Source organism: Pseudomonas sp. MT92, from assembly GCF_058792515.1.
In genome coordinates this window covers 71,334-154,913 of sequence record NZ_JBXAFA010000017.1, presented here as the reverse complement: position 1 = coordinate 154,913, position 83,580 = coordinate 71,334, and the positions used below count along the sequence as shown (strand labels likewise).

Below are 83,580 nucleotides of genomic sequence, written 5' to 3'. Positions count from 1 at the left end.
CGGCGTGTGCGTGCCGTAGTAACCCTGGCCGATGTAGGTCTTGAACAACTGGTTCTTGGCCGCGATGGATTTGATCAGCGCCAGGGCGTCGGCTTCGCTCAGGCCGTCTTCCAGGCCGAGCACGCTGGTGCCTTTGATGCTGTCGGGAATCACGCTGGCGCTCAGGGCTTCGAGGGAATCGAAGCCGAGGCTGTTGAGCATCGCTTGCTCGTCGCCGGCGCGCGGGCCGATGTGGCGGGCGATGAATTCGTTGGCGGTTGTCAGGCTTACTTGAGTCATGTCAGCGCTCCTCAGGCTTAGGCGTTGGCTTTGATCAGACGGTCATAGGCGTCCTGATCCAGCAGTTGGGCAACAGCCGAGGCGTCATTTGGCTTGAAGCGGAAGAACCAGCCTTCGCCCAGCGGATCTTCGTTGACCAGCTCAGGGCTGCTGTCGAGCGCAGGGTTCACTTCCAGTACTTCACCGTCCAGTGGCATGTACACGCCGCTGGCGGCTTTGACCGACTCCACGGTGGCGGCTTCAGCGCCTTTGTCGTAGGACTGCAGCTCAGGCAGTTGTACGAAAACCACGTCGCCCAATGCGTCCTGCGCGAAAACGGTGATGCCGACAGTAACCGTGCCGTCAGCTTCGGTGCGCAGCCATTCGTGATCTTCAGTAAAACGCAACTCGCTCATGGAAACTCCTAAGGGGGCCAGACTCGTCTGGTGGACGCTATTGAATGCTTGGGCAATGCCCTGGTTTATGAAGGGTTACTAAGCAAAAACGCGGCCAATGTTAGTTTCTTGTTATTAATCAATTATTTATGAGTATTTCGAGAGGCGCGGGCAATGTGCTCTGTAGCGAAATCGCTACGGCGGGGCACAAAGAAAAAAGCCTAAGGGGATCAAAGCCTTGCAGGGCGCTGGCTGGGGACGAGTGTAGCGATATCGTTACGCTGTAGCGCTTTCAGTACAGATGAAGGTCGCTTTTAGAGTGATTTCTTGCTGGACACGAAGCCCGTGGGAGCAAGCCCGCTCCAACAGGGATCTGCGGTGATTCAGGCGTTGGCGGCGTCAGGGCTTGTTGGGAATGCCGTACTTGCGCAAACGGTGGGCGATCGCGGTGTGGGAGGTTTGCAGGCGACTGGCCAATTGCCGGGTCGAGGGGTAACTGACGTAGAGTTTTTCCAGCAGGTCTTTTTCGAACGCCTCCATCGCCTGTTCCAGGCTGTCGACTTCATGGTCGCTTTGGCGCGCCACCGACGTGCCGGCGATGTCGAGGTCGCCGATGTCCACCAGACTGCTTTCGCATATGGCGGCGGCGCGGAAGATCACGTTTTGCAGTTGCCTGACGTTGCCAGGCCAGCGATTACCCAGCAGTGCCGGGTAAGTGCCCGGTGCCAGGCGACAGACCGGGCGCTGGATCTGTGCGCATGCCTGCTGCATGAAATAGCGGGCCAGCAGCAGAATGTCCTGGCCGCGCTCGCGCAGGGGCGGGACTTCGACATTGAGCACATTGAGTCGATAGAACAGGTCTTCACGGAACAGGCCTTCGCTGACCATTTTTTCCAGGTCGCGGTGGGTCGCGCTGAGGATCCGCACGTTGACCTTCACCTCCCGATCACCGCCGACCCGCCGGAAGCTGCCATCGTTGAGGAAGCGCAGCAACTTGGCTTGCAGGTACGGCGACATCTCACCGATTTCGTCAAGAAACACCGTGCCCTGGTTCGCCAGCTCCATCAGACCCGGTTTGCCGCCCCGTTGCGCACCGGTAAACGCGCCGGGGGCATAGCCGAACAGTTCGCTTTCGGCGAGGTTCTCCGGCAATGCAGCACAGTTCAATGCCAGAAACGGAGCGTTGTGTCGCGCACTGATGGCGTGGCAAGCCCGGGCCACCAATTCCTTGCCGGTGCCGGTTTCGCCCTGGATCAGCAGAGGCGCATCGAGGACCGCCACCCGTTGTGCGCGAACCTTGAGCGTACGAATCGCCGGCGATTCGCCCAGCAGCGCATCGAAGCCCTCGGCATGATCGTGATGCAGTGCCGACAGGCGTTCGCCGATGCGGTTCGGTTGATACAGGGTCAGCAGCGCGCCAGCGTCAGTGATGGGCGTGGCGTCCAGCAGTAATGTCTGCCCGTTGACGGTAATTTCCCGCAGTGGCAACCGGAAACCGTATTCGAGCAATGTATCGAGCAGGGCCGGGTCGCCAAACAGGTCGGCGACGCTTTCACCGGCCGGCTCACGACCGTACAGGGCAATCAGGGCCGGGTTGGCCAGCAACACCTTGCCGGCACTGTCCAGCGCCAGCACCGGATCGGTCATGGCCGCCAGCAGTGCGTCGAGCTGCAAGTGCCGACGCTGGCCGGGCAGGATGTCGACCACCGTCACCGCTTGCACCCCACGCACGCTGAACAGCGCATCACGCAGCTCTTCGAGGACTTGCGCGCTCAGGGTCGGGGCGTCGATATAAACGTTGGGCGGCACCATTTCCACCGCATCCAGATTGAGATTGCGCCCACCGAGCAAGGCCAGGACTTCCTGGGTGATACCGACGCGGTCGATGAAGCTGACGTGGATACGCATGGGACGCTAATGAATTCTGGACGGCGAGGGGGGGCAAGTATGCCTTGGCGCGGGCCAATGGTGAAATCCCGCGCACAATTTATGGGTAATGACAAACCGGGTGCGAGCCTGCTCCTGAAGGCTATCTGACCGTCACCACCACTGCGCGCGGTGGGAACCCAATTCAGAGGCCGCGATCGTCCACTGCAGGGGTGTACCGGTGATCTTCAATGGAACCTGCAGCCGATGCGCCGGGCCCCAGGTGGTCTGCTCGAGCACAAGGCCCTGATCGCCTTCATCCTCTGCGCGCAATAACGCGTCGGTCCCGGGTCCATTGTCGATCAGCAACTTCGCCGTGCGCGCCAGCGACAACCGCGCCGATCCACCACGGTCGTTGCTCAAGCGTTCAGCCAGCAGCTTGATCACACTGGCCGCCATCAGGTAGCCGGTGGCGTGATCCAGCGCTTGCAGCGGTAAAGGTGTCGGCTTGTCCGCGCACTGCCAGCGCATGCCGGCCTCGGCAATGCCGCTGCTCATTTGCACCAGGCTGTCGAAGCCTCGACGGTTTTGCCACGGACCGCTCCAACCGTAGGCATTCAGGCAGACATCGATCAGGCCCGGGGCGAGTGTTTGCCGTTCGGCGATGCCGTATCCCAACCCTTCGAGCGCATCGGCGCGATAGCCGTGGAGCAGGATATCGGCATTCTTGAGCAGGTTTTCGAACACGCTGCGATCAGCCCTGTCGTGCAGATCGAGGCGCGCGCAACGTTTGCCCAAGGTCATTTCCGGCACCACGCCGGGTTCGTTCCAGGTCGGCGGATCGATACGCAAGACGTCGGCGCCGAGGCCGGCCAGAAAACGGCTGGCAACAGGGCCGGCGAGCACACGGGTCAAGTCCAGCACTTTGATCCCGGCCAAGGGCTGTGCCACTGAACCTTGCCACGGTTTGCCCTCGTGGTTGCCGTGACGGTCGAACTGGATGAGCGGTTCTGCATTGACTGCCATGCCTTGCGGGTGAGACTGCCACTGCGCCCACGTACGCATTTCAGCGGCGCAACCTCCGGCATCGACCACCGCTTGCTCCAGGTCGCCCTTGGCCCATTGCGCCACTTTGCTCGCCATCGCGGAGCGATCGGTACAGGCGCCAAGCACGGTTTCGGCGGCGGCGCGGTGATGGGGCGCATTGGTGTGCAGGCGAATCCAGCCGTCCCGGGTGGCATAGTCACCAGCGATGGGGTCCCACAACGGCGGCACACTCCAGCCCACCGGGCGGATCGAGGAGGAGAACCAGAACGAGGCTAGTCGGCGATCGACTTCAACTTCGGGCAAGCGGCCGGTTTGTTGATGCAGCAGCTCACTGATGGCCTGGCCAGCGGCGGCGATGCTGGCGCACGCCAGGTCCGTGACGGCAAAGGCCGAGGGCAGGGCGCCACTGGCGGTGAATGAGACCTGGGTGCGGTGCAAGCCGAGTGCGGCTTGAATGGACGTGAGTAGATCAGTCATCGAAGGCCCTCCGGAGCGAGAGCCCGAGCATAGAACAAACAGGGGGCAGGCCGGATGAAATCCTGTGGGAGCGAGCAAGCTCGCTCCCACAGGGGGGCTCTATACGCGGAACTGATCCATCAGTTTCATCTGGTGGGTGGTCAGGTTGTTCAGCTGGCTGCTGATCTGCGCCGATTCATTGGCCTGCCCGGTCAAGGTTTCGGTGACGGTACGGATCGCCGAAACGTTGCGATTGACCTCTTCTGCCACGGCGCTTTGCTGTTCGGCGGCGCTGGCGATCTGCAGGTTCATGTCGCTGATCACGGTGACCGCGTCGCTGATCTTGCTCAGGGCCTGCACGGCTTGCTGGATCTGCCCGGCATTGCTGTGGGCCTGGGTCTGGCTCGAATGCATGGTGGCGACCACACCGCGGGTGCCGCTCTGGATACGCTCGATCACCAGGCGAATTTCCTCCACCGAGTCCTGGGTGCGTTTGGCCAGGTTGCGCACTTCGTCGGCGACCACGGCAAAACCGCGACCGCTTTCGCCGGCCCGGGCGGCTTCAATCGCGGCGTTGAGCGCCAGCAGGTTGGTTTGTTCGGCGATGCTGCGGATCACTTCCAGCACCGATCCGATTTGGTCGCTGTTCACCGCCAGGGCTTCCACTTCAGTCACGGCCTTGCTGACTTCGTCGGCCAGTTGATTGATGTCGCGGGTGCTGCGCTCGATGATCTGCATGCCTTCGCGGGCCGATTGGTCGGCGCCCTTGGCCGCATTCGCCGCGTTCGATGCGCTGTTGGCAACGTCGTGGGCCGTGGCGCTCATTTCGTTGGAGGCAGTGGCGACCTGATCGACTTCGCGGAACTGCACCAGCATGCCTTCACTGGTCTGGCGGGCGATTTCCGCAGACTGGTCTGCAGTGCCGCGAGCATCGGTAATGCTCTGCTTGATCTGCGCGATGGTCGGTTGCAGCTTGTCGAGGAAGCGGTTGAACCAGCTGACCAGTTCGCCCAGTTCATCCTTCTTGCTGTAGTGCAGGCGTTGGGTCAGGTCGCCGTCGCCGCTGGCAATCGCCTTGAGCATCTGGGCCACACTATTGATCGGCCGGGTGACACCCGAAGCCGTCAGCCAGATCAACAGCAAGCCGATCAGGCCGGCAATGATCGCCACGCCAACGGCTTTGATCGTGCCGCTTTGCTGGGCGTCATCGAGCACCGCTTGCAGCTTCACCGAGTCGGCCAGCAACACTTGTTTGGGCAAATCGATCACCACGCCCCAGGCCTTGGCGTCAGGGATCGGGCTGACCGGGTAAACCGCACGGATCAGGTCGCCTTGCTGGAGAATTTTCGGAGCGCCACCGCTGAGCAATTGCAGAATGTCCTTGCCGTCGGCGCCCAGGGTCTCGTCGATGCTTTTGCCGACTTTGGCAGCATCGGTGCTGTAGGCAGCCATCACGCCAGTACCGGAAACGATCAGCATGTGACCGGCGCTATTGAACAGATCGCGCTGGGAGTCGACAGCCGCTGCTTGCAGGGCGTTGAGGGCGATGTCCACGCCCACCACGCCGATGGACTTGCCATCCACCAGCAGCGGCGTGGAAATGGTGGTCATCAACACTTCCTTGCCACCGACGGTATCGGCGTACGGGTCGAGCAGGCAGGTACGTTTGCTGTCCCGAGGGCAGGTGTACCAGACGTTGTACGGGGTGCCACTCAGGTTCAGGGTGGTCTTGGTCATGTCCTCTTCGACCATGATCGTGTTGAGCGCTTCTCCTCCGGCACGGCTCCAGTAGGTGGCAAAACGTCCGGCTTCGTTGGACTGGCGAGCGGCGTCATTGGCGAACTCGCTGTCCTTGCCGTCCAGGCCGTTGGGTTCGAACGCCAGCCAGATCCCCAGCACTTTGCTGTTGCGCTCGAACGCGGTTTTCAGGCTCTGGTTCAGTTCTTCGCGCAGGGCAGCGGGCTCCAGGGAGCGTTTGGCGGCCAGGTTGCGCATGTCCTTGATCTGATCGGCCAGGGCGGTCACTACCGTCTGGGTTTCGCCGAACGTCTTCTGCACCCGCACCGCTTGCTCGGCAGCCTTGGCCTGCAGCAAATCCTGCACGCTGTTGGTGAGCATCTGGCTGCTGGAGGAGCTGACCAGCGCATTGTTCTGATTGGTCTGGTAGACGTTCATGCCCTCGATCAGCGCGACCACGCCAAGCAGGCATAGACCAGAGAGCAGGACAATTTTCAGGCGGATGGACAGTGAGTCGAACATAGGGCGAACTCGCGAATGGATGAGGTGTTGGCTATGAGTCCGGGCCGACTCGATTCGCCAAATCCATTCAGCGCATTCAATCCACATCGGCGAGGGGTGGTCATTGCATGAGGGCGATGCCGACGAACGGTAGCTGCTAAACGTTTGCGCGGGAAAATGTACCGAAAATCGTATAAAAAACAGGAAAAACAGCGGTTTGATTCAGGGGGATTTCGGCAGTGTTTCGGGGCGCGACCAGATCCACACATTGCCCAGGCCCATGCCCGCCATCGCCAGGTAGATCGGCCAGCCATGATCGAGCATCACCAGCATCAGCGTGGCACACAGCAGCATGCTGACGGTGGCGCTGACCTTGGCCCGGCGCGCGATGATTTTGCCGTTGCGCCAGTGAATGAGAATGGGGCCGAACAGCCGATGGTTTTCCAGCCAGGCGCTCAAGCGTGGCGAGCTTCTGGTCGCCGCCCAGGCGGCCAGCAGGATGAATTCGGTGGTTGGCAGGCCGGGTACGACAATGGCGATCAGGCCGATACCGAGGCTGACGTAGGCCAGCAGGCCGAAGAGCAGACGGGTGAGTTTTGATGAGGACGGCATATTCTCAGAGGGTGCGCGTTCGAGGCCGATCGGGATCTTACAGACTTACTCAGTGCCCTGTGGGGGCTTGACCGCGATAGTGGTGCATCAGTCGACGTAACTATTGTCCGTGATGCCGTTATCGCGGGCGAGCCCGCTCCCACAAGGGATATGTGTCGGGTCAGACAGTTGCGGTGGCGTAAGCCTGTTCCAGTAACAGGGTAAAGCGGTTGAACGCGTCGATGGCGCCTTTATCCAGTTCGGCTTCTTCCTGGGCACTGAGCTGCAGTCCATCGAGGGTTTTGACGAAGCTTTTCCAGCCTTCAGCGCGGCCACCGGCCGGTTCGCCCAAGTGGCGGGCGCCGAACGTTTCGTTCAGGCACAGGCCGACGGCGCGCTTGATCAGGAAGGCCGCGCCGAGCTTCGATCCTTCGGACACGAAGAGCCAGCCCAGAGCCTGGGCTTTACTCGGAAGGTGCAGGGCGCCAGCGACCGGTCCTGGCACTTCGGTGTCCAGGTCCGCCAGGTCGGCCATGGCTGCTTCGGCCCGACAACGAGCAGGCAGGTCCGGGACGATGGCGGTCAAATCGGCATCGTTGTACAGCGGCACCAGTTCGGACTGGAACAGGTACTGCGCCACCACGAACCGGGCGAAGTTGGCCTGGGTTTCGAACGGTGCATGGGCTTTGACCAATGCATCGAGTCGGGTGTGAGGTTCGTGGGTGATCTGATTCAGGCGTTGCGAGCGCAATACCGGACGTTGAGCCGTTTCCTGAGTGGTCATGAGACATCCTTGAGAATAAGAAGAGCCTGGTAACGAGACGTATGAGCAGGCCCACGACAGTAAAAAAATCCTCACGAAGCCGCTTTAAATGAAGCGGCGTCGTGAGAAAGGCGGGATCAGATATCCCAGATCAGATTGACCGCGAAGTTGCGACCCGGTTGAGTGAGGCGATCAAGGTTGGCCGGTTGCGTCACCGAGGCTTCGCCGACGCTGTCGTAACCGCGCACGTCATTCCACAACCAGTACTTCTTGTCGGTCAGGTTGTAGATGCCGGCGTTGACGGTCACATCGTCGGTGACTTTGTAGAAGCCACTCAGGTCCAGCACGCCGAAGCCCGGGGTCTTGAACTGACTGCTGACGCCGTCCGGCGACTTGAAGTTGCTGTCGTCGACCCGATTTTTCTTTTTCACCAGCGTCCAGCTCAACATCCCGCCGTAGTTGTCCTGGTCGTAGCCGAGCCCGAATACACCGGTCAGCGGATTGACACTGTTGAGCGGCTCGCCAGTGTCGTCGTTTCGACCGTAGGCATACGCCACGGAACCCTGGGTGTAGAGACCTTGCGGCGCACCGAAGGCATCGAGGTTCAGGCGACCTTTGACTTCCGCGCCTTTGATGGTGGCGTGCTTGATGTTGGCGCTCTGGAAGGTCGGCTTGTCATAACCCGGCGTGATGGCATCTTCGTTGATGAAATCGCGGTACTTGTTATAGAACACCGCCACATTGAAGGAGCCTTGCTCAAAATTGCCGCGCAGGCCGGTCTCGTAGCTTTTGCTTTTTTCCGGTTCCAGGTCCGGATTTGGCTCTACGCGGTAGCCGGTAACGGTGTTATCGAAGCGCCCGTAGAGCGCCTTCGCGGTCGGGGTGCGGAATCCCTCGGCGTATTGGCCGTACCAGGTGTACTCGTCGGTCAGGGCATAGGTCAGGCCGAACTTGGGCGACACCTTGTGCCAGGTCTTGTTCTCGTCGCTGACGGTGCCGCGACCGTCGGCCGCCACGGTGTTGAGGAATTCCCGGGTAATGTGCGGCTTGAGTTCGGTGTAGTCGTAGCGCAGGCCAGGCAGGAAGGTCCACTGGTTCCAGCTGATCTGGTCCTGGGCGAACAGGCTGTAGGTGTTGATGGTCGGGTCCGGGAAGTCGCTGGATTTTTTCAGCACGTCCGCGGCACTGGTGGCGCCGACAACCCGACAGCTGCCGAAGACGGCGAGGCACGTGCCATTGCCGCTGCGTGATCCGGTGACTTTCTGTTGCTTGAGGGTGGTGCCGTAGGTCAACAGGTGTTCGGTGTCGGCAAGGCTGAATGTCTTATCCAGTTGTGCATCGAAGACCCACTGCTTTTCTTCGTAGACCGTGTCTCGGGTCCGCAGCACTTTGCGTGACATCGGGTAGTAGAACTCCTCGGTGCTCTGATCGGTCTTGGCGATCTGGTGATTCAGGCTCCACTTGACGTTGTCCACCAGCAGGCTGTCGAGGGCGAAGCTGTGTTCCAGGCCGAAGCGTTCGCGGGTGATGGTGTCGTTACCGGTGCGCCACTGGTACATGCCGCCCGGCAAGATGTTGGCCGCAATGGTCGGTTTCCCATCGAGGAACGGGCCGCCATAAGCGCTTTTCTGGTCGGTGTCGCGGTCGTCCTTGTACTTTTCGTAGACCAGGCCCAGGCGCGCGTCCTCTTTATAGTTCCAGCCTACTTTCGCCAGCACGTTGGTGGCACGCACGTCTTCCGGGTTGGCGGCGGTGCGTGCCAGCCCGGTGCCGTTGTTGCCGCCATAGGATTCGGTTTCGTGGCCATCGCGCTGGCTGTAATGCAACAGGCCATCGAACTGATCGGCACGGCCCGCCACGGTGGCGGATTTGAGCCAGCTGTCGTCGGCGGAGCTGTAACCGGTCTTCAGCCGTGCACCGGCGTCCTGGCCAGGCTTGATGATGTCGTCGGGGTCCAGGGTGAAGTAGCTGACCGCGCCACCGATGGCGTTGCTACCGTAGAGCACCGAAGCCGGACCGCGGAGGATTTCGACACGCTTGACGATTTCCGGGTCGACGTAGTTGCGCTGGGTCTTGGCGTAAGGGCCGTTGAAGAAGCCGTCCGGTACTTCGACGCCATCGACCTGGGTCAGGATCCGGTCACCGTCGATGCCACGGATGTTATAGCCGCTGATTGCGCCGCGGGTGCCGGTGCCGCCCACGGCAACGCCCGGTTCGTAACGCACGAGTTCCTTGATGGTATTGACGTTGTTGCGATCCAGCTCTTCACGCGTGTGAACGGTGACGGTGCTGGGCACGCTGTTCACGTCTTGCGCCTGGCGGGTGGCGCTGATGGTCACCTGTTGCAGGTTGAGGGTGCCGCTGTTGCCGCGCTTTTCCAGCACGATGTTGTTATTGCCCAGTTTGCGATAGCTCAGGTCGGTCCCCACCAACAGGCGATCGAGGGCTTTCTCTGGCGGCAGTGAGCCGCGTACACCCGGCGACGCCACACCTTCTGCCAGCGCTGAGGGCAAGCCAACCTGCCAGCCTGTCACAGCGGTAAACGCATTGAGCGCCGGCACCAGCGACTGTGGCGCAATGGCGAACGAATAGTCGCCCATGTTGCGGCTCGGCTGTTCGGCCGTGGCGGCGATGAGCGGTGCACTGCCGGCCATCAGAATGGCGGCGGTCAGCAGCGACAGTACGCGGGAAGGTGAAGAGGACTGGCGGGTAAGGCGAGAGGACATCGATAGCGCTCCGTGTCGCACGAATCTTTATAGGTGCTGATCGGCATCGAAGATGCGAATCAATTGCATTGGCTATAACGAGACGTACGAGGCTTGGCTATCGAGTAAAAATAATTCTCATTTAGTTCAGGATCACCAGCGCCGGGAACTCCTGGAGTTTGGCGGAGGTGATGTGGGCAAGGGAGCGGACGGCGTCCAGCGGCTGATCGAGGCGGTAATTCCCCGTCACCGCGACATTGGCCAACCGCTCGTTGTTGTTGATGATCCAGCCTGGATAGTAGCGACGCAGTTCCGCCAGGACCTGGCTCAGGGGGCAGTTTTCGAACACCAGTCGGCCCTGGACCCAGGCCAGTTCGGTGGCGGCATCCAGTTTGGCCGGGCGGTCGAACCCGTTGGGGCCGATACGGATGCTTTCCCCGGCGCTCAAGCGAACGCGTTCGTCGTCGCGAGTCGCCCGCAGATCGACGTCTCCGCGCTGCACTCGAACCTGTGTCACGCCATCCAGATAACGCACGGCAAATGCCGTATCCCGGACGCTCGCCGTGACCAGGCCAGCGTCGATTTCCAGCGGTTGTCCCGGATGAGGCGGCACCTCGAAATAGGCTTCGCCCTGATACAACCGCGCCACGCGTTGTTGGTCGTTGATGGTGCTGGAAAAGGCCGAGTTGGTGTTGAGCAGGACTTTCGAGCCGTCCTCCAGTTGCAGGCGCTGGCGTTCACCGACCACGGTCAGGTGATCGGCCTGCAGGCGCATCGGCAAATTGCTGAAGCTGAACAGGCCGAGGATCAGCACGGCGGCGGTGGCCAGGGGTTTGCAATGGGGGCGCAGGCGCGAGAGTACGGTGATCTTCGCCGGGCGCGCGGCCAGGCTTTGTGCGCACTGCGTGATTTGCGGACCATTCCAGATCGCCTGGGCCCTGGCGAACGCATCGGCATGCGCCGGATCGGCCGCGAGCCATTGCTGGAACTGGCGGGTCTGTTCTTCGTTCGGGCTGTCCAGCACGATCAGCCAGTCGAGGGCCTGGTCCATCGCATCTGCAGTGTCCTGCGCCGGGGAGGGCGAATGGAAGCGCTGGGTGTCCGTCACGGTATTTTCTCGGCAGGGGAGGAAATGCAGTTTCAAGCTTAAAGCTTCGAGCTGCGTCCTGCGACGCCCATACAGATTGTCATGATCAGTTTCAGCTCCTTTTGCACCGTGCTCAGCGATACACCGAGCTTTTCGGCGATCTCCAGATAGCTGTGACCGTGCAGGCGACTGAGGATGAAAATCTGCTGCTGGCGAGGGCTGAGCTGACTGAGGTGCACGTTCAAGCGCTCAAGCAATCGTTCTGCATGGACGGCATCCTCGGCATTGCCGGCCGGGGCGGCGACGCTTTGCACCACCTCCAGCGGGACGTCATCGACCATGGTTCGCGAGTGGATTCGCCGCGCACGCAGATGGTCCAGCGCCAGGTTGCGGGCAGTCTGGAATACGAAGGGTTCGAGGTGATCGATGGCCCGCTCGCTGAGCGCACGGGTCACGCGCAGGTAGGTTTCCTGCAGCAGGTCTTCGGCTGTGCTGTGGTTGTTGACCATCCGCTCCAGCGTGCGCAGCAGAGTGATTCGCTGGGTGATGAAGACGTCGTTGAAGCGCGATTGACTCACGGGAGAACCTGATCCATTTCAAGCGGATGATAATGCTTATCATCCGCTTTGGTGGTCAAGCACTGATTTGTTCCGGTTTATGCGCGATTCTGCAGATAGGTCGCGTAATCCGGAATCCGGTGCTCATGCGCCTGATCCATCAGCGGGCTGCTGAGCAGATAGTCGGCGCTGCATTCGTTGCACGCCACTGGAATGTTCCAGACCGCCGCGACGCGCAACAATGCCTTGATGTCCGGGTCGTGCGGCTGTGGCTCGAACGGGTCCCAGAAGAACACCAGCATGTCGACCCGTTGTTCGGCGATTCGTGCGCCGAGCTGCTGGTCACCGCCCAGTGGGCCGCTGATCATGCTCTCCACCGGCAGGTCGAGGCGTTGTTGCAGCAACAAACCCGTGGTACCGGTGGCGACCAGTTCGTGTCGGGCGAGTTTATCTTTCTGCCGCTCGGCCCAATCCAGCAAGAACACTTTGCAATGGTCATGGGCGACCAAGGCGATACGCTTGCGCGCCGCCAGGGTCTTTTGCGTAAAGCTGATGCCAATCATCGGTTGTTGCTCCAGAAATGACACGCACCTTGCTCGCGATGAGCTTGAGAACACTGCGGGGCATCAAGTTCCCCGCGTTATCGTTCGCGACCATCGCGAGCAGGCTCGCTCCTACAGACAGGGGGTGCACCTGGTAGGAGCGAGCCTTGCTCGCGATGAGCTAGAGAACACTGCGGGGCATCAGGTTCCCCGCGTTATCGTTCACGACCATCGCGAGCAGGCTCGCTCCTGCAGGCTGGGGGCGTGCTGCTTATTCAGCGTTGCACAGCGCCAGGCAGTTATCGAGCATGCGGTTGGAGAAACCCCATTCGTTGTCGTACCAGGCCAGCACCTTGAGCAGCTTGCCGCTGACTTTGGTGTGGTTGGCGTCGAAGATCGACGACAGCGGGTTGTGGTTGAAGTCGCTCGAGACCAGCGGCAGGGTGTTGTAGCCGAGGATTTTCGAGTGCTGACTGGCTTCTTTTAGCAGCGCATTGACTTCATCGGCCGACGCTTCGCGCTTGAGCTGCACGGTCAGGTCGACCAGGGAGACGTTGATCACCGGTACACGCACGGCCATGCCGGTCAGTTTGCCCGCCAGTTCCGGCAACACCAGGCCCACCGCTTCAGCGGCGCCAGTCTTGCTCGGGATCATGTTCTGGGTGGCGGAACGGGCGCGGTACGGATCGGTGTGGTAGACGTCGGTCAGGTTCTGGTCGTTGGTGTAGGCGTGAATCGTGGTCATCAGACCGCTTTCGATCCCCAGTTCGCGGTGCAGCACCTGGGCCACCGGGGCCAGGCAGTTGGTGGTGCACGAAGCGTTGGAAATAATCTGGTGCGACTGGCGCAGAATGTCGTGGTTGACCCCGTACACCACCGTGGCATCGGCCCCTTTGGCCGGTGCCGAGATAATCACTTTGCGCGCGCCGGCCGTAATATGCGCCGCAGCCTTGGCTCGGTCGGTGAACAGGCCGGTGCATTCAAACACCACATCAATCCTTTCCGCGGCCCATGGCAGGTCGGCCGGGTTGCGGATGGCGCTGACCGAAATGCGGTCGCCGTTGACGGTCAGGCTTTCCTGATCGTGTTGGACATCGGCATCGAACGTGCCGTGAACAGTGTCGTACTTGAGTAAGTGTGCGTTGATCGCGCTGTCGCCCAAGTCGTTGATCGCGACGATTTGCAAATCCTGACGATAGCCTTGGGTATAGAGTGCGCGCAGGACATTACGGCCGATACGGCCAAAACCATTGATCGCGATTCGAAGAGTCATTTGTCAGCGCCGCCGTCGTTTTGTTGTTGGAATTACAAGATTATTCGCAAAAAAATAGAAAACAAGCCTTTTTAGTGGCAATATTTTGTTCAATCTACAACGAGTGACCTGAATCAACTGGTCCGATTGATCAAGAAAGCCGTCTGTCATCCCGTCAACAACGGCTCTTGTTCAGCATAGACAATCAGGTCGCCACATCCGTTAGCCTGGAGTTCTACACATGCATCCCCGCGTCCTTGAGGTCACCGAACGGCTTATTGCCCGCAGCCGCGCCACGCGTGAGGCTTACCTTGCACTGATTCGCGGTGCGGCCAGCGACGGTCCGATGCGCGGCAAGCTGCAATGCGCCAACTTCGCCCACGGCGTGGCCGGTTGCGGCAGCGACGACAAGAACAGTTTGCGGATGATGAACTCCGCCAACATTGCGATTGTTTCGTCATATAACGACATGCTCTCGGCGCATCAGCCGTACGAGGTCTTCCCGGAGCTGATCAAAAAAGCCCTGCGTGAAATCGGCTCCGTCGGTCAGTTCGCCGGCGGCACTCCGGCCATGTGCGATGGCGTGACCCAGGGCGAGCCCGGCATGGAGCTGAGCCTGCCGAGTCGCGAAGTGATCGCGCTGTCTACAGCCGTGGCGTTATCCCACAACATGTTCGATGGCGCGCTGATGCTCGGCATCTGCGACAAGATCGTGCCGGGCCTGATGATGGGCGCGTTGCGTTTCGGGCATCTGCCGATGATCTTCGTCCCGGGCGGGCCGATGGTGTCGGGCATTTCCAACAAGCAGAAAGCCGATGTGCGCCAGCGCTACGCCGAAGGCAAGGCCAGCCGCGAAGAGTTGCTGGAATCGGAAATGAACTCCTACCACAGCCCCGGCACCTGCACCTTCTACGGCACCGCCAACACCAACCAGTTGCTGATGGAAGTCATGGGCCTGCACTTGCCGGGTGCTTCCTTCGTGAACCCGAACACGCCGTTGCGCGATGCCCTGACCCGCGAAGCGGCGCATCAGGTGACACGCATTACCAAGCAGAACGGCAACTACCTGCCGATCGGCGAAATCGTCGACGAGCGCTCACTGGTCAATTCCATCGTCGCCCTGCACGCCACCGGCGGCTCGACCAACCACACCTTGCACATGCCGGCCATCGCCATGGCGGCGGGTATTCAGTTGACCTGGCAGGACATGGCCGACCTCTCCGAGGTGGTGCCGACCCTGAGCCACGTCTACCCGAACGGTAAAGCCGACATCAACCACTTCCAGGCGGCGGGCGGCATGTCGTTCCTGATCCGTGAACTGCTGGAAGCCGGGTTGCTCCACGAAAACGTCAACACCGTACTGGGCCACGGCCTGAGCCGTTACACCCAGGAGCCGTTCCTCGATAACGGCGAGCTGGTCTGGCGCGAAGGCATTACCGAAAGCCTCGACGAAAGCATCCTGCGGCCGGTGGCTCGTGCGTTCTCGCCAGAAGGCGGCCTGCGGGTGATGGAAGGCAACCTTGGTCGTGGCGTGATGAAAGTCTCGGCGGTCGCGCTGGAAAACCAGATCGTCGAAGCGCCGGCCATGGTGTTTCAGGATCAGCAAGACCTGGCCGATGCGTTCAAGGCCGGTTTGCTGGAGAAGGATTTCGTTGCGGTGATGCGCTTCCAGGGCCCGCGCTCCAACGGCATGCCGGAACTGCACAAGATGACGCCGTTCCTTGGCGTGCTGCAGGATCGCGGTTTCAAAGTCGCACTGGTGACCGACGGGCGCATGTCCGGCGCGTCGGGGAAAATTCCGGCGGCCATTCACGTCAGCCCCGAAGCGTACGTGGGCGGCGCTTTGGCGCGGGTGCAAGAGGGCGATATCATCCGCGTCGATGGCGTCAAAGGCACCCTGGAGCTTAAGGTGGACGCCGAAGAATTCGCAGCGCGCACCCCGGCCAAGGGCCTGCTGGGCAACAACATCGGCACCGGTCGCGAACTGTTTGGTTTCATGCGCATGGCCTTCAGCTCGGCGGAGCAGGGCGCCAGCGCCTTTACTTCTGCCCTGGAGACGCTTAATTGAAACTGGCTTTGGTCGGTGACATCGGTGGGACCAACGCACGTTTCGCGTTGTGGAAAAACCAGCAACTGGAATCGGTCCAGGTGCTGGCGACGGCAGACCACGCCAGCCCCGAAGAGGCGATCAGCCTCTACCTGAGCGGGCTCGGTCTGGCGCCGGGGGCCATCGGTTCGGTGTGCCTGTCGGTGGCGGGCCCCGTGAGCGGCGATGAATTCAAGTTCACCAACAATCACTGGCGACTGAGCCGCAAGGGGTTCTGTCAGACCTTGCAGGTGGATCAGCTGTTGCTGGTTAATGACTTCTCGGCCATGGCCCTGGGCATGACCCGTTTGCAGCCAGGCGAATTCCGCGTGGTCTGTGAAGGGACGCCGGAGCCCTTGCGGCCTGCGGTGGTTATCGGGCCGGGCACCGGTCTGGGCGTCGGTACATTGCTGGATCTCGGTGAAGGCCGTTTCGCGGCCTTGCCGGGAGAGGGCGGTCACGTCGATTTGCCCCTGAGCAGCCCGCGAGAAACCCAACTGTGGCAACACCTCTATAACGAGATTGGCCATGTCAGCGCCGAAACGGCGTTGAGCGGCGGTGGCTTGCCACGGGTGTATCGCGCGATTTGCGCGGTGGACGGTCATGAACCGGTACTCGACACCCCGGAGGCGATCACCGCTGCCGGGTTGGCGGGCGATCCGATTGCCCTGGAAGTGCTTGAGCAGTTCTGCTGCTGGCTCGGTCGCGTGGCTGGCAACAACGTGCTGACCACGGGCGCGCGTGGTGGCGTGTACATCGTTGGCGGGGTAATTCCGCGCTTCGCCGATTTCTTCCTCGAAAGCGGTTTCGCCCGATGCTTTGCCGACAAGGGCTGCATGAGCGATTACTTCAAGGGGATTCCGGTGTGGCTGGTGACGGCACCGTATTCCGGGTTGGTGGGGGCGGGAGTGGCACTCGACCAGGCTTGAAATGCGATCAACTGTAGGAGCGAGCCTGCTCGCGATGGACGTCAACGATAACGCGTGCTTTCTGAATGCATGCGGTGCCTTCAAGTCCATCGCGAGCAGGCTCGCTCCTACAGTCGTTTTGAGGTGTTTGTAGATTCGGTGCTTAAGGCATAATCCGCCCCATTCAAACAACAAGGACGCCGCCCCGTGAGCTCAGTCAACAAGTCGATTTTGTTGGTCGATGACGATCAAGAGATACGCGAGTTGCTGGACACCTACCTGACCCGCGCCGGTTTCCAGGTCCGTACCACGCCGGACGGCGCCGGTTTTCGCCAGGCCTTGAACGATGAGCCCAGCGATCTGGTGATCCTCGACGTGATGCTGCCCGACGAGGACGGTTTCAGTCTGTGCCGCTGGATCCGCCAGCACCCGCGGCGGGCCCAGGTGCCGATCATCATGCTCACCGCCAGTTCCGACGAAGCCGACCGTGTCATTGGCCTGGAACTGGGGGCGGACGACTACCTTGGCAAACCCTTCAGTCCCCGTGAACTACAAGCGCGGATCAAGGCCTTGTTGCGTCGCGCGCAGTTCGGTCAGGAGCGTTCCGGCAGTGAAGTGCTGGCCTTCGATGACTGGCGCCTGGACATGGTCAGCCATCGGTTGTTTCACATCGATGGCGAAGAAGTGATTCTCTCGGGTGCCGATTTCGCCCTGCTGAAACTGTTCCTCGATCACCCGCAGGAAATCCTCGACCGCGACACCATTGGCAATGCCACCCGTGGCCGTGAGTTGATGCCGCTCGATCGGATCGTCGACATGGCGGTCAGCCGTCTGCGCCAACGCCTGCGCGACACCGAAAAACCGCCACGCCTGATCCGTACCGTGCGTGGCAGTGGCTACCAACTGGCAGCCACTGTGGTTGCCAGCAATGGTCACTGATTTTTTTCGCTCGCTGGTGGCGAAAGTGCCGGTGCCGCGCTCGCTGCTCGGGCGCATGTTGTTGCTGACCTTGCTCGCGGTGCTGTTCGCGCAGACGCTGTCCAGCGTGATCTGGGTCTCGCAACTGCGCGCCACCCAGCTGGAAGGTCTGGTCACCAGCGCCCGCAGCCTTGCCCATTCCATGACCGCCAGTGTCAGTTATTTCCGCTCCTTGCCGGTGGCGTTCCGGCCGCTGGTGCTCGACCAGCTGCGCAGCATGGGCGGCACCCGGTTCGTGGTGACGCTCAACGATAGACCGTTGGGTATGGAGGTGTTGCCGGTCACCCCGCGCAAGGCGGCAGTGATCAAAGCCGTGGACGAAGTGCTGCGTCAGTCCTTGGGCCAGGACACGGACATTTCGGTGACTTTCGTCAGCCCTGAAGACCTGCGGATTTTCAATGCCGGCCTGAAGCTCGATGAACTGCCACGCTCCTGGGCCCATTACGCGCTGACCCTGGAACCGGTGAATCCGCCCGTGCTGGTCACCCAGATCCAGATGGCGCCAGGCGAATGGCTGTATATCGCCTCGCTTCTGCCCGAGCCCTACACCAGCCTTGAAGAGCAGGGCCTGCCAGCGCAACAGATGTGGTTCATCGCCCTCACCAGCGGCTTTCTGTTGCTGTTCATCGGCCTGTTGGTGCATTGGCAGAGCCGGCCGCTCAAGCGTCTGGCGCGGGCGGCACGGGACCTGTCACTGGGCGCTGACGTCGAGCCTGTGGCCGAGGGCGGCGGCAGCGAAGTGGTGGAGGTCGGTCGCGCCTTCAACACCATGCGCGAGCGCATCAGCCGCTACCTGACTGAACGCAGTCAGTTGTTCAGCGCGATATCCCATGACTTGCGTACGCCGATCACCCGCCTGCGCCTGCGGGTCGAATTGCTTGAAGACGAAAAACTGCAAGCCAAGTTCGGCCGCGATCTGGATGAGCTGGAATTGCTGGTCAAGGGCGCGCTGCAATGCGTGAAGGACACCGACATCCACGAAAATATCGAGCAGGTCGACCTCAATCATGTGCTCGATTGCCTGGTGGAACCGTACCTGGCGCCGAACGGCAATGGCCGCGTGACTCAGCAGGGGCGGGCACTGGCGGCGTATCCAGGTAAACCGCTGGCGCTCAAGCGCTGCATCGGCAACCTGATCGACAACGCTTTGAAGTACGGACAGAAGGCCCATCTGCACATCGATGATGACGACAGTGCGTTCGTGCTGCATGTCGACGACGAAGGGCCGGGGGTTCCGGAGCAACGACTGGAACAGGTGTTCGAGCCGCACTTCCGCCTGGCGGGGCAGCAGCAAGGGTATGGGTTGGGGCTGGGAATCGCGCGCAACATTGCCCACAGCCATGGCGGTGAAGTCAGCCTGCAAAACCTGCGTGAAGGTGGTTTGCGGGTGACCCTTCAGTTACCCCGCTCACTGGATTAACACTGACCCTGTGGCGAGGGGGCTATTGTCACAGCTTGGTGACATAACTCGCCCCCTTCGTTACAAGCCCGCCGCCGCCCGTTGTTTAGACTGCCCGCAGTCAAAACAACAAAAAAGGCACCCCATGGACACCTTCCAACCGGCGTTCAGCAGTTGGCTCAACGCACCTGCCCATCAGCAATGGCTCGCTGCCGAAGGCTCGCGCCTGCTCGCATTTGCCAAGGCTTCGAAGCTTCCCGAAGGCTTCGGTAACCTCGATGAAAAAGGTCACCTGGCGGCCAACGCGCAAGCCGAAACCATGAATACCGCCCGCATGACCCACAGCTTCGCCATGGCCCATATCCAGGGCTTGCCGGGGTTCGCCGAGTTGGTGGATCACGGCATCAATGCCCTGCGCGGGCCGTTGCGTGATGCCGTTCATGGAGGGTGGTTCGCCGTCGCGGAACACCGTGACGGCAACACCGGCAAAAACGCCTACCTGCATGCCTTCGTCGCACTGGCAGCCAGCTCTGCGGTAGTGGCCCGACGTCCCGGCGCACAAGCCTTGCTCGATGAGGCCATCGACATCATCGACACGTATTTCTGGAGCGAGGACGAGGGCGCGATGCGCGAATCCTTCAACCGTGACTGGCGTGAGGAGGAGGCATATCGCGGCGCCAACAGCAACATGCACGCCACCGAAGCCTTCCTCGCCCTGGCCGATGTCACCGACGACAACCGCTGGCTGTGCCGTGCCCAGCGCATCGTCGAGCGGGTCATCCATGGTCATGCGGCTGCCAACGATTACCTGGTGGTCGAGCATTTCGACCGCGACTGGCAGCCGTTGCGCGACTACAACCACGACAACCCGGCCGACGGATTCCGTCCCTTTGGCACTACGCCGGGCCACGGTTTCGAATGGGCGCGGTTGCTGTTGCACCTTGAAGCGGCCCGAGTACGGGCCGGGATGCTCACGCCGGGATGGCTGGCCACCGACGCGGAAAAACTCTTCGAGCACAACTGCCGCCACGGCTGGGACGTCGATGGCGCGCCCGGCATCGTCTACACCCTCGACTGGGACAATCGTGCGGTGGTGCGCCATCGCCTGCATTGGACCCATTGCGAGGCCAGCGCCACTGCCAGTGCGCTGCTCAAGCGTACGGGCGATGAGCAATACGAGCACTGGTACCGACTCTTCTGGGAATTCTGTGACGATCATTTCATCGACCGTTGCGATGGCAGTTGGCACCACGAGCTTGACCCGTTGAACCGCCCGAGTGCCGATATCTGGGCCGGCAAACCCGACCTTTACCACGCCTGGCAAGCCGTGCTGATTCCACGCCTGCCTCTGGCCCCGAGCATGGCCAGTGCGTTGGCAAAGCTGTCCCAGAGCGGTTCTATGTAACCATGCGGTGACATTCGCGCGTCCCTTCGTTACCTGCGAAGGGGCATCCCCTGTTTAAAATCCTATGCAGCGCAAGCACCAGACTTGCATGCATAACAACAAGAAAGGTACTCCTAGATGAATGCGATTTCTCGCCTCGCTACTGTCATTTCTCTCGCCTCAATACTCCCTGTTGCTGCATTCCCCATCAGTGCCCTTGCCGCCGATTCCAAAGGAACTGTGGAAGTTGTTCACTGGTGGACGTCGGGTGGTGAAAAAGCAGCGGTCGATGTCCTCAAGGCACAAGTCGAAAAAGACGGCTTCACCTGGAAGGACGGCGCAGTCGCCGGTGGTGGCGGTGCAACGGCCATGACCGTACTGAAAAGTCGCGCAGTGGCCGGTAACCCGCCAGGCGTCGCTCAGATCAAGGGGCCGGACATCCAGGAATGGGCCTCGACCGGCCTGCTGGACACCGACGTCCTCAAAGACGTTGCCAAAGAAGAGAAGTGGGACAGCCTGCTCGACAAGAAAGTCTCCGATACCGTGAAGTTCGACGGTGATTACGTGGCCGTGCCGGTGAACATCCACCGCGTGAACTGGCTGTGGATCAATCCGGAAGTCTTCAAGAAAGCCGGCATCACCAAGAATCCAACCACCCTCGAAGAATTTTACGCCGCTGGCGACAAGCTCAAGGCCGCCGGTTTCATTGCGCTGGCCCACGGCGGCCAGCCTTGGCAGGACAGCACCGTGTTCGAAGCCGTCGTGCTTTCGGTCATGGGTGTCGATGGCTACAAGAAAGCCCTGGTTGATCTCGACAACGCCGCGCTGACCGGTCCGGAAATGGTCAAGGCGCTGACCGAGCTGAAGAAAGTCGCGACCTACATGGACGCCGACGGCAAAGGCCAGGACTGGAACCTGGAAGCCGCCAAGGTCATCAACGGCAAGGCCGGCATGCAGATCATGGGTGACTGGGCCAAGTCCGAGTGGACCGCCGCCAAGAAAGTCGCCGGCAAGGACTACGAGTGCGTAGCGTTCCCGGGCACCGACAAGGCGTTCACCTACAACATCGACTCCCTGGCGGTGTTCAAGCAGAAAGACAAGGGCACTGCTGCCGGTCAGCAGGACATCGCCAAAGTCGTGCTGGGTGAGAACTTCCAGAAAGTCTTCAGCATCAACAAGGGCTCGATCCCGGTGCGCAACGACATGCTGGCCGATATGGGCAAGTTCGGTTTCGACTCGTGCGCCCAGACTGCGGCCAAGGACTTCCTGGCGGACGCCAAGTCCGGCGGCCTGCAGCCGAGCATGGCGCACAACATGGCGACCACGCTGGCGGTACAGGGCGCGTTCTTCGACGTAGTGACCAACTACATCAACGACCCGAAAGCCGACCCGGCCGACACGGCCAAGAAACTGGGCGCAGCGATCAAGTCGGCCAAGTAATGCTTGGCCCCTGTAGGCGCGAGCTTGCTCGCGATGGCGGACTGTCAGCCACCTGGTGTGAGAACTGACACAACGCAATCGCCAGCAGGCTGGCTCCCACAGGGAACGCACTTGTAATCCTAATTCTCTATTCTGGATTTCCCCATGAGTTCTGTTGCTGTGTTCAGCAAGGCCTCGCCGTTCGATGCATTGCAACGCTGGCTCCCTAAGCTGGTGCTGGCGCCGAGCATGTTCATCGTCCTGGTGGGCTTCTATGGCTACATCCTGTGGACGTTCGTCCTGTCGTTCACCACGTCGACCTTTCTGCCCAACTACAAGTGGGCGGGCCTGGCGCAATACGCACGGTTGTTCGACAACGACCGCTGGTGGGTGGCGAGCAAGAACCTGGCGCTGTTCGGCGGCATGTTCATCGGCATCACGCTGGTGATTGGCGTGCTGCTGGCGGTGTTTCTCGACCAGCGCATCCGTCGCGAAGGCTTCATTCGCACCATTTACCTGTACCCGATGGCGCTCTCGATGATCGTCACCGGTACCGCATGGAAATGGCTGCTCAACCCGGGCATGGGCCTGGACAAACTGTTGCGTGACTGGGGCTGGGAAGGCTTCCGCCTGGACTGGCTGATTGACCCGGATCGCGTGGTCTATTGCCTGGTGATCGCCGCTGTATGGCAGGCCTCGGGCTTCATCATGGCGATGTTCCTGGCCGGCCTGCGTGGCGTTGATCAATCGATCATCCGTGCCGCGCAGATCGATGGCGCGAGCATGCCGCGCATCTACTGGAAAGTGGTGCTGCCCAGCCTGCGTCCGGTGTTCTTCAGTGCAGTGATGATTCTGGCGCACATTGCGATCAAGAGTTTCGACCTGGTGGCGGCAATGACGGCCGGCGGCCCGGGTTACTCCTCGGACCTGCCTGCGATGTTCATGTATTCCTTCACCTTCAGTCGCGGCCAGATGGGCATGGGCTCGGCCAGTGCGATTCTGATGCTCGGTGCGATTCTCGCGATCATCGTGCCTTACCTGTACTCCGAGCTGAGGACCAAGCGTCATGACTAGTCTCGCTGCCAAACCCGCTATCAGCCTGAGTCGCATCGCGATCTATGCGGTGCTGATCCTCGCCGTGATGCTCTACCTGATTCCGCTGGTGGTCATGCTGTTGACCAGCTTCAAGACCCCCGAAGACATCAGCACCGGCAACCTGCTGAGCTGGCCGACCGTGGTCAGCGGTATCGGTTGGGTCAAGGCCTGGGCCACGGTTGACGGTTACTTCTGGAACTCGATCAAGATCACCGTTCCAGCGGTACTTATCTCCACGGCCATCGGTGCCTTGAACGGCTACGTTTTGTCGATGTGGCGTTTCCGCGGTTCGCAGTTGTTCTTCGGTCTGCTGCTGTTCGGCTGCTTCCTGCCGTTCCAGACCGTCCTGCTGCCGGCCTCGTTCACCCTCGGCAAGATGGGCCTGGCGAGCACCACCACGGGCCTGGTGTTCGTGCACGTGGTCTACGGCCTGGCGTTCACCACGCTGTTCTTCCGTAACTACTACATCAGCATTCCCGATGCGCTGGTCAAAGCTGCGCGTCTGGACGGTGCGGGTTTCTTCACCATCTTCCGCCGGATCATCCTGCCGATGTCGACGCCGATCATCATGGTCTGCCTGATCTGGCAGTTCACTCAGATCTGGAACGACTTCCTGTTCGGGGTGGTGTTCTCCAGCGGTGATTCGCAACCGATCACGGTGGCGCTGAACAACTTGGTCAACACCAGTACCGGGGCCAAGGAATACAACGTTGATATGGCGGCGGCGATGATCGCCGGTTTGCCGACCCTGCTGGTCTATGTGGTCGCAGGCAAGTATTTCGTGCGCGGGCTGACGGCCGGCGCAGTCAAGGGGTAATCATGGCTACGCTCGAACTTCGCAACGTAAACAAGACCTACGGTGCCGGCCTGCCGGACACCCTGAAGAACATCGAACTGTCGATCAAGGACGGTGAGTTCCTGATCCTTGTCGGCCCGTCGGGCTGCGGCAAGTCGACCCTGATGAACTGCATCGCCGGCCTCGAAACCATCACCGGCGGCGCGATCATGATCGGCGATCAGGACGTCAGCGGCATGAGCCCCAAGGATCGTGACATCGCCATGGTGTTCCAGTCCTATGCGCTGTACCCGACCATGAGCGTGCGCGAGAACATCGAGTTCGGACTGAAAATCCGCAAGATGAGCCAGTCGGCCATCGATGAGGAAGTCGCTCGGGTCGCCAAGCTGTTGCAGATCGAACACCTGCTCAACCGCAAGCCAGGCCAGCTCTCCGGTGGCCAGCAACAGCGTGTGGCCATGGGCCGGGCCCTGGCACGCCGGCCGAAGATCTATCTGTTCGACGAACCGCTTTCCAACCTCGACGCCAAGCTGCGGGTCGAGATGCGCACCGAAATGAAACTGATGCACCAGCGCCTGAAAACCACCACTGTCTATGTGACCCACGACCAGATCGAAGCGATGACCCTGGGCGACAAAGTGGCGGTGATGAAGGACGGGATCATCCAGCAGTTCGGTACGCCGAAAGACATCTACAACAACCCGGCCAACCTGTTCGTGGCGAGCTTCATCGGTTCGCCGCCGATGAACTTCATCCCCCTGCGTCTGCAACGCAAGGACGGTCATCTGCTGGCGCTGCTCGACAGCGGCCAGGCTCGCTGCGAATTGCCGCTGGGCATGCAGGACGCCGGTCTCGAAGACCGTGAAGTGATTCTCGGCCTGCGTCCGGAGCAGATCGTTCTGGCGAACGGCGAAGCCACTGGTTTGCCGACCATTCGCGCCGAAGTCCAGGTCACTGAACCGACCGGTCCCGACACCCTGGTCTTCGTCAACCTCAATGACACCAAGGTCTGCTGCCGCCTGGCACCGGACGTTGCACCTGCCGTTGGCGAGAGCCTGACCTTGCAGTTCGATCCGGCGAAAGTGCTGCTGTTCGATGCCAAGACCGGGGAACGTTTGGGGGTGGCCGGTGTGCCGAAAGCCGAAGCGCACGCTGCCAACGTTGCGCAATTCAAAGGCCGCTGAACAACAACGGTAGGAGCGAGCCTGCTCGCGATGGACGTCAGCGATGACACTGGAAACCTGACACCCCACGGTGTTCTCAGGTGTCTCGCGAGCAGGCTCGCTCCTGCATGGGGGAATCCGTGATGCGCGGCCTGTCGTGCATCACAACCGCTGTAACCGCGTTAGAAAAAGAAAAGTTAATAACAATAAAACGAGGATGTAGGGATGAAGACGAGAAACACGGCCCGGTTGATCTGCCAGGTCTCAGCAGCGGCGGCACTGGTTCTGGCCGGTAATGCGATGGCCGATGAGGCGTTCAGCTCCGACTCCAAGTGGATGACGGGCGATTGGGGTGGCGAGCGTACCAAGCTGATCGAGCAAGGCATCGACATCAAGATGGACTATGTCGGTGAAGTGGGCGGGAACCTCCATGGCGGGTTCAACGATGACAAGACCGCGCGCTACAGTGACCAGTTTGGCCTGGGGGCGGCGCTGGATCTGCAAAAACTGCTGGGCTGGGACAACACCCAGGCCAAGATCCAGCTCACCAACCGTAACGGCGAGAACATCTCCAACGATCGCATCGGCGACCCGCGTGCCGGCACCTTGAGTTCTTCCCAGGAAGTCTACGGTCGTGGCCATATGGTCCGCCTGACCCAGTTGTGGATTCAGCATCAATTCTTCGACAACAAGCTGGACGTCAAGGCCGGTTATTTCGGTGAGGGCGAAGACTTCAACACCTTCCCGTGCGAATTCCAGAACCTGGCGTTCTGCGGCTCCCAGGTGGGTAACTGGGCGACCAACATCTGGTACAACTGGCCGGTCAGCCAGGCGGCGATCCGCGTGAAGTACAACATCAATGACGAGCTCTACGCTCAGATTGGCGCGTACAACCAGAACCCGTCGCAGCTGGAGCACGGTAACGGCTTCAAGCTCAGCGGCAGCGGTACGGCGGGCACCGTGTTGCCGGTCGAACTGGTCTGGTCGCCGAAGGTCAACAGCCTGCCTGGCGAATACCGTGTCGGTTACTACAAAAGTACCGCCCCGGCCGATGACGTGCTCGAGGACGCCAATGGCCAGAACGCCGCGACCACCGGCCAGCCTTATCGCGTCCACGATAGCAAGCACGGCTACTGGTTCGTCGCGCAACAGCAACTCACCAGCCACAATGGCGATGCTTCTCGCGGTCTGAACATCGCCGCCAACGCCACTTTCCACGACAAGGACACCAACTTCATCGACAACTACCAGTCGCTGATGTTTGTGTACAAGGGCCCGTTCGACGCGCGTCCTAAGGATGACGTGGGCATCGGTTTCGCCCGTATCCATGTCAACGATGACGTGAAGAAAAACGCTGAGTTGGTCAATGCTTCCAATGGCGTTTCGGACTACGACAATCCGGTGTTCTCGCCGATTCGTGAGACCGAATACAACTATGAGATCAACTACGGTTTCCACGTGACCAACTGGCTGACCGTGCGTCCCAACCTGCAATACATCACTCACCCTGGCGGTGTGGATGAAGTCGACAACGCATTGGTCGCCGGCCTGAAAATTCAGTCGGTGTTCTAACGCGGTTGCGATAAGCTCCTCTCTATGTGCGCATTTTTGCGGACAGCCATGGCTGTCCGCTTTTTTTTGTGCGGCCCTGTGGCGAGGGGCTTGTTGTGGCGAGGGGGCGAGCTCCCTCTCCACAAAAAAAACGCAAACAAGCTATTTGAATAGATGAGTACACCCATGTTTTTCAGGACCGTGGCCCATGCTTGAGCATCCGCTACAACGCTTCTTCAAATCCTTGCGCGAACGACCGGTGTTTGCATGGGAGCGCTATCAAAAGCGCGACGTGTTGGTGATCGATCACCCGTTGTGTCAGGCGGTGTTCAGTCGCCAGGGCGCGCAATTGCTGCACTTTCAGCCCAAGGGTCAGAAGCCGTGGCTTTGGTGTGCGGCGAAGTGGCCGCAAGTCGGTGCCATCCGTGGTGGCGTGCCAGTGTGCTGGCCGTGGTATGGCCGTCATCCCAGTGAAAATGCCTGGCCGTCCCATGGCTGGGCGCGGCTGATCGACTGGAAGTTGATCGACAGCAGCAGTGATGATGACGGTGTGCGTTTGCACTGGCAGCTGGAACTGTGTGACTGGAAAGTGGATCTGCATGCGCACTTGGGCGAATGCATGGATCTGCGCCTGAGTACCGAGCATCAGGACGACATGCCGTGCCAGTTGAGTCAGGCTTTGCACGCTTACTGGCGTATTGGTGATGTCGGTGAGGTAGCGCTGTCTGGGCTCGAAGGCGCGCAAGGTTACGACCAGTTGAACCGTCAGGTTTGCCAGCAGGAAGGCGAGTTGCGCGTCGATGGCGGTTGTCAGCGGGTGTTCCAGCATGACGGCGAACTGCAGCTTAACGATCATGCCTGGCAACGAGCGTTGTGCATCGATACCGGCGACACGGCCGACACGGTTGTCTGGCATCCGGGCTCACGGCCGTTGCTGGGGGTGAGCTGGAACGAGATATCCGAATTCGTTTGCGTAGAGGCCGCAAGCGGCGGGACTGACAGCCTGTGCCTGAAACCGGGGGAGCGGGCGCATTTGAGTCTGCAGGCGCGGGTGGGGGCTTAGATTTGTACTGTTGCTGCTGGCCCCATCGCTGGCTAGCCAGCGATGGGGCCCGATCTCAGTGCAAATGTTGGATCAATTGAACTCGTCACCCACCGGATACCGGCTGGCATTCAGGCTCTCTTTGATCTTGCGCAGATGCGGCTGGAAATCCACGCCACGGCGCAAGGTCATGCCGGTGGCGAGCACGTCCAGCACGGTGAGCTGAATGATCCGCGAAGTCATCGGCATGTAGATGTCGGTGTCTTCGGGCAGCGGAATATTCAGGCTCAAGGTACTGGCCTTGGCCAGCGGCGAGTTCTCGGCGGTCAAGCCCAGCACCGAGGCACCGTTTTCCCGGGCGATGCGCGCCACTTCCACCAGTTCGCGGGTGCGTCCGGTGTAGGAAATGATCACGAACAACTCGCCGGTGTGCGCCACCGAAGCAATCATGCGCTGCATCAGCACGTCGGCATGGGCAGTCACCGCCAGGTTGAAACGGAAGAACTTGTGCTGCGCATCCAGGGCCACGGGGGCCGAGGCGCCGAGGCCGAAGAAGTGGATCTGTCGGGCCTGGATCAGCAGGTCGACGGCGCGGCTGATCAGGTTCGGATCGAGGGCCTGGCAAGCGCTGTCGAGGGAGGCGATGGCGCTGCCGAAAATTTTCTGGGTGTAGGCTTCCGGATTGTCGTCGGCTTCCACCGCTCGGCTGACGTACGCCGCGCCGCTGGCCAGGCTTTGGGCCAGTTGCAGCTTGAGCTCGGGGTAGCCGCTGACGCCGAATGAACGGCAGAAACGGTTGACCGTCGGTTCGCTGACCGAAGCGGCCTGGGCGAGGGCGGCGATGCTGAAGCGAGTGGCCTGCTGTGGGTTGAGCAGGATCACCTCGGCGACTTTGCGTTCGGCCTTGTTGAGCTCTTCAAGGCGATTCTGGATCTGTTCCAGTAAATTTCGCACGCGGTCCATATGAGTTTCCTTGATTCACCGACGCCGATAAGCGCGCGGCTAATGCAAAAAGGGCCTTTGGTGTGGCCCATAACGGTGGCCTATCCTACTGATGGCTCTGACCGACCACCACTCGGAATCTGTATTTTGCGAAAATGTTGTGGTTATTACTACATTTTCCCTTGAGTGATGCCTTGAAAAAAGGTATTTGTAGCTTAACTTGATAAAAGAACAAACATCATGCCTTCGATTACGGTTGAACCGTGCACCTTCGCCTTGTTCGGCGCCCTTGGCGATCTGGCCTTGCGCAAGCTGTTTCCTGCCCTTTATCAACTCGACGGTGCGGGCCTCCTGCACGAGGACACGCGGATCATCGCGCTGGCCCGTGAGCCGGGCGATGAACAGCAGCATCTGGCGTTCATCAGCGCCGAACTGCGCCGCTACGTCGGTGCCAAAGAGCTGGACGAAGCCGTGGTCGAACGCTTCCTGGCGCGCCTGAGCTACCTGCACGTCGATTTCCTCAACGCCGACGACTATGTGGCCCTGGCTGAAATGGCTGGCAGCGCGCAGCGGGTCATTGCCTATTTCGCCACGCCGGCAGCGGTGTATGGCGCGATCTGCGAAAACCTGGCAAAGGTCGGCCTGGCGGAAAACACCCGCGTGGTGCTGGAAAAACCTATCGGTTCGGACCTGGAATCCTCGCGCAAGGTCAACGATGCCGTGGCGCAGTTCTTCCCGGAAAACCGCACGTATCGCATCGACCACTACCTGGGCAAGGAAACTGTCCAGAACCTGATCGCCCTGCGTTTCGCCAACAGCCTGTTCGAAACCCAGTGGAACCAGAACTACATCTCCCACGTGGAAATCACCGTGGCCGAGAAGGTCGGGATCGAAGGCCGCTGGGGTTACTTCGACAAGGCCGGTCAGCTGCGGGACATGATCCAGAATCACCTGCTGCAACTGCTCTGCCTGATCGCCATGGACCCGCCGGCCGACCTGTCCGCCGACAGCATCCGCGACGAGAAAGTCAAAGTCCTCAAGGCGCTGGCGCCGATCAGTCCGGAAGGCCTGACCACTCAAGTGGTGCGCGGCCAATACATCGCCGGCTACAGCGAAGGCAAACCGGTACCGGGTTACCTGGAAGAGCCAAATTCCAACACCCAGAGCGACACCGAAACCTTCGTCGCCTTGCGTGCCGATATCCGCAACTGGCGCTGGGCCGGCGTGCCGTTCTATCTGCGTACCGGCAAGCGCATGCCGCAGAAGCTCTCGCAGATTGTCATCCACTTCAAGGAACCGTCGCATTACATCTTCGCTCCCGAGCAGCGCCTGCAAATCAGCAACAAGCTGATTATCCGCCTGCAACCGGACGAAGGCATTTCCTTGCGTGTGATGACCAAAGAACAAGGCCTGGACAAGGGCATGCAGTTGCGCAGCGGTCCGTTGCAGCTGAATTTTTCCGACACCTGGCGCAGTGCACGGATTCCCGATGCCTACGAGCGGTTGTTGTTGGAAGTGATGCGCGGCAATCAGAACCTGTTTGTCCGTAAAGATGAAATCGAAGCCGCGTGGAAGTGGTGTGACCAGTTGATCGCCGGATGGAAAAAATCCGGTGATGCGCCCAAGCCGTACGCGGCCGGGTCCTGGGGGCCAATGAGCTCCATTGCTCTGATCACGCGGGACGGGAGGTCGTGGTATGGCGATATCTGATTTGAAACTGCCTCAGGGCGTCAGCGCCCGTGAGTTCAAGAACCCGGTGCAATTGGCCGAAGGCCTGGCGCTGGACGTGGCCAAGCAATTGCGCGAGGCGATCGACACCCAGGGCACCGCAACGCTGGTGGTGTCCGGTGGTCGCAGCCCGGTGACCTTTTTTCAGCACCTGGCCAAGCAGCCACTGGACTGGTCGAACGTGGTGGTCAGCCTGGCTGATGAGCGTTGGGTCCCGGTCGAGCACGCCGACAGCAATGCCGGCCTGCTGAAGAAGTATCTGCTGCAAGGCCCGGCGGCCAAGGCGCAGTTCCTGAGTCTGTACAGCGCCACCGCCAACCTGGAACAAGCCGCCGAGAACGCTGACCGTTTGCTCTCCGAGCTACCCGTGATTGACGTGCTGGTGCTGGGCATGGGCGACGACGGTCACACCGCATCCCTGTTCCCCAATAGCCCGAACCTTGCCGACGCCTTGAAAGCCGATGGCACGCGTCGTTGTTACCCGATGCTGGCGCCGACCGTGCCGCATCAGCGCCTGACCATGAGTCGCGCGCTGCTGGCTTCGGCCAAACATAAAGTGCTGTCGATTTCCGGTCAGTCCAAGCTGACCACCCTGAACACCGCATTGGCCGGCGATGATGTCGCCGAATTGCCGATTCGCGCATTTTTGCAACCCACGTTAGAGATTTACTGGTGCCCATGAGCCAAGGAACAGCCGCTATGAAAAACCCATCCCCGACCGTTTCCATGGCGGACAAAGTTGCCCTGATCGACGACCTCTGTGCCAGGGCGCGGATTCTGCCGGTCATCACCATCGCTCGTGAGCAGGACGTTCTGCCGCTGGCCGATGCGCTCGCCGCTGGCGGCCTGACCGCGCTGGAAGTGACCCTGCGTTCGCAGTTCGGCCTCAAGGCCATTCAGATCCTGCGTGAGCAGCGTCCGGAACTGGTGACCGGTGCCGGCACCGTGCTCGACCGCCACATGCTGGCGGCCGCGGAAGCTGCCGGTTCGCAGTTCATCGTGACGCCGGGCATTACCCGTGACCTGCTGGAAGCCAGCGTCGCCAGCCCGATCCCGCTGTTGCCGGGTATCAGCAATGCGTCGGGCATCATGGAGGGCTACGGTCTGGGCTATCGCCGCTTCAAGCTGTTTCCGGCGGAAGTCAGCGGCGGCGTCGCGGCCATCAAGGCCTTGGGCGGCCCGTTCGGCGAAGTGAAATTCTGCCCGACCGGCGGTGTCGGCCCGGCCAACATCAAAAGCTACATGGCGCTGAAAAACGTCATGTGCGTGGGCGGTAGCTGGATGCTTGATCCTGAATGGATCAAGAACGGCGACTGGGCCCGCATTCAGGAGTGCACCGCCGAAGCTCTGGCGCTGCTGGACTGATCCGCTTCACCTGACACCTCGTTGTGTGTTCTACGGCTTTACGGTGCGCTTGGTCGGTGCACCGTTTTTTTTGCCCGCAAGAAAACAGGTGGGAACGAGCTCGTTCGCTCCCACAGGGACATCATGCGATACATAGTTACCGCGTGACGTGTTTTGGCCAGTGCTAGCCTGCGTTCTTCTTATGGAAGAGAGAACGTCATGGACGACAACACCTCAGCAACACCCGTTTACCTGCTTTCACCGGAACAGATAGCCGGTCCCTATTTCCGCAACCCGAAACTGATCAGGCGCAATATCAGCGAAGGCGCCGACGGCATCCCGTTGGTGTTGCGGCTGGCCATAGTCGACGCCATGACCGGCCAGCCCGTTCCCGATGCGCTGGTGGATATCTGGCACTGCAATGCGCGCGGGGCATACTCCGGTTGGAGCAAGGTCAATCCGGATGTGGAAGTCGATGCCGGAGACATCGGCTCGGTCCCGCGAACCGACGACGATACTTACCTGCGCGGCGGGCAATTCACCGACAAGAAAGGCATCGCCCGGTTCACCACGATCTGTCCGGGGTTTTATGCCGGGCGTGCCTTGCATATCCACGTCGCCGTTCGCATCACCAGCGGTAACAACTATCTGCAGGAGCGGCACGTCGCCTGGGTCGGTCAGTTGTACTTCCCCGAGGTCGCCGCGCGCTCGGTGCTCAATGCCCGGGAGTACAGCGGTCGCGCCATCCCTGCATTGAGTAACGATCAAGACTTTTACTACCAGAGCATGGGCGGCGAAGCCTCGACCCTGACCGTTCACACCCTCGGTCGAGACTCGAATGAAGACGGCTTTTTCGGGCAGGTGACCATCGGCATCGACACCTTTGCAGTGTCATCCCAGATCAAGCCCGAGGACTTCGACAAGTACACGGTGTGAGTCAACTCAGTTCGGTCAGCGCCGTGATCAGTTGTGCCATGTCGGCAGCGGTGGTGGTCAGTCCCGGCGTAATGCGAATGCAGGGACCGCAGGCCGCACCGCTGCGCACCACGGTGAACAGGTTGTAGTCGTTGAGCAGCCGCTCGACCATCGACTGCTGATCGTTGTGTGCGGTGAAACGCATCGAGGTGATACCGCAACAGAGTCTTGGGTCATCCGGTGTCAGCACTTCAATGCCCGGCAGCTCACGCGCCGCTCGAACCCACAGGTTGCGCAGGTAATTGAGCCGTGCACCCTTGGCGGCGGCGCCGCCCATGGCCCAATGCTCCTCCAGCACCAGCGGCAAGGTCAGCAACGCCGGGATGTTCGGGGTGCTGTAGGGCGTACGGGCGCGAATGTCGGTTATCGGGAAATGCATCTCGCCCATGTCCGGGTCGATGTCGCCCAGGCGTTCAGGGGCAATGTAGAGGAAGCCCAGGGTCAGTGGCGCACCGATCCATTTGTGCAGGTTATAGGCCGCGAAGGCGATGCCCAGCTCCTTGAGATCGAACGCCAACTGGCCCAATGCATGGGCGCCGTCGAGGACTACGTCGACCCCGTGTTCCCTGGCTGCGGCGGCAATCGCCTTGACCGGCATCACCAGACCGGTGCGATGGGTGACATGGGTCAGGGCCATCAGCTTGAGCCGTGGATAACGCACGAAAGCTTCGCGATAGGTGGTCAGCAAACTGTCGAAACTGGCGGGATGCCGATGTTCGATCTCGATCACTTCGACGCCACGGTGACGGGCCAGCCAGCGCATGGCGCCCTTGACCGTGTCGTATTCCAGATCACATACCAGCACCTGGTCGCCCGGCTGCAAGCGGTTGTAGTTGCGGATCAGTGACTGCAAGCCGTCCGAGGCGTTTCGTGTAAGCGCCACCGCGTCGGCGGGCACATCAATCAGTCCGGCCACCCGCGCACGGATCTTCAGGCCGTCACTCGCCTCGAAGCGCTGGCGTACATAGACCGAGTTACTGCGGTTGATCAGTTCGATGTTGCGCTGATACTCCTCGACCACCGTGCGCGACATGCGTCCGAAGTAACCGTTTTCCAGGTTGATCGGGCCGGGCTGGACATCGTAGCGGTCGGCAAACGTCCGCCAGAAGGATTCATCACGGGCGCGGCGGGTGTTATCGGGCATGGGCAACTCGATGAGTGGACATTTCAGTGACGTGGCGCGGGTTTGCCGTGTTTGGCACGCAAGGGTTCGAGCAATTCAGACAAACCGTTGTGATCGATTTCCTGCATCAGGGCCAACAGACCGCCCAGTTCGCCGTGGGGAAATCCTTCCCGGGCAAACCAGTTCAGGTAGGGGCCGGGCAGGTCGGCAATGATTCGACCCTTGTATTTGCCGAAGGGCATCTGGCGAGTTATCAGCAGTTCGAGCTTTTCAGGGTTCATCAATCAATCGTCTGGATTCAATCAGTCTGGAAAATACAGGCATTCTGCATGCAGGCCAAATGACAGATCATGCAAAAGAAACGGATACAGATTTAACCGATATTCATAACTACTTGAAATACAAGGAGTAATTGGTCGGTAGAAAGCTGGCATGCGAGGTGCAACACCTCTTGCAACTTTCATCCACCCGCAAGGAATTGAAAAATGACTGACATGAATAAAGAAGCGATTTCTGTACTCAACGACCTGATTGAAACCAGCAAGGACGGTCAGGAAGGGTTCAAGACTTGCGCTGAAGACATCAAACACCCTGAACTTAAAACCCTGTTCGTGCAACGTTCTGCAGAGTGCGCCACGGCGGCTTCCGAACTGCAAAGTGCGGTTCGTTCCATGGGCGGCGATCCGGAAACCTCCACCAGTGTCAGTGGTGACTTGCACCGTCGCTGGGTTGACGTGAAGTCGATGTTCACCGGCAAGGACGAAGAAGCGGTGCTCAATGAAGCCGAGCGTGGCGAAGACCATGCGCTGAAGGCCTACCGAGACGCCATGGAAAAAATCAACAAGCATAATCTGGTGGGCATTCGCGACCTCGTTGAGCGTCAGTACCACGGTGTGCAGCGCAATCACGATCAAGTGAAAGCCTTGCGTAACCAAGCGCGCGCACGTTCATAAGCGTACGTTTGCTGTCAAAAACGCCAGCCAGTCTGGCGTTTTTTTGTGCCTGTGAATTAGCGCTGGACGGGACATCGATAGCTAGCTAATAATTTGTTTCTCAAGTTTTCACTGAAGCCGTCTATCGTTAAATCGTCCTTCCAAGAGTCCCTTTCGTGCCCATCACTTTCCAGGCTTTATTGGCGCCTGACCGCCGCGCCGTGCAGTTCGCGATCAAGACCCTGATCGGCGGAGGCCTGGCGCTGTGGCTGGCCTTGCGCTGGGGACTGGAGCAACCGGCCTGGGCGCTGATGACGGCGTTTATCGTGGCGCAGCCATTGTCCGGCATGGTGCTGCAAAAGGGACTGGCGCGGCTGTTGGGCACATTGATCGGGACGATCATGTCGGTGGTGTTCATGGGCGCTTTCGCCCAGACGCCGTGGTTGTTTCTGTTGGCCCTGGCGCTGTGGCTCGGACTGTGTACGGCGAGTTCGACCCTGCTGCGCAGCGCCTGGTCTTATTCATTTGTGCTGGCCGGGTACACGGTGGCGATCATTGCTTTGCCGGCCATTGCCCATCCGCTGACAGTGTTCGATCAGGCGGTGGCGCGATGCACGGAAATTTGCCTGGGGATTGTCTGTGCCACGGCCAGCAGTGCCTTGCTCTGGCCGATGCGGGTCGAGCTGCAACTGGCCGATCAGGCCCGTGCGGCCTGGCGCAGCGGTATGAACGCCGCGCGGGCGACCCTGGCCGGCGATGGCCAGGCGCGCAAGGATTTGCTGGAAATCCTCGGCAGAATCGTCGCGGTAGACGCCCAGCGCGAACACGCCTGGTTCGAAGGCCGTCGTGGCCGGCAACGTGCGCGGGCCATCAGCGGTCTGAGCCAGAAGTTGTTGATGTTGCTGCGCATCGCCCGTTCGGTTCGTCGTCAGTGGAAGCAGTTGGAGCCCCAGGAGTCGGCGCAATTGGTGCCCTGGATGAACGAAGTCCAGGAGGCGCTGAACAGTGGCGACCCCGCGACGTTGCAAGCCTTGCGCCCACGCTTGCTGGAGGCGTCCCATGCGCGGCATATCAGCTCCGCGCAAAGTTACTGCCTGGTGCGGTTGACCTTGTTGATGGACACCGCGCTGGCGGCTGGTACCGCGTTGCAAGCGGTGGAGCAGGCGGGGGAGTCCCTCGACCCGCCAAGATCCCTGACCCCACACCGTGACCTGTCCCTGGCGCTGGTGTTCGGTGCCCGCAGCGCGCTGGCCTTTCTGGTGGTTTCGTGTTTCTGGCTCGCGACGGCATGGCCCGCCGCGGCCGGGGCGCTATTGCTGACGTGTGTGGTGTGCAGCCTGTTCGCCAGCCGCGAGAACGGCGCGCAGATCGGCATGAGTTTCATGCGCGGGATTTTTCTGGCGCTTCCGGCGGCGTTTATCGTCGGACAGATTCTGCTGCCGCAATGGAGCAGTTTCGCGATGCTATGTCTGGGCTTGGGCGTGCCATTGTTTTTCGGAGCGCTGGGCATGGCCAAACCGCAGATTGGCGCCACGGCGACTTCGTTCTGTCTGCACTTCATTGTGCTGGTGGCGCCGTTGAATCAGATGAAGTTCGACGTCGCCGTGTTTTTCAACAGTGCACAAGCCATGGTGATAGGCGTCGGTGCGGCGGTGCTGGCGTTTCATTTACTGATCCTGCGCAACCCGACCTGGCATGCCCGACGCCTGTTGGCCGCGACCCTTGGCGACCTGGTACGCCTGACCCGGCGCAATCTTGCCGGCGCCGAGAGCTGGTTCGGCGGACGCATGGCCGACCGTTTGCTGCAATTGGCGCGGCATTATCCGGAGCTGCCTGAGCCAGCACGCAGTCGCTGGGACGATGGCTTGCTCGGCCTGGATATCGGCGATGAATTGTTGCACCTGCGCTTGAGCCTGGCAGTGGCGCAGGTGCCGCTTACCGCACCGCAACGGCACTACCTGGAGCACCTGGAAAAAGTCCTGCAACAAGGTCCGGCTGGCAGTCGCGCCGAAGCGTTGGCCGAGCCGAGCCAAGCGTTGCTGCAGTCCTTGTACGTCTTGCCCCCCGATGACGCGGTGAAGCTGGCTCAGGGCGCGGTGCTGCAATTGCAAAACAGCTGGCGTACGTGGTGCCGCCAGCAGGAGGACGTCGATGGGCTTGCGTGAGTGGTCGGTGGGCGGGGTACTGCTCAGCCCGTTTCTGATTTATGTGGTACTGGCGTTGTTGGTCACCGGCGCCTTGCGCCTGTTGTTGCGGCTGACCCCGGTGAGCCGCTGGATCTGGCATGAAGCATTGTTTGATTGCGCCTTGTACGTCTGTGTATTGACCGTGATCACCTTCGTCCTCGGTCCCTTATAAGGAGTTGAATATGCGTACCTCCGTACGTGTCGCGGTAACCCTGTGTCTGGTGGCGGTGGCGATTTTTGCCGGGTTCCATTTATGGCAGTACTACATGCTCACGCCCTGGACTCGCGACGCGCGAATTCGTGCCGATGTGGTGGTGATTTCCCCGGACGTGTCGGGTTGGGTGCGTGAACTCAAGGCGTATGACAACCAGCAGGTGAAGGCCGGCGACCTGTTGTTGAGTATCGACCGTGACCGTTTCGAAGCCGCGCTGGAAAAGGCCCAGGCGGTGGTGCAGACCCGTCAGCAGCAACTTAATCTGCGCGAGCGCGAAGCCAGCCGTCGCGCCAGCCTCGGGCCGCAAGCGATCAGCGCCGAACTGCGTGAAAACGCGCAAATCAACGCGGGCATTGCCCGTGGCGAACTGCGTGAAGCCCAGGCCGAAGCCAAGATGGCACAAATCAATCTGGACCGCAGCCAGGTCCACGCGCCGCGCAATGGCCATATCACCAACCTGCGCCTGGCCGAAGGCAATTATGTGAATGCCGGGCAATCGGTCATGGCGTTGATCGACGATTCGACCTTCTATGTGCAGGCGTATTTCGAAGAAACCAAACTGCCGCGGATTCGCGTCGGCGATCCGGTGAAGGTCTGGTTGATGAGCGCCGGGGAGGCGTTGCAGGGACATGTGGAGAGCATCAGCCGCGGGATTACCGATCGCAATACAACGCCTGATGGTCAATTGCTGGCGGAAGTGGAGCCGACCTTCAACTGGGTCAGGCTGGCGCAGCGGATTCCGGTGCGGATCAAACTGGACCATGTGCCCGAAGGGCTGAATCTGAGTGCGGGCATGACGGCGAGCGTGCAGGTGCAGGAGGGTGCGCGCTAAATTGTGCCCGTGGCGAGGGAGCAAGCGCCATCGCCACGGGGCAGGGGATCAACCGATGCTGATGGCCGGCAACTCGGTCAGGGTTACACTCTGCTGTTTGCGCGGCGCCAGAATTTCCGCTTCGCCATCCACCACCAGTTCATCACGCTGGTTGAACACGCGGGTGGCAATGCGCACCCGAAACTTCGGCAGCTTTTCGAGAATCTCCAGACGCACGGTCAGGGTGTCGCCAATTTTCACCGGCTTCTGAAAGCTCATCTGTTGACCGATATAAATCGTGCCCGGCCCGGGCAACTCGCAAGCCACTGCCGCACTGATCAGCGCGCCGCTGAACATGCCGTGGGCGATACGTTCCTTGAACATGGTGCTGGCGGCGTATTCGGCGTCCAGGTGTACCGGATTGTGGTCGCCCGACATCGCGGCGAACAACTGGATGTCGCGCTCTTCGACGGTCTTGCTGAAGCTGGCGGTCTGGCCGACTTCAAGGGCTTCGTAAGGGGTGTTGGTAACCTGGGTCATCTGTCTCAATTCCTGTGACGAATAAAAAAATTCACAAAAAACTATTCGGCTCGGTGTGGACGACGATGGCTCAAGACCTGGGCGATCCAGGCCAGCACATCGGCGGTCACTTCATCGCGGTTGCTTTCATTGAACAGTTCATGCCGAGCCTGCGGGTAAATAGTCAGTTGCAGGCTCTGGCTGCCGGCCTTGCGCAAGGCATTGGCCAGATCTGTCAGACGTTTGCCTTCGCTCACCGGATCACATTCGCCGCCAATCACCAGCAACGGCAGGCCCGGATCGATCTGAGCGAGATTGGACGCTTTGCTGATTTGCTGCAACCCGCCGAGCAAATCGATCCACAGCTGATTGGTGCAACGGAAGCCGCAGAGCGGATCGTTGGCGTACAAGTCGACCTCCTTCGGATCGCGGCTGAGCCAGTCGAACCGGGTACGCGCCGGTTTGAACTTCTTGTTGAACGAGCCGAATGACAACCATTCGATCAGGGCGCTGCGGCCCTTGGGGCCTTGGCGCAGGCGTTCGAACCGGGCGATTTGCCGCGCCGCGCGATAAAGCGCAACGGGCTGGAAATTCGATCCACTGAGAATTGCCCCATGCAGGCTGGCACTGTGATGCAGCAAATAAGCCTGGGCAATGTAGCTGCCCATGCTGTGACCGAGCAGCACAATCGGCATGTCGGGATGCTGCTGGCCGATGTGCTGGTTGAGGCACGCCAGATCACCCACCACTTTGCTCCAGCCATCGCTATCGGCGAAATGACCGAGGGTCCCGTGTTCGGCAGTTTTGCCGTGTCCGCGCAAATCCGGCGCATACACGCCATAACCCTGTTCGCAGAGTTTTTCCGCCAGACGCGCATACCGCCCACTGTGTTCCGCCATGCCATGAGCCAGCAAAATCAATGCCTTGGGAATGCCTGCCGGTAGCCACTGGTTGACGAAGAGACGGCTGTGATCGCTGGTGGTCAGCCAGAAAGTGTCGTGGATCATGGCGTTTCCTTTGCTGGGGCATGGTACGTGCGGCTTGCAACCCAAGTGTATAGCGCATCCTGCGTCGGGCGTCTGATCTGCTCACGCCATGGGACGAAGATTCACACGATCTATGACGATCGTGCGCGTATTTGCCTGATTCGACATAGCTGCTAGTGTCCGTGAAGCTCCGCTTTTCGCTTTCTGCTTTTAAGAAATGACAGAGACAGAAAAGTGGCCCGGATAGGTTCAGGTAAAGAGGACAAGAACAATGCAACCTGATTTCTGGAATGACAAACGCCCGGCCGGCGTGCCCCTGGACATTGATGCGGGCGCCTATAAGTCGGTGATCGAGGTGTTCGAACGTTCCTGCAAGAAGTTTGCTGATCGCCCGGCGTTCAGCAACATGGGTGTCACCCTGACCTACGCTGAGCTGGAACGCTACAGCGCCGCCTTCGCCGGTTACCTGCAAGCCCACACCGACCTGGTGCCGGGGGATCGCATCGCGGTGCAGATGCCCAACGTCCTGCATTACCCGATCGCCGTGTTCGGTGCCTTGCGCGCCGGGTTGATCGTGGTCAACACCAACCCGCTGTACACCGCGCGGGAGATGCGTCATCAGTTCAAGGACTCCGGTGCCCGGGCGCTGGTGTACCTGAACATGTTTGGTGCCAAAGTCCAGGAAGTAGTGCCTGACACCGACCTGCAGTACCTGATCGAAGCGAAGATGGGCGACCTGATGCCGACCGCCAAGGGTTGGCTGGTCAATACCATGGTGAGCAAGGTCAAGAAAATGGTCCCGGCCTATCACTTGCCCCAGGCGATTTCCTTCAAGAGTGCACTGCGCATGGGCCGGGGCCTGGGGATCAAGCCGTTGAACGCCGGCCTCGATGACATCGCGGTGCTGCAATACACCGGTGGCACCACCGGCCTGGCCAAGGGCGCGATGCTGACCCACGGTAACCTGGTGGCCAATATGCAGCAGGCGCGGGCCTGCCTCAGTCAGACCGCTGTCGATGGCCACCCGCTGCTGCGCGAAGGTCAGGAAGTGATGATCGCGCCGCTGCCGCTTTACCACATCTATGCCTTCACGGCGAACTGCATGTGCATGATGGTGACCGGCAACCACAACGTGCTGATCACCAATCCACGGGACATCGGCGGCTTTATCAAGGAGCTGAAAAACTGGCGGTTCTCGGCATTACTGGGGCTCAACACGCTGTTTGTCGCGCTGATGGATCACCCGGATTTCAAGACCCTGGATTTCTCCAGCCTCAAACTCACCAACTCCGGCGGCACCGCACTGGTCAAGGCCACCGCCGAGCGCTGGGAGCAAATGACCGGGTGTCGGATCACCGAAGGCTACGGCCTGACGGAAACCTCGCCGGTGGCCTGCACCAACCCCTATGGCGACCAGTCGCGCATCGGCACGGTTGGCTTGCCGGTGCCGGGCACCACGCTGAAGGTCATCAACGATGAAGGCGTCGAGCAGCCGTTGGGCGAGCGCGGCGAGCTGTGCATCAAAGGCCCGCAGATCATGAAAGGCTACTGGCAGAAGCCCGAAGCCACCGCCGAAGTGCTGGATGCCGAGGGCTGGTTCAAGTCCGGCGACATTGCCGTGATCGACCCGGACGGGTTTGTGCGTATCGTCGATCGCAAGAAGGACATGATCATCGTTTCGGGTTTCAACGTGTACCCGAACGAGATTGAAGACGTGGTCATGGCCCACCCGAAAGTCGCCAACTGCGCGGTCATCGGGGTGCCGGACGAGCGCTCGGGCGAAGCGGTGAAGTTGTTTGTGGTGGCCCGTGAAACGGGGGTCAGCCTTGAAGAGCTGAAGGCGTACTGCAAGGAAAACTTCACGGCGTACAAAGTGCCCAAGCACATCGTGTTGCGTGAGTCGTTGCCCATGACGCCGGTGGGCAAGATCTTGCGGCGGGAGTTGCGTGATATCGCTTGATCGATGAATGACCCCGCTTTGCGTGGATCCTGTAGGAGCGAGCCCGCTCGCGATGGTCTTGAACGATGACGCGTAAACTCAGATGCCCCGCAACGGCCTCCAGTTTTTCGCCAGCAGGCTCGCTCCTGCATTGATTTAAGCCCCGTTTTTCGGGGCTTTCAGCACTTTATAGAATTTTTGCTCTAAAATGACTGCTTGTCATTCTTGAGTCACAAAAGTGACCGTAGAGGCCGCTTTTGGCTCTAGTCGACCCTTGGCAAAGCTGCTACTCTCGGCGCGCTTTGTGACTTCTCGGCCTTGTAAAAAGCCAGACTCACCAATAAACACACCAATAATAATCGCATCAAATGCGGTGCTGAATTCGCGTTGCTGAGGAGTGGGCTTCCATGAACGAAGACTTTTGGAAGGATAAGTACCCAGCTGGAATTGCTGCCGACATCAATCCAGACGAGTACCCGAATATTCAGGCAGTGTTGAAGCAATCCTGCCAACGCTTCGCCAACAAGCCGGCGTTCAGCAACCTGGGCAAGACAATCACCTACGGTGAACTGTACGAATTGTCCGGTGCCTTTGCGGCTTACCTGCAACAGCATACCGATTTGCAGCCGGGCGATCGAATCGCCGTGCAACTGCCCAACGTGCTGCAATACCCGGTTGCCGTCTTTGGTGCCATCCGCGCGGGCTTGATCGTGGTCAATACCAACCCGCTGTACACCGCGCGGGAAATGGAACACCAGTTCAACGATTCCGGTGCCAAGGCCCTGGTGTGCCTGGCCAACATGGCGCACCTGGCCGAGACCGTCGTGCCGAAAACCGGCGTCAAGCACGTGATCGTCACCGAAGTGGCCGACCTGCTGCCACCGCTCAAGCGCCTGCTGATCAATAGCGTCATCAAATATGTGAAGAAGATGGTCCCGGCGTACCACCTGCCAAAAGCCGTCAAGTTCAATGATGTGTTGAGCAAGGGGCATGGCCAGCCAGTGGCGGAAGCCAGCCCGGCCAGCAGCGACGTGGCGGTGTTGCAATACACCGGCGGTACCACCGGCGTGGCCAAGGGCGCCATGCTGACCCACCGCAACCTGGTGGCGAACATGCTGCAGTGCAAGGCGCTCATGGGCTCCAACCTCAATGAAGGTTGCGAGATCCTGATCACGCCGCTGCCGCTGTACCACATCTATGCCTTCACCTTTCACTGCATGGCGATGATGCTGATCGGCAACCACAACATCCTGATCAGCAACCCGCGCGACTTGCCGGCGATGGTCAAGGAACTGTCGAAGTGGAAGTTCAGCGGTTTCGTCGGCCTCAACACCCTGTTCGTGGCCCTGTGCAATAACGAAGGCTTCCGCAAGCTGGACTTCTCGGCGCTGAAAGTGACCTTGTCCGGCGGTATGGCCCTGCAACTGGCGGCGGCCGAGCGCTGGAAAGCCGTCACCGGTTGCGCCATCTGCGAAGGCTACGGCATGACCGAAACCAGCCCGGTGGCGACAGTCAACCCGATCCAGAACATTCAGATCGGCACCATCGGCATTCCGGTGCCCTCGACCCTGTGCAAAGTCATCGACGATGCCGGTGTTGAACAGCCAATGGGCGAAATCGGCGAACTGTGCGTGAAAGGTCCGCAGGTCATGAAGGGCTACTGGCAGCGTCAGGACGCGACCGATGAAATCCTCGACAGCGAAGGCTGGTTGAAGACCGGGGACATTGCGCTGATCCAGCCGGATGGCTACATGCGCATTGTCGATCGCAAGAAAGACATGATCCTGGTGTCCGGTTTCAACGTTTACCCGAATGAACTCGAAGATGTACTGGCAACCTTGCCGGGCGTGTTGCAATGCGCGGCCATCGGCATTCCGGACGAGAAATCGGGGGAGGCGATCAAGATCTTCATCGTCGCCAAGCCAGGCGTGACGCTGACCAAGGAGCAGGTGATGGAGCACATGCGCGCCAACGTCACCGGCTACAAGGTGCCGCGCTCCGTGGAGTTCCGCGATGCATTGCCGACCACCAACGTTGGCAAGATCCTGCGTCGCGAGTTGCGCGATGAAGAGTTGAAGAAGATCAAGGCGAAGAACGCCGCTTAATCAAGAAGCCCCGCAGACGCGGGGCTTTTTGTTAGTGCTCTTGTGGCGAGGGTTATTGGCGGAACGGCGCGAAATTGACGTTGGTGCCCGCCGGGCGCATGTCCTGCAGGTACGAGTCCTTGTCGGCGCTCAGTTCCAGGCTCAATGCGGCCTTGCGCTTGCCCTGGTTGCGCACCACCAGGCCTTCGAGTTTCTCGCGCAGGAACACCGTCGGCACTTTCAGGTGCAACAGTTCATCGGTTTCCGGGGTGTGCATCAGCAGGTGAATCCACTCGTACTGACCAATGGCCAGACGCGCGACCGGAATATCGAACCACCAGATGTTGCGGTTGCGGTTCAATTCGGTGAAGTGGCAGTTGTTGACGCCAAGCACTGCACCGCCGAGTTCCTGGTTTCTGCGGGCAATGGCCTGCTTTTTATCGAGTTTCATAACATTCCTACGGGATTGGATCTTCAGCGCCATGGCCTGAATACGTTGCGCATTCTCGGGGGTTGACGGGCAAACATAAAGCCCAACCTGCGCTGAACGATGAAATGTCGGGCTGAAAATAAATGAAACTCCGTGCAAACGCCTCCGGTCAACCTTGTGTAACGACCTTTTTCATCGAGATGTTCACAGGAGAAACACCATGAGCAGCACTGGCGATAAAGTAAAAGGCATGGCCAACGAAGCGGCCGGTAACGTCAAGCAGGGCGTGGGCAAAGTCACCGGTAACGACAAAATGCGCGCCGAAGGCGTGATGCAGGAAAAGAAAGGCGAAGCCCAGCAAGCCGTTGGCAAAGCCAAGGATGCATTGAAGAAAGGCATCGACAAGGCATAACCCAGCCTTTAATAAAGGTAAGAAACGGCCATCCGCGGATGGCCGTTTTTGTGTCAGCCTGAACTTGAGGGCTGAAATTGTTTCAAAGTCGCCAGCTAGAGTATTTTGAAGTAGTAAACGGCCCTTGAGTCGCCACGACTTAACCCACCATTTTGTTTGCGGCGAAAGGAGACGCTAATGATTTTCCCGGACATGAAAGGTCTGCCCTTGCACCGTGTGATGGTGCGCACGGTCACCGAGTTCATCGACGACGAGATGTCGACCTATGCCTCGGCGCTGGCCTATCAAATGCTGTTTTCGCTGTTTCCGTTCATTCTGTTCCTGATCGCCCTGATCGGCTTCCTGCACCTGCCGGACTTCTTCTCCTGGCTGCGCCTGCAATCTGAACTGGTACTGCCGCCCCAGGCCCTGGAGCAGGTGAACCCGGTGATCGACCAGCTCCAGCAGTCCAAGGGTGGGCTGCTTTCAGTGGGTATCGTGATCGCCCTGTGGACGGCCTCTGCCGGCGTGCGGCTGATGATGAGTGCGATGAACGCCGCCTACGATGTGGTCGAAGGCCGACCGGCGTGGAAGCGTTTTCCGCTGTCGATCATCTACACCGTCGGCGTCGCCGGCATGCTGTTGATCGCCGCCGCATTGATGGTCCTCGGGCCGCAAGTGATGAGCTGGATCGCGGCGCAAGTCGGCCTCGAATATTTCATTGTCACGCTCTGGACCATCGCCCGCTGGCCGGTGATCGTGATTCTGTTGATGGTGGCCGTGGCGCTGATCTACTACGTGATGCCCGACGTCAAACAGGAGTTCCGCTTCATCACCCCCGGCTCGGTACTGGCCGTGGTGGTGTGGATCATCGCGTCCCTGGGCTTCGGTTTCTACGTCAAGGAGTTCGCCAACTACAACGCCATGTATGGCAGTATCGGCGCGATCATCGTGCTGTTGCTGTATTTCTATATTTCTTCTGCGGTGCTGTTGCTCGGTGCCGAGATGAATGCGGTGATCGAGCACATGTCCAAGGAAGGCAAGGACCCGGGCGAAAAAGTCCCCGGCAAACACAGCCCGGGCATCGAACCCAAACACCATGTGTCGGGACTGGGCCGGGACCACTCGCTCAAACCGACCACTGACGAAGCCTGACCATGATCCGTGAAATTCTGAAAATGGGCGATGAACGCCTGCTGCGCATTGCCCCGCCGGTGCCGGCCGAGATGTTCGACAGCCCGCAACTGTGGCAATTGATCGACGACATGTTCCAGACCATGGAAAGCGTGGGCGGTGTTGGCCTCGCCGCGCCGCAAATCGGCGTCGACCTGCAACTGGTGATCTTCGGCTTCGAGCACAGCGAGCGTTATCCGGAAGCCGAAGCCGTGCCGCAGACGATCCTGATCAATCCCTTGATCACGCCGCTGAGTCCGACGCTGGAAGAAGGTTTCGAAGGCTGCCTGTCGGTGCCCGGTTTGCGCGGCGCCGTGGATCGTTATCAACACATCCGCTATGAAGGCTTCGATCCCAAGGGCGAGCCCGTCGTGCGCATCGCCTCGGGTTTTCATGCGCGTGTGGTGCAGCATGAGTGTGATCACCTGATCGGCCGGTTATACCCGTCGCGCATCAGCGATTTCAGCAAGTTCGGTTTTACCGAGGTGATGTTTCCGGACCTTGATCCGAACGCCGACGATTGAATCCTTAACAAGACCCCTGTGGGCGCGAACGTGCTCCCACAGGTGATCTCGACGCTATCGTCACTCACGCCGACTCACCGGTTACCCTGTGGCCCTGACCAGCGGTTCCAGGCCCATCGCGATCATCGGTTTGCTGCGCGCGTAACGGCTCAGGCGCTCTGTCATGGCATAGGGCATCGGTGGATCGAAGGCAAAGCCGCGATGCTCATAAAAACCGCGCAAGTCCGGGTGGCAGAACAGCCAGACCGGGCTTTCGGCGTCCTTCACCGCGGCAGCGATCAACGCAGCAGCGATGCCTTTCCCGCGACAGGCCGGATCGACAAACAACCCCGTCAGCCAATGCCCGCCGGACACCGGCCGCAAGCACAATGCCCCGACGATTTCGTCACGCCGGGCGACCCACAATTGCGCGTCGCGGACTGCCTTCATCGACGATTGGTGGGCGCGATAAAACTTGTTCATCAATGGCCATAAAGGCTCATCGAGCCGGGTGTACTGAGTGCTGGGCATGGGACCGGACTGTCGGTGTGCAAAGCGGGCGATTATAAAACAACGCGACCCCAAGGATAGGTGTATACCTGATCTCACATCCCGTGTGAGTGGAGTACGCATCATGTCCAAAGGTATGGATTCAAAGAAAGCAGCGAAGAAAAAACCGGCAAAAACCGCCATCGAGAAGCGTGCGGACAAGAAGGCCAAGAAAGTCGATATTTTCGGTCATTGATCCCGTGATCGGGGAGCCCGGTCCAAGGGCTCCCGCTGTTCGTCCAGTGAAGAAAAAATCTGCAAGAAACCCCGGCGTCGTTGCACAGAAGGGAAATGATCCCGATCCGGGCAACGCCATGCCTCATGACTCCGATGCTGCCCACCGATCCCTGTTTGGGATGCCTTCTCAGTCACACCAAGGCTGAACCGATTTTGTCCTCAATGCTGGCCGACTAGTGGCCTTGCTTAGCCATGACGGCTGTCTATGCTCATCTGTAACTAACCATGTCGGTGGCTTCCGGGTGACCGGCGTTCAACCGTGAGAGTGCGCATTGCAAGGCACCCAGGCTTGGCAAAATGGAGCAATCGGGTAAAGGGAGTTTGCTTTTGAGTAGGTTAGGGCTGGCCCGAATCCGGGCGATCAAGAGAAGGATGTCTTGATAAGAGTGTCACTAAAGGGACCCTCCGATTAAACATCATTTATCACCTGACAAGTCCTTCCCGTGGAGGGGCGCGTGTACCTGTTCTGTGGAACGTAGTGGTGGATTTGAAAGATCAGCAACTTTCATTAATCAAAAGACCGCGCTCAAGGTGGTACGAACATGTTCAACCTACATCACAAGGCTGACCTGCAGGAAATCGAACGTTTCAGTTGTGCGCTGAGCGAGGTCAATGCCAAGTTGGCCGCCATCAGCCGTTCGATGGCGATGATTGAATTTACCCCGGACGGCATTGTGCTCGATGCCAACGACAACTTTTGCAGCGCCATGGGTTACAGCGTCGAAGAAGTACGCGGCAAGCACCACCGGATATTTTGCGAAGAGGCGTTTTACCGCAGCGAAGAGTACGCCAAGTTGTGGCGCGACCTGGCCCGTGGCGAGCCCGTCAGTGGCACCTTTTCACGCTTGAACAAGAGCGGCAAGGAGATCTGGCTCGAAGCCAGCTACATGCCGGTCTACGGTCCTGATCGGCAAGTGAGCAGTGTGATTAAAATCGCCAGCGACATTTCGGCGAGGGTTTACAAAGAGCACGAAGACGAGAGCATGCTCGCCGCGATCGGGCGCTCCATGGCGGTGATCGAATTCACCCCCGAAGGCAAGGTGATCACGGCCAACGACAACTTCTTGAAGACCATGCACTACTCGCTCAATGAAATCGTCGGCCAGCATCACAGTTTGTTTTGCCACCGCAGCGAAAGTGAATCGCCCAACTACAGAGCGTTCTGGGCCTCACTCAATCGCGGCGAATATCACTCGCACCGATTCGAACGCAAGGACAAGTTCGGCCATATGGTTTATCTGGAAGCGTCCTACAACCCGCTGTTCGACACCAAGGGCCGGCTGTACAAAGTGGTGAAGTTCGCCAGCAACATCACCGAGCAGGTCACTACCCTGCAAACGGCCGCGGAATCGGCCCACAGCACCTCGGTACAAAACGATGCCTGCGCGCGCAAAGGGTCCGAAGTGGTGCAGCAAACAGTGCAGATCATCCAGGACATTTCCCGCGACTTGAACGAAGCAGCGGTGAGCATCGAGGCCGTCAGCAAACAGTCCGACATCATCGGCACCATTGTTCAGACCATTCGCGGGATTGCCGATCAGACCAACCTTCTGGCCCTCAATGCCGCCATCGAAGCCGCCCGCGCCGGCGAGCATGGACGTGGCTTCGCGGTGGTGGCCGATGAAGTGCGCAGCCTGGCGGCACGCACCAGCCAGGCCACGGTGGAAATTGTCGAAGTGGTGCGCAAGAACCACGATTTGTCAGTCAGTGCTGTGTCCAGCATGCAGTCGAGCTTGAGTCGAACCGGGCTTGGGGTAGAGCTGGCGAATGAGGCGGGGGAGGTGATTCTGGAGATTCAACAGGGCTCGCGGCACGTGGTGGATGCCATCAGCCAGTTCAATTCGACCTTGCAGTTGAATTGATTGCGGTCAAATGCAAAGGGGCCCGGTAAGAGGGCCCCTTTTTATTGCGGCGCCATTAAAGCGAAGCGAGGAACTTGTCGACCACCTGGCTGCTGCCTTTATCGCTGCTGCCGTTGTCTTTCTCGGCCTGCGCCAGTTTCACCTTGTCCTGCATGCGCTCGGCGATTTCTTTGCCAATCGCCAACTGTTGCTCAGGAGGCATGGCTTTTACCTGGTCCTCCGTCAGGCCCATCTCTTTCAGAATGCTGTCGCGCAAACGCTGTTCAGGCGTTTTGCTCATATAGTCCTTGAATTCGTCGGTGGCCGAGCCACTGCCGACCTTGTTCTGGGTGTCGGCCGGTACGCTTGCCGTCGTTGCCTGCAGATTCACGCGGGTCTTGGCGAACGCTTCATCAACGTTGTCACTGATTTTACTGGCCTGGCTGACCTGTTGCGTGGCGAGTTGTGTGGCGGATGCCTGTACCTGCTCGCTGGCTTGCGCGGTTTGCGTCTGCACATTGCTTTGCAGCGCTTGCATCATGGCGCCTTGAAGGCCGCTCTGAAGCCCGGCAGCGGCGTCGGCGTTTGGATTTTCACCGGGCCGTTTGGGCAGTGGCGTCACCTGGTTTAATTTTGCACTGACCAGCATGATAAATAGACCTTGTAGGTATTGGCGGTGCAGTGTGTTGAGCAATTAATATGCCGATAAGATAAATATCTTAAATATCAAATGCTTAATTTGTTTTGTCCGGCGAATATCGGACGTTTGCGGTCAAGCCTTGCCGTCAGGCGGCAGGGTTCGACCGCCGTGCCGACACCGATGCACACTGGCACACGGAGTGCTCAAGGCAAGCCGTTGCAGCAATGCTTGAGAAAACCGGGGTGCTGCGCCAAACGCCTGAAATACTCATCGATGGCCGGGTAATCGGGGCGCTCGATCGGTGTCATCAACCAGCGATTGACCGACAGCCCGATGACGATATCGGCCAAGGTGAATGTGGGCCCGGCCACATAAGCCTGGGTGGTTGCCAGCTGATGTTCGAGGATGCCCATCTTCTGGTTCCAGTCGCGCACACTGACGTCCAGTCGATGCGGGTCCTGGAATTCCGGGTCCTTGCGCACCAACGCCATGAATGCATGGCTCCAGGACGGATTGAGCTCAATCGCCTGCCAATCCATCCACTGTTCCACCCGGGCCCGCGCGGTCGGTTCGGTGGGCAGCAGCTCGGCATGGTGATGGTGGTGTTTGCCGGCCAGGTAGCGGCAGATGGTGTTGGATTCCCACAGCGCCCCGTTCTCATCGATGATCACCGGCACCTTTGCATTGGGATTGAGCCGCAGAAACTCAGGGCTGTGGGTCGAGGCAAAACCGCTGCCCCAATCCTCACGCTCGTAGGACAGGCCCAGTTCCTCGCACGTCCACAAGACCTTGCGGACGTTGATCGACGAGGCTTTACCGAGGATCTTCAGTGCATGTTCCATGTTGCTGCTCCGTTAGCGAATCATGGCTTCGGGAAACTAATAGTGTGCCTGTCCACGAGTGACATCAAGTCGGCTCAAGACTGGGCCGGCAGGGCGGGTATAAGTCGCTTCGACATTCAGATGAACCGCACCGGAATGCCGGGTGGAAACGCTCTTGCGAAAAGGAGGTCAGCAGACCTTCGCAAGCGATGGTTTCTTGCAGTTTGTCTACGGCTAAACCGGAATCCGCTGACTTATGCCATCAGAATTTTGTCGTGTTGTTTCGCTGTCGATTCAGGGATTGGTTTTCGCCGCCTGGATACTTCAGGCGCGTTACTGATACTGGGCAGGTAGTTGCAGCTCGGAATAGCATGGTTTGTATCGGAGGATCTATTTACGAAGTTTCGATTCTTGCCGAAGTAATCAGATCGTCGACGACTGCAGACCGATTTGCTTTTCGCGTGGCCAGTCCAAGTACAGCCTTGGGCCAATCAAGCCGAAGCGCTCTGTAGTGCAGGCCATCGCGATCAATTCGCTGCATTGATTCGGGTACTACCGCAATACCCATTCCCGCAGATACCAGGTTTACAGCGGACGATAGTTGGGGGGCCTGCTGGCGGATGGTCGGATTGAATCCAAATTGACGGCAGGCGGCCACGATATCTGCACTTAGCCCATAACCGGATTTGCGCGAATACAGAATGAAATTCTCCTGCCGTAAATCAGCAAGCGACAGTTCCTTGCGTGACATTAATGAGTGCCCATCAGGCAGGACAACAATAAGTGGTTCTTCGGATAAGGTGATGAAGTCAATGTCGCCGCCCATAGCAAAGGGTGGCCTGACAAAGGCTGCGTCAATGTCGCCATGACCGAGCCTGGAAATGAGCGATTCGCTATCGTTTTCTTCCAGGTTTACCTCCACCTTGGGGTGCTGTTGCTGGTAACGCCTGATCAAGCCTGTAACGGTATCGTTAAATGAGGCGGATTCGGTGAAGCCCAGCTTCAATGAGCCAACCTCACCTCGCGCAACACGGCGCGCATTTTTTTGAGCGTCCTCGGCACGCGCAAGAATATCGTGTGCCGATATCAGAAATGCCTTACCTGCGTCACTGAGTATGACGCCGCGTCCTACACGGTGAAAAAGCGGCGTACCTATTTCATCTTCCAAATCACGTATCTGCTGCCCAAGCGGGGGTTGGGCAATTCCAAGTTGTTCGGCTGCTCGCGTGAAATTCTCGGCTTGGGCTGTGACGACGAAGTATCGTAGATGTCTGAGTTCCAATTAGGACTCCAAAAATACTAATTTGATATTTTTTTAAATATTAGACATATCGTTCGGGTGGCGCCATCCTTCTTTTGAATTAAAGATGCCGTCAGTGATTCGGTCGGGATAAAGTCAGGCGGTAGAGTCTTAGTAGCTCAAGAAGTAAACCAGGTCTGCGAAATAAAGGAAGGCAACATGGATATGCAACTGATTGCAGTGGCCGGTTTGGTGGCTGTGACAATCACACTATGGGCAACACGCGGGCTTCCAGAATACCTGACTGCACTTTTGTTTTTTGCGTTCGCGATGATTCTCCATGTGGCTCCCGCCTCGTTGGTCTTCTCCGGGTTTACCTCCGCCGCGTTCTGGCTCGTTATCAGTGGCTATGTCATTGGAATTGCCATTCGCAAGACGGGTTTGGCCTCTCGATGTGCGGGGGGGCTCGCGGCTTATCTTTCCAGATCGTATGCGCAAATGGTCTTTGGTATTGTTGGCCTCACGTACATGCTTGCCTTTGTTATGCCTTCCAACATGGGGCGTATTGCACTTCTGATGCCGATTGTCCTGGCGCTTGCGGACCGAGTGGGGTTCGGGGATAAGAGTCCAGGACGTATAGGTCTCTCACTCGCTGTCGGCTTTGGAACCTTTCAGCTTTCGGCGTCCATTCTGCCTGCGAATGTTCCAAATCTTGTCATGGCGGGTGCGATCGATACCACGTACGGCCTGCAACTATCTTATTTGCCTTATCTGATATTGCACGCGCCGGTACTTGGCTTTATGAAGGGACTTGCACTCTGTGCATGTGTCGTCTGGTTGTTTCCAGATAAAGTGAAAAAAAGCATAGCGTTGGAACCTTCTCGCCCTTGGAGTCCTGAGGAAAAGAGGTTGGGACTTCTTCTTTTGACAACGCTCGGACTCTGGCTTACCGACTCTTTGCACGGTATTTCTCCGGCATGGGTTGGTCTCGTAGCCGCTTGCCTATGCCTCCTGCCACGGGTGGGATTCGTATCCAGTGAGGAATTTGGTCAGGAGGTCAATTATCGGACCGCTATCTATGTCGCGGCAATCCTCGGACTCGCCGCACTTGTTGGGCACACCGGACTCGGTGCATTAATAGGCAATGAAGTACTCGCCCTTGCACCTTTGGACCCGACCTCACCATTCCACAGCTATGCCTCAATCGTAGGTTTATCCACACTGCTCAATTTTGTGGTGACAGCGAATGGGGTGCCAGCGTTGTTTACGCCCTTGGCACAGTCGATGGCTACCGCGTCTGGTTTGCCATTACTGAGTGTTCTAATGATGCAAGTGATCGGCTTTTCTACGCCGCTCTTGCCTTACCAGGCTTCGCCGATTGTTCTCGCTATCGAAATGGGAAGAATTCCTTTCGTGGCAGCGTTGCGATTGAGTCTGGCGCTTGCATTCATCACGTTCGTCTTTTTAGCTCCGATTAATTATGGGTGGTTCGTCTTTCTGGGTTGGCTGCCATGATTCTCTGGATTTTTTGAAGGGAGTAATACATTAACCGGATAACCAAAATCCATACTGCAGCCGGAGTGTCGCCTTGCATACCCCAATGTTCTGCATCTTGTTCTTCGAACAGTATGAGTATCGGTGACGGCGCAATGGTCAATCTGGATAGTGGGTGATTCTTACTCCTGCCAGTTCGAACCGGGACTGATTCTGAAATGGCGGACACGGCGAATTTTTGATCCGTGTCCCCGTAGGGAATATTAAGTACTCTCGCGCACCTTCAACTCAAACCCCATGTCCTGCACCGGTTTGGCCACGATGTTGCCGGCCATCAACGTCAGCATCTGCTCTGCCGCACGACGACCGATTGCCTCGCGCGGGGTGTTGATGCTGCTCAGGCGCGGGACCATGTGTTCCGACATGGGCAGGTCGTTGAAGCCGAGAATCGCCACCTGCTCGGGAATCTTGATCCCGCAGCGCATGGCTTCGAGCAATGCACCCTGGGCCAGGTCGTCGTTGCCGAAGAAAATCGCATCGACATCGGGGTGACTGGCGAGCAGTTGCAGGAACAGTTCGCCGCCCAGGCCGACCGAGGAGGCGCGTGGCGTCAGCACTTCCAGGGCCGGGTCATACAAACCGGCCTTTTGCAGGGCCTTGCGGAAACCTTCGCCGCGCAGCAGCGTGCGCTGGTCGAGTTGCGCGCCGATGTAGGCCAGGCGCTTGCGCCCGCGGGACAGCAGGTGTTCGGCCGCCGTTTCGCCGGCAGCCAGTTGTGAAAAGCCTACGCAATTGACTCCGGCGGCGCTGTCGAGCTCCATCATGTAGACGCAGGGAATGTTGCTCGCTTCGATCATCCGCCGCGAACTTTCAGTGCGGTCGAAACCGGTTAGCAGCAAGCCGCGCGGCTGGTAGGCCATGTAGTTGCGCAGCAGGTTTTCTTCTTCGTCGCGGGAATAGTGGAAGTTGCCGATCAGCACTTCGAAGCCCTTGGGGCGCAACACCCGATGAATGGCTTCCAGGGTGTCGATGAACAGCAGGTTGGACAACGACGGCACCAACACCACCACCGAATGGCTCTGGGCCGAGGCCAGGGCGCGGGCAGCCGGGTTGACCACATAATTCAGTTCAAGCGCCGCTTTCTGGACTTTTTCCACCAGTTCGGCGGCCACGGTGCTGACGCCGCGCAGGGCGCGCGAAGCGGTAATCGGACTGACACCTGCCAGGCGGGCAACTTCGTTGAGCGTAGGGCGGCCAGTGGTTCGTGTGTTTTTATCGTTTTTGGTTGAGGTCATCGATGGCTTGCCAAACAAAATTCAAGGCACTAAGGTAGCGCTGTCTCGATGCAGCTGCAAATGCGTGAGCGAGGGTTTGCCTGATCCTCGCTTTTTGGTGTTGGGAACGAACATGCTGCAACCCACAAAAATGACAAGAAGGCGTCGGCAACTTCTACTTTTGGTCTAGTGTCATAACTGGCAAAGGTAGCGCTGTCTGCGCGCTGAGGTGTTACATGAATCATCCCATCACCGCCCTGGTCATCATGGGCGTTGCCGGTTGCGGCAAGACCTGCGTCAGCGAAGCCCTGTGCCAGCTCAGCGGCGCCACTGCCATTGAAGGCGACTCTTTTCACCCTGCCGCCAATATCGAAAAGATGAGCGCGGGCATCCCCCTGAATGATGAAGACCGTGCCGGCTGGCTCGACAGTCTGTGCGATGAGTTGCGTCGCGTCGACGCCCTGGGCCAGCGCCCGGTATTGACGTGCTCGGCGCTCAAGCACATTTACCGCGAACGCCTGCGCAATGCCTTGCCGGGCCTGGGTTTTGTATTCCTTGAACTGACTCCGGAAGTCGCCGCCGACCGTGTCTCCCACCGGCCGGGCCACTTCATGCCGTCGACCTTGATCGACAGCCAGTTCGCCACCCTCGAGTCCCCCGTCGGCGAGCCCTTGACCCTGGCCCTCGATGCGTCGACCCACAGTGTCGATGAGTTGGCCGTGCAGGCGCACCACTGGTGGCTCGGGCACGGCCTGAAGCGTGCCGGCTAATTTTGCTTTTAGAGATAGCGCTGTCCTTATGGCTTTCGAATTACCCGCTTCAATAACAACAACAACCAGGAGACACCCCTAATGTTTGGCATGTCCCACGAGACGTTCCTGCTGCTCGATGCAGTGGTCACGGTGATCGGGCTTATCGTTCTGATCACCAAGTTCAAGTTGCATCCCTTTCTTGCCCTGATCATCGCCGCCGCCTTCCTCGGGCTGACCTCCGGCATGCCGATCGGCACCATCATCAAGGCGTTCCAGGACGGCTTCGGTGGCGTGCTCGGTTTCGTCGGGATCATCCTCGCGCTGGGCACCATGCTCGGCAAAATGATGGCCGAGTCGGGCGGGGCGGACCAGATCGCCCAGACCCTGATCCGCGCCTTCGGCAAGGACAAAGTGCAGTGGGCAATGATGTTCGCCGCGTTCCTCGTGGGCATCCCGCTGTTCTTCGAAATCGGCTTCGTGTTGCTGATTCCGCTGGTGTTCATCGTGGCCCGGCGTACCGGCGTGTCGATCATCAAGATCGGCATCCCGCTGCTGGCCGGTCTGTCCGCCGTCCACGGGCTGGTGCCACCGCACCCGGGTCCGCTGCTGGCGATTGGCGTGTTCGGCGCCGACATCGGTAAAACCATTCTGTATGGCCTGATCGTGGCGCTGCCTACCGCGATCATTGCAGGCCCGATCTACGGTACGTTCATTGCCAAGCACATCCCTGGCCATCCGAACCAGGAGCTGGTGGATCAACTGGCACGCGAAACCGATTCGGCTGAACTGCCGAGCTTCGGCATCACATTGGTAACCGTGCTGCTGCCGGTGTTCCTGATGCTGCTCAAGACCTTTGCCGACGTGGTGCTGCCCGATGGCAACTTCTTCCGCACCTTCATGGACCTGATCGGTCACCCGATCTCGGCCTTGCTGCTGGCCTTGCTGCTGTCGCTTTACACCTTCGGCTACAAGCAGGGTATCGGTTCCAGCCAAATGATGAAGTGGCTGGACGCGAGCCTCGCGCCGACCGCCGCGATCATTCTGATCATCGGTGCCGGCGGTGGCTTCAAGCAGATGCTGGTGACCAGCGGTGTGGGTGACGTGATCGGCCACATGGCGGTGAACGCACAGATCTCGCCGATCCTGCTGGCGTGGCTGGTGGCAGCGGTGATCCGCATCGCGACTGGTTCGGCGACCGTGGCGACCATCACTGGCGCGGGCATCGTGGTGCCGGTGGTGGGGATGATTCCGGGCGTGAACCGTGAGCTGCTGGTGCTGGCCACCGGTGCCGGTTCGTTGATCCTGTCCCACGTCAACGACGCCGGTTTCTGGCTGGTGAAGCAGTACTTCAACATGACCGTGGCAGAAACCTTCAAGACCTGGACCGCAATGGAAACCATCCTGTCGGTGGTGGGCCTGGGCTTCATTCTGTTGTTGTCGTTGTTCGTTTAACCTAAACGCCAGACACAAAAAAACCGCAGCGATGCGGTTTTTTTGTGGGTGATTTATTTGTGGGAGCAGGCTCGCTCCTACAGGGTTTTCTGTCAGGTGCTGGATTTGGCGATCAACCCATCGGCCCGGAACATCCCGCGAATCCCGCGCACGGCCTGACGGATCCGGTCCTGGTTTTCGATCAGCGCGAAGCGCACGTGATCATCCCCGTACTCACCAAAACCCACGCCTGGCGAGACACAGACCTTGGCTTCGGCCAGCAGTTTCTTGGCGAACTCCAGTGAACCCAGGTGGGCATAAGCCTCGGGAATCTTGGCCCAGACGTACATCGACGCCTTTGGATTCTCGACCATCCAGCCCAGCTCATGCAGGCCTTTGACCAACACGTTACGGCGCTGGCGGTATTGCTCGGCGATGTCGAGCACGCATTGCTGGTCGCCTTCGAGCGCCGCAATCGCTGCGACTTGCAGTGGGGTGAAGGTGCCGTAGTCGTGATAACTCTTGATCCGCGCCAGGGCGTTGACCAGTTCCGGGTTGCCGACCATGAAACCGATGCGCCAGCCCGCCATGTTGTAGCTCTTGGACAGGGTGAAAAATTCCACCGCAATGTCCTTGGCGCCCGGCACCTGCATGATCGAGGGGGCTTTCCAGCCGTCGTAGACGATGTCGGCGTAGGCCAGGTCATGCACCACCAGCACGTCGTACTGCTTGGCGAGTGCGATCACCCGCTCGAAGAAATCCAGTTCCACACATTGTGCGGTGGGGTTGGACGGGAAGCCGAGGATCATCATTTTCGGCTTCGGAATCGAACCCCGGATAGCCCGTTCCAGTTCGGCGAAGAAATCCACGCCCGGCACCAGCGGCACTGAGCGCACCTGGGCGCCGGCAATCACGGCACCGTAGATGTGAATCGGGTAGCTGGGGTTCGGCACCAGCACGGTGTCGCCCTGGTCGAGGGTCGCCAGCATCAAATGCGCCAGGCCTTCCTTGGAGCCGATGGTGACAATGGCTTCGGTTTCCGGGTCGATGTCGACCTCGTAGCGATCCTTGTACCAGTTGGAAATCGCCCGGCGCAGGCGCGGAATACCCTTGGACGTCGAGTAGCCATGGGTGTCTTCGCGCTGGGCGACGGTCACCAGTTTCTCGACGATGTGCGGCGGCGTGGCGCCGTCGGGGTTGCCCATGCTCAAGTCGATGATGTCTTCGCCACGGCGACGGGCGGCCATCTTCAGCTCGGCGGTGATGTTGAACACGTAAGGAGGGAGTCGATCTATGCGCGCAAAGCGGCGCGGCGAACCTTGTTCGGCCATTGTTGCCTCGGATAACGTAAGCGCCCGGAACCGTCCGAGCGACGCTGGTCACTGCGGTGACCTGGTGCGGAATTTACGGTCTGCTGTGGCAGAATGTCCAGCCTCCATGTAAACAAATTTTTCCGAAGGAACTGGAACGATGGAATTCACCAGTGGCTTTTTGCTGAGCCTTTCGCTGTGCCTGGACATTGGCGTGGCCAATATCGCCATGATCACCCTGGCGATGCAGCGCGGCTATTTTCAAGGCTTTGCACTGGGCCTGGGGACCTGCGTCGGCGACCTGATCTACGCGGTGCTGGCGCTGGCGGGCATGACGGTGTTGCTGCAGTACGAAACCGTGCGTTGGGTGCTGTGGATCGGTGGTTCGGCGTTGCTGGTGTATTTCGCGGCGAAGATGATTTATTCGGCGATCCACCATGAAGCGTTGATGGCCGAAACGGTCGAGGTGGGGCAGAACTCCCATCGCAAAGAGTTTTTTCGCGGGATCTTCCTCGCCATGTCCTCGCCCAGCGCGATTCTCTGGTTTGCCGCCGTGGGCGGCACGTTGATCGCGCGATCCGGCGGCGGTGGCCCGCTCAGTTCGGCGCTGTTCCTCGGCGGTTTTCTCTGCGCCGGTTTGCTGTGGTCCGCCGGCCTGTGCTTTGCCGCGAGCCATGGTGGCAAGTTGCTCGGCGACAAGCTGCTGCGGTACTCCTACATGGCATCGGCGGCGATCTTCTGCTATTTCGCGGTGTACGTGATCCTTTCCGGCTACAACGAGTTTGTCGGTGCGGCCGCCGTCGAGCAGTTGCACGCGCTGTAAGTGGGCGAAACGGGTTTGGCTTCTATACTCCCAGCCGAACCCCTTTTTCCTTCCAGGAGTCGAGTCATGGATGAGCAAAAAAGCGTCGAATTGTTGGAACCCCGCTTCGAACACGGACACTTCCTGCTGATTGCAGGGCTTGGCGCTCCCTTCACCCAGCAAACCATCGCAGGTATTCCCGCGCTCTGGGAAAAATTCACTCCCCACATCGGTAACGTGCCGGGTCAAAAGGGAGAAGTCACCTACGGCGTCTGCTGCAATTTCGATGGCAAGGGTGGCTTTGACTACATCGCCGGTGTCGAAATCAGCAAGCTCGACGATTTGCCCGAGCAATACCGCTGGGTTGAAATTCAGCCGCAGTATTACGCGGTGTTCGAACATAAAGGGCTGCTGGAATCCCTGTCGCAGACCTTTCGCTACATCTGCGATACCTGGCTGCCCCAGTCCGGGCATCAGGCGGCGGACGCCCCGGAATTCGAACGCTACAGCGAAGATTTCAACCCCAGGCTTAAAACCGGAACACTGGAAATCTGGCTGCCGATCAAGGCCTGATCAGCCGCATCGAGAGACGTATCGACGATTCGTCTCTCGATGTCATGGGGAGGCTGATTTATGATCCCCGGCTTTCCCATCGCTGATTCCGAGTTGCCATGAACACCGTCATCCGTCACGTCCTGCCCGCCGACCTGGACCGTTGCTACGCCATCGAAACCCTAGCCTACGAGGGCGACGAAGCCGCGACCCGCGAAAAAATCGCCACCCGCATCGCCACCTGGCCCGAAGGTTTCATCGTTGCCGAAGTGGACGGCGTGGTCGCCGGTTTCATCAATTCCGGTGCGGCATTTGAAGTGGAAATGTCGGACGAAGCGTTCAAGGAGCTGATCGGCCACGACCCGGCCGGGCCCCATGTGGTGATCATGTCGGTGGTGGTGCATCCGGATTTTCAGAGGCAGGGACTGGCCAAGCGTTTGATGGGCGAGTTCATCGAGCGCATGCGCGCAATGGGCAAGGCCAGCATCAACCTGATGTGCAAGGAGCGGCATATCCCGCTGTACGCCGGGTTCGGCTTTGCCTACGTCAAGCCATCGGCGTCGGACCATGGCGGCATGGCGTGGCATGAGATGGTGCTCAGTCTCTAAACCCGACGCAGATCCCCTGTAGGAGCGAGCTTGCTCCTACAGGTGCGTGACGGACCTAGAAAACCAGTCCCATCCGCCGTTCATAGCCGATCCGCCCCTTGTACGCCTCGCCGCTGTCGACAAAACCATATTTGGCATACAGGGCAATGGCCGCGGCGTTGTCCGCGTCCACCGACAACTCCAGCCCGCGAATTTCCGGCCAGGCCTGGCGGGCCGCTTCGGGCAGGTCTTGCAGGCAAGCCTTGCCATACCCCTTGCCCTGGGCGCGCTGATCGACTTGCAAGGCATGCAGGGTGGCGCTGTGTTCGTCGGCCCAGGCGGGCAAGGCCGGCGGGCGTTTGAGCAGCAGGAAGGCCACGGGAATCGCGTCGGCCAACAGGGCAAATCCTTTGACGCCGGGGCCGGGCCTGGACAGCAGGGTGTGCAATGCACCGTGGATGTCACCGGAAAACCTGATTTGTTCCGGGTGTACTTCGATGGCCTCGACCTGCTGGCGTTGCAACGCATTCAGGCTTTCGTAAGGCACGAGTCGGGCAGTCACTGGAGTGTCCTTTTTCCATTGGAAATGAGCCTCGGATTCTAGCGAGTTTGCGTTCTTGGATTATTTTTATTTCGACTGTCGATTGGATGGATCGCCAGACGACTAGGGGTGTCTTCACAATAAAAACCACGGAGAACCACCATGAACGCCACACACGAAATCCAGACCCTGATCGACACCTACCGTCAGGCGGTCATCGCCAAGGATGTCGAGAAAATCATGGCCCTGTATGCCGAGGACATCGTCTCCTATGACGCGGTCAAGGCGCTGCAGTTTCGCGGCAAGGCCGCCTACCGCGCGCATTGGCTGGAATGCATGGAAATGTGCCAGGGCCCGCATACCTTTGACTTCGACCAGATGAACATCGTGGCTGATGAACACATCGCCTTTGCCCATTGGTTGGCCCACTGTGGCGGCACCAATGACAAGGGTGAAACCCAGGCGTGCTGGATGCGCGTGACGGCCTGCTACCGGCGCGAGGCCGGACAATGGCGCATTGTCCACGAGCACTGGTCGGCCCCGTTCGACATGATGAGCGGCGCGGCCCTGTTCAACCTGCAGCCCTGAACGTCGGGCTGTTGATCGGGAGGCCGCGCGAAACGGCCAATCTACGGCCATAGTTGATCTTCGATCCTGGAGAAGCTCATGAAATATTTATGCCTGGTCTACAGCGACGAGCACCTGCTGCATTCGTTGCCGGAAAGCCCGAAGGACGCCGAGTGCATGGCGTACGCCGAGTCGATCCAGGGCAGTGGCCGAATGGTCGCCGCCGAGGCGCTGGAGTCGGTGCAGACCGCCACGACCGTGCGCATGCGCAACGGCAAGCTGTCGATCACCGACGGCCCGTTCGCCGAAACCAAGGAGCAATTGGCCGGCTTCTACCTGATCGACGCCAAGGACCTCAATGAAGCCATCCAGGTCGCCGGTGACATTCCGGCGGCCCGGGTCGGTTGTGTCGAAGTGCGCCCCGTTCGTCAGTTGAATCCTTGAAATGACGTTGCCGGTCAAGGAGCGCGTCGAGCAGGTCTATCGTGAAGAGTCGCGACGGATTCTGGCGACACTGATCCGCTTGCTCGGCGATTTCGACCTCGCCGAAGAGGCCCTGCATGAGGCGTTTTTCATTGCGGTCGAGCGCTGGCAGCGGGACGGTGTGCCGGACAATCCGCGGGCATGGCTGGTGTCCACCGGACGCTTCAAAGCCATTGATGTGTTGCGCCGGCGCGCCCGCTTCGCCGCGTCTCGTCCGCTGTTGATTGCTCAACTGGAAGCACTGGAGCAGGCCGACTGGAGTGACGAGGACGTGGAAGACGACCGCCTGCGGCTGATTTTTACCTGCTGTCACCCGGCACTGGCGGCGGACGCCCAGGTGCCGCTGACCCTGCGGGAAGTCTGTGACCTGACCACGGAAGAAATCGCCCGGGCCTTCCTCTCGGCACCGGCCACCATCGCCCAGCGCATCGTGCGCGCCAAGGCGAAAATCCGTGACGCGAAAATCCCTTATCAGGTGCCAACCCTGGCGGAACTGCCCGAACGCCTCGACAGTGTGTTGCGGGTGATTTACCTGGTGTTCAACGAAGGGTATTCGGCGTCCATCGGCGCGCAGGTGACCCGCGAAGACTTGACCCGTGAAGCCATTCGACTCGGTCGTTTGCTTATGGAATTGTTGCCGGAGCCGGAGGTGATTGGGCTGCTGGCGCTGATGCTGTTGCACGAATCGCGGCGTCCGGCGCGCACGTCTTCGAGTGGCGAACTGATCCTGCTGGATGAGCAGGACCGAACGCTGTGGGACAGTCAGATGATCGCTGAAGGCAGTGCGTTGGTGGAGCGGGCGTTGGGCACACGGCGATTCGGTCCCTATTGCCTGCAAGCGGCGATTGCGGCGGTGCATGCCGAAGCACCGTCGGTGGAGCAAACCGATTGGGCGCAGATTGTCGGGCTGTATGACGTGTTGCTGCGCGCCGTACCTTCACCGGTGATCGAGTTGAACCGCGCCGCGGCCCTGTCGAAGCGGGATGGGCCGCTGGCGGGACTGGCGCTGGTCGAGGCGATTCTGGATCGCGGTGAGCTGCAGGATTACCACTTGGCCCATTCGGCGCGGGCGGAGTTTTGTCGGCAGTTGGGGCGGGTGGAGCAGGCGCGGCAGGCGTATGAACGGGCGCTGGCGTTGACCCGGCAGGAGCCGGAGCGGCGGTTTATCGAGGGGCGGCTCAGGGGGTTGAGGTGATATGAGGTGTATCGGCGGCCTTTGGGCCGACCGGGCTCCTGGTTGATTGTGTACATATCCGTTGCTGCGGTAACGGCCGCCGATGGTTTCGCCCTTACGGCGACTTACTTTTTTTTCAGACGCCAAAAAAAAGATAAGCAAAAAAAGGCTCGCCCCGAGCGTCCGGCCCCTCGCTGGGGCTCGGGGTTCCTTCGCTGCGGTGTCCATCCGGGGACACTGCCCTCCGGTTGGCTTCGCTTCAACCTACATGCAGCGTGTTCGACTGCGTCGAACGGCGCTGCGCGCCACTCCCCGGATGAACACCTCCACTCAGCCTTCCGAAGGGGCGGGTAGATCAAAAGCTGCAGGCGAGCTAACGCTCGGCCTGATGAGTGGTGAGGAGCAGGTGGGTGTGCGCCGCTTTGCTTTTCTGTGGGAGCTGGCTTGTCGGGGCGCCGCATCGCAACGATGGCGGCCTGACAGCCGACCAATCACCCACAGGTGTACGCCATCTCTGCACAATCAAACCCGCACGACCTTCAACTTTGCTGCCGTGTCGCCGCCATCACGATCTCGCGAATGCACACGTTCTGCGGTTGCTGGTACGCAAACGCGATGGCTGATGCGACATCTTCGGCGCTCAATACGGTACCGCCCATGTCCTGTTTCCAGGCCTGGTAACCGGTCTTGATCGCTTCATCGGTGGTGTGGCCGAGCAGTTCGGTTTCTACGGCGCCCGGTGCGATGGTGATGACTCGCACGTTATGCGGTGACAGTTCTTCCCGCAGGTTTTCCGACAGGCCATGTACCGCGAATTTGGTCCCGACGTAGGCCACGTGGTTGGGGAATGTCTTACGCCCGGCCACCGAGCTGACGTTGATGATCGTGCCGTGTTTGCGCTCGATCATCCCGGCCACCACCGCGTGCACGCCATTGAGCAGGCCTTTCACATTGACGTCGAGCATCTGGTCCCACTGTGCCGGGTCCTGTTTGCTCATCTCGCCCAGCAGCATTACCCCGGCGTTGTTGATCAGCGCATCGGCCGGGCCGAACTGTGCTTCGGCTTCGGCCACGGCGGCGAGCAGGGTCGGGCGGTCGGTGATGTCGACGCGACGGCTGAGGGTGTTCGGCAAATCGAGCGCTTGCAGGCGTTCGACCCGCCGGGCCAGCAGTAACAGCGGATGGCCGGCTGCACTCAGCAAGCGAGCGGCGGCTTCGCCAATGCCTGAACTGGCCCCGGTGATGATGATCAATGGCTTACCCATGGCTGGACTCCTGAAATCAGAAAAACAAATAACTCAACGTGACGCGCAGTATATTTATCGCTGCTGTAGCTGAAAAATGCCTTATTTCTCTGTCTGCCATCGGAACTGCCTATGGATATCCGCCACCTCACAGCCTTTCTCGCGGTGTTCGAGGAGCGCAACATCACCCTCGCGGCCCGGCGATTGTTCGTCAGCCAGCCGACCCTGTCGGTAACCATCAAGCAGCTCGAAGAGGAGTTGGGCGCCCGGCTGTTCGTGCGTCAGCCCCGTGGCGTTGATGTCAGTGATGAAGCGCGGGTCCTGTACCCACAGGCCCTGCGGATGGTGGCGGATGCGCAAGCCTTGAGCCGGTTGTTCCTCGGCCAGGAAAACCGCACGCCGCTGACCTTGGGCATCGAAGGCGATATTGCCGATAGTCACGTCGAAGCGTTCGTGCGCATGGCCCGACAGGCACTGCCCAACCTGTTGCTGACGCTCGAAGAAGGCTGCCGCGGCGATGGGCGCCTGGCGGTTGAGGAGATGTGCTGTGAGGACGAGTTGTTCCTGCCGCTGTGGGAGGAATCCTATGTGATGGCGCTGCCGGTGGGACATCCGATGGCCATCGCGCAAAGCGGACAAGCCTGGACGTCGATCAGTGACTGGATCACCTGCCCACAGCACCCGTCCCATCAACGCTTGATGGCGCTGTACGGACGTTCGCCAGAGGCGGTGGCGGGGCATGCCGGCTCGTTGAAACAGGCGCTGCACATGGTGGCTGCGGGCATTGGCGTGGCGCTGTTGCCGCAGTCATTGGTGAGCGGGCAGGCACGGGTGACGACTCGTGCGATGCACTTGCCGACCCCGACGCGTCGGGTGGGTTTGTGCTATGCCGCCCAGGCGCTGGAGTTACCTGCGATGCGCGGGTTGCATGAGTTTTTTCAAATGAATCAGCCGATGCGGGTTGAGGTGGCGTGATCAGGTTCAGGTGATGGAGTGTCTGAATTGACGTCATCGCGGGCAAGTCACGCTCCTACAGCTTCCGCGCAGCGCCGAAGGACTCTCACTCCAGCATCTTGCCCAGCAGCCAACTGCCCGCCGGCCCCGGTGGGTGCAGCCGCGACCACAGGGCATCGACCGACACTGTCTTCGGCCAGCCACGCACCGGCAGCTCCTGCAAGGTGCCCGGACCGAAGCGCTCCACCAGCCAGCGCGGCAACGGCGCCCAGCCGAATCCGCCCTGGGCCATCTCCAGCAGCATCAAATAACTCGGCGCCGACCAGACGCGCCCTTTGGCCCGGCTTTCATAGGGATTGACGATGGTTGCCAGGCGCAATTCACGGTGCTGCTGTAGCACGTCCTGATCAATGTATGGCAGCGCTGCCAGCGGATGTTCAGGGGACGCGAACAGCGCGATATCCGTGCGTTCATCCACCGTCGAGCTGACCAGGTCCGGTGGGTAGCTGTCCTGCATTTCGGCGAAGGCGACCTGCGCCCGACCGCTCTGTACCAGGGCCACCAGGTCATCGCATTCGGCGATCAGGCATTCGAGTTCCAGGTCGGGATAACGCTGCTCGAAGGCGCTGAGTGCCGCTTCGAAACGGTCGGACTGGTACGTGTCGGACAGCGCCACGGTCAATTTCGCCTCGACCCCTTGGGACAGTTGGCTGGCCGCCATTTCCAGGCGACTGGTGGCGGCCAGAATGTCCTCGGCGCGCTGCAACATCACGTACCCGGCCGGGGTAAGCGTGGGTTTGCGGGTGGTGCGGTCGAACAGCGTCAGGTTGAGGTCGATTTCCAGACTGGCCACCGCCGCGCTGACGGTCGACTGGCTGCGCCCCAATTTACGCGCCGCAGCGGAAAACGAGCCCTGAGTCGCGGCCTGGACGAAGGCCTGCAACACTTCTTGGGAGGCCATGAACTATCGCCTTGATCGATGGTTATTGGTTATGAAGTATCGGTGTGAGAAAGGATCATGGCAACCACCGTCACTCAAGGAGTCTGGCCATGAGCGCCAACAAATCCATCACTGAGCGTATTTTCCAGGCCATCGGTTTCGAATTGCTGGCGATCCTGATCTGCACCCCATTGCTGGCGTGGATCATGGACAAGCCGATGCTCGACATGGGCGTCGTGACCCTGGTCATGGCCGCACTGGCCCTGGCGTGGAACGTGGTCTTCAACGGTTTCTTCGATCGGATGCTCAAGCGCCTGGCCATTGCACACAACGCCTGGGTCCGGGTGGTGCATGCGCTGTTGTTCGAAGGCGGCCTGGTGGCCCTCGGCGTACCGCTGATTGCCTGGTGGCTGAACATCAGCCTGTGGCAGGCATTTTTGCTGGATATCGGGGTGCTGCTGTTTTTCCTGCCGTACACCTACCTGTACCACTGGGTGTATGACGTGGTGCGCGAGCGCATGGTCATTCGTGAAAGCTGCGGCGCATAAACGACGAGAGCGAGCTGGCTCGCGAAACGGTCAACGATTCAACATCATTGTTGAAGGTCAGACCGCATTCGCGAGCCAGCTCGCTCCCACAGGTTTTGTGTCAGGTTCCGGTCCGGGTATCAGACGTGGAAGTAACCTACGCAGGAATCGAACGGCAGGCGCTTGAGTTCGATCTTGTTCAGGTCCAGTACTTCACGCAGGGCTTTGGTTTCGCCCGGGAAGTTGCGGTAGGCGACTTCGTCGAGCACCACGATTGCGCCTTTAGGCATGTACGGCAGGAAGGTTTCCAGCGCGACTTTGGTCGATTCGTACAGGTCGGTGTCGAGAATCAGCATGGCCACGACCAGGTCAGGACGGGTCTTGACCCACTCAGGCACGGTCTTGACGATGTCACCCTTGACCAGTTCGCAGCGCGGGATGCGGTTGACCGGGCGCAGCAGGTCGTTGGCGTCGATCATGTCCTGGATCAGCGACTGGTCGGTGTCGGAGAACATGGTCTCGTTGACGTCGGCCGGGTCTTCGTTCTTGTCGATGCTCTGGAAGCCTTCGAAGGTGTCGAAGCCAATGATCGAGCGGTTGATCGCGTAGGGTTCCAGGATCATCGAAAGGTGCATGTAGAGCATCAGCGAGTTGCCCTTGTACACGCCACACTCAATGATCGCGCCCGGTACTTCGGCCACTTTCTTGAACAGCTCCATGCGCGACAGCGCAGCGGTCACGCCGATACGGTTGGCGAAAACGAACGGTGCATCGGCGACGTATTCGGCATCGACCCGTTTGAGGACGTTGGCACGGGTTTCGTTGTACTGGGCCTCGGCAGGCGTGATGCGACGCTTGGTCATTGGTCGATTCCTTGGAAATTCGAAAAGTCGTGGGCGTGGAAATAGTCTTTGAAGCCTGCGCCGACATCCGGGCACGCGCTGTCGACGTTGATGGCGCCGCGCTGGTGCTTGAGGTCGTCGAGGTGCATCAGGCGGAAGTCCACGCTGAAGCGGGTTTGATCGGTGTGGTTGGCCACGGTGCCGTGCAGGTGCGAGCCGGAGAAGATCAGCATCTCGCCGGTGTTGCCGGCGATGCGCACTTCAGAGGTGCTATTGATCTCTTCCAGCGGCACCGGGTGCACCCGGACTTCCTCCTTGAGGTTGTCCTTGGCCTTGTGGCGTTGATTGTTGATCCAGTCGTTGAGGCTCCATTGGCTGGAGGTGTTCTTCACCGGTACGTCGAAGTAGCCGGCGTTGATCATCATGGTCTGGTCGGGGCTGATGGTGTGCACCGGCATCCAGGTGTTGATCTGGCAATCGACGCTGCCATACCACGTGTCACGATGCGGCTTGTAGGCGTAGCTGACCCCGGCGTGCAGGTAGTCATAGTTGGGCACCACGCGAATGCGCGGCACGTCGAAAATGTATTCGCGCGGGTCGACGCCGATCTCGTCGATAAACGCCAGAATCAGTTCCTTGACGCGTTGGCTGTTGGTGAACTGGCCCTTGAGGCGCGTCACCAGAACCACGAATTCTTCCACCGGCATCAGCGTGTGCAGCGCCTGGTGATGGGTCTCGCCGTCGAAGGCGGCGGTGATGCTTTCCTGGGCGAACGCGCACAGATCCTTGGCGGCACGCAGATGAGTGTTCAGGAAGATGTCGCCGGCGTAGATGGCTTCTTTGAAGTCAGCTTTGTGTTGAAGCTGATTGATGTACAGATTCACGAATTCACTCCTGAATGCATCGAGTCTTTTATGAGTCGGCCTCACGCTAACAAACTGAAGGGCTGCTGGACGTGTGGTGCGTCAATAAAGCGTAAGCTCCTGAGGCTGCGAGCAAATGCCGTGCCGTCGGACAAAAAAAATCCCGGCTCAGGATCGGGCCGGGACGGTTGAAACAGCGATCGAATCAGAACAGTTGGGTGAACAACCAGTACAGGCTGCCCGACAGCACAATGGCCGCCGGCAAGGTCAGTACCCAGGCCATCAGCAGATTGCGGATGGTCCTAATCTGCAGGCCGCCACCATTGGCGACCATGGTCCCGGCCACACCGGAAGACAGCACGTGCGTGGTCGACACCGGCAAACCGAACATGTCGGCGGCGCCGATGGTCAGCATGGCCACGGTTTCCGCCGAGGCGCCCTGGGCGTAGGTCAGGTGGGTCTTGCCGATCTTCTCGCCAACCGTCACCACGATCCGTTTCCAGCCGACCATGGTGCCCAGGCCAAGGGCGATGGCCACCGCGATCTTCACCCATAGCGGGATGAAGCGCGTCGAGTTATCGATCTGCTGCTTGAACAGTTGCAGCTTGCCGCTGGTGTCGGCGTCGAAGTTGCCGAGCTTGTTCTTGTCCATCAGGCGAATGGTTTCGCTGGTCAGGTACATGTCGTTGCGCACGTTGCCCACGGCTTCGGCGGGGACTTTCGACAGCGAACCATACCCCTTGACCTCGGCGCCAATGCTACCGGTCAGCGCGGCGAGCGCCGGCACCAGTTGGGGTGTGGCGTCCTTGCTGCGCACGTAGTCGGACAGCACCGCCCGCGGGTCGGCCGGCGCGGGTTGCGGGGCACTTTTCACCAGGGCTTGCTGGGTGACTTCGGCCACCGCGGCAAATTGCAAGGCCTGGTCGGCGGGCATGGTGCGGTTCAGGGCGTAGGCCATTGGCAGGGTGCCGACCAGAATCAGCATGATCAGGCCCATGCCTTTCTGACCGTCGTTGGAGCCGTGGGCGAAGGACACGCCGGTGCAGGTCACGATCAGCAGGCCGCGAATCCACCAAGGTGGCGGCGTGTCGCCTTTCGGTTCTTTGTACAGCGCACGGTTTTTCACAAAGGCGCGCAGGGCCAGCAGCAGCAATGCGGCGCAGCCGAAGCCGACCAGCGGCGACAGCAGCAGTGCGTAACCGATCTTGGTCGCTTGTGCCCAGTCCACGCCGCTGGTGCCATCACGGCCATGCATCAGTGCGTTGGCCACGCCAACGCCGATGATCGAGCCGATCAGGGTGTGCGATGAAGACGCCGGCAGGCCCAGCCACCAGGTGCCGAGGTTCCACAGGATCGCCGCGATCAGCAGGGCGAAGATCATCGCAAAGCCAGCGGACGACCCGACCTGCAGAATCAGCTCGACCGGCAGCAGGGCGATGATGCCGAAAGCCACGGCGCCGCTGGACAGCAACACACCGAGGAAGTTGAAGAAACCGGACCAGACCACCGCGACGTTCGGCGGCAATGAGTTGGTGTAAATCACGGTGGCCACCGCGTTGGCGGTGTCGTGGAAGCCGTTGACGAATTCAAAGCCCAGAGCGATCAACAGCGCGACGCCCAGCAGCAGAAACGGCGTCCAGGTGGTTACCACCGTGCCGAGTTCGTGCATGTCGTGCATCAGGCTGTAGGCGGTGAACAGCAAGCCGATGGCCAGTACGGCAAAAAACACCACGATGGTGAACAGTCCAGGTTTTTTATCCAATTGCGGTTTTGCGCTACTGATGGGCGCCTGGGCGGCGGAGAAGGTGGGTGTAGCCATCGCTGACATTCCTGAGGAGGGAGGTGTATCAGTGATAATCGTTGCTAATTGTTACAGGGAGACTGCTTTGGATCAGGGTTTAGGTGATTCGTGGGCCGTTTATCGGGAACCCGGATAATCCTGAGGGCTGTACAAAAAACCTGTGTCGGTGATGAGGGCGTGTCAATAATCCCGCTGCTTGCGAAACGCCCAGCGCCCGGCAATCACTGTGAAGGTCGCGACCAGTGCCACCAGGATCCAGAACCCTTCCGGATCACCGGCCAGCGGAATGCCGCCAACGTTCATGCCGAAGAAGCCGGCAATGATATTGATGGGCAGTGCCAGCACCGTCACCACCGTCAGGGTGAACAGCGTGCGGTTGGTCTGTTCGTTGATGTTGGCGGCGATCTCTTCCTGCAGCAGCTTGATCCGTTCGCCCAGCGCCGTGAGGTCGTTGATGATCAACGCGAACTCCTCGGTGGATTTGCGCAGCTCCTTCACGTCTTCCTTTTGCAGCCACGTCGGCGGGCGATTGAGCAGGCGCAGCAACGACCCCGGTTCCAGCGCCAGCAACCGCTGCAAGCGCACCAGCACCCGACGGTTGGCGCCCAGCTCGGCGCGGTTGGTCGACAGGCGTGAGGAGAGTAATTCGTCTTCGACCTGATCGACACTCTGGCTGGTCTTGCGCACGATCTGGGTCAGCACTTCACCCTGATCGCGCAGCAGGTGCACCAGCAGTTCCAGCGGCGAGCGAAAGCGTTCGCCGGCCTTCACCGAAGAGCGCAGCTTGTCCACCGAGTGCAGCGGTTGCAGGCGTGCGCTGATGATCAGTCGACTGCGCACGCAGACCCACAGCGTCGAAACATCCGACGAGACCATGCTGCTGAGGTTGAACACCACGTCGTTGACCACCGCCAGCAATGCCGAGTCGACATGCTCGATACGCGTCGAACGCGAGCCTTCGTGCAAGGCCTCGAAAAACTCGTCGGGCAATTCCAGATGACTTTTCATCCAGCGCTCGCACGCGGCATGGGCAAGATTCAAATGCAGCCAGAGGAATTCACCGCTGTCGTCCGGTTGCTGAAGGCACTGCAGCGCCCTGGCCGAATCGATCTCGCGACCGCGCTCGCCAGGACGAAAACTGAAGCCGTAGAGCAAGCCGAACAGGTCCGGATCGCGATGGCTTTGATCGATGCTGTGGTTCATGAGTGCTCGCAAGGTGAGGCGCCTGCTGCGGGTTTTACAGGTTCACTTGAGCCGCATCATCGCAAGCATTGATGACGTTTTTGTGACGACAAAGTGAACGCAAACGATTGCTCGGCCGATGGTCGGATTTCCCTAAAGAACCGCTCTGGCACGCCGATCTTGCTTGGGGTAAGTTGCGCGCCTTCGGCCAAAAGCCGACGCCGCAGACAAGGATGTCCGGAGACCTTTCACGCCTGAACCGGGCGTGCTTCATACCTGTCATGAGTACCGTCCGATGTTTTTGCAAAAGTCCCTGAGAGCGCAAATTCTCGCCCTGCTGAGCGGCAGTCTGATTGCGATGTTGCTGATCGCGCTGGCCTGCTTTCACTTTTTGTCCAGCGGTGTCCAGAGCTACGCCAACCTGATCGAGGGGCCGTTGCACACGTCGCAACTGATCGATGAAGCCAACCTGCAATTCAAGGTGCAGGTACAGGAGTGGAAAAACGTCCTGCTGCGCGGCAAACAACCGGCTGACCTGGACAAATACTGGAAGCAGTTCCAGGAGCGTCAGCGCGATGTGCAGGACATCCTCGGCGAACTGGCCGGGCAGCAGGGCATCGAGCCGCAACTGAAATCGCGCATCGAACGGCTGCGCGACGAGCATCGCCAACTGGGCGCCGCGTATCAGAAGGGCCGCGATGCCTATCTTGCGGCGGGTGCCGATCCCACGGCCGGTGACACTGCAGTCAAGGGGGTGGACCGCGCGACCAGCGATCAGATGAGCGCCTTGGTCAGCGAGTTGCGCCAGCAGGGGGTGGACCAATCGAAACAGCTCAGCGCCAGTGCCCGTCGCACGGTGTTGCTGGGGATCATCGTGATGCTGGTGTCGGGGGCGCTGATCGGTCTGTTGAGCCTGTGGCTGATCAACCGCAACCTGGTCGAGCCGATTCGCCAACTGATCGAATACGTGGCGCAACTCAGCCACGGCAAATTCGCTGAGCGCGTGGCCAGCGGCCGTCAGGATGAACTGGGCAAACTGGCGATGGCGGCCAATACCTTGCGCGACTTCCTCGCTGAAACCTTCAGCCGCTTGCAACGCAGTGCCTCGGATCTGGAAAGCGCCAGCGGCGAGCTGAATTCGATCGCGACAGTGATGGCCGGCGGCACCCATGAGCAGTTCAATCGCACCGATCAGGTGGCCACGGCGATGAACGAAATGTCCGCCACCGCACAGGAAGTCGCCCGCCATGCCGCCGATGCCGCACGCGCCGCCGACGATGCGGACCATTCCGCGCAGCAGGGCGAGAAAGTCATGCAGGGCACCATTGACACCATCACCCGGATGCGCGGCGAAATCGACAACACCGCCACGGTCATTCGTCAGCTGGAAACCGACAGCGGGCGCATCGGCAAGGTACTGGAAGTGATTCGCGGCATCGCCGAACAGACCAACCTGCTGGCGCTTAACGCCGCGATTGAAGCCGCTCGCGCTGGAGAGGCCGGGCGCGGTTTTGCCGTGGTGGCTGATGAAGTGCGCAGCCTGGCCCAGCGCACGGCGGCGTCGATCATCGAAATCAACCAGATCATCCACACCGTGCAGAGCGGTGCGGTGGATGCGGCCCAGGCGATTGAAAGCGGTCAGTCGCGCAGTGAGGAAAGCGTCCGGCAAGTCACCGAGGCCGGTGCCATGCTCGAGCGCATCACTCTGGCCGTGGAAGCGATTCGCGACATGAACCGCCAGATCGCTACCGCCGCCGAAGAGCAGACGTCCGTCGCCGAAGACATCTCGCGCAATCTGACGGAGATCACCAGCATCGCCAGTGCCAACCTGGACAACGTGCAACGCACCGAAGCGGCGAGCAACAACCTGCACGGGTTGTCGGGGGAGTTGAACGAGGTGACGGCGCGTCTGAGCGCGTAATGAAAAACGGCTGTGTATCGGTTTGCTTACTGAATCGCTACACAGTCGATCTCAAGTGCTGGCTCGGTGTGTCGATGAGGGAGGGGACTTCGAACTACTTTGGATAACGCCCATGGTCAGCATCACCTCCGTTTCAATCGCCCAGCCACTGCCGAGCACGGCGACCGCTTCGACCAGCGCCACGAGCACTGAAGACACGTCCACCACCGCAGCGACCTCGACATCGGCTTCAAGCAATGACACCAAGGCTTCCGCTGGCGGTGCATCGGCATCGGGTAGCAGCAGCTCCAGCAGCAGCGAAGAATCCGACTCGGTCAAAGCACTGCGCAAGCAGATCGCCCAGTTGCAAAAGCAATTGCAGGAACAACAGCAGCAACTGCAAGCGGCCCAGGCCAGGCAGGAAAGCGCCGATGCCAAGGCGGCTGATGTGGCGGCGGCTCAGGCGCAGATAGCGACGACCTCTGCCTCATTGCAAACCGCCACCGCCTCGCTGCTGCAAGCGTTGCAGGAAGAGGGCGGCAGCACATCCGGTTCGCTGGTCAGCACATCGGCGTGAACTGAAAACGCACAAAAGCCGCACGATGGTCAGGTCGTGCGGCTTTTGTGCGTGTCGCGGTTACTTGTCTTGCTTGTTCTTCAGGACCTTGCCGGTGGCGGCATCGATGTCCACATCCCACTCGACGTTCTGCTTGTCGCGCAGTTCGATCTCATACTCGAAACCGTTGAAATGGTTATCCAGCTCGGTTTTGGTGATCGTTGCACCCGGGTGCAGGTCCAGAGCGATTTTGTTCAGCTCTTCCAACGGCTTGATCTTGCCGTCCTTGACCAGTTGCGGGATCTCGTCCACTCGAACATCGGCCTGCGCGAAACCGGCGGTCAGGGTCAAGGCAGCGGCGGTGAACAGGGCGGTCAGGGTTTTCATGGGCTTCTTTCCTTGGGTGAGCGGTTTGAGTGGGATCAGGTTAATTGTGGCAACTTAATTCAGCCTTAATTCCCGAGCATCGCTGGTTTGCCAGCGATGCGGACGCGTCGATCCCGGCTCAGAAACCGTTGTTGCGCAACACCTGTTCCACACTCGCCGCCGCCGGGCGCTTGTAGAATTTGAGCAACTCGCTCGCACGGTTGGTGAAGATGCCGTCGACGCCGGCGTCCATGACTTTCTGGAAATCCACCGCATCGTCGAGGGTGTAGACATGCACCAATAGCCCTTGGTCGTGGGTGTATTGGTTCATCCAGGGCTTCACCAAATCTGCGTAACTCTGTTCACCACCCTGGGTCAGTGCGGCAGAAGGGCCGGTGCCGATCGCGCCCTGGGCCTTGGCGTAGTCGATCCAGCGCTGGAATTCGGCTTTGTCCTTGGGTTGCTGTCGGGCGTAGTAAGCCGCTTTGTCTTTCTCGCCGGATGCGGCAAACGGCACGTTGGAGGCCGGCTCGATGTTGCCTTCGCCGAGCCACAGCAGAAGGATTTTCGGCACCTGCGGCATTTCCTTTTGCAGCAACTCGAGGCTGTTCTTCTCGAAGGTTTGCAGGATCACCTTGCCAGTGCCCTGGCCGACGGCCACTTCGTTTTTTGTCGGTGTCGACCCCGGCGGGATCAGCCAGCCACGGGCCTGGAGTTTTTCCTTCAGCTCGCGTTCGATGCCGGGAAACTGCCTGGGCTCCTTGGTTTCGATGTACAGGCCGGGTTTGTGCAGCGGATTGCCTTCGGCGATGTCGATGATTTCATCGAGGGTGAGGATTTTCAGCCCGGCAAAGGCAGGCCGCGCGCGATCCGGGTAGGCGCTGTTGAACCAGCTGCCGGCATCCAGGGTTTTCAGTTCGGCGAGGGTGAATGCCGTGGCCGGGCTGTCCTTGCGCTCGGGGAACCGGGTGGCGACGTCGGTGGTGCGTTGCAGATGGTTGTCGTGCAGGGCGAACAGCACGCCATCCTTACTGCGTTGCAGGTCCAGTTCCAGGTAATCGGCGCCGAGATCGCGGGCGGTCTTGTAGGCGGCGGCAGTGGATTCCGGGGCATCAAAGGACGCGCCGCGATGGGCAATCACCGCCGGGTGCGGGATGCCCAAATGCGTCGCCAGAGCGGCGGGACCGGGTTCGCTGTCGGCATGCGCCTGGCCGAGGCCGAGCAGCAGACTCAGCAGCAAGGTGCTTTTGCTGAAGGTGACGGGCATGGTCGAAATCCTTTCGCAATGGTTGTCGAAGCCCTCTCTTGTAGCAACTGAGCGTGACAAGCGCCATCGCCGGACCGACATCCATCTGTTCAAAACGGTTTTTTGCAGTACCCTAGCCCCGGCCATTTCCCCGGCAGAGGGAAATCCACTTGCCATCCTTGCGTGTCAACCATCCATCACCTTTTGTGAGGTTTTCATGCGCATCACTTCCCAGCTCATCTGCCAGGCCGCCGACCAACTCAAAGGTTTCGTCGGGCTCAATCGCAAGACCGGCCGTTACATCGTGCGCTTCAGTGAAGACGCTTTCGGCATGGACGTGGCCGATGACGGCATCATTCCCGCCAGCGAATTCGTCTGGGCGCCCGGCCACGAGCAGACCATGACCCTCAAGCGCGAGCTGATTCAATTGCTGCTGGATCAGAACATCGATGACCGGATCAACGTCACCGAGCCGTTGCGGGTGTACATGCAGCGCCAGGAAGTGCCGGAGATTCTGGCGGTGAGGCAATCGGTGCAAGGTTGAGTTTGTGCGGTGATTCGACTGGCCCCATCGCGGGCAGGCTCGCTCCCACCGATCCAGTGTTGGAGCGAGCTAACGCCGCATCAATTACCGTTCGAACTCATAGGCCCGCTCAACCCGGCACACCCGCGTATGGCAATGTGCATACCAGGTCGTGCGCCCCCGTTCCCGAATCGCGCTGTGCTCAGGATGCTGTTTCCACGCCAGGATCGCCGCCTCACTGGTCCAGTACGACACGGTAATCCCCAACCCGTCATCGCCCCGTGCCGACTCCACCCCGAGGAACCCCGGCTGTTGGCGGGCCAGCTCGACCATTCGCTCGGCCGCTTCGGCGTAACCCTGGTCTCCCTCGGTGCGCAGCGAGGTGAAGATCACGGCGAAGTAAGGGGCTGGCGGGGTGTTGGCGATCATGAGGGCTGCCCCGTGGAGGCCTGGATGAATGCCCGTACCAGGGGCGGCAAGGTGCCCTTGAGCGCGGCGCGTTCGGGCTGGAACAGGGTGGCGACAAAGAACGGATGACCTCGCAGTTCCAGCGCTCGCAAGCCTTGGGCCGAATCGTGTCCGACGGCCTGGAGATCGTGCCTGAGCAAGGCGTGCTCGAACTCAGGATTTACACCGTAATTGCAGCGGTAGCCTTCACGTATTTCAGCGGTTTCGTACGCTTTGGCGATCAACGAACCTTCACGCAAATGAATGCTGTCGATGGCCTCCACCAGCGAGCAGGCCAGCGGCGTGAGCAACACCCGGGCAGCATTGGGCGATGTCTCGCCATGTTCGGCATCGGTCCAGCCCAGCACGTTGCGCGCATATTCCAGCACGGCGTGTTGAAAGCCGCCGCAGGTGCCGAGGAAAGGCCGCCCTTGTTCGCGGGCAAAACGAATCGCCCGCAATGCGCCGTCCATGTTGCGGTAGGGGCTGGCGGGCACGCACCAGAAACCGTCGTAGTCATCGAGCGGGGTGTCGGCGTGGATACTGTCAGTCGCCAGCCAATGCCCATGCACGTTGTGGCCACCGTGTTCGGCTGCCATCTCCAGGGCCACGGGAATGGCCTGGTGAGCGGTGACGTGCGGGTCATAGTCGCCGATCAGGGCGATGCGGATAACGCGGTTTTCCATGAGCAACCTCGGCGCTTGTTGATTCCTGGCGCTCACTATAGATTGGCGTTCACGCACTCAATATGGGCGTTTTCCCAAGTGATCAATGCAGCGGCGCACTATCGACTGGACTACCCGGACCTGGCCCTGATTCTGGCGTTGGTGCGTGGCGGCTCTCTGGCCCGGGCCTCGCAGCTGTTGCGGGTGGATGTCTCGACGGTGTTTCGTGCGGTGCGTCGACTGGAAGCCGCGTTAGGCCAGCAATTGTTCGAAAAGAGCCGCGCCGGCTATTTGCCGACCAGCCTGGCGCAGGCCTTGGCCGAGCAGGCCGAGCGCGCCGAACAGGCACTTGAGGCCGCGCGCATTGGCGTGGAGCAGGGCGGTGAAGTGATCAGCGGCACGGTGCGCCTGACCTGCACCGACTCGGTTCTGCAAGGTTTATTGCTGCCGGCGCTGGCGTGGTTCATGCCCAATTACCCGGCACTGACCATCGAGCTCAGTACCTCCAACGACTTCGCCAACCTCAGCCGTCGCGATGCCGACATCGCCCTGCGCCTGACCCGCACCCCGCCCGAGCATTTGGTCGGGCGGCGACTGGCGGCTGTCTCTTACCGGGTGTGCGCCAGCGCGAGTTATCTGCAATCGGTCGATCCCCATGACCTCGCCGCACTGACCTGGATTGCCCCGGACGAATTCCTGCCCGATCACCCGACCATTGCCTGGCGTCGCCAGGCGTTGCCCGGAGTGACGCCCGCTTATCGCTGCAACAGCATGCTGTCGGTGACCGAACTGGTCCGGGCAGGGTTGGGGGTGGCGGCATTGCCGGACTTCCTGATCGGCGACGGATTGCAGGCGCTGGGTGAGCCACTGCAAGGTTACGACACCGCGCTGTGGCTGCTGACCCGCCCGGATTGCCGCGCCCTGCGCTCGGTGGTCACGTTGTTTGATGCGCTGGGGCGGGCATTGAAGCTGCCTTAGAAAGCTCAGCTTTTTGATGGCGTCGAATTCAACACGTGCTGATGCATTTCCGAGGTCAGGTTTTCGATGCGTTCGCTGAGCTCCTTGGTCAGTTGAGTCAGGCGGGTGTTTTGTTCGAGCAGTTCCAACAGTTGCGCGGTGTTCTTCGCCGACTCTGCCTGTCGCTCACTGTTGGCGGTCGCCAGCGCTTCACGATGCTGGGCATCGGCATCGGACTGCGCCTTATCCCGCGCCGCCTGACGGGTCTGTGCCAGCAGAATCAGAGGTGCGGCATACGCCGCCTGCAGGCTGAACGCCAGGTTGAGCAGGATGAAGGGATAGACATCGAAGTGGGTCACACCGGAGATGTTGAGGGCGATCCACACCGCGACGATCAGTGTCTGTGCACCCAGAAAAGTCGGCGTGCCAAAGAACCGCGCAAAGGCCTCGGCACGCAGAGCGAACTTGTCATTGCCAAAGGTCGGCGCCAAGTGGGCGTGAGGGCGATGGAAGCGCAGGTGATCGACGGGGGAGGCAGTCTTGGTTTTGCTGTTCATGTTGATCTCTGGTGGAGGCTGGGACTTGGGCTCACTATAAACTCAGTATCGGTTTCATTCTGAAACACATTGCGCTTGTTTATCCGCAGCTGCCCAACGTAAGGCGGCGCCGGCACATTGTCATTTATGGCAACTGGTAGCAGGCCAGGAACATATCCAGTGCCGACTCCACGACAGAGCCCTGCATGTCTGCCGACAAGCCCGGCAACCCCATGGAAACCTGTGGCCAGAACGCGAAGGATTTGAGCAGGCCCTGAACCTGTTGCGCAGCAAACGCAGGATCGACTGCTTTCAACCGACCATCGGCCTGGGCCGCGCGAATCCACACCGTCAGGCTTTCTTCGCGCTCACCCAGGCGAGCCACCATATCCTGTGCGCGCTCAGGGGAATGGATGGTCGCCGCGATAGCCACTCGCGCCAGGTCGAGGAAATTGTCATCGCCCAGCATCTGCATTTTCGCCATCAGTTGCAGGCGCAGTTGCGCTCGGAGCGGTTGATCAGCGCGATAGGGCGTTTCTTGCTCTGCCGTTACCCGTGTCCACAATTGATTGAGGATTTCGGCGAACAACTCTTCCTTGCTGGGGAAATGGTTGTACACCGTGCGCTTCGACACGCCGGCAGTGGCGGCGATCTTGTCCATGCTGGTGATGTCGAAACCGTTGGCACGGAATTCGGCAATCGCCGCCTGGATGATGGCTTCGCGTTTTCGGTCGGTGAGGCGCTGTGGAGCTGTCATAAGTACGCTTCGGCAGGGGTGGGTGAAAAATTACACTTGGCAGTTTACTTGTGATCGGCTTTGATGCAACCTAGAAACTACACCGTGCAGTGTAATGTTTTGTTAATCCTGCCCGGTGAACAATTGAACCATCCGGCTGATGCGTGCATGCCTTGGCCATTTATCGTCCAACCTTGAGAAACCGGTTACTTGCGGTTTTTCCGGAGTCATTCAGTCATGGCCAAAACCACTTCCCCCGCGGACATCGTTGCCGCATCTGAAGCGTCCCGTCAGACCGAAGGGCAATACCTCAATCATTCACCGTTCAAACGTGAAGGCTTTCGCAAGACCCTGCGCATCCTGTGGAACATGGTCTTTCACAAGCAGCGAGACACCCGTCCGAGCGCGCCGGTCCCGGTGCAAACCCTGACCCAGGCGGCGTTGATTGCCGCGCCGAACCACAGCGTCTATCGACTTGGCCATTCCACGGTGCTGCTCAAGTTGCGGGACAAATTCTGGATCACCGACCCGGTCTTCGCCGAACGGGCTTCGCCTGTGCAATGGGCCGGTCCCAAGCGTTTTCACCAGCCGCCGATCAGCCTCGACCAGTTGCCACCGATTGAAGCGGTGATCCTGTCCCACGACCACTACGATCACCTGGACTATCAGGCCGTGCTGCAACTCGCCGACAAGGCCAGGTACTTCCTCACGCCGCTGGGTGTGGGCGACACCCTGATCAAATGGGGCATCGATGCCAGCAAGATCCGCCAGCTGGACTGGTGGCAGGACACCGAAGTCGATGGCATCCGCTTCGTCGCCACCCCGTCACAACACTTCTCCGGTCGCGGCCTGTTCGACGGCAACAGCACCCTCTGGGCTTCGTGGGTGATGATCGAAGGCAACACACGGATCTTCTTCAGTGGCGACAGTGGCTACTTCGACGGCTTCAAACACATCGGCGAACAATATGGCCCGTTCGACCTGACCCTCATGGAAACCGGCGCCTACAACGTCGAGTGGCCCCACGTGCACATGCAACCGGAACAAACCCTGCAAGCCCACATCGACCTCAAGGGTCGCTGGCTCTTGCCGATTCACAACGGCACCTTCGACCTGTCGATGCACGCCTGGTACGAACCCTTCGACCGCATCCTGGCCCTGGCCTGGGAGCGCAGCGTTTCGATTACCACACCGCAGATGGGCGAGGCGTTCAACCTCATGTACCCGCAACGCGGTGACGCCTGGTGGCTGGCGCTGGAAGGGGAGAGTGATCAGGTGACTGTGCAGAACGCGTAGTGTTTTGGAATCGGGCCGCTAGCCCTGAAAGCGGCCCGTCCAAGGATCTTTACTCCACCATCGCAAAATCCGCCCGCTCCATTGGATTTGGGGTACAACCTCTCAGATTCATTCCGCGCCCCGGTGCAAACCCCGGGAAGAACACCAGTCCCTCGGCTTCAAACCGATACGCCAGCGTCAGCCGGGTGACATCCAGCACATCCTGCTCTGATTCGAAGCGCTGAATGGCCTCCACCGAAACCCCGGATTCGCGAGACAGTTCCTCCACACTCCAACCCAGCATCGCTCGGGCCTGGGCGCAGTGGGCCGGGGTGAATTGGAAGAGGGCGATACGTTCCAGGGTGATTTTCATCGCTTGAGAGGCCATGGGGTTCTCCGGGTTCGAGAGTGTTGATCAAAAATATACTGTGTTTTTGTACAGTTGTTTTCGCCCCGGATCAATTTGATTTTTCGATTTCTGCTATTTCGCCCCCTCCAACCAGACGGATGGCGCCTGGCCCAACAGGCGTCGGAACATGGTCGAGAATGCCGCCGGGCTGTCGTAACCGAAATCCAGGGCAATGCGCGTCACCGGTTCACCGGCGACCAGCCGCGCAAGCGCCAGCACCACACAGGCGCGTTGCCGCCATTGGCTGAAACTCAAGCCGGTCTGTTGGCGAAACAGGCGATTGAAGGTGCGCAAACTGATGTGCAATTGATCGGCCCATTGTTGCGGCGACTGGTGGGCGTCGGGTCGCTGCACAAAGGCCTGGCACAACGCGAGCAGGCGCGCATCAAGCGGCAGCGGAATATGCAGCGGCAGGTGAGTGCTGAGCGCCAGTTCGTGCAGCAGCAAAGCGATCAGAGCGGCGTCGCGACTGTTTTCGGCGTACTCCAGCGGAATCTCCACCGCCTCCATCAACAGGTGTCGCATCAACGGCGACACGCTGATGACCTGACAGCGCTGGCCCAAATCCACCGCGCTCGGCTCGATGTACAAACTCCGAGTGCTCACCCCCAGCATCAAGACCTCATGCGCCACCCCCGCCGGAATCCACACCGCCCGTTGCGGCGGCACCACCCAATTGCCGTCGTGCGTGGTCACCTGCATCACCCCCGTGGCGCCGTACAACAATTGCGCGCGACGGTGTGTATGACGGGGCAACCATTGGCCGTAGGCATAATCCGTACCGATGGCAACGACCGGACGCGGCGTGGCGTCCAGCCGATCAATCGAAATATTGCGCATCCAGGCAGCCCCACAGTTGGCGTAAACGCAAACATTATTGGCTGACTTGCTGAAGCAGGCCAAGGCGCAGCGCTTTATCGTCGACTGCTCTCAATCAACGGACGACGCGCAATGTTCTACCTATGGCTGGCACTCTTCGGCTGCATGAGCGGCGTTACCGCCGTGTTGTTTGGTTTTGGCGGTGGCTTTGTGGTGGTGCCGTTGCTGTACCGCATGCTCATGGCCAGGTACGGCGTGGACGATCCCATCGGCCAGGCAGCGATGCACATTGCCGTCGCCACCTCGACCTGCGTGATGATCGTCAATGCGCTGATCGCCACCGGAAAACACCACCGCGCCGGTCACCTCATTCGCCATTACCTGTGGCCGTTGGGCGGCTTCATTGGTGTGGGGGCGGCACTCGGCGCCGTGGCCGCGATGCAGGCCAGTGGCCAACTCATTCGTCTGGCCTTCATCGCCTACTTGGGGCTGACCATTCTGGATTGCCTGTTCAGAGACGGTTTTCTCACTCATACCCATCAGCGAAATCCGCGGCGATTGAGTCTGTCAGAGCAGTCTGGCGGCGGTGTGGGAATCGGCGTCATTGCCACCTTTCTCGGAGTGGGCGGCAGCGTCATGACCGTGCCGTTATTGCGCCGATGCGGACTGAGCATGTCCCAGGCGACATCCATGGCCAATCCACTGAGCTTGCCCGTGGCGCTGGCCGGAACCCTGACCTACATGGCCATGGCCGGCTTCAGTGCGTTTGATCTGGGACCGTGGTTTGTCGGTTATGTGGATCTGCTGGCGTTTGCGGTGTTGACGGTTGGATCGGTGGTGGGGATTCGCCTGGCCACGCCCTGGATCGGGCGCATACCGGATCAGATTCACGCGCGGGTGTATGTCGGGTTGCTGGTGCTGGTGATGATCAGCATGGGCCTGGGCTGAGCGCGGTCATTTTCCCTCCAGCCCCGGCGCCTCCCGCACAATAAAGTGATCCAGATTCTCAATGTTGGCACTGAACACCCCGAACGTCTGCTCGGGGTTTTTCTTGCTGGGCACCTGCTTCAGCTCCGGCGTCACGCCATAAAAGAAGCAATACAACTCGCGCCCGCTCTCGATGGCGTGCTTGATCTCTTCCAGGAACGCCTTGCGCTTGCGGTAGGTGTCGATCAGCTTTTTGCTCAGGTAAACATTGACCGAGTACGGCTTCTTCTCGAACCAGACCTTCTTCTCGAAATCGATGCGAAAACTCTGGGTGTAATCCTTGATCTGTTTGACCTTGCCCCAGTAAATCAGCCCCTTGTTGTCTTGCAGGTACTCGATCTTCTTGAAAAACGCCGCGTACGTTGCCGTGTGCTCGCCGATCTTCAACGGCATGCGCTTGAGCAAGTCCTTATCATCGAAGTTCGACACGAAACACTCCACCGGGTGGGCGAAGACGCTGGTCTTGTCCGGCGTCGAATCGTGGCTCGGTGGCTCGACGCCATGGGCGCCCGAAGGTGTGGCGGGCTCATCCCGTTGAGTGTCGGGCGCCACCGTCGGGCTGGACGGCTGACGCACATACGCACGCCGAGTCAGTAACAATTCCGACGGGAAATGCTCCTCGCGACTGTCATCCGTTTCCGCCTCATCCGCCTCCAGACCCGATGCGGGCGTCTTCAGGCTGACATAAGGACAACCCTCGACATGCCGCGTACTCGGCAAATTCTTGAAGTGCGGCGTACGCACGTAATTCACATTCTTGGCGTTGAACGTCCCCAACGCGTTCGCCACATCGAACGCCAAACGACAGGCATCGTTGGGGCATTGGAAGTGCTCCCTGGCGGAATCGAACGCCATGGTCTCGTCGAAATTCAAATCGCGCACGTCATAGATCGACAGCTTGGCGTCGAGGCTGAGGCAGTAGGCGAGGTCGAATTTCATGGGGGGCTCGGGTCCTTGAGGGGGAGGGGTATTAATAGCGGGCGGCGGGGCTGAGTGCATTGACTGTTTTCAACAAACCAAAACTTTAAACCAGACACCAACCTTGTAGGAGCGAGCTTGCTCGCGAAAAAACCAAGGCGGCCACAGGGCATCTGACATTACGCGATATTGTTCGCGCGCTCCGCGAACATGCCCTTTAGCTTGACGAGTCAAAGCCAGTGACGACGTTTGAGCCAAATGAACGCAATATAGCAATCGCGCTAAGAAATAGTGGCTTTTCGCCCAATTCCGTATTGAAACCCTTTTGTACTTTGGCCACGATAGGAAAATTCCTACAGCCATTGTCGAAATAGGGAAGCGCCCCGTGGTGATCAAAGCGGTATCGAAGGAACGAATAGACAAAGCGTTGGTGGAGTTTGATCGTAAATTTCGGAGTAAACGCGAGTGGCAGGGCTGGGAAAATAACCTAGCTCACCGCTATGCCATTCATGTGGGCGGTGAACTGTATCCGGCAAAGAAAATAGTCTCCTTGGCTACTGGCATTGCCGTTGGAGAGTTTTCCGGTGGGCACCCAACCAACCGTTACCTAGAAAAACGAGGCTTCACTATTGTGGAGTTACCGCGTGGGGAGGGCGAGCCTGTATTGCAGTTCAAGCCGGGCTCTGTTTACGACCGAAAAACTGAGATTAATGGACCGTTCGGTGGGAGCCTGC

83 protein-coding genes and 2 pseudogenes (1 of these 85 cut by a window edge) are annotated in these 83,580 nt (G+C 59.8%); 44 read left to right on the top strand and 41 right to left on the bottom strand.

The features are described from left to right. The 13 genes and pseudogenes from AC1Q6D_RS27725 to gap all read right to left on the bottom strand — a co-directional run. A partial coding sequence (locus AC1Q6D_RS27725; protein WP_492574002.1) for a hypothetical protein occupies positions 1-279 on the bottom strand: 279 nt, incomplete at its 3' end. A 17-nt stretch (positions 280-296) separates the two neighbouring features. Continuing rightward, positions 297-674 carry a glycine cleavage system protein GcvH gene (gene gcvH, locus AC1Q6D_RS27720; protein WP_103406735.1) on the bottom strand — a complete coding sequence of 126 codons (378 nt, stop codon included), beginning with the start codon at positions 672-674 and terminating at the stop codon, positions 297-299. Between the two features lie 378 nt (positions 675-1,052). Next, the gene (gcsR, locus tag AC1Q6D_RS27715) at positions 1,053-2,561 is read right to left on the bottom strand and encodes a transcriptional regulator GcsR (protein ID WP_047532479.1); all 1,509 of its coding nucleotides are present in this window, start codon (positions 2,559-2,561) and stop codon (positions 1,053-1,055) included. A 132-nt stretch (positions 2,562-2,693) separates the two neighbouring features. Beyond that, positions 2,694-4,043: a CoA transferase gene (locus tag AC1Q6D_RS27710; RefSeq protein WP_103406736.1), complete on the bottom strand. Its 1,350-nt coding sequence runs from the start codon at positions 4,041-4,043 to the stop codon at positions 2,694-2,696. Between the two features lie 99 nt (positions 4,044-4,142). Further along, the gene (locus AC1Q6D_RS27705) at positions 4,143-4,898 is read right to left on the bottom strand and encodes a methyl-accepting chemotaxis protein (protein ID WP_371919943.1); all 756 of its coding nucleotides are present in this window, start codon (positions 4,896-4,898) and stop codon (positions 4,143-4,145) included. A 102-nt stretch (positions 4,899-5,000) separates the two neighbouring features. After that, positions 5,001-6,017 (bottom strand): annotated as a pseudogene (locus AC1Q6D_RS27700) (methyl-accepting chemotaxis protein); the annotation flags it as partial. 465 nt (positions 6,018-6,482) lie between these two features. After that, positions 6,483-6,872 carry a YbaN family protein gene (locus AC1Q6D_RS27695; RefSeq protein ID WP_103406738.1) on the bottom strand — a complete coding sequence of 130 codons (390 nt, stop codon included), beginning with the start codon at positions 6,870-6,872 and terminating at the stop codon, positions 6,483-6,485. A gap of 160 nt (positions 6,873-7,032) precedes the next feature. Beyond that, positions 7,033-7,635, bottom strand: coding sequence for a biliverdin-producing heme oxygenase (locus AC1Q6D_RS27690; RefSeq protein WP_103406739.1), 603 nt, complete (start codon positions 7,633-7,635; stop codon positions 7,033-7,035). A gap of 116 nt (positions 7,636-7,751) precedes the next feature. After that, complete coding sequence (locus AC1Q6D_RS27685) at positions 7,752-10,340, bottom strand: TonB-dependent receptor (protein ID WP_103406740.1); 2,589 nt, start codon at positions 10,338-10,340, stop codon at positions 7,752-7,754. Between the two features lie 121 nt (positions 10,341-10,461). Further along, positions 10,462-11,427, bottom strand: coding sequence for a FecR family protein (locus AC1Q6D_RS27680; protein ID WP_103406749.1), 966 nt, complete (start codon positions 11,425-11,427; stop codon positions 10,462-10,464). A 38-nt stretch (positions 11,428-11,465) separates the two neighbouring features. Continuing rightward, on the bottom strand, positions 11,466-11,984 hold the full coding sequence (locus tag AC1Q6D_RS27675) for an RNA polymerase sigma factor (RefSeq protein WP_103406741.1): 519 nt from the start codon (positions 11,982-11,984) through the stop codon (positions 11,466-11,468). A gap of 77 nt (positions 11,985-12,061) precedes the next feature. Continuing rightward, positions 12,062-12,526 carry a methylglyoxal synthase gene (locus tag AC1Q6D_RS27670; RefSeq protein ID WP_047532468.1) on the bottom strand — a complete coding sequence of 155 codons (465 nt, stop codon included), beginning with the start codon at positions 12,524-12,526 and terminating at the stop codon, positions 12,062-12,064. A gap of 250 nt (positions 12,527-12,776) precedes the next feature. Continuing rightward, positions 12,777-13,778 (bottom strand): type I glyceraldehyde-3-phosphate dehydrogenase, encoded by a 1,002-nt coding sequence (gene gap / locus AC1Q6D_RS27665; protein ID WP_047532466.1) that lies wholly within the window; start codon positions 13,776-13,778, stop codon positions 12,777-12,779. Positions 13,779-13,998: 220 nt separating this feature from the next. On the opposite strand from gap, the gene edd reads away from it, so the two are divergent. The 11 genes from edd (at position 13,999) to AC1Q6D_RS27610 (ending at position 27,599) form a co-directional block, all read left to right on the top strand. Next, complete coding sequence (gene edd / locus AC1Q6D_RS27660) at positions 13,999-15,825, top strand: phosphogluconate dehydratase (RefSeq protein WP_103406743.1); 1,827 nt, start codon at positions 13,999-14,001, stop codon at positions 15,823-15,825. Beyond that, positions 15,822-16,772 (top strand): glucokinase, encoded by a 951-nt coding sequence (locus AC1Q6D_RS27655; RefSeq protein ID WP_090464591.1) that lies wholly within the window; start codon positions 15,822-15,824, stop codon positions 16,770-16,772. Before edd ends, AC1Q6D_RS27655 begins: the two co-directional genes overlap by 4 nt. A gap of 186 nt (positions 16,773-16,958) precedes the next feature. Then, a complete protein-coding gene (locus AC1Q6D_RS27650) occupies positions 16,959-17,690 on the top strand; it encodes a response regulator (protein WP_047532461.1) in 732 nt (243 codons plus the stop codon). Beyond that, entirely contained in the window at positions 17,680-19,149 is a 1,470-nt protein-coding gene (locus AC1Q6D_RS27645; protein WP_103406744.1) for an ATP-binding protein, read from the top strand. The genes AC1Q6D_RS27650 and AC1Q6D_RS27645 overlap by 11 nt, the downstream gene beginning before the upstream one ends. Before the next feature lie 124 nt (positions 19,150-19,273). Continuing rightward, on the top strand, positions 19,274-20,533 hold the full coding sequence (locus tag AC1Q6D_RS27640) for a D-mannose isomerase (RefSeq protein WP_103406745.1): 1,260 nt from the start codon (positions 19,274-19,276) through the stop codon (positions 20,531-20,533). 117 nt (positions 20,534-20,650) lie between these two features. Continuing rightward, positions 20,651-21,952, top strand: a complete 1,302-nt coding sequence (locus AC1Q6D_RS27635) for an ABC transporter substrate-binding protein (RefSeq protein WP_103406746.1) — start codon at positions 20,651-20,653, stop codon at positions 21,950-21,952. A gap of 144 nt (positions 21,953-22,096) precedes the next feature. Next, positions 22,097-23,005, top strand: a complete 909-nt coding sequence (locus AC1Q6D_RS27630) for a carbohydrate ABC transporter permease (RefSeq protein ID WP_034149180.1) — start codon at positions 22,097-22,099, stop codon at positions 23,003-23,005. Then, positions 22,998-23,843, top strand: a complete 846-nt coding sequence (locus tag AC1Q6D_RS27625; protein WP_047532453.1) for a carbohydrate ABC transporter permease — start codon at positions 22,998-23,000, stop codon at positions 23,841-23,843. Before AC1Q6D_RS27630 ends, AC1Q6D_RS27625 begins: the two co-directional genes overlap by 8 nt. Before the next feature lie 2 nt (positions 23,844-23,845). Then, entirely contained in the window at positions 23,846-25,006 is a 1,161-nt protein-coding gene (locus AC1Q6D_RS27620; protein WP_103406747.1) for an ABC transporter ATP-binding protein, read from the top strand. A gap of 204 nt (positions 25,007-25,210) precedes the next feature. Next, positions 25,211-26,557, top strand: a complete 1,347-nt coding sequence (locus AC1Q6D_RS27615) for a carbohydrate porin (protein WP_103406748.1) — start codon at positions 25,211-25,213, stop codon at positions 26,555-26,557. A 187-nt stretch (positions 26,558-26,744) separates the two neighbouring features. Next, a complete protein-coding gene (locus AC1Q6D_RS27610; protein WP_047532450.1) occupies positions 26,745-27,599 on the top strand; it encodes a D-hexose-6-phosphate mutarotase in 855 nt (284 codons plus the stop codon). Positions 27,600-27,671: 72 nt separating this feature from the next. Here the strand turns inward: AC1Q6D_RS27610 and AC1Q6D_RS27605 are convergent, their stop codons facing one another. After that, positions 27,672-28,532 (bottom strand): MurR/RpiR family transcriptional regulator, encoded by an 861-nt coding sequence (locus AC1Q6D_RS27605; RefSeq protein ID WP_170948639.1) that lies wholly within the window; start codon positions 28,530-28,532, stop codon positions 27,672-27,674. Between the two features lie 228 nt (positions 28,533-28,760). Here AC1Q6D_RS27605 and zwf point away from each other — a divergent pair, with 228 nt between their 5' ends. From zwf to AC1Q6D_RS27585, 4 genes are all read left to right on the top strand, one after another. Continuing rightward, a complete protein-coding gene (gene zwf / locus AC1Q6D_RS27600; RefSeq protein ID WP_090464576.1) occupies positions 28,761-30,230 on the top strand; it encodes a glucose-6-phosphate dehydrogenase in 1,470 nt (489 codons plus the stop codon). Beyond that, complete coding sequence (pgl, locus tag AC1Q6D_RS27595; protein WP_103406523.1) at positions 30,217-30,930, top strand: 6-phosphogluconolactonase; 714 nt, start codon at positions 30,217-30,219, stop codon at positions 30,928-30,930. The genes zwf and pgl overlap by 14 nt, the downstream gene beginning before the upstream one ends. Before the next feature lie 17 nt (positions 30,931-30,947). Continuing rightward, a complete protein-coding gene (locus tag AC1Q6D_RS27590) occupies positions 30,948-31,613 on the top strand; it encodes a bifunctional 4-hydroxy-2-oxoglutarate aldolase/2-dehydro-3-deoxy-phosphogluconate aldolase (RefSeq protein ID WP_090464570.1) in 666 nt (221 codons plus the stop codon). A 198-nt stretch (positions 31,614-31,811) separates the two neighbouring features. Then, complete coding sequence (locus tag AC1Q6D_RS27585; protein ID WP_103406524.1) at positions 31,812-32,528, top strand: intradiol ring-cleavage dioxygenase; 717 nt, start codon at positions 31,812-31,814, stop codon at positions 32,526-32,528. 1 nt (position 32,529) lies between these two features. Here AC1Q6D_RS27585 and AC1Q6D_RS27580 read toward each other — a convergent pair whose 3' ends face one another. Both AC1Q6D_RS27580 and AC1Q6D_RS27575 read right to left on the bottom strand, forming a co-directional pair. Beyond that, a complete protein-coding gene (locus AC1Q6D_RS27580) occupies positions 32,530-33,711 on the bottom strand; it encodes an aminotransferase class V-fold PLP-dependent enzyme (protein WP_103406525.1) in 1,182 nt (393 codons plus the stop codon). 23 nt (positions 33,712-33,734) lie between these two features. Next, complete coding sequence (locus AC1Q6D_RS27575; protein WP_008056784.1) at positions 33,735-33,971, bottom strand: DUF3820 family protein; 237 nt, start codon at positions 33,969-33,971, stop codon at positions 33,735-33,737. Positions 33,972-34,175: 204 nt separating this feature from the next. Between AC1Q6D_RS27575 and AC1Q6D_RS27570 the strand changes: the two genes are divergently transcribed. The 4 genes from AC1Q6D_RS27570 (at position 34,176) to AC1Q6D_RS27555 (ending at position 37,854) form a co-directional block, all read left to right on the top strand. Further along, the gene (locus AC1Q6D_RS27570) at positions 34,176-34,643 is read left to right on the top strand and encodes a ferritin-like domain-containing protein (RefSeq protein WP_103406526.1); all 468 of its coding nucleotides are present in this window, start codon (positions 34,176-34,178) and stop codon (positions 34,641-34,643) included. Positions 34,644-34,798: 155 nt separating this feature from the next. Beyond that, a complete protein-coding gene (locus tag AC1Q6D_RS27565; RefSeq protein ID WP_103406527.1) occupies positions 34,799-36,787 on the top strand; it encodes an FUSC family protein in 1,989 nt (662 codons plus the stop codon). Further along, entirely contained in the window at positions 36,774-36,980 is a 207-nt protein-coding gene (locus AC1Q6D_RS27560) for a DUF1656 domain-containing protein (RefSeq protein WP_047532442.1), read from the top strand. The genes AC1Q6D_RS27565 and AC1Q6D_RS27560 overlap by 14 nt, the downstream gene beginning before the upstream one ends. A gap of 10 nt (positions 36,981-36,990) precedes the next feature. Continuing rightward, entirely contained in the window at positions 36,991-37,854 is an 864-nt protein-coding gene (locus tag AC1Q6D_RS27555) for an efflux RND transporter periplasmic adaptor subunit (protein ID WP_103406528.1), read from the top strand. A 48-nt stretch (positions 37,855-37,902) separates the two neighbouring features. On the opposite strand, the gene AC1Q6D_RS27550 is transcribed toward AC1Q6D_RS27555, so the two are convergent. Both AC1Q6D_RS27550 and AC1Q6D_RS27545 read right to left on the bottom strand, forming a co-directional pair. Next, positions 37,903-38,373 (bottom strand): MaoC family dehydratase, encoded by a 471-nt coding sequence (locus tag AC1Q6D_RS27550; RefSeq protein ID WP_007974451.1) that lies wholly within the window; start codon positions 38,371-38,373, stop codon positions 37,903-37,905. Positions 38,374-38,414: 41 nt separating this feature from the next. Next, positions 38,415-39,359, bottom strand: coding sequence for an alpha/beta hydrolase (locus AC1Q6D_RS27545; RefSeq protein ID WP_103406529.1), 945 nt, complete (start codon positions 39,357-39,359; stop codon positions 38,415-38,417). A 250-nt stretch (positions 39,360-39,609) separates the two neighbouring features. Between AC1Q6D_RS27545 and fadD2 the strand changes: the two genes are divergently transcribed. After that, positions 39,610-41,298 (top strand): long-chain-fatty-acid--CoA ligase FadD2, encoded by a 1,689-nt coding sequence (fadD2, locus tag AC1Q6D_RS27540; protein WP_103406530.1) that lies wholly within the window; start codon positions 39,610-39,612, stop codon positions 41,296-41,298. A gap of 386 nt (positions 41,299-41,684) precedes the next feature. After that, positions 41,685-43,382 carry a long-chain-fatty-acid--CoA ligase FadD1 gene (gene fadD1, locus AC1Q6D_RS27535; protein WP_103406531.1) on the top strand — a complete coding sequence of 566 codons (1,698 nt, stop codon included), beginning with the start codon at positions 41,685-41,687 and terminating at the stop codon, positions 43,380-43,382. A gap of 52 nt (positions 43,383-43,434) precedes the next feature. Here fadD1 and AC1Q6D_RS27530 read toward each other — a convergent pair whose 3' ends face one another. Beyond that, complete coding sequence (locus AC1Q6D_RS27530; protein ID WP_090324700.1) at positions 43,435-43,812, bottom strand: hypothetical protein; 378 nt, start codon at positions 43,810-43,812, stop codon at positions 43,435-43,437. A gap of 199 nt (positions 43,813-44,011) precedes the next feature. Between AC1Q6D_RS27530 and AC1Q6D_RS27525 the strand changes: the two genes are divergently transcribed. The 3 genes from AC1Q6D_RS27525 (at position 44,012) to def (ending at position 45,879) form a co-directional block, all read left to right on the top strand. Beyond that, positions 44,012-44,203 (top strand): CsbD family protein, encoded by a 192-nt coding sequence (locus tag AC1Q6D_RS27525; RefSeq protein ID WP_090324694.1) that lies wholly within the window; start codon positions 44,012-44,014, stop codon positions 44,201-44,203. 177 nt (positions 44,204-44,380) lie between these two features. After that, the gene (locus AC1Q6D_RS27520; protein WP_103406532.1) at positions 44,381-45,337 is read left to right on the top strand and encodes a YihY/virulence factor BrkB family protein; all 957 of its coding nucleotides are present in this window, start codon (positions 44,381-44,383) and stop codon (positions 45,335-45,337) included. Between the two features lie 2 nt (positions 45,338-45,339). Beyond that, the gene (gene def / locus AC1Q6D_RS27515) at positions 45,340-45,879 is read left to right on the top strand and encodes a peptide deformylase (protein ID WP_103406533.1); all 540 of its coding nucleotides are present in this window, start codon (positions 45,340-45,342) and stop codon (positions 45,877-45,879) included. Positions 45,880-45,960: 81 nt separating this feature from the next. Here the strand turns inward: def and AC1Q6D_RS27510 are convergent, their stop codons facing one another. Further along, complete coding sequence (locus tag AC1Q6D_RS27510) at positions 45,961-46,389, bottom strand: GNAT family N-acetyltransferase (RefSeq protein ID WP_103406534.1); 429 nt, start codon at positions 46,387-46,389, stop codon at positions 45,961-45,963. Between the two features lie 797 nt (positions 46,390-47,186). On the opposite strand from AC1Q6D_RS27510, the pseudogene AC1Q6D_RS27505 reads away from it, so the two are divergent. Then, positions 47,187-47,963, top strand: a pseudogene (locus AC1Q6D_RS27505) (PAS domain-containing protein); the annotation flags it as partial. Next, complete coding sequence (locus AC1Q6D_RS27500; RefSeq protein WP_404943291.1) at positions 47,937-48,506, top strand: methyl-accepting chemotaxis protein; 570 nt, start codon at positions 47,937-47,939, stop codon at positions 48,504-48,506. The pseudogene AC1Q6D_RS27505 and the gene AC1Q6D_RS27500, both read left to right, overlap by 27 nt. Positions 48,507-48,561: 55 nt before the next feature. On the opposite strand, the gene AC1Q6D_RS27495 is transcribed toward AC1Q6D_RS27500, so the two are convergent. The 3 genes from AC1Q6D_RS27495 to AC1Q6D_RS27485 form a co-directional block, all read right to left on the bottom strand. Continuing rightward, positions 48,562-49,134: a hypothetical protein gene (locus AC1Q6D_RS27495; protein WP_103406536.1), complete on the bottom strand. Its 573-nt coding sequence runs from the start codon at positions 49,132-49,134 to the stop codon at positions 48,562-48,564. Between the two features lie 194 nt (positions 49,135-49,328). Continuing rightward, on the bottom strand, positions 49,329-49,967 hold the full coding sequence (locus tag AC1Q6D_RS27490) for a glutathione S-transferase family protein (RefSeq protein WP_103406537.1): 639 nt from the start codon (positions 49,965-49,967) through the stop codon (positions 49,329-49,331). A gap of 373 nt (positions 49,968-50,340) precedes the next feature. Next, positions 50,341-51,228: a LysR family transcriptional regulator gene (locus AC1Q6D_RS27485; protein ID WP_103406538.1), complete on the bottom strand. Its 888-nt coding sequence runs from the start codon at positions 51,226-51,228 to the stop codon at positions 50,341-50,343. 177 nt (positions 51,229-51,405) lie between these two features. On the opposite strand from AC1Q6D_RS27485, the gene AC1Q6D_RS27480 reads away from it, so the two are divergent. Then, complete coding sequence (locus tag AC1Q6D_RS27480; RefSeq protein ID WP_207291550.1) at positions 51,406-52,701, top strand: SLC13 family permease; 1,296 nt, start codon at positions 51,406-51,408, stop codon at positions 52,699-52,701. Between the two features lie 242 nt (positions 52,702-52,943). Here the strand turns inward: AC1Q6D_RS27480 and gntR are convergent, their stop codons facing one another. Continuing rightward, entirely contained in the window at positions 52,944-53,975 is a 1,032-nt protein-coding gene (gene gntR / locus AC1Q6D_RS27475; RefSeq protein WP_103406539.1) for an HTH-type transcriptional regulator GntR, read from the bottom strand. 215 nt (positions 53,976-54,190) lie between these two features. Between gntR and AC1Q6D_RS27470 the strand changes: the two genes are divergently transcribed. Continuing rightward, on the top strand, positions 54,191-54,724 hold the full coding sequence (locus tag AC1Q6D_RS27470; protein WP_103406540.1) for a gluconokinase: 534 nt from the start codon (positions 54,191-54,193) through the stop codon (positions 54,722-54,724). Between the two features lie 81 nt (positions 54,725-54,805). Further along, positions 54,806-56,158 carry a GntP family permease gene (locus AC1Q6D_RS27465; RefSeq protein WP_047532425.1) on the top strand — a complete coding sequence of 451 codons (1,353 nt, stop codon included), beginning with the start codon at positions 54,806-54,808 and terminating at the stop codon, positions 56,156-56,158. A 92-nt stretch (positions 56,159-56,250) separates the two neighbouring features. Here AC1Q6D_RS27465 and alaC read toward each other — a convergent pair whose 3' ends face one another. Further along, entirely contained in the window at positions 56,251-57,468 is a 1,218-nt protein-coding gene (alaC, locus tag AC1Q6D_RS27460) for an alanine transaminase (protein ID WP_103406541.1), read from the bottom strand. Between the two features lie 139 nt (positions 57,469-57,607). Between alaC and AC1Q6D_RS27455 the strand changes: the two genes are divergently transcribed. From AC1Q6D_RS27455 to AC1Q6D_RS27445, 3 genes are all read left to right on the top strand, one after another. Continuing rightward, positions 57,608-58,270, top strand: coding sequence for a LysE family translocator (locus AC1Q6D_RS27455; RefSeq protein ID WP_090464530.1), 663 nt, complete (start codon positions 57,608-57,610; stop codon positions 58,268-58,270). Positions 58,271-58,336: 66 nt separating this feature from the next. Then, entirely contained in the window at positions 58,337-58,822 is a 486-nt protein-coding gene (locus tag AC1Q6D_RS27450) for a GyrI-like domain-containing protein (protein ID WP_103406542.1), read from the top strand. Positions 58,823-58,920: 98 nt separating this feature from the next. Next, a complete protein-coding gene (locus AC1Q6D_RS27445; RefSeq protein WP_103406543.1) occupies positions 58,921-59,409 on the top strand; it encodes a GNAT family N-acetyltransferase in 489 nt (162 codons plus the stop codon). A 55-nt stretch (positions 59,410-59,464) separates the two neighbouring features. Here AC1Q6D_RS27445 and AC1Q6D_RS27440 read toward each other — a convergent pair whose 3' ends face one another. Then, positions 59,465-59,950, bottom strand: coding sequence for a GNAT family N-acetyltransferase (locus tag AC1Q6D_RS27440; protein WP_103406544.1), 486 nt, complete (start codon positions 59,948-59,950; stop codon positions 59,465-59,467). Positions 59,951-60,091: 141 nt separating this feature from the next. Between AC1Q6D_RS27440 and AC1Q6D_RS27435 the strand changes: the two genes are divergently transcribed. From AC1Q6D_RS27435 to AC1Q6D_RS27425, 3 genes are all read left to right on the top strand, one after another. Beyond that, positions 60,092-60,517 (top strand): YybH family protein, encoded by a 426-nt coding sequence (locus AC1Q6D_RS27435; RefSeq protein WP_103406545.1) that lies wholly within the window; start codon positions 60,092-60,094, stop codon positions 60,515-60,517. 78 nt (positions 60,518-60,595) lie between these two features. Beyond that, on the top strand, positions 60,596-60,940 hold the full coding sequence (locus AC1Q6D_RS27430; protein ID WP_047532413.1) for a YciI family protein: 345 nt from the start codon (positions 60,596-60,598) through the stop codon (positions 60,938-60,940). Position 60,941: 1 nt separating this feature from the next. Beyond that, entirely contained in the window at positions 60,942-62,174 is a 1,233-nt protein-coding gene (locus tag AC1Q6D_RS27425; RefSeq protein ID WP_103406546.1) for an RNA polymerase sigma factor, read from the top strand. A 518-nt stretch (positions 62,175-62,692) separates the two neighbouring features. On the opposite strand, the gene AC1Q6D_RS27420 is transcribed toward AC1Q6D_RS27425, so the two are convergent. Further along, positions 62,693-63,418 carry an SDR family oxidoreductase gene (locus tag AC1Q6D_RS27420; RefSeq protein WP_103406750.1) on the bottom strand — a complete coding sequence of 242 codons (726 nt, stop codon included), beginning with the start codon at positions 63,416-63,418 and terminating at the stop codon, positions 62,693-62,695. A gap of 111 nt (positions 63,419-63,529) precedes the next feature. Between AC1Q6D_RS27420 and AC1Q6D_RS27415 the strand changes: the two genes are divergently transcribed. Further along, positions 63,530-64,372 carry a LysR family transcriptional regulator gene (locus AC1Q6D_RS27415; protein WP_103406751.1) on the top strand — a complete coding sequence of 281 codons (843 nt, stop codon included), beginning with the start codon at positions 63,530-63,532 and terminating at the stop codon, positions 64,370-64,372. 85 nt (positions 64,373-64,457) lie between these two features. Here AC1Q6D_RS27415 and AC1Q6D_RS27410 read toward each other — a convergent pair whose 3' ends face one another. Beyond that, entirely contained in the window at positions 64,458-65,312 is an 855-nt protein-coding gene (locus AC1Q6D_RS27410) for a LysR family transcriptional regulator (protein ID WP_103406752.1), read from the bottom strand. A gap of 89 nt (positions 65,313-65,401) precedes the next feature. Here AC1Q6D_RS27410 and AC1Q6D_RS27405 point away from each other — a divergent pair, with 89 nt between their 5' ends. Continuing rightward, the gene (locus tag AC1Q6D_RS27405; protein ID WP_047532409.1) at positions 65,402-65,839 is read left to right on the top strand and encodes a multidrug/biocide efflux PACE transporter; all 438 of its coding nucleotides are present in this window, start codon (positions 65,402-65,404) and stop codon (positions 65,837-65,839) included. Between the two features lie 119 nt (positions 65,840-65,958). Here AC1Q6D_RS27405 and AC1Q6D_RS27400 read toward each other — a convergent pair whose 3' ends face one another. The 4 genes from AC1Q6D_RS27400 to AC1Q6D_RS27385 all read right to left on the bottom strand — a co-directional run bounded on the left by AC1Q6D_RS27400 (position 65,959) and on the right by AC1Q6D_RS27385 (position 70,527). Then, entirely contained in the window at positions 65,959-66,681 is a 723-nt protein-coding gene (locus AC1Q6D_RS27400) for a TylF/MycF/NovP-related O-methyltransferase (RefSeq protein WP_047532408.1), read from the bottom strand. Further along, entirely contained in the window at positions 66,678-67,544 is an 867-nt protein-coding gene (locus AC1Q6D_RS27395) for a 2OG-Fe(II) oxygenase family protein (RefSeq protein WP_103406753.1), read from the bottom strand. Before AC1Q6D_RS27395 ends, AC1Q6D_RS27400 begins: the two co-directional genes overlap by 4 nt. Positions 67,545-67,728: 184 nt before the next feature. After that, positions 67,729-69,342, bottom strand: a complete 1,614-nt coding sequence (locus AC1Q6D_RS27390) for an inorganic phosphate transporter (RefSeq protein ID WP_103406754.1) — start codon at positions 69,340-69,342, stop codon at positions 67,729-67,731. A gap of 162 nt (positions 69,343-69,504) precedes the next feature. Next, positions 69,505-70,527 (bottom strand): transporter, encoded by a 1,023-nt coding sequence (locus AC1Q6D_RS27385; protein ID WP_047532405.1) that lies wholly within the window; start codon positions 70,525-70,527, stop codon positions 69,505-69,507. Between the two features lie 274 nt (positions 70,528-70,801). On the opposite strand from AC1Q6D_RS27385, the gene AC1Q6D_RS27380 reads away from it, so the two are divergent. Both AC1Q6D_RS27380 and AC1Q6D_RS27375 read left to right on the top strand, forming a co-directional pair. Continuing rightward, positions 70,802-72,427: a methyl-accepting chemotaxis protein gene (locus AC1Q6D_RS27380; RefSeq protein ID WP_103406755.1), complete on the top strand. Its 1,626-nt coding sequence runs from the start codon at positions 70,802-70,804 to the stop codon at positions 72,425-72,427. Between the two features lie 112 nt (positions 72,428-72,539). Further along, on the top strand, positions 72,540-72,983 hold the full coding sequence (locus tag AC1Q6D_RS27375; RefSeq protein ID WP_103406756.1) for a hypothetical protein: 444 nt from the start codon (positions 72,540-72,542) through the stop codon (positions 72,981-72,983). A 60-nt stretch (positions 72,984-73,043) separates the two neighbouring features. On the opposite strand, the gene AC1Q6D_RS27370 is transcribed toward AC1Q6D_RS27375, so the two are convergent. Beyond that, complete coding sequence (locus AC1Q6D_RS27370; protein ID WP_103406757.1) at positions 73,044-73,349, bottom strand: PepSY domain-containing protein; 306 nt, start codon at positions 73,347-73,349, stop codon at positions 73,044-73,046. A gap of 118 nt (positions 73,350-73,467) precedes the next feature. Further along, positions 73,468-74,595 carry a glycerophosphodiester phosphodiesterase gene (locus tag AC1Q6D_RS27365; protein WP_103406758.1) on the bottom strand — a complete coding sequence of 376 codons (1,128 nt, stop codon included), beginning with the start codon at positions 74,593-74,595 and terminating at the stop codon, positions 73,468-73,470. Positions 74,596-74,791: 196 nt separating this feature from the next. Here AC1Q6D_RS27365 and AC1Q6D_RS27360 point away from each other — a divergent pair, with 196 nt between their 5' ends. Beyond that, on the top strand, positions 74,792-75,118 hold the full coding sequence (locus AC1Q6D_RS27360) for a DUF2025 family protein (protein WP_103406759.1): 327 nt from the start codon (positions 74,792-74,794) through the stop codon (positions 75,116-75,118). Between the two features lie 84 nt (positions 75,119-75,202). On the opposite strand, the gene AC1Q6D_RS27355 is transcribed toward AC1Q6D_RS27360, so the two are convergent. Both AC1Q6D_RS27355 and AC1Q6D_RS27350 read right to left on the bottom strand, forming a co-directional pair. Beyond that, entirely contained in the window at positions 75,203-75,526 is a 324-nt protein-coding gene (locus AC1Q6D_RS27355) for an antibiotic biosynthesis monooxygenase family protein (RefSeq protein ID WP_103406760.1), read from the bottom strand. Next, positions 75,523-76,230, bottom strand: coding sequence for a CTP synthase C-terminal region-related (seleno)protein (locus AC1Q6D_RS27350; RefSeq protein WP_103406761.1), 708 nt, complete (start codon positions 76,228-76,230; stop codon positions 75,523-75,525). The genes AC1Q6D_RS27355 and AC1Q6D_RS27350 overlap by 4 nt, the downstream gene beginning before the upstream one ends. A gap of 15 nt (positions 76,231-76,245) precedes the next feature. Between AC1Q6D_RS27350 and AC1Q6D_RS27345 the strand changes: the two genes are divergently transcribed. Further along, the gene (locus tag AC1Q6D_RS27345) at positions 76,246-77,187 is read left to right on the top strand and encodes a LysR family transcriptional regulator (protein ID WP_103406762.1); all 942 of its coding nucleotides are present in this window, start codon (positions 76,246-76,248) and stop codon (positions 77,185-77,187) included. Between the two features lie 5 nt (positions 77,188-77,192). On the opposite strand, the gene AC1Q6D_RS27340 is transcribed toward AC1Q6D_RS27345, so the two are convergent. Both AC1Q6D_RS27340 and AC1Q6D_RS27335 read right to left on the bottom strand, forming a co-directional pair. Beyond that, positions 77,193-77,723 carry a DUF1003 domain-containing protein gene (locus AC1Q6D_RS27340; RefSeq protein ID WP_103406763.1) on the bottom strand — a complete coding sequence of 177 codons (531 nt, stop codon included), beginning with the start codon at positions 77,721-77,723 and terminating at the stop codon, positions 77,193-77,195. Between the two features lie 124 nt (positions 77,724-77,847). Then, positions 77,848-78,459, bottom strand: a complete 612-nt coding sequence (locus tag AC1Q6D_RS27335) for a TetR/AcrR family transcriptional regulator (RefSeq protein ID WP_103406764.1) — start codon at positions 78,457-78,459, stop codon at positions 77,848-77,850. Positions 78,460-78,675: 216 nt separating this feature from the next. Here AC1Q6D_RS27335 and AC1Q6D_RS27330 point away from each other — a divergent pair, with 216 nt between their 5' ends. Beyond that, positions 78,676-79,734, top strand: coding sequence for an MBL fold metallo-hydrolase (locus tag AC1Q6D_RS27330; protein WP_103406765.1), 1,059 nt, complete (start codon positions 78,676-78,678; stop codon positions 79,732-79,734). Positions 79,735-79,783: 49 nt separating this feature from the next. Here the strand turns inward: AC1Q6D_RS27330 and AC1Q6D_RS27325 are convergent, their stop codons facing one another. Next, a complete protein-coding gene (locus AC1Q6D_RS27325; protein ID WP_103406766.1) occupies positions 79,784-80,101 on the bottom strand; it encodes a helix-turn-helix domain-containing protein in 318 nt (105 codons plus the stop codon). Positions 80,102-80,194: 93 nt separating this feature from the next. After that, positions 80,195-80,962, bottom strand: a complete 768-nt coding sequence (locus AC1Q6D_RS27320; RefSeq protein WP_103406767.1) for an AraC family transcriptional regulator — start codon at positions 80,960-80,962, stop codon at positions 80,195-80,197. A 111-nt stretch (positions 80,963-81,073) separates the two neighbouring features. Here AC1Q6D_RS27320 and AC1Q6D_RS27315 point away from each other — a divergent pair, with 111 nt between their 5' ends. Continuing rightward, positions 81,074-81,889, top strand: a complete 816-nt coding sequence (locus AC1Q6D_RS27315) for a sulfite exporter TauE/SafE family protein (protein WP_103406768.1) — start codon at positions 81,074-81,076, stop codon at positions 81,887-81,889. A gap of 6 nt (positions 81,890-81,895) precedes the next feature. Here AC1Q6D_RS27315 and AC1Q6D_RS27310 read toward each other — a convergent pair whose 3' ends face one another. Further along, a complete protein-coding gene (locus tag AC1Q6D_RS27310) occupies positions 81,896-82,867 on the bottom strand; it encodes a hypothetical protein (RefSeq protein ID WP_103406769.1) in 972 nt (323 codons plus the stop codon). A 364-nt stretch (positions 82,868-83,231) separates the two neighbouring features. On the opposite strand from AC1Q6D_RS27310, the gene AC1Q6D_RS27305 reads away from it, so the two are divergent. After that, positions 83,232-83,580: the start of an HNH endonuclease gene (locus tag AC1Q6D_RS27305; protein ID WP_103405958.1), read on the top strand. 749 nt of this gene lie beyond the right edge of the window; the window shows 349 of its 1,098 coding nt (coding positions 1-349); it begins with the start codon at positions 83,232-83,234; its stop codon lies beyond the right edge, outside the window.

Excerpts from the sequence above, each read along its gene's own strand:
- gcvH (WP_103406735.1), bottom strand. The coding sequence starts at position 674 with ATGAGCGAGTTGCGTTTTACTGAAGATCACGAATGGCTGCGCACCGAA.
- gcsR (WP_047532479.1), bottom strand. The coding sequence starts at position 2,561 with ATGCGTATCCACGTCAGCTTCATCGACCGCGTCGGTATCACCCAGGAA.
- AC1Q6D_RS27710 (WP_103406736.1), bottom strand. The coding sequence starts at position 4,043 with ATGACTGATCTACTCACGTCCATTCAAGCCGCACTCGGCTTGCACCGC.
- AC1Q6D_RS27705 (WP_371919943.1), bottom strand. The coding sequence starts at position 4,898 with ATGCTGGTGCAGTTCCGCGAAGTCGATCAGGTCGCCACTGCCTCCAAC.
- AC1Q6D_RS27695 (WP_103406738.1), bottom strand. The coding sequence starts at position 6,872 with ATGCCGTCCTCATCAAAACTCACCCGTCTGCTCTTCGGCCTGCTGGCC.
- AC1Q6D_RS27690 (WP_103406739.1), bottom strand. The coding sequence starts at position 7,635 with ATGACCACTCAGGAAACGGCTCAACGTCCGGTATTGCGCTCGCAACGC.
- AC1Q6D_RS27685 (WP_103406740.1), bottom strand. The coding sequence starts at position 10,340 with ATGTCCTCTCGCCTTACCCGCCAGTCCTCTTCACCTTCCCGCGTACTG.
- AC1Q6D_RS27670 (WP_047532468.1), bottom strand. The coding sequence starts at position 12,526 with ATGATTGGCATCAGCTTTACGCAAAAGACCCTGGCGGCGCGCAAGCGT.
- gap (WP_047532466.1), bottom strand. The coding sequence starts at position 13,778 with ATGACTCTTCGAATCGCGATCAATGGTTTTGGCCGTATCGGCCGTAAT.
- edd (WP_103406743.1), top strand. The coding sequence starts at position 13,999 with ATGCATCCCCGCGTCCTTGAGGTCACCGAACGGCTTATTGCCCGCAGC.
- AC1Q6D_RS27645 (WP_103406744.1), top strand. The coding sequence starts at position 17,680 with ATGGTCACTGATTTTTTTCGCTCGCTGGTGGCGAAAGTGCCGGTGCCG.
- AC1Q6D_RS27640 (WP_103406745.1), top strand. The coding sequence starts at position 19,274 with ATGGACACCTTCCAACCGGCGTTCAGCAGTTGGCTCAACGCACCTGCC.
- AC1Q6D_RS27635 (WP_103406746.1), top strand. The coding sequence starts at position 20,651 with ATGAATGCGATTTCTCGCCTCGCTACTGTCATTTCTCTCGCCTCAATA.
- AC1Q6D_RS27630 (WP_034149180.1), top strand. The coding sequence starts at position 22,097 with ATGAGTTCTGTTGCTGTGTTCAGCAAGGCCTCGCCGTTCGATGCATTG.
- AC1Q6D_RS27625 (WP_047532453.1), top strand. The coding sequence starts at position 22,998 with ATGACTAGTCTCGCTGCCAAACCCGCTATCAGCCTGAGTCGCATCGCG.
- AC1Q6D_RS27620 (WP_103406747.1), top strand. The coding sequence starts at position 23,846 with ATGGCTACGCTCGAACTTCGCAACGTAAACAAGACCTACGGTGCCGGC.
- AC1Q6D_RS27615 (WP_103406748.1), top strand. The coding sequence starts at position 25,211 with ATGAAGACGAGAAACACGGCCCGGTTGATCTGCCAGGTCTCAGCAGCG.
- AC1Q6D_RS27610 (WP_047532450.1), top strand. The coding sequence starts at position 26,745 with ATGCTTGAGCATCCGCTACAACGCTTCTTCAAATCCTTGCGCGAACGA.
- zwf (WP_090464576.1), top strand. The coding sequence starts at position 28,761 with ATGCCTTCGATTACGGTTGAACCGTGCACCTTCGCCTTGTTCGGCGCC.
- pgl (WP_103406523.1), top strand. The coding sequence starts at position 30,217 with ATGGCGATATCTGATTTGAAACTGCCTCAGGGCGTCAGCGCCCGTGAG.
- AC1Q6D_RS27590 (WP_090464570.1), top strand. The coding sequence starts at position 30,948 with ATGAAAAACCCATCCCCGACCGTTTCCATGGCGGACAAAGTTGCCCTG.
- AC1Q6D_RS27585 (WP_103406524.1), top strand. The coding sequence starts at position 31,812 with ATGGACGACAACACCTCAGCAACACCCGTTTACCTGCTTTCACCGGAA.
- AC1Q6D_RS27580 (WP_103406525.1), bottom strand. The coding sequence starts at position 33,711 with ATGCCCGATAACACCCGCCGCGCCCGTGATGAATCCTTCTGGCGGACG.
- AC1Q6D_RS27575 (WP_008056784.1), bottom strand. The coding sequence starts at position 33,971 with ATGAACCCTGAAAAGCTCGAACTGCTGATAACTCGCCAGATGCCCTTC.
- AC1Q6D_RS27570 (WP_103406526.1), top strand. The coding sequence starts at position 34,176 with ATGACTGACATGAATAAAGAAGCGATTTCTGTACTCAACGACCTGATT.
- AC1Q6D_RS27560 (WP_047532442.1), top strand. The coding sequence starts at position 36,774 with ATGGGCTTGCGTGAGTGGTCGGTGGGCGGGGTACTGCTCAGCCCGTTT.
- AC1Q6D_RS27555 (WP_103406528.1), top strand. The coding sequence starts at position 36,991 with ATGCGTACCTCCGTACGTGTCGCGGTAACCCTGTGTCTGGTGGCGGTG.
- AC1Q6D_RS27550 (WP_007974451.1), bottom strand. The coding sequence starts at position 38,373 with ATGACCCAGGTTACCAACACCCCTTACGAAGCCCTTGAAGTCGGCCAG.
- AC1Q6D_RS27545 (WP_103406529.1), bottom strand. The coding sequence starts at position 39,359 with ATGATCCACGACACTTTCTGGCTGACCACCAGCGATCACAGCCGTCTC.
- fadD2 (WP_103406530.1), top strand. The coding sequence starts at position 39,610 with ATGCAACCTGATTTCTGGAATGACAAACGCCCGGCCGGCGTGCCCCTG.
- fadD1 (WP_103406531.1), top strand. The coding sequence starts at position 41,685 with ATGAACGAAGACTTTTGGAAGGATAAGTACCCAGCTGGAATTGCTGCC.
- AC1Q6D_RS27530 (WP_090324700.1), bottom strand. The coding sequence starts at position 43,812 with ATGAAACTCGATAAAAAGCAGGCCATTGCCCGCAGAAACCAGGAACTC.
- AC1Q6D_RS27525 (WP_090324694.1), top strand. The coding sequence starts at position 44,012 with ATGAGCAGCACTGGCGATAAAGTAAAAGGCATGGCCAACGAAGCGGCC.
- AC1Q6D_RS27520 (WP_103406532.1), top strand. The coding sequence starts at position 44,381 with ATGATTTTCCCGGACATGAAAGGTCTGCCCTTGCACCGTGTGATGGTG.
- def (WP_103406533.1), top strand. The coding sequence starts at position 45,340 with ATGATCCGTGAAATTCTGAAAATGGGCGATGAACGCCTGCTGCGCATT.
- AC1Q6D_RS27510 (WP_103406534.1), bottom strand. The coding sequence starts at position 46,389 with ATGCCCAGCACTCAGTACACCCGGCTCGATGAGCCTTTATGGCCATTG.
- AC1Q6D_RS27495 (WP_103406536.1), bottom strand. The coding sequence starts at position 49,134 with ATGCTGGTCAGTGCAAAATTAAACCAGGTGACGCCACTGCCCAAACGG.
- AC1Q6D_RS27490 (WP_103406537.1), bottom strand. The coding sequence starts at position 49,967 with ATGGAACATGCACTGAAGATCCTCGGTAAAGCCTCGTCGATCAACGTC.
- AC1Q6D_RS27480 (WP_207291550.1), top strand. The coding sequence starts at position 51,406 with ATGGATATGCAACTGATTGCAGTGGCCGGTTTGGTGGCTGTGACAATC.
- gntR (WP_103406539.1), bottom strand. The coding sequence starts at position 53,975 with ATGACCTCAACCAAAAACGATAAAAACACACGAACCACTGGCCGCCCT.
- AC1Q6D_RS27470 (WP_103406540.1), top strand. The coding sequence starts at position 54,191 with ATGAATCATCCCATCACCGCCCTGGTCATCATGGGCGTTGCCGGTTGC.
- AC1Q6D_RS27465 (WP_047532425.1), top strand. The coding sequence starts at position 54,806 with ATGTTTGGCATGTCCCACGAGACGTTCCTGCTGCTCGATGCAGTGGTC.
- alaC (WP_103406541.1), bottom strand. The coding sequence starts at position 57,468 with ATGGCCGAACAAGGTTCGCCGCGCCGCTTTGCGCGCATAGATCGACTC.
- AC1Q6D_RS27455 (WP_090464530.1), top strand. The coding sequence starts at position 57,608 with ATGGAATTCACCAGTGGCTTTTTGCTGAGCCTTTCGCTGTGCCTGGAC.
- AC1Q6D_RS27450 (WP_103406542.1), top strand. The coding sequence starts at position 58,337 with ATGGATGAGCAAAAAAGCGTCGAATTGTTGGAACCCCGCTTCGAACAC.
- AC1Q6D_RS27445 (WP_103406543.1), top strand. The coding sequence starts at position 58,921 with ATGAACACCGTCATCCGTCACGTCCTGCCCGCCGACCTGGACCGTTGC.
- AC1Q6D_RS27435 (WP_103406545.1), top strand. The coding sequence starts at position 60,092 with ATGAACGCCACACACGAAATCCAGACCCTGATCGACACCTACCGTCAG.
- AC1Q6D_RS27430 (WP_047532413.1), top strand. The coding sequence starts at position 60,596 with ATGAAATATTTATGCCTGGTCTACAGCGACGAGCACCTGCTGCATTCG.
- AC1Q6D_RS27425 (WP_103406546.1), top strand. The coding sequence starts at position 60,942 with ATGACGTTGCCGGTCAAGGAGCGCGTCGAGCAGGTCTATCGTGAAGAG.
- AC1Q6D_RS27420 (WP_103406750.1), bottom strand. The coding sequence starts at position 63,418 with ATGGGTAAGCCATTGATCATCATCACCGGGGCCAGTTCAGGCATTGGC.
- AC1Q6D_RS27415 (WP_103406751.1), top strand. The coding sequence starts at position 63,530 with ATGGATATCCGCCACCTCACAGCCTTTCTCGCGGTGTTCGAGGAGCGC.
- AC1Q6D_RS27410 (WP_103406752.1), bottom strand. The coding sequence starts at position 65,312 with ATGGCCTCCCAAGAAGTGTTGCAGGCCTTCGTCCAGGCCGCGACTCAG.
- AC1Q6D_RS27405 (WP_047532409.1), top strand. The coding sequence starts at position 65,402 with ATGAGCGCCAACAAATCCATCACTGAGCGTATTTTCCAGGCCATCGGT.
- AC1Q6D_RS27400 (WP_047532408.1), bottom strand. The coding sequence starts at position 66,681 with ATGACCAAGCGTCGCATCACGCCTGCCGAGGCCCAGTACAACGAAACC.
- AC1Q6D_RS27390 (WP_103406754.1), bottom strand. The coding sequence starts at position 69,342 with ATGGCTACACCCACCTTCTCCGCCGCCCAGGCGCCCATCAGTAGCGCA.
- AC1Q6D_RS27385 (WP_047532405.1), bottom strand. The coding sequence starts at position 70,527 with ATGAACCACAGCATCGATCAAAGCCATCGCGATCCGGACCTGTTCGGC.
- AC1Q6D_RS27380 (WP_103406755.1), top strand. The coding sequence starts at position 70,802 with ATGTTTTTGCAAAAGTCCCTGAGAGCGCAAATTCTCGCCCTGCTGAGC.
- AC1Q6D_RS27375 (WP_103406756.1), top strand. The coding sequence starts at position 72,540 with ATGGTCAGCATCACCTCCGTTTCAATCGCCCAGCCACTGCCGAGCACG.
- AC1Q6D_RS27370 (WP_103406757.1), bottom strand. The coding sequence starts at position 73,349 with ATGAAAACCCTGACCGCCCTGTTCACCGCCGCTGCCTTGACCCTGACC.
- AC1Q6D_RS27365 (WP_103406758.1), bottom strand. The coding sequence starts at position 74,595 with ATGCCCGTCACCTTCAGCAAAAGCACCTTGCTGCTGAGTCTGCTGCTC.
- AC1Q6D_RS27360 (WP_103406759.1), top strand. The coding sequence starts at position 74,792 with ATGCGCATCACTTCCCAGCTCATCTGCCAGGCCGCCGACCAACTCAAA.
- AC1Q6D_RS27355 (WP_103406760.1), bottom strand. The coding sequence starts at position 75,526 with ATGATCGCCAACACCCCGCCAGCCCCTTACTTCGCCGTGATCTTCACC.
- AC1Q6D_RS27350 (WP_103406761.1), bottom strand. The coding sequence starts at position 76,230 with ATGGAAAACCGCGTTATCCGCATCGCCCTGATCGGCGACTATGACCCG.
- AC1Q6D_RS27340 (WP_103406763.1), bottom strand. The coding sequence starts at position 77,723 with ATGAACAGCAAAACCAAGACTGCCTCCCCCGTCGATCACCTGCGCTTC.
- AC1Q6D_RS27335 (WP_103406764.1), bottom strand. The coding sequence starts at position 78,459 with ATGACAGCTCCACAGCGCCTCACCGACCGAAAACGCGAAGCCATCATC.
- AC1Q6D_RS27330 (WP_103406765.1), top strand. The coding sequence starts at position 78,676 with ATGGCCAAAACCACTTCCCCCGCGGACATCGTTGCCGCATCTGAAGCG.
- AC1Q6D_RS27325 (WP_103406766.1), bottom strand. The coding sequence starts at position 80,101 with ATGGCCTCTCAAGCGATGAAAATCACCCTGGAACGTATCGCCCTCTTC.
- AC1Q6D_RS27320 (WP_103406767.1), bottom strand. The coding sequence starts at position 80,962 with ATGCGCAATATTTCGATTGATCGGCTGGACGCCACGCCGCGTCCGGTC.
- AC1Q6D_RS27315 (WP_103406768.1), top strand. The coding sequence starts at position 81,074 with ATGTTCTACCTATGGCTGGCACTCTTCGGCTGCATGAGCGGCGTTACC.
- AC1Q6D_RS27310 (WP_103406769.1), bottom strand. The coding sequence starts at position 82,867 with ATGAAATTCGACCTCGCCTACTGCCTCAGCCTCGACGCCAAGCTGTCG.